Origin of the sequence: Leeuwenhoekiella polynyae (assembly GCF_004104075.1) — a bacterium.
GTDB classification, from domain to species: Bacteria; Bacteroidota; Bacteroidia; order Flavobacteriales; family Flavobacteriaceae; genus Leeuwenhoekiella; species Leeuwenhoekiella polynyae.
Map to the genome: position 1 here is coordinate 1 of NZ_QOVK01000016.1, position 101,034 is coordinate 101,034.

Below are 101,034 nucleotides of genomic sequence, written 5' to 3' on the forward strand. Positions count from 1 at the left end.
TTGGACAACCTGAAGCTTAAAAGAAAGCGAGTAGTCTTTTTGGGTTCTTTTTGCATAACCACTCTTTGAGGGTGTTTTCATTACACTAAGGTTTTAGTGTATCGCTATTTCAGGACGGGACATTATAATAATAAAAAAGCCCGATCATTTGATCGGGCTTTTTATTTACTGTTCTTTTTTGTTGCTTCTAACGTTCTGGTTTCATTACAAAAGCGTTTGGGAAGTTTTTTTGAATCTGTAGAAGCGCTTGGTCTGCTTCAAGGCGGTTTCTGAAGTTTCCTACCCAGACTTTGTAGTTGGGACTTTCATAAACGATTTTAGGCTTCCATTCGGGATACTGAGAAGTGTACTTGCTGTGTATCTTGTTTGCTTCGGTAATATTGCCATAAAATAGCTGAATTTTATAGCGATCTGTCAATTCGTCATTAACAGTCATTTCAGACTTAAGTCTCAGTAATTCAGTTAGTCTGTCATCTTGAATAATACGTGAGTTTGCTGATTGACTGTATGTTGAGGTTGTTAAAAATCCACCAAAAAGGCATGATATAGTAAGCTTTATAAGGGTTCTTTTCATAAGAAAAAATGTTTAAGCAAAAGTAAAAGTTATAACTCAAAATGCGTGCTTTTTATTATTTAGAACTTATATAAATTACCTTTTAACGCTTTACTAACACTTCAAAAATCCACTTCTAAGTCTTACTTTTGCCATCAAATTTGTCGGCATTATTTCTAGTTTGTAGATGCTTTTAATCACTCAGATTGGTGCCGCGCTAAGATGACAATTCTATCATACTATGAAACAGGGTAAATACCTTAATTCAGCTTCTCGATTTTCTTTAATCACTTTAGCATTATTGCTTTCTTTTTCATCAATTGTGTTTGCTCAAGATGCAACAACTGATGAAGGTGCTGCTGAGTCAGAAACCACAGCTGCTGCTCAGGGTGGTGATGCTGCTGCCGGAAAGGCTTTGTTTAACGCTAACTGTGCTGCGTGTCATAAATTATACAGTCGTGCAACTGGGCCGGCTTTGTATGATGTTACTGAACGTCGCGACAGAGATTGGTTATATCGATGGATCAAAAACAATAAAGAGTTGAGAGATTCAGGAGATCCTGAGGCTATAGCTATTTATGAAGAGTATGGTGGGACTGCGATGAACTTGTTTCCGCAATTGACTAATGCTGATATTGATGATATCTTAGCGTATACTGATACTCCTAAACCAGAGCCTGTTGCTCCTGCTAATGCATCTGGAGGTGCCGGTCAAGGTGGAGGCGGTGGAGTTTCAAGCACGATCATACTGGCTATTCTTGCTGTTGTGTTGGTGATGCTTGTGGCAGTGCTGTTTCTTGTGAATAATACGCTTAGAAAGTTTGCGGTAGCGCAAGGTGTTGAGCTTCCTGTTAAAGAATCTCGCAAGCCAATCTGGAAAGCGTTTGTTGAAAATCAATTCCTTGTTTTAGTTTCTGTGATTGTTCTTTTATTAGGTGGAGCTTATTTCGCTTACGGATGGATGATGCAGGTGGGTGTTGATCAGGGTTATCAGCCAATTCAGCCAATTCATTATTCGCATAGAATTCACGCAGGTGATAATCAGATTGAGTGTAAGTATTGTCACTCTTCTGCTAGAACTAGTAAAACTTCAGGTATACCTTCTCTTAATGTTTGTATGAATTGTCATAAGAGTATTAGTGAGGTTGCAGATCAAACTTCAGAATTTAGTTCTGTTACTGAAGATTACTCAAAAGAATTCTACGATAAGGAGATTCAGAAATTATATAAAGCAACAGGATGGGATCCTGCAACTCAATCTTATTCTGGGGAAACTCAGGCGGTAGAATGGGTGCGAATTCATAAGCTTCCTGACTTTGCATATTTTAATCACTCTCAGCACGTGAGTGTAGCGGGTGTGCAGTGTCAAACGTGTCACGGTCCTGTTGAGGAGATGGAAATTATGTATCAAAATGCTCCATTGACGATGGGGTGGTGTATTAACTGTCACCGTGAGACTAACGTAAAAATGGATGGTAATCCGTATTACGAGAAAATTCACGAAGAGCTTTCTAAGAAGTATGGAGTTGAGCAATTGACTGCGGCTCAAATGGGAGGACTTGAGTGTGGTAAGTGTCACTATTAATAGAGTTTAAGAATACGTGTAGTCTAACTCGCGTTCCAAAATAAATAACAATAGATTTTATGTCATCAAACAAGAAATACTGGAAAAGTGTTGAGGAGCTAAATGAAAATAGCTCTATTGTTGAGGCGCTTAAACAGAATGAGTTTGCGCAAGAGATTCCGATGGATGAATTTCTTGGCGATAAAGATTCGTTAGATGCTTCATCTACTACGCGTCGTGATTTCTTAAAGTATGTAGGTTTTTCTACTGCTGCCGCAACACTTGCTGCGTGTGAAGGGCCTGTGAATAAATCAATTCCTTACGTGGTTGCTCCAGAGCGTATTACTCCTGGTAAAGCAGATTATTATGCTACAACAATGGCAGATGGTTTTGATTTTGCGAGTGTTTTGGTAAAAACACGTGAAGGAAGACCTATTAAAATTGAAAATAACAAACTTGCAGCTTCTTTAGGGGGTAATAATGCAAGGGTTCATGCTTCTGTATTGTCAATGTACGATACTAAGCGTTTACAAGGGCCTAAAATTGATGGTGCTGATGCTTCTTGGGAAGAATTAGATAGTCAGTTGGGTGATAAATTAAATAATTTAGGAGGTAAGAGTATTGTGTTGTTAACGCAGACTTTTGCTAGTCCTTCAACTTCAAAATTGATTTCTGAATTTAGCGCAGCTTATCCAAATGTTAAACATGTGGTTTATGATGCGATTTCAGAAACTGATGCTTTGGATGCTTTTGAAAGTAAGTATGGAATGCGTGCATTGCCAGATTATGATTTTTCTGAAGCTGAAGTAATCATCTCTGTAGGTGCTGATATTCTTGGTGACTGGCAAGGTGGTGGTTTCGGGCCAAGCTATTCAAGAAGCCGTGTTCCAAAGAATGGTAAAATGTCACGTCACGTTCAGTTTGAGGCAAATATGACATTATCTGGTGCAAATGCAGATAAGAGAGTGCCGATGACGCCTAGCGAACAGAAGAAGGCCGTTGCTGCAATACAAAGCATTGTTGCTGGAGGTAATTCTAATACAGGTCTTTCTCCAGAGCTTGATGAGGCGGTAAAGAGTGCTGCAAAGCAGTTAAAAAATGCCGGAAGTAAAGGTGTTTTTGTTACCGGTGTGCAAGATGTGAATGCTCAGACTGTTGCACTTTCAATAAATGAGACTTTAGGTAGTTCTATTATTGATACGCAAGCCCCAAAAATGACTCGTGAAGGTGATGCTCAGGCAGTTCAGCAACTGGTTCAGGATATGAATGCTGGTGCTGTGGGGGCGATTCTTATTGCTGGTGTTAATCCTGCTTATAGTTTACCAAATGTTGAAGAGTTTAAAACTGGTTTAGAAAAGGTTGATGTGAAGATTTCTTTCAATATGAAAGAAGATGAGACTGGTTTGTTGTGTAATTATTTGGCTCCTGCTCCTCATTATTTAGAATCTTGGGGTGATGTGGAAATAAAAAAAGGTCAGATCTGTTTAACTCAGCCTACAATTAGACCGTTGTTTAATACGAGACAATTTCAAGACACTTTGTTGGCTTGGGTTGGTCAAGATGTGAAATATTACGATTATCTTAAAAATAACTGGAGTAATACTTCTGTAAGTTGGAATCAAGCTTTACATGATGGTTTTGTTGCTGGTACTGTAGAGGCATCAACAGGAGAGGAAACTTCAGAGATGTCTAGTTCTTCTGAAAATGGAGCTATTTCTTTAGCAAGTGCTTTAGCTGCATTAAATCAAGATGGTGGTGCTTCTGGTTATGAATTGACTCTGTATTCTAGTACGGGTCTTGGTGATGGTCAGCAAGCGAATAATCCTTGGTTGCAGGAATTTCCAGATCCTATCACCAGAACTTCTTGGGATAACTATTTGACTATGTCAAAAATTGATGCTGATAAGTTAGGTGTTGAGAATGAGATTACATCTAAAGGTGCTCTAAATGGTAGCTATGTTAATGTTACTTTAGATGGTGTTACTTTAGAAAATGTACCGGTTTACATTCAGCCTGGTCAAGCTCCTGGTTCGGTTGGTTTGGCTTTGGGTTATGGTAAAAAAGCAGCTGTACAAGAAGAAATGCAGGTAGGTGTTAATGCTTACCCATTATATAAAGAATTTAATGCTACTCAATCTATTCAGATTGAGAAGGCTAGCGGGTGGCATGAGTTTGCTTGTGTTCAGATGCAAAATACAATGGCTGGTCGTGCGGATGATATTGTTCGTGAAACTACTTTAGAGATTTTTAATACTAAAGATATTCACGCTTGGAATCCGGTAGGAGAAGTTGATTACAATCATTCTGAGATTTCTGTTCGTGATAAGAATGCGGACATTTGGGAGTCTTTTGATGACACCATGGGGCCTCATTTTAATCTTTCTATTGACTTGAATGCTTGTACTGGTTGTGGTGCTTGTGTTATTGCTTGTCACGCAGAAAACAATGTTCCTGTAGTGGGTAAACAAGAGGTTAGAAACTTTAGAGATATGCACTGGTTGCGTATAGATCGTTACTATTCTTCTGCTGATACTTTTGAAGAGGAAACTAAAGCTCTTGAGGAGCTTCCGGCTTTCGATAGCTATTCTGTTGTTGAGAAGCAATCTTACGACAATCCAGAGGTTGCATTTCAGCCTGTAATGTGTCAGCATTGTAATCACGCTCCTTGTGAAACTGTTTGCCCGGTTGCTGCAATTGGTCACGGTAGACAGGGTCAAAACCAAATGACTTATAACCGCTGTGTAGGTACCCGTTACTGTGCGAATAACTGTCCTTATAAAGTACGTCGATTCAACTGGTTCTTGTATAGTGAGAATGATGAGTTTGATTATAATATGAACAATGACTTAGGTCGTATGGTTCTTAATCCAGACGTGACTGTACGTTCTCGTGGTGTGATGGAGAAATGTTCTTTTTGTATTCAAATGACTCAGAAGACTATTCTTGATGCTAAACGTGAGGGTAGAGCTGTTGAGGATGGTGAGTTTGCAACTGCTTGTAGTAACGCTTGTGATAATGGTGCTATTAAGTTTGGAGATGTAAACATGGAAGATTCTGAAATTGTAGCGTTGAAAAACGATAAACGTAAGTATTATTTACTGGAAGATATAGGTGTGAAGCCTAATGTATTCTACCATGTAAAAGTTAAGAATACTGCTGAAGCTTAAATTTAGTTTAAAATAAATATCAATATATTAATATGTCGTCACACTACGAAGCACCCATAAGAGAGCCTTTGATTCTTGGAGAGAAATCTTACCACGACATCAGCGTGGACGTAGGTGCTCCTATCTTAGGAAAGGCCAATAAATCTTGGTGGATTGTTTTTTCTATAGCGCTAATCGCATTCTTGTGGGGTCTTGGCTGTATTGTTTATACAGTGTCTACAGGTATTGGAGTATGGGGTCTTAACAAAACTATAGGCTGGGCCTGGGATATTACCAATTTCGTTTGGTGGGTAGGTATTGGTCACGCCGGTACACTTATTTCTGCGGTATTACTTTTATTCCGTCAAAAGTGGCGTATGGCAATTAACCGTTCTGCGGAAGCGATGACTATTTTTGCGGTTGTTCAAGCTGGTTTATTTCCTATAATTCACATGGGACGTCCTTGGTTAGCATATTGGGTATTGCCTATTCCTAACCAATTTGGTTCACTTTGGGTGAACTTCAATTCACCTCTGCTCTGGGATGTATTTGCAATATCTACTTATCTTTCTGTGTCATTGGTTTTCTGGTGGACAGGTTTATTACCAGATTTTGCAATGATCAGAGACCGTACTAAGAGTCCTTTTCAACAAAAAATCTACGGAATATTAAGTTTCGGTTGGAGTGGGCGTGCAAAAGATTGGCAACGTTTTGAAGAAGTGTCATTAGTTCTTGCGGGTCTTGCAACACCGCTTGTACTTTCGGTGCATACTATTGTATCTTTTGACTTTGCGACTTCGGTGGTACCTGGATGGCATAGTACAATTTTCCCTCCGTATTTTGTGGCGGGTGCAATTTTTTCAGGATTCGCAATGGTGCAGACCTTGCTTCTTGTTATGCGTAAGGTTGTCAATCTTGAAAATTATATAACAATCGTTCATATTGAATTTATGAACAAAGTAATCTTGCTTACCGGTGGTATTGTAACGGTTGCTTATTTGACTGAATATTTTATCGGATGGTATTCTGGTGTTCCTTATGAGAATTACACATACCTTTCTTTTGGTGCGGCAACTGGTCCTTACTGGTGGGCATTTTGGGCTCTTATTATTTGTAACCTTATTGTGCCACTTACACTTTGGGTCAAGAAATGGAGGAGAAATATAGTTTGGACTTTCATCGTAGCTCTGGTCATCAATATAGGTATGTGGTTTGAGCGTTTTGATATCATTGTAATCTGTTTGAGTAAAGACCGCTTGGCTTCATCTTGGTCAATGTTTCAGCCTACCTTTGTAGATATAGGTGTGTTTGTGGGGACAATAGGATTCTTCTTTGTATTGTTCTTATTATATGCAAGAACATTCCCTGTAATTGCACAAGCAGAGGTTAAGAGTATTCTTAAGTCTTCTGGAGCACGTTATAAGAGAATAAGAGAATCTGGTGAAGATTTGGCAGGTACGGCTGCAGATGCTCGTACTTCTAAATATGCTGAAAGAACAAGTTTAGCTTCAGCATCAAATGCTGCTGATACGTATCATCAGTCTACTGTTCATGCAGATGCATTAGTTGATACCGAAGCTAAAAAATCTGAGATCGATTTAATGCTTGCTAAAATTGGTACTTATGATCCTGCAACACAAACGGCAGATGATTTGAAAAAGATCAGTGGGGTAGGTCCAGTACTGGAGCAAAAACTACATCAGTTAGGTATTTATACCTACGATCAGGTGAGTAAAATGACAAAAACAGAATATGACCTTCTAGATGAGATTATCGATGCGTTTCCTGGTAGAGCAGAGCGTGATGATTGGGCAGGTCAGGCACAAAATCTTAAACAATAATTATGGCATCAGGAAACGTATTACACGTGCTTTACAATGATGATGATATTCTCATGAAAGCGGTTAAAGAGTTGCGTTCTAAGCATTATAGAATTATTGAGGTATACACACCTTTTCCGGTTCACGGATTAGATAAGGCAATGGGGCTTCCTCATACACGTCTTGCTATATGCTCGTTTATTTATGGACTTATAGGTCTTAGTGTGGCAACTTTGATGATGAACTTTATAATGATCGAAGACTGGCCAAGAAACATAGGTGGTAAGCCTAGTTTCTCTTATTTACAGAATATGCCTGCTTTTGTGCCAATTATGTTTGAATTGACTGTGTTTTTTGCAGCTCACTTGATGGTTATTACGTTCTATATGAGAAGTAGAATATGGCCTTTTAAAAAAGCTGAAAATCCTGATGTTAGAACAACAGATGATCATTTTCTAATTGAAGTAGATGCAGCTGATCACGATCTTGATACACTTTCTAAGTTTTTATACGATACAGGTGCATCTGAGATAAGTCTAATTCATAATGAAGAACACGCTTAACAAATGAGAAATAGTATTCAAATATTAGGTTCATTGGTAATGCTGGTTTTAGTGGCCTCTTGTCAAGATAAAGACTATAGAAATTACCAGTACATGCCTAACATGTATGAAGAAGTAAGTTATGAGACTTATGGTAATTATGATGTATTCCCTAACGGAATGGAAGCAATGCAACCTGCAGAAGGTAGTGTTTCTCGAGGTTGGATGCCTTATGGTTATGAAAATACTACGGAAGGTTATGAGGCAGCAAAAGCGAATCTTAAAAATCCCGTACCCTACACAGAAGATAATCTCAATAAAGGAAAAGCTCTTTATACTATTTACTGTGCAATTTGCCACGGTGATAAAGGTGATGGAAAGGGAACATTAGCTAAGCGAGAAAAAGTTTTAGGTGTTCCTGCATATAATGATCAGGGTCGTGCTATTACAGAAGGAAGTGTATATCACGTTACTTATTATGGTCTGAACACAATGGGGTCATATGCATCTCAAACTACGGAAGAAGAATTGTGGTTGATTAATCATTATGTTATTGATTTGAAAGATGCACTTGACGGAAAACCTAAAAGAGCATTTGAAAATGCAGAATCTTCTGAAACAGTTGCTGCTGATGAGCCTGTTGAAGAGCATCAAATGACTGAAGAAGCGCAAACTGAAGAATAATAAAGGCAGGATATTTCAAAATTATGTACACGTTATCAAGTAAATTAAGACTTTTCGCCATAGTTTGTATGGTTCTTGGACTGATAGGTTTGGTATTTGGATTTTTATCTGTACCCAGCACAGTTGAAGAAGCAAGCGAAATCCTGGCTTCTCATGAGGAGCATCACAGTTCTGGTGAAGAAGCGAGTCACGAGGAAGCAAATTTTGTTGACGAAGTTCGTCAGGAGCATGGATATTCTGAACACGCAATGGCTCAAGATAAAGATTTGGGACACGATGCGCACGAAGATGGTGAGCATATGGAGCACGTTTTACATCAAATGCAAGCCAAACCTTGGTCTGCTGCTTTTGTTGCTGCTTTTTTCTTTATGATGATCGCTTTAGGAACTTTAGTTTTTTATGCAATACAAACCGCAGCACAAGCGGGTTGGTCTCCTGTTCTCTTTAGAGTGATGGAAGGTATCACCAATTATTTACTTCCGGGATCTGTAATTGTTTTACTTATAGTAATATTCGCGGGAGAACATTTTTATCCTTGGCAAAATCACGAGTTAGTCGCAGAAGATTCTATTCTTCAGGAAAAATCAGGCTATTTAAATTTTCCATTTTGGTTAATTAGAGGTATAATCTATATTATAGGATGGAATTTATATCGTCACTTCGCAAGAAAGAACTCTCTTGCAATGGATGATGCAGAAGATTTAAAGCCTTATAAAAACTTATTTAAATATTCAGTTTACTTCTTAGCATTCTTTATAGTAACTGAATCAACAATGGCTTGGGACTGGTTTATGTCTATGACACCACACTGGTATAGTACACTATTTGCATGGTACATTTTCGCAAGTATTATTGTATCTGCAGTAACTGTTATAGCTATTGTAACTGTTTCTTTAAAAGCTATTGGTAAATTAGATTTTGTAAATGATAGCCACTTACATGATCTAGCGAAGTTTATGTTTGGGTTTAGTGTGTTCTGGACCTATTTATGGTTTGGTCAATTTATGTTGATTTGGTACGCTAATATACCTGAAGAAGTAACATACTTTATCTTAAGAATACAAGAATACAACCCTATCTTCTTCGGAATGATTATCATTAACTTTGTATTCCCTATTGTTATTTTGATGAATAGTGATTTCAAACGTGTATCCTGGTTTGTGGTAATAGCTGGTGTTATTATCCTTGTAGGTCACTACATAGATATATTCCTTTTGGTTATGCCATCAACTGTTGGGCCTTACTGGTCATTCGGAATTACAGAATTCGCTGCGTTACTTTTCTTCTTGGGTCTATTTATCTTAATGGTAGGTATGGGATTAGCTAAAGTATCGTTGAGGCCTAAGAATAACCCATTCTTAGTAGAGAGCGAGCATTTTCACTATTAATATCAACGAACAGAAAAAACACAACAATGACCGTTTTTTTAGTACTTATTGTAATCATTCTTTTTGCTGTAGCAATATGGCAAATGAATAAAATATATGCGCTTTCTAAAGGAAACTCTTCAGGAGAATCTGGTGAAGTTGCTAACGGAAAGGATAACCGAATCAATGCCAAATTGATGGTTATGTTTATGGTTTTCCTTTACTTCTTAATGTTCTATTGTTTCTGGCACTACTCTAAGTTCTATTTGCCTGAAGCTTCATCTGCACACGGTAGTAAATATGACAATTTGATGTTCATATCTATTGCTTTGATTATGGTAGTGCAGATCATAACACAATTCTTATTGCATTTCTTTGCATACAAATACAAAGGGAAAAAGGGTCAACGTGCTCTTTTTTATGCAGACAACGACAAGTTAGAATTCATATGGACGATTATTCCAGTAATTGTATTGGCTGGTTTAATTATCTACGGGCTATTTACTTGGTCTGATATTATGAACTTTGACGAAGATGAGGATGCATTAGTAGTAGAGTTATACGCACAGCGCTTTAACTGGAAAGCACGTTATGCTGGGGAAGATAATATCTTGGGAGATGCAAATGTTCGTTTTATAGAAGGTATTAATCAATTAGGTATAGATCCTAGTGATGTAGATGGTCAGGATGATGTAGTTACCCAAGAATTACACTTGCCTGTAGGGCGTCAGGTAATTTTTAAATTAAGATCACAAGACGTTCTGCATTCTGCTTACATGCCTCACTTTAGAGCTCAAATGAATGTTGTACCTGGGATGATTACTCAATTCTCATTTACTCCTACAGTAACAACAGAAGAGATACGTAAAACGGATTATATGCAAGAAAAAATGCGTACAATTCAAGAGATACGTAAAGAAAAAAGCAAAGAGCTGGTAGCTGCTGGTGAACCTGCTTTAGATGATTATGACGAGTTTGATTACTACTTATTGTGTAATAAGATTTGTGGAGAAAGCCATTATAACATGCAAATGAAAATTATTGTTGAGTCTCAGGAAGATTATGAGAAGTGGATTAAGACTCAGAAAACCTTTGAGGCTAGTGTAGCTCAATAAAAATTGTTATTTAAACGAAACTAGATATGTCAGCAAACGCAACAGCTTTGGAACATGCTCACGATGATCACGCACATCATGACCATCACCAGACTTTTATAACAAAATATATTTTCAGTACAGATCATAAAATGATCTCCAAGCAGTATTTAATTACTGGCTTAATAATGGGCTTCATTGGTATTGCAATGTCTATACTATTTAGAATGCAATTAGCTTGGCCTGAAAAAAGTTTTACAATTTTTGAGGTGTTTTTGGGTAAATGGGCTCCAGACGGAGTGATGGACCCAAGTATTTATCTTTCACTTGTAACCATTCACGGTACTATAATGGTATTCTTTGTACTTACAGCTGGTCTGAGTGGTACATTTAGTAACTTATTAATACCATTACAAATTGGAGCGCGTGATATGGCTTCTGGTTTCTTGAACATGGTTTCTTATTGGTTATTCTTTCTCTCTGCTGTAATAATGTGTTCTTCTTTATTTGTTGAAGCAGGACCGGCAGCTGCTGGTTGGACGATTTATCCGCCATTAAGTGCACTTCCTGAATCTATTTCTGCATCTGGTGCAGGGATGACGCTTTGGTTGGTTTCAATGGCAATTTTTATAGCATCTTCTTTATTAGGTTCATTAAACTATGTCGTTACAGTAATTAATATGCGTACAAAAGGTATGTCTATGACGAGACTTCCTTTAACTATATGGGCATTTTTTGTTACTGCAATTATTGGTATTGTGTCGTTTCCGGTTTTATTATCTGCAGCTTTACTTTTAATTATGGATAGAAGTTTTGGTACTTCTTTCTTTCTTTCAGATATATATATAGGTGGTGAAGTATTACATAATAGTGGTGGTTCTCCGGTCTTATTTGAACACTTATTCTGGTTCTTAGGGCACCCTGAAGTTTACATTGTATTGTTACCTGCTTTAGGTATTTCATCAGAAGTTATAGCTACAAACGCACGTAAACCTATTTTTGGTTATAGAGCGATGATTGCATCAATTCTTGCAATTGCATTCTTATCAACTATTGTATGGGGTCACCATATGTTTGTATCAGGTATGAATCCGTTCTTAGGTTCTGTATTTACCTTTACAACATTGTTGATTGCGATTCCATCTGCTGTAAAAGCGTTTAACTATATAACTACTTTATGGAAGGGTAACCTCCAGATGAACCCTGCGATGTTATTTTCAATAGGTTTAGTTTCAACTTTTATTACTGGTGGTTTAACCGGTATTATTTTAGGTGATAGTACGTTAGATATTAACGTTCACGATACGTATTTCGTAGTAGCGCATTTCCACTTGGTAATGGGTATATCTGCACTTTATGGTCTGTTTGCTGGAGTGTATCACTGGTTCCCTAAAATGTTTGAAGGTAAAATGCTTAATAAGAATTTAGGTTATGTTCACTTCTGGGTGACGGCGATAGGTTCTTACGCGGTGTTTTTCCCGATGCACTTTATAGGTATGGCTGGTTTACCAAGACGTTATTACTCAAACACTGCTTTCCCTTACTTTGATGATTTGGCAGATGTGAATATGATGATTACGGTTGCTGCAATTATTACAGCTGCTGTACAACTTGTATTCTTATATAACTTTATTTCTTCTATTTTCTACGGAAAGAAAGGACCTAAAAACCCTTGGAAATCCAATACATTAGAATGGACTACAGAATTAAAGCATATACATGGTAACTGGGTTGGAGAGATACCTTCAGTTTACCGTTGGCCTTATGACTATAGTAAATTGAATGAAGATGAGACAGACTATGTAATAGCTGGTCAGGATTTTGTTCCGCAGACTGTTCCACTTCAGGAAAATGAAGAAGAAATGAATCACTAGATTCAAATAAAATACACTAAAAAGCCCGCTAATTAGCGGGCTTTTTATTTATGAATGTTTTTATTTCTGCTTTTGAGAAGTTGCTTATATTTTCAAAAAGCCTATTTAGTATCTTTGCGTTATGAATGAGAATTTAGATGCAAGTGGAGAGGGGTTCACTCCTGAAGAGTATGACGTAGAGCGTGCCTTACGGCCGCTTAGTTTTGGAGATTTTACCGGTCAAGAGCAGGTTATTGAAAATCTAGAGATATTTGTTCAAGCTGCGAATCGAAGGGGAGAGGCATTAGATCACACGCTCTTTCACGGTCCTCCTGGGTTAGGTAAAACAACTTTAGCAAATATCTTAGCAAATGAATTAGGTGTTAGCATCAAGGTAACTTCTGGTCCTGTTTTAGATAAGCCTGGTGATCTTGCAGGATTGCTTACCAATTTAGAAGAACGTGATGTTTTATTTATAGACGAAATTCACAGATTGAGCCCTATAGTTGAAGAGTACTTATACTCGGCTATGGAAGATTACAAAATTGATATTATGATCGAAAGCGGACCGAATGCCCGGACCGTTCAGATCAATTTGAATCCTTTTACACTCATTGGAGCAACTACTCGTTCAGGCCTATTAACTGCTCCTATGCGAGCGCGGTTCGGTATTTCTTCGCGTCTTCAGTATTATAATACAGAGTTGCTAACTACTATTGTTCAACGTAGTGCAGATATTTTACAAGTACCTATAGGTATGGAAGCCGCTATTGAAATTGCAGGTAGAAGCCGCGGTACACCTCGTATTGCAAACGCCTTGTTGCGTCGTGTGCGTGACTTTGCAGAGATTAAAGGTAATGGAACTATAGATATTGAAATTGCACGTTTTGGTCTAATAGCTTTAAATGTAGATGCGCACGGTTTAGATGAAATGGACAACAAGATTCTCGCAACTATAATCGATAAATTTAAGGGCGGTCCGGTTGGGATTAGCACTCTCGCAACAGCTGTTTCTGAAAGTGGCGAAACCATCGAAGAAGTTTATGAGCCGTTCCTGATTCAGCAAGGATTTATTATACGTACTCCACGTGGGCGAGAGGTTACTGAAGCAGCTTATAAACATCTTAATCGAGTCAAAGGTCCTGTTCAGGGAGGTTTGTTTTAAGCTATGCAAAAGATTCCAGAAGTTTCTATCCTGCAGTTTTTTAGATCTGCACTTAAAATTTTAAAAAATCCGTTACCTTTTCATCATAAAAACTTTAGAGAAAAAGGTGATACTTTTCGACTGAATCTCAGTTTTTCCAAAAGTGTTATTTTTAGTAGAGATGCTTTATTTGCACAACATGCACTACAGAAAAATCAAAAGAATTATCATAAATCTCCCATTCAGACTAAAGATCTGGCAAAGTATGTAGGTCGTGGTTTGTTGACTTCAAACGGAAAGCATTGGGCTAAGCAGCGTAAGCTTATTCAGCCTGCTTTTCATAAAAAGCAATTGGCGCAAATAATTGCTAAAATAGATCAAGCTATTACTACAGAATTGAATAAAGTGGTTGTCAATGAACCCTTCGATATTTTTCCGGTGTTTAATGATCTAACTTTTCAAACCGTGGTTCAGTCTTTATTCAGTAGTGCGGTTGATCAGAAAAATATCAATCGCTTGCAGTATATAACGGAGTCTGCTCAGAAAATGATGGTGAGAGAATTACGTCAGCCTTATTTGGGCTGGTGGTTTAAGGTATCTGGTAAGCTGAGAGATAATCTAAAACTTACACAAGAAGCACGTCAAATTCTTGACAAATTAGTAGATGAGCGAATCGCCAGTGGACAAAAAGAGAATGATGTTTTAGATATGTTGCTTGATGCACGTTATGATGACGGCACAGCAATAGAGCGAGAGCAATTAATTGATGAGATTCTGATTTTATTTATTGCTGGTCATGAGACAACTTCTAATGCGTTGACCTTTACTGCAGAATTACTAGCCAGGCATCAAGAGGTTCAGGAGCGAGTTTTTAAAGAAGTTCAGCAAATAGAAGAGGTTGACTTACTGGAGCAATTGAAAGGAATGAAATTTATAAATAATGTGGTAAATGAGTCGATGCGTTTATATCCACCTGCATACTTTATTGACCGTATTAGTTTAGAAGAGGATTTTATTTCGGGATTTAAGATTGAAGCGGGAGCTAATATCTTGTTTTCCATTTTTGAGATCCACAGACAAGAAGATTTTTGGGAGAACCCAGAGGATTTTAATCCCGATCGTTTTGAAGATGAAAGTTTGAAATATTCGCCCTATTATTATCCTTTTGGTGCAGGTCCTAGAATGTGTATCGGTAATAATTTTGCGATGTATGAAATGATTTTGGCGGTAGCTCAACTCCTTAAAAAATTCAAAATAACCTATGAACCTGAGCCCATAGAGGTCAATCCGTTGATAACATTAAAGCCTAAAAATTCTATCTTAAATTTTACTCCGCGCGACATTTGAATTCTAAAAAAGCCGAATATACCAGATTAATTAAAGCCGAAGCAAAACGTCTTGGCTTTATGTCTTGTGGTATTTCTAAAGCAGGTTTTTTAGAGGAAGAAGCTCCGCGACTAGAGAACTGGCTGAAGAAAAATATGAACGGTGAAATGCGCTATATGGAAAACCATTTTGATAAGCGTCTTGATCCTAGGTTGCTTGTTCCCGGGGCTAAAAGCGTAGTTTCCTTATTACTTAATTATTTTCCGGAAGAACAACAACGAGAAGATTCCTTTAAGATCTCTAAATATGCTTATGGTACAGATTATCATTTTGTCATTAAAGATAAGCTGAAAGAGTTTTTAGAATATATCAGAGAGACTATTGGCGAAGTAGATGGAAGAGCTTTTGTTGACTCAGCCCCGGTTCTCGATAAAGCCTGGGCGGCAAAAAGCGGATTAGGCTGGGTAGGTAAACACAGCAATTTACTCACTAAACAAGCGGGGTCGTTTTATTTTATCGCAGAATTGATTATTGACTTGGATCTTGAGTATGATACACCAGTGACAGATCATTGTGGTTCATGTACTGCATGTATAGATGCGTGTCCCACACAAGCTATTGTTGATCCGTATATTGTAGATGGTAGTAAGTGCATCAGTTATTATACGATAGAACTTAGAAATGAAATCCCAGATTATGCTCAGGATAAGCTGGACGATTGGATGTTTGGTTGTGATGTATGTCAAGATGTTTGTCCATGGAACCGATTTTCTAAGCCGCACTCTGAACCTCTTTTCAACCCTAAAACTCAAATTCTGGAGAATTCTAAAAAAGAATGGCGTGAGTTAACACAAGAGGTGTTTTCTGAAATATTTAGAAAATCTCCTGTAAAACGCACTAAGTATTCAGGATTGATGCGGAATATTGAGTTTTTAGATAATAAACAATAGTTAATATTTTCTTAAGTTTTTAAGGAATATATTTCTGTATTCTTGTATATTGAAAGCCTGAATTGTTCTTATAATTAGCGAAAACGTTTGAAATTAGTAAAAAGGCAAAATACTCTTCTCAAGCTAAAATGATCTTTTAGTTTATTACATCCACTTATGAATAAATTTTTAAGTGCTTTAAAGAAACCGAATCTTTCCTTTTGGCAGATTTGGAATATGAATGTCGGTTTTTTTGGTATTCAGTTTAGTTTCGGGCTGCAGCAAACAGCTATCAATCCTATATTTTCTTTTCTGGGTGCGGACCACGCAGATTTACCCTTGTTAAATCTTGCAGGTCCCGTTACCGGACTTTTGATTCAGCCTATAATTGGTGCGATTTCAGATAAAACCTGGTTGCCTAAATGGGGCGGACGAAGAAAACCTTTCTTTTTAATAGGAGCAATTTTAGGTAGTTTATGTCTCTTTGCTTTTCCATTCAGTCCAGAGTTATGGTTTGCAGTAGGTCTTTTGTGGATTCTTGATGTGGCAAATAATACTGCAATGGAACCGTATCGCGCTTTTGTGGGTGATAAATTGAATGATGATCAGATTACCTTTGGTTATCAAATGCAAAGTCTCTTTGTAGGTGCTGGTATAACCATTGCTAACTTCTCACTGTTTTTGTTTCAGGATTGGTTTGGAGCTCCGGCAGATCAAAGTGCTGCATTGTGTAGCACCGCAACAGAAACTGTTTCCAATATCCCAACCTGGGTTTATTATTCCTTCTTTTTAGGAGCAATCGCTTCAGTAGGAACTATATCCTGGTCAGTATGGAAAACACCAGAAATTCCGCCTTCTGAGGAAGCTTTAGCAGAGCTTAAACGCGAAAAACGAGAGTCTAATTTTGTTGATCGCATAAAAGAACCTTTTACTGAAATTATTGCAGCGATAGGTAAAATGCCAAAGATGATGCAAAAACTGGCGACAGTTTATTTCTTTCAATGGTATGCATTGTTTGTGTATTGGCAGTTTATAACCCCGATGTTGCGAAGCAGTATTTATGGAATAACAGAAGAAGATAATCAGCGTTTTGAAGGTGTTATGGAAGCCTGCCGCAGCGGTGGAGTAGTAGGTACAGGTGATACGGCTTTTGCGCAAAACTTTCAGATGGTTTCTGAGCAAGCCCTGGCTCAAACTGGTTTGATGAATGGGACTTATAATTTTGTAACCATGATTGTGGCACTCGCATTAGTTCCTTTCGCTAAGAAATACGGCTCGCGCAACGTTTATGTGATGAGTCTGGTTTTTACCGGTATAGCTATGTTAAGTATGCCATATATTAAAAATGAATATGCATTACTCATCCCGATGATCTTGTTTGGTATAGGTTGGGCGGCAATGATGGGAATACCGTATGCGATGGTTTCTAAAGTAATTCCCGAAGAAAAGCGCGGCGTTTATATGGGAATTGTAAATATGATGATCGTGATCCCTATGTTGATACAAACAGTAACCTTTGGTCCTATAATTAAAAATCTTTTGGGTAACGATGCAATTAATGCAATTCTTCTTGGAGGAGTGTTCTTTATCATTGCTGCAATACTAGCTTTGCGGTTAAAAAAGAGCTATTCTTCAGATGAAATTAAGATGAACTAAATGACAACAGCATATTCTCAAGCAATAGATTTACTCCATAGAGTTGCCACGGAAAAAGGATTTCTTGCCAGTGCAAATGATATTGCAAATTATCGCAGGGTTTGGGCAAGAGACGGCGTGATATGTGGCCTTGCCGGTTTGGTTGATGGAGATTCAAAACTGGTAGAAGTCTTTAAGCAAACGCTCATTACTCTGGCAGAACATCAGCATGATCTGGGTAATATACCTTCTAATGTGTATTTTACAGAAGCAAAAGCCGAACTCAGTTTTGGTGGTCTTGCTGGCCGTGTTGATACGGTGTCGTGGTTTATAATAGGTGTGTGTCAATATGTACTCAAAACAGAAGATTCAGCATTTATGAGAATGATGAAGCCGCACGTTTTAAGAGGTTTTGAATTGATGCACAGTTGGGAATATAACGATGGGGATTTGATGTATGTTCCGCGAAGCGGAAACTGGGCGGATGAATATCCTACTCAGGGTTTTATTTTATATGATCAATTACTTCGGGTTTGGGCAATGCGGTCGTATTTGAAGCTGCACGCTGATACTGTTCTTTCAAATAAACTGGAGGCTATTACAGCAAAACTCACTAAGAATTATAAACAACGAGGTTCACAAGAGGGAGTATATCATCCTAAAGCGTATGCTGCTTTAAATGAGAAGCCATATTGGGTTGCATCATTAGAGCCTGCTGGTTATCAAACACAATTTGATGCTTTTGCAAATAGCCTTGCGCTGATGCTAGACTTAGGCAATGATGAAGATAAAACGCAACTTGTAGATTATACTGAGGCTACGCGTAAAAGCTTGACTACGCAATTATTGCCTGCATTTTGGCCGGTAATCAAAGAAGGCGATGACGACTGGAGATTTTTAATTAACAATTGTAAATACGAATTTAGGAATTACCCATACGAATTCCATAATGGAGGAACGTGGCAGATGGTAAATGGTTTTTATGCTATGGGACTCGTTGAGCAGGAAAAAAAAGAGCTTGCCGAAGAGGTTTTGAGCCAGATTGACAAGCTGAATGCAAAAGAGAAATGGTCTTTTTATGAAAATTTCAATTCTAAAACCGGTGAGCCTAATGGAGTGCCATATTGTACATGGAGTGCGGCGGGAGCAGTATTAGTGCATCAGGCGCTGCAAGGAAACACACTTTTTTTATGAAAAAGGAAATAGACATTATTTGTGTTGGGGAAATTCTCCTAGATTTTATAGGGATTCAAGAAAATGTATCTCTCTCAGAGACCGAAAGCTTTCAGCGTTTTTTAGGCGGAAGTCCCACAAATGTTGCGGTTAATACAAAACGACTCGGCTTAAATTCCAGATTGATTTGTGCGATAGGTAAAGATGGACTGGGAGATTTTGTTCTGCAAAAATTAAACGATTTAAATCTGAATACGGAAGGAGTAGCGATACTAGATGATTTTCCTACCAGCGTGATATTCGTGTCAAAAACCACCGGAACACCAGATTTTATAGCCTATCGTGAAGCAGACAAGGAGTTGGTTTCAGAACAACTGCCAACAGCTTTATTGAAACAAGCTAAAATTTTTCATACCACGTGTTTTGCGCTTAGTAAAATCCCGGCACAGCAAGCAATTTTAAGAGCAGCAAAAGAAGCTTCAGAGTTAGGATTGCAGTTGAGTATCGATGTCAATTATAGCGAGCGGATCTGGCCAGATCGTGAAGAAGGCCTAAGGGTGATCAAAGTGTATTGCAGCTATAACCCTTTGGTCAAAATAAGTGAGGACGATATGTTTAGACTTTTTGCAGAACATAAACCACACCAAGAGATTTTTGATTTTTTTCATACCAATGGTGTTGATCTGGTGTGCTTAACCTTAGGTGCAGAGGGAGTAAAACTATCGAGAAAAGGAAATGCTGTGATAACACTTCCGGCGTTAAAACTAGAATTTTTAGCTGATGCAACTGGTGCAGGCGATGCATTTTGGTCTGGATTCCTATACAGTTACTTGCAGAAAGTTTCAGATAAAAAAGCTGCCGAAACAGCTTTAAAACTGGCAGCTTTAAAACTTCAGCATTTAGGAGTTATTCCTTCAGATATTGATGTTTTGACAGAAATTAGCTAAAGGAAACCTTGTAAATTCTTAGTCTGATTCAATAATAGGTTTACTTTTGTAATACGAGTAAACAACTTAAATATGAGCAAAGAAAGTAAGCGCCGAGAGGCTTTAGTCTATCACGCAAAACCTACACCAGGTAAAATTGCAGTAGTTCCTACTAAAAAATATTCTTCACAACGCGACTTGTCATTAGCTTATTCGCCGGGAGTTGCAGAGCCTTGTCTTGAGATTGAAAAAGATAAAGAGAATGCTTACAAATACACTGCAAAAGGAAATCTTGTTGCTGTAATTTCTAACGGAACAGCAGTTTTGGGTCTGGGAGATATAGGCCCCGAAGCTTCAAAACCCGTGATGGAAGGTAAAGGCTTGCTTTTTAAGATTTTTGCGGGTATTGACGTTTTTGATATTGAAGTAGATACTAAAAATGTAGATGAGTTTATTGCAACGGTTAAAAATATTGCGCCCACTTTCGGAGGAATCAATCTTGAAGACATTAAGGCTCCCGAAGCTTTTGAGATAGAACGAAGACTAAAAGAGGAATTAGATATTCCGGTGATGCATGATGATCAGCATGGTACTGCGATTATTTCTGCGGCAGCTTTACTAAACGCAGTAGAGCTTACAGGTAAAAAGATGGATGAAATTCGCATTGTTGTGAGTGGAGCTGGAGCTGCGGCTGTTTCCTGTACCAGACTTTACAAAGCTTTTGGTGCAAAATCAGAGAATATTGTAATGCTAGACAGTAAAGGGGTAATTCGTAGCGATCGCGAAAGTCTTTCTTCTGAGAAAGCAGAGTTTGCTTCAGACCGAAAAATAGATACGCTTGATGAGGCGATGGTAGATGCAGATGTGTTTATAGGTCTTTCTATAGCAGATATCGTTTCGCCAGAAATGCTAAAAGCTATGGCGCCTAATGCAATTGTATTTGCAATGGCGAACCCTAATCCTGAGATTGATTACAATCTTGCGATGGATACGCGTGACGATATCATAATGGCGACTGGCCGTTCTGATCACCCTAACCAAGTAAATAATGTGCTTGGTTTCCCGTTTATTTTTAGAGGAGCGTTAGATGTACGTGCTACTAAAATTAATGAAGAAATGAAAATGGCAGCGGTTAAAGCCCTTGCCGAGCTCGCAAAAGAATCTGTGCCTGAGCAGGTGAATATTGCTTATGGTGAAACCCGATTGAACTTTAGTAAAGAATATATTATTCCAAAACCTTTTGATCCTAGATTGATTACAAAGGTTCCGCCAGCAGTGGCAAAAGCCGCAATGGAAAGTGGGGTTGCAAGAGAGCCTATTACAGATTGGGTAAAATATGAAGATGAACTCTTAGAGCGCATGGGCTCAGATAACAAAATTGTACGTCTTATACTCAACCGTGCTAAAACGGAACCTAAACGTATTGTATATGCCGAAGCAGACCAACTTGATGTGCTTAAGGCTGCTCAGATTGTATATGATGACGGAATTGGAACTCCGGTTTTATTAGGGAATCGCGAGACAATCGTTGAATTAATGGAAGAACTTGATTTTGATGCAGATATTCAGATTATAGATCCTAAAACCCCCGAAGAAAAACCGAAACTTAACGAATATGCACATCTGTATTGGCAAGAGCGTAAGCGTAAAGGTGTGACTTTGTATGATGCTCAGAAGTTGTTGAGACAGCGTAATTATTATGCATCAATGATGGTGAAGCAAGGAGATGTAGATGCTATGATCACGGGGTATAGTAGTAGTTACCCTTCTGCAGTTAAACCGGTTTTAGAAGTTATAGGTTCTGCGCCTAATGTTCAGAAGGTTGCTGCAGCAAACTTGATGAATACAAACAGAGGACCCTTGTTTTTAGCTGATACTTCTATCAATATTGAACCTTCAGCAAAAGAACTAGCTAAGATTGCATTGATGACCGCCCGTACGGTGCGTTTGTTTGGGATGGAACCTGTAATCGCAATGATCTCGTATTCAAACTTTGGTTCTTCAAAAAATCCTCAGGCAGATAAAGTGCGTGAAGCGGTCTCTTATTTACATAAATTTTATCCGGAATTAGCTGTAGACGGCGAGTTGCAGGCAGATTTTGCGTTAAATTCTGATATGCTAAAAAGCAAATTCCCGTTTTCTAAGCTGGCTGGTAGAAAGGTAAATACGCTTGTTTTTTCTAATATAGATTCAGCAAATATTACCTATAAAATGATCAAAGAACTCAATAAAGCAGATAATATTGGGCCTATTATGATGGGGATGAAGAAACCCGTTCACGTGCTTCAGCTAGGAGCAAGTGTAGATGAGATTGTAAATATGTCTGCCGTTGCAGTAATTGATGCTCAACAAAAAGGAAAAAGACTTCAGGAAGAGCTTCTAGGAGATAGCGTTAAAGCATAAGTTTCTTAAATTTTAGGCTTCAGGTGTGCTCAATTATTTTAGTACATTTGAAGCCTTAACGTTTTTTATAGCACATGATTACATTCTTAAGAGGTAAGTTAGTCGAAAAAAATCATACCGATGTTGTTATCGAGTGTAACGGGGTAGGGTATTTTGTAAATATATCTTTACATACTTTTTCGCTTCTTCCTGAAGGAGAGGGCATTATGTTGTATACCTATCTCCATATCAAAGAAGATTCTCATACCCTTTATGGCTTTTCTCATAAATCTGAACGAGAGATTTTTAAACTGCTTATTTCTGTAAGTGGTGTAGGTACAAGTATCGCCCGTACGATGTTGTCTTCATTAGATCCCAGTCAGGTCAAACAGGCTATTGCTAACGGAGATGTGAGAACGATACAGGGAGTCAAAGGGATTGGAGCTAAAACGGCGCAGCGTGTCATTTTAGACCTAAAAGATAAGATTCTTAAAGTGTATGATATTAATGAAGTTTCTCCTGTTGCAAGCAATACCAACAAAGATGAAGCGTTATCAGCTTTAGAGACGCTTGGTTTTGCGCGAAAGCAAGCAGAGAAAGTGTGTGATGGTATTGTGCGCGAAGATCCTCAAGCTTCTGTAGAAACAATTATAAAGTTGGCACTTAAAAAACTATAATAGACATTGGTTACAAAACTACGCTGGTTTTCCTTACAAATGCTATTGCTATCAGGGACGCTTCTGTGTTCTATGCCTATGCTTGCTCAGGAAGAAGAGCAAGATAGTACGCAAACCGGTGTTTCTCTTGGGCGTTTGAACCTTAAGAACCCTAATTCTATAATTTCAAAATATACTTATGATCCTTTAACAGACCGGTATGTTTATACAGAAAGTCTGGGTCAATACAACATTAATTATCCACGTATTTTAACGCCAGACGAATTTAAAGAACTGGTTAAAAAAGAACGGATGCGTGCTTATTTTCAACAGAAGATAGCCGCTGTAGATGGTCGTACCGAAGAAGGAAAGGAAGACCAAAAAAGTCTTTTACCTAACTTCTATGTAAACTCAGGATTGTTTGAGTCTATATTCGGCGGAAATTCTATTGAATTCATTCCTCAAGGTTCTGTAGAGATGGATATTGGCGGACTGTTTACCAAACAAGATAATCCTAGTTTTTCTCCGCGTAACCGTTCTAATTTCAGTTTTGACTTTGATCAGCGTATCAGCTTAAGTTTACTTGGTAAAGTGGGGACGCGACTTCAGGTAAATGCGGTTTATGACACCGAGTCTACATTCAACTTTCAGAATCAGATCAAGTTAGAATATACTCCTGATGAGGATGATATTGTACAAAAGATTGAGGTAGGAAATGTAAGTATGCCACTTAATAGTGCGCTTATTCAGGGATCACAAAGTCTTTTTGGAGTTAAAGCTCAGTTGCAGTTTGGTAAAACTACCATTACCGGTGTTTTTTCAGAGCAGCAGTCCCAAACCAATCAGGTGTTGGCTCAGGGAGATGGAACCATTCAGGATTTTGAGATTTTTGCTTTAGAGTATGATGAGAACAGGCATTACTTCTTAGCACAGTATTTTAGAGATACTTATGATAGAGCCCTTGCTAACTATCCTTTTAAAAATTCTAATATTCAGATTACGCGTATAGAAGTATGGGTAACAAACCGTACGCAGCGTTTTGAGAATACGCGTAACATTGTAGCGATACAAGATATTGGAGAGTCAGATCCTTCAAAAATAGGATTGCCAAATATTCCAGGTGGTTTTGTGAACTTACCGTCTGGGGCTTACCCAAGAAATGCTAGTAATGATTTTAATCCTTTTGGTATAGACGGTACCGGTCAGTCTGTTTTAACCTCTGCGATACGTGATGTCGCAACAGTTGATCAAGGTTTCGGCGGAGTTCAGGTGGCAGATGGATCTGATTATGTTTCTTTAGAAAATGCCCGACAGCTTACACCTTCAGAATATACCTTAGATACACAATTGGGGTATATATCTTTAAATCAACGTTTAAATAACGATGAGGTTTTAGCTGTTGCTTTTCAATATACTGTAAATGGCGAGGTGTATCAAGTTGGTGAATTTGGTAATGATGGAGTAGATGCAACTAGCGGAGCCTATGTAGATACAGACGGTGATGGTGTCCCAGATATTGTTGATGTAGATGCTGACGGAGATGGAGTAAATGAAAATGGGCAGGATGCTGATGGAGATCAGATTGCAGATGCTGCAGATCCAGACCAGACAAACGGAAGGGATATTAATAATGATGGAATATTAGATAGCTTCATTACGCCAGGTCAAGGCGGTACTTCACAAGCTCTTGTTGTGAAATTACTTAAAAGTAATATTACAGATGTCAACGAACCGGTTTGGGACTTGATGATGAAAAATATTTATGGTCTTGGCGTGGGGCAGTTGGAGCCTGATGGTTTTAGGATGAATATCGTTTACAATTCACCATCTCCTATAAATTACATTACTGCGGCAGATGGTGGTCCTGCTTTACCAGATGATGTTGCAAATACTCCTTTATTAAACGTTTTCAACTTAGACAGACTTACCCAAAACGGAGATCCGCAAACCGGTGGTGATGGTTTTTTTGATTTTGTAGAAGGAACAACCGTTAACGTGCGAAATGGGAGCATCATTTTTACATCTGTAGAACCTTTTGGTGAATACTTATTCAATAAGCTCAGAAGTGCTGGCGGGGAGACTTATGAGAATGACGACTCATATAATGCAAATCAGGAAAAGTATGTGTATCGCTCGCTTTATAATTCTACAAAAACAGTAGCTCAGGATAATGCAGATAAAAACGTGTTTCAACTTCAGGGAACTTTTAAATCCAAGCAAGAAGAAGGTATTCCAATAGGTGGATTCAATATACCACAAGGATCTGTTACCGTTACTGCTGGAGGGCGAGTGCTTCAGGAAGGCTTAGATTATTCGGTAGATTATCAGCGAGGACGGGTTATTATTCTTGATCAGGCTCTTAAAGGTTCTGGAGTACCTATTCAGGTTTCGACTGAAAATAATTCGCTTTTCGGACAGCAAACCAAGCGTTTTACAGGTTTAAATGTAGAGCATCAATTCAGTGAGGATTTTATGATAGGCGGTACGTTGCTCAACGTTAATGAAAGACCGTTGACCCAAAAGGCAACCTACAGCTTTGAACCTATTAATAATACCATTTTTGGTATGAATGCAAATTTCTCAACAGAAGTTCCGTTCTTGACCAGGCTGGTCAATAAACTTCCTAATATAGACACTGATGTACCTTCTAATATTTCGCTTAGAGGAGAAGTAGCTTATTTACTTCCGGGACAGCCAAAGGCTACCGATTTTGGAGGAGAGGCTGCTTCTTATATAGATGATTTTGAGGGAACTCAAACCTCCCTAGATATCAGTTCGCCTTTACAGTGGTTTTTGTCTTCAGCGCCTATAGGATTAGGTGGGGAATTAACAAATGGGGATTTAGCAGCAGGTTACAAGCGTGCAAAATTAGCGTGGTACAGTATAGACCCTATTTTTTATACCAGTCAGCGACCTGATGGGATTACCGATGCAGATGTTTCAACGTATGCAACCCGAAGAGTTTTTAGAGACGAGATTTTTCCGGAGCAAGATATTATTGCCGGAACAACACAGGCTTTGTTTACGTTAGATTTAGCATATTATCCAGGTGAGCGCGGACCTTATAATTTTAGTCTAGATGCTCAAGATGGAATTCTAGAAAATCCTGAACAAAATTTTGGAGGTATCATGCGATCTTTTGCCTCTACAGACTTTGAGCAATCTAATGTAGAGTTTATAGAGTTCTGGGTGATGGATCCCTTTATATATGCTGAGAACGCAACCAATACTGGTGGTCGATTAACGCTGAATTTGGGTAATATCTCTGAAGATGTGCTTAAAGACGGTAGAAAGCAATATGAAAACGGTTTGCCGCAGGACGGTTCTACATCAAATACGGTTTCTACGGTATGGGGGAAAGTGCCTACCAATCAGGCGTTGATTTATGCTTTTGATACTGAAGGTGAACAAAGAACTAATCAAGACGTGGGTTATGATGGTCTTAGTGATGAGCAAGAGGCTGAAAAGTTTCCGGGTTTTGCAGGTTTAGAAGATCCTTCAGGGGATAACTATCAATATTTTGTTGCCGCTACGGGTTCGGTATTAAACCGATATAAGAATTATAATGGTTTAGAGGGTAATTCTCCTGTTAATGTGTCACAAACAGATCGCGGTTCTACAACAGTTCCTGACGTTGAAGATTTTAACCGGGACTTTACCATGAATACCGTTGATAGTTATTATGAGTATGAGTTGGATATAACTCCGCAGAGTTTGAATATTGAAAATGAGTTCATTGTTGATCAACGTGATATTGAAGTAACGCTTCAGAATGGGAATAGTTTACCGGTTACTTGGTATCAATTTAAAATTCCTATTAGTCAGTCTACAGGCAGTCAGGGAGGGATTAGTGATTTTAGATCTATTCGATTTATGAGAATGTTCATGAGTGGCTGGCAAGACCCTACAGTTTTGCGATTTGGTGCTTTTGATCTGGTGCGTGGGGATTACCGTCGTTATTTGTACACCTTAGATCCTGATGAATCTGACCCTACTACAGAAAGTACGCGTTTTGAAGTGACTTCAGTTAATATTGAAGAAAACAATAACCGTAATCCTATACCTTATGTTCTGCCTCCGGGAGTTTTTAGGGAAGAATTGATTAATAACAATAATAATATTCGTCAAAATGAACAGTCTCTTTCTTTGAGAGTTTGTGATCTAGAGACTCAAGATGCCAGAGCGGTTTATAAGAATTTCAGGTTGGATATGCGTCAGTATAAAAATCTGGAAATGTTTATTCATTTAGAATCTTTACTAAATGAAACGCCAGTACAGGATAATGAAGTGGTGGCAATTATACGTATGGGTACAGATCTTACGCGTAACTTCTATCAAATAGAATTGCCATTAAGTCCAACTGCTTTTGGTACAAGTAGCCCAGATTTGATTTGGCCAGATGTCAATCAGCTTAAACTTCCTTTAGAGGTGCTTCAAACAGTAAAAGCTACTTTCTTTAATGGAGCGTTTAATACACTTTTAGATGAGATCACTTATTTTGACCAAGACGGAAATGTGATTGCTGATCCAGCCAGTACTCCTTATGAATCAGGTAGAGTGCGAGTAGGTATACAGGGTAATCCTAGTTTTGGTGATGTGCGGGTGTTAATGCTTGGGCTTAAAAACGGAAATGATGAGGGGCGTAACACTGTTTGTGCAGAAGCTTGGTTTAATGAATTGCGCTTGTCAGGATTGCAAAATCAAGGAGGCTGGGCAGGTATCATTAATATGGATGCAAATCTGGCTGATTTTGCTACGGTCTCAGGAACAGCGCGCCAATCTACTATAGGTTTTGGAGGTATAGATGCAGGTCCTAACCAGCGTAACAGAGAAGATGTAAAATCTTTTGATATGGTTACAAACCTAAACTTGGGACAGCTCATGCCTAAGAAATGGGGTGTTAAATTACCTTTTAATTATGCGAGAGGTGGGCAAACTATAACTCCACAATATGATCCACTGTATACAGACTTAGAGCTTGATAAAAGGTTAGCAGCTGCTAGTAGTGAAGTAGAGCGTGAGCGTATTAATGATATTGCTATTGAACGTACAAACCGGGAGAGCATCAACTTTATTGGTGTGCGTAAAGAACGAACGGGTGATAAAAAGCCAATGCCTTGGGATATCGAAAATTTGACTTTAGCTTATAGCCATAATCAGGAAGATCATAAAGATTTTGAAATTGAAGAAGCTGTGAGTCAAAATGTGAGGGCAGGGGCTACATATGCTTTTGCTTTTAAGCCTAAAACAGTTGAGCCTTTCAATAAAAATGATTCGCTTTTTGCCGGCAAGTATTGGAAGTTGTTGAAGGATTTCAATTTTAATTATTTACCAGCAAGTGTAAACATCTCTTCAAATATAACGCGTCAATATAGTCGTCAGAAGTTTAGAGATTTATTAGCAAATGAAAACTCAATTCCAATCCCGGAATATCTGCAGCGTAACTATCAATTTGATCGAAACTTTACGGTTAATTTTCCTGTAACAAAATCCCTGCGGATAAATCTAGATCAATATCAAAATAGGATTGTACGTAATTATCTAAACCCAGATAGTTCTTTAGATGAAAATGCAGGTGGGGTTTATTCCAGCTTTTTTGATGTAGGTACACCAGATCGTCATAACCAGACGATGCAGTTGAACTATGATCTGCCAGTTAATAAGTTGCCGTATTTGGAGTTTATTAAATCTACGTATTCTTATAGCGCAGATTTTCAGTGGACGCGTGGCTCGTATCAATTGCAAACACTTGATGGAATACCAGATTTAGGAAACTCGATTCAGAATGCAAATACACATGCATTGCAGACTACTTTAGATATGAAAACGCTTTATGATGCTTTGGGATTGTCTAAGAAAACAGCAGGGCCTTCATCAAAATCAGATCGCAGTCGTGCGGTACCTACTTTAGGAACACCTACTCAACCAAGACCAATACCTGAAGAAAATAAGTTAAGTGCTGCAGATAAAGCAAAAAACACGTTGATAGGTATTGCTACCGGAATCAAGCGTATCCAGATTAATTATGAGCAAAATAATGGTACTTATCTTCCCGGTTATTTGCCTGGAGTAGGATTTTTAGGCACGGTAAGGCCTACTACCGCTTTTGTCTTTGGTAGTCAGGCTGAGGTGCGCGATTATGCAGCAAGACAAGGTTGGTTAACATTGTATCAAGAGTATAATGAGCAGTATAGCGAGGTAGAGAACCGAAACTTAGACATGCAGATACAGACCAGTTTTCTAGAAGATCTTACGATTGATGTTAATATGAATCGTATTTATCAGGAGACTTATAACGAGAATTATCGTGTTGACCCTACCACTTTACAATACAACAGTCTTACCGGAAATACCTTAGGAAATTACAGTATCTCAACATTGATGATAGGCACCGCCTTCAACTCAAGTTCTTTAGAATCTTCAGCTAATTTTAATCAGTTTAGATCTAATAGATTGGTTATTGCAGAACGACTCGCAGAAGATTTTTATGGCAACGATCAGTATGCCCGTGACGAATTTGGATACCCGGTAGGTTTTGGTCGTACGAGTCAGCGGGTGTTGCTTCCGGCATTTCTTTCTGCTTATACACCGGGGAATGCATCAAATGTTTCTCTGGGAGCTTTTAGAAGTTTTCCGTTACCTAACTGGAATTTAAAATATACCGGTCTGATGAAATTAGACTGGTTCAAAAAGCGATTCAAACGTTTTTCAGTTAATCATGGATATCAGTCGGGATATACTATAAATCAGTTTCGTACAAATTTGAATTACGATCGTTCTCTTAATAATAATGTTGATGATGTGCAAACCAATCAAGCTGGCGATTTTATAAGCCCTACCTTGTATTCAAACATAAATCTTACCGAATTATTTTCGCCCTTAATACGGCTTGATTTTGAAATGCAGAATTCGATCAAAATTCTTGCAGAATTACGAAAAGACCGCACCTTGTCTCTAAGCTTTGATAACAATCTGCTTACGGAAATTCACGGAAATGAATATATAATAGGATTAGGATATCGATTAAAAGATATTAGATTTGCGACACGAATAGGCGGGAGACAAACTATTTTAAAGAGTGATTTAAACTTTAGAGCAGATTTGTCTTTGAGACAGAATGAGACAATTGTGCGCTATTTAGATCTTGAGAATAGTCAGATCACAGCTGGTCAAGATATTTATGGGTTGACCTTTAAGGCAGATTATGCATTGAGTAAAAATCTAACGGCGATTTTCTATTATGACCATTCTTTTGCGACGTATGCGATTTCAACTGCATATCCGCAAACAACAATACGCTCAGGAATAACATTGAGATATAATTTCGGAAATTAAATTAAATACAAATTATGAGTTTACCAGCAGATTTAAAATATACTAAAGACCACGAGTGGGTGCGTATAGAAGGTGATATTGCCACTGTGGGAATTACAGATTTCGCTCAAGGCGAATTAGGAGATATCGTTTATGTTGAAGTAGAAACCGAAGGTGAGACTTTAGATAAAGAAGAGGTTTTTGGTACAGTTGAAGCAGTAAAAACGGTTTCTGACTTGTTTTTGCCATTAACAGGAGAGATTGTTGAGTTTAATGCAGATTTGGAGTCTGAGCCAGAAGCGGTAAATGAAGACCCTTATGGTAAAGGATGGATGATTAAGATTAAATTTAGCGATGAGAGCGAATTAGAATCATTGCTTGACGTAGCAGCTTATCAGGAAATAATAGGTGGTTAAGCTGCTTAAAATAGCAGTTTATTTTTACACGGCATTTATAGCATTTATTTGCTTGATGCCTATGCCGCATATAAGTGATGCACCAGAAAATAGCGATAAGATCGTTCATCTTCTGGTGTATTCTATTTTTACCGGGTTGTGGTTTTGTTATTTTTATGTTTTGAAGCTAAAAAAAGACAATTTCTCAACATCTTTGATAAAATCTTGTAGCCTTGCTTTTGTTTATGGTATAATTATTGAAGTATTACAAGAGTCGTTAACGACCTCTAGGTCAGGCGATTTTAAAGATTTGATTGCAAATTCAGTTGGGATTTTTGTTGGAGTACTGTTTATTTTTCTAGCGAAAACTCAATTTAGAAGGCTGAAATCAAAATTTTAATTTCGAGTTGATACTATTTTTAATTAAATTAGCAATCCTTAATAACTAAAGATTCATGGAACCTAAGAAAAATCCCAAAGCAGATCTGAACAAAAGAAGTGTACTCTTCTTTCAGTTAGGTCTTATTTTGATACTCGGGCTGAGTTATCTGGCTATCGAGTGGAAGACGTATGAAAAAGAGGCCATTGATATCGGACAATTACAGATGGACGATATGATTGAAGAAGATGTGCCAATTACTGAATTGAACACACCTCCACCGCCACCACCGCCACCACCGCCACCACCAGCACCGGAAGTTATTGAGGTTGTAGAAGATGATAAAGAAATTGAAGAAACCGTAATAGAATCTACAGAAACCAGTCAGGAAGATGAGATTGTAGAGGTTGAAGAAGTTTCTTTTGCAGAGGAAGAAGTTATTGAAGACGTACCGTTTGCAGTTATCGAGAACGTGCCGGTTTACCCTGGTTGCGAGAACGAAAAAGGAAACGATGCTAAAAAAGCGTGTATGTCTGAGAAAATCAGCCAGTTTGTAAACAGAAAGTTTAATACTGAGTTAGGTAGTGAACTAGGTTTATCTGGTATAAATCGTATCTATGTGCGATTTAAAATTGATCAAAAAGGTAATATAGTAGATATAGGATCTCGTGGGCCACACCCGCGTTTAGAGCAAGAAGCAGCTCGTGTAATTAAGTTACTGCCACAAATGACTCCTGGTATGCAGCGAGGTAAAGCAGTAGGTGTATTATATTCGCTTCCTATTGTATTCCAAGTTCAGGATTAATTCTGAATCTTTATAGAATTCAAAATCCCGACCGCTAAAGCGAGTCGGGATTTTTTTTTGGCAAGCTTATTGTTAAAGTTTTAATGAATAGTAACCATTAAAACATGATTCATGAATGATTCACAAAAAAGCGAAGTAAACGCTCGGCAAAGCGTTACTCGCAAAACAAGCAAGCACGATGTAAATCTACAAAAAAACAACGTCGTCTTTTTTCAATTAGGTCTTATCGTCGCACTCATTCTCGCTATTATGGTGATTGAGATTAAATCACCGGTGACAGCTTTTATTCCGCCTCCGCAAGAAGATGTTGCTACAATATCTATGAATGATATGTGGAATGAACCTGTGAGGAGAGAAGAGAAAAAGAAACCTGTAGAACCTAAACAAGAGGTTTCTAAAGTTTTACCTCCTAAAATTGCAGAGCCAGATGTGCCTGAGATTGATCTTCCTGTGGACGACTTTACTCCAGAGACTGATATTCCAGATTTAGAAAGTCTAGTTGATATCCCTGAGCCGGAAATTGAAACATTTTCGGTTTTAGGAGTTGAAGTTGTACCTGTTTTTCCGGGTTGTGAGGGTTTGCAAACCAATGCAGAACGTAAGGCTTGTCTTCAAGAGAAGATGGGTGAATTTATTAGTAAAAACTTTAATACTTCATTGGGTGAGGAATATGGGTTAACCGGAATGAATAAAGTTGATGTTCAGTTTACAATTGATGAGCATGGCAAGGTGACTGAGCTTAAAACCCGTGCACCACACCCTGCTCTTGAGCAAGAAGCTGAGCGAATTATGCAAAAATTACCACAAATGACTCCGGGAAAACAGCGAGATAAAAATGTAAGGGTGATCTATTATCAACCCATTAGATTTAAAGTGCAGAACTAATGTAGAAAACTACTTTTAAAAGCTTGCCTAATAGGATTTAGGTTAATTTTTAAAACTTAATTAGTATAAAGGCCTGTGTGTAATGCACGGGCTTTTATTTTGGGATTGCTTGTTCAGCTTAAGGATGTTTAAAAAGTGGTATATTTCCGCAACCTAAATCTTTTCAATTTATGAAATTAAAGACTTTGGCAGTTTTTGCTGTTAGTTTGTTTCTTTCAACTCTTGGTTATTCTCAAATTATAAATGGGAATTTTGAAAAATATCCTGTTTTTAAAGAATGTGAAGGCATTGATGCTTCGGCTGCTAAAAGCTGTTTTAATCAAACTTTGATCAGTAAAATAAAAGCAGATTTTAAAGTTCCGCAATATGTTATTGACGAAAAGTATTCAGGAGATATTGTAGTTCTTTTTGAGGTTACAAAAGAAGGAGATTTTGAAGTACTCAATGTAACAGCGGTCTATGAGGATTTACGTGAGGAAATAAAGAAAATCTTTAATAGCTTGCCTCAGGTTAAGCCTGCCACATATAATGGAAGAGCAACATATATGCAGTTTAGCATGCCGATTCCTATTAGCGCTTTGCTTGATAAGGAAAATTCAGATTTGAAATATGGTTCAACTGAAAATTTAAGTGAAGCAAAACCGATAGATCAGTTAGCTTCAGAATACGACTCAATAAAAACATTTCCGTTTGAAAATAGAGAGTATGATTCTCAATTGTTTATTCCGTTTTCACATCAGACTTACAGTAGGTTTGATAAAGAGATGAATGCGGTGGGTACAAATTCTCATACTTCTACTAAACCTTTTATTTATAGCGATGTCAATCGCTATTATAATTTTAAGGAAAAAAGAGAGAATCTTTATAAAGAGAAGCGTTCGTGGTTTGGTCGCAAATTATGGAATGAGCATATGGTCACTTTGCAGGGTGATGATTACTGGTTTACACTAGACCCGGCTGCAGATTTGCAATTGGGTTTTGAAACCGCAGATAATGAGGACCAGAGTTTTACGTATAACAATACCCGGGCAGTTATATTTCAGGGAGGCTTGGGGAAGAAATTAAATTTTTACACGGTTTTCTACGAAAGCCAAGGTAGTTTTGCGGGTTATTTTAATCGATATGCGCGATCTATCGCACCAGATGGGGGTAACCCGGCGATTGTTCCGGGGCGTGGGATAGCAGCAGAAGCTGCTGATGGTAATTTTGATTATCCTGTAGCAGAAGCATATTTATCCTATTCTCCCAGCCAGTATTTCAATTTTCAATTTGGGCATGGTAAGAATTTTATCGGCGACGGCTATCGCTCTTTGTTGCTGAGTGATAATGCGAGTCCATACCCATTTTTTAAAATGAGTACGACTTTTTGGAAATTTAAATACACCAATACTTGGATGTCATTGCGTGATGTGCGCTCAGATGTGGTTGAGGATGGATCGTTTAGAACCAAATTTATGGCCAATCACTATTTGAGTTTCAACGCTACAAAACGCTTGAATATAGGGCTGTTTGAAAATGTGATCTGGACTAATGATAATGACAGGGGGGTTGATCTTAATTATCTGAATCCCATAATTTTTTACCGTGCTATTGAGTTTTCTACGGGTTCCAGAGGAGGTAATGCTTTAATAGGCTTGAGTGCTAAGTATAAATTTAGTGATCACTTTAATGCCTATGCGCAAGTTATTATAGATGAATTTTCTACAGGAGCAGTTTTTAGTTCTACTAAAAGTTATCAGAATAAGCAGGGTGTTCAGGTAGGATTTAAATATTATGATGCTTTTAATATTGAAAATTTACAACTTCAGTTTGAGTTTAATCAAGTGAGACCGTATGTGTATAGTAATAACGAGATTGTGCTCAACTACGGTCATAACAATCAATCTATGGCGCATTTATGGGGCGCAAATTTTAGAGAGTTTATCGCGATTGCCCGCTATCAAAACGACCGATGGTATGGTGCTGCAAAAGCAGTATATGGTAAACGCGGATTTGAAGTAGGAGATATAGATAATATCTATTATGGGGGTAGTATTTACGGTAATGATGAGAATATTCCGAGTGAATTTGGGATAGAAATTGGTCAGGGAAATGCAGCTAATACATTTATAGGGAATGTTGAATTGGGGTATATTGTAAATCCTTCTACTAATTTTAAGATATATACCAATGTCTTATACCGAAATAATGCTATCGCAGAATTTGATGCGGTTAATCTTGAAGAAAGTACGGTTTGGGTAAATTTTGGAATTCGCACCGATATTTTTAATTGGTATTTTGACTATTAATTTTTTAATCTGAAGCTTTATGAGATTTTTTTTATCGCTATTAATTTTATGTTTTATGACTGGTTCTTGTGCTAACAAATCTTCAAACCCAAAAGAGTTTGACTCCAACTTTGCTCACGTAGTTTATTTTTGGCTTAAAAATCCAGATAGTCAGGAGGATTGCAAAGCTTTTGAAGCTTCATTAAAAAAGTTTTTATCTACAAGTGAATATGCGAAGACCAAGTTTATAGGCAAGCCGGCAAATACTCCACGAGAAGTTGTAGATAATAGTTGGACTTATTCGATTATATTAACTTTTCCTTCAAAAGAAATACAGGATAAATATCAACAAGAGCCCGTGCATCTTAAATTTATTGAAGAATCTGAGCATTTATGGGAGAAAGTTCAGGTTTATGACTCGGTAGGTCTTTAGATTAGAGGCTTGTATCTCCTGCTTTATAAAGCAGTTTCTTGTCGATTTTGAGATTAAGAGTTCTTCTGTCTGGAATAACTTTTAATTAGGTTGTTTAGAAGTGTTTCGTGCAGTATCTTTGCACGACTTTTTAAAGCCCTTGAAAACACGCTTTTGAGCTCCACAGAAACCCATAAACCACACACATCAATCTGGATTGATTTTAAAGAAATCACTAAGATGCGTCTTGCTATTAGTGTTGTTTTTTCTAGCATGGCGGGTTATCTACTGGGTGCTTATACTTTAGACTGGTTGACTATTTTATTGCTTGCAGTGGGCGGTTATTTAATGGTGGGGGCTTCTAACGCTTTTAATCAAATAATAGAGAAGGATCTTGATGTTTTGATGGATCGTACCAAGAATCGTCCGGTTCCTTCCGGAAGGATGTCTGTAAAAACTGCATTGATTATTGCGACTGTTTTTACAGTTTTAGGTCTCATCACACTTTATATAATTAACCCCATCACCGCAGTTTTTGGAGCGGTTTCTATATTTCTTTATGTCTGCGTCTATACGCCTTTAAAGACAAAGACTCCACTCTCTGTATTTGTTGGTGCATTTCCCGGGGCTATACCTTTTATGATGGGATGGGTTGCGGCAACCGGCGATTTTGGTATAGAAGCCGGAACGCTTTTTATGCTTCAGTTTTTTTGGCAATTTCCACATTTTTGGGCGATAGGTTGGTTCTTGTATGATGATTATAAAAAAGGAGGATTTTTTATGCTTCCCACCGGGAAAAGAGATCGCGGTACAGCTGTACAAGTTGTCTTATATACCATATGGACGATTTTAATTTCCTTAATTCCAGTTTTTGGAGTTACTGGTAGATTGTACTTGACTCCGGTTTCTGCTGTTTTAGTAGGTGTTTTAGGATTGATCCTGCTATATTATGCAATTAGACTTTTTAGATTTAAGAATAATGTTACTGCAAAACGTTTAATGTTGTCCAGTGTGAGTTATATCACATTAATACAGATTATTTATGTTGCTGATAAATTTTTACGATAATGGATTATACTTCGCAAACAGAACAAATTAAGATTGCGCGATCAAAAAAGATGATGATGTGGTTTGGTATCGTGAGCCTTTCGATGATGTTTGCCGGCTTAACAAGCGCTTACATTGTAAGTGCAGAACGTCGTGATTGGTTACGAGATTTTGAGCTTCCGCAGGCATTCTACATCAGTACACTTGTTATTGTGTTGAGTAGTTTAAGTATGCTTATCGCAAAAAGCGCTGTTAAAAGCGGAAAGAATACCCTTGCAACAGGATCTTTGTTTGTGACTTTGGGACTGGGTATTGCATTTGTGGTGCTCCAGTTTGTAGGTTTTGATCAAATAATTGCTGAAGGTTATTTTTTTACCGGTAGCGAAAGCACGGTTACAACTTCATTTATTTATGCTTTTGTAATTAGTCATATCGTTCACGTAGCGGCAGGAATTCTGGTGCTTTTGGTTATAGTTGTTCAGCAAATACGCGGTAAATATTCTAAGAATCAGATACTTGGTATGGAGTTGGGTGCTACATTTTGGCACTTTGTAGATATACTCTGGGTATACCTATTCTTGTTCTTTATGTTTGCTGATGAATTAATCAAATAGATTAATTAGCTCTAAATGCTAAGAATTCATTAAAAAATCGTTTTTTTGAATGGTTATAAATACTGATTATTGCTTTGAAAAGCATTTTTAAAATACCTATTTTTGCAACGCTTATAAACCTTTATTAAAATATGGACGCTACTGCTGTTACAACAGGCACAGAAGGCAAGATTTGGGGCGGAGATAACGAGCCTCTAAAAGCAAGTTACGGGAAGATGATGATGTGGTTTTTCATCCTTTCTGATGCACTTACTTTCTCAGGATTTCTTGCTGCTTACGGATTCTCAAGATTTAAATTTGTTAACCAGTGGCCTATAGCCGACGAGGTGTTTACCCACTTTCCGTTTTTACATGGTGTTGATGCACCTATGTATTACGTAGCATTAATGACCTTTATACTTATTTTCTCTTCTGTAACAATGGTTCTTGCTGTAGATGCTGGTCACCATATGAAGAAGAACAAAGTAATCTGGTATATGTTCTTTACAATAATAGGCGGTGTTATTTTCGTGGGATCTCAAGCCTGGGAATGGTCTAACTTCATTTCAGGTGAGTTTGGTGCTGTAGAAACTAAAGGTGGTAAGATATTACAGTTTGTAAATGCCGAAGGTGAGCAGGTTGCTATTGAGTCATTTGCTGCTAGCCTACCTAATGATAGAACAAGACTTACTAGAAACGAAGCATTATGGTATGAGTCAGAAAGCTCTATGCCAGATTACGATTTAGCTGAAGTAGTAGAAGGCTTTAAAGCAAATCCAGATTTATTAATCCGTACTCAGATACTTACAGAAAGCGGAGAAAAAACAATATTGTCTAGAGAAGCTTCTCTTGCAAAATTAGAAAGTGACGCGGTTGGCGTTGTGCAGGGTGCAAATCTGGTACATAACGAATACGGACCACCACTTTTTGCAGATTTCTTTTTCTTCATTACCGGTTTTCATGGTTTTCACGTATTCTCTGGTGTAATCATCAATATCATTATATTTATTAATGTAATTCTTGGTACGTACGAGCGTAGAGGAAGCTATGAGATGGTAGAAAAAGTCGGGTTATACTGGCACTTTGTAGATTTAGTGTGGGTATTTGTATTTACATTCTTCTATTTGGTTTAATAATTATTTCGCAAAGCGAAAATTAAAAATATAAAAATGGCACACGAAACATCAAATCACGGTTCAGCCACAAAAAGAATTTGGACGGTTTTTGCAATCCTTTCTGTTGTAACTATTGTTGAAGTATTTCTAGGTATTGTAAGACCAGAATTTCTTGTAGAAACACATTTGTTTAGAATGCACTTGCTTAACTGGGTATTCATTGTTTTAACCCTTTATAAAGCATATTATATTACCTGGGCATTTATGCACATGGAACAGGAAACAAAAGGTCTGCGTAGAGCAGTGGTGTGGACAGGGATCTTTTTGGTTTGTTATTTGATTTTTATCCTGTTAACCGAAGGTGATTATATATTTGATGTGTATCACGATGGTTATATCAGCTGGGATTTTTAATAACAGATGAAAAATAAAAAAAGACAGCATTTGCTGTCTTTTTTTATGCCTCTTTTTTACTGAAAACTTTCTGTAGCTTACCTTTGCAATCGCTATTACAAAATAGCATAACAAGGCTAGGTTATGAAGAAGTTTTTAGTTTTAGGCGTTTTGTTTATTTTACCAATTGTTGCATACCTTTTCTTTGCTTCCGGAATACATAATTTTGCAAAACTTCCTATTCTTGAAGAGAATATCCCAGAACTTCAACTTGGCGAAAATGTTCAACTTGAAGATAAAATAACAGTACTTGGTTTTTTAGGGACTAATATAGAGCGCGAAGGAGGAGACCTCTTTAATCTCAATCAAAAAATATTCAAATCATTTGCTGAATTCAAAGATTTTCAGTTTTTATACCTTGTTCCGGAGGATATCAATTTAGATGAATTAGATCGTGTGAAACACGAATTAAGCTTAGGGGTTAACCTTTCTAATTGGCATTTTGTGCTAACATCTCAAGAGAATATAAACACTGTTTTTAAAAGCTTAAGGACTCCATACGAACTAACCGAAGACGGTGGTTCACCTTATATTTTTATAATAGATAAAAAAAGAAAACTTAGAGGGAGGGACGATGATGAAGATTCTGGTGTTTTGTATGGCTATGACAGTTCTGATATAGCTGAGTTATCTAATAAGATGAAAGATGATGTTAAAATCATTTTGGCAGAATACCGTCTGGCACTTAAGAAGAATAACGCAGATCGTTAAAAATAGAAGTGATGAATAAGAAGAAGACTTATATAGGGATAGCAGTAATTGTTTTGATTTTTGGAGTAATTGTAATCCCTAAAATTATAGATCGTTTGATGAATGGTGAAGTCGTTGAGAACGATAGGCTCAATGTTGCAAATTTAGACACTGTTGAAAATGAAGATGCACTTGCATATATCAATATTAATGGTGAAGATCGAAAAGTGCCTCGTTTTGAATTTATAAATCAAGACGGAGATACCATTACCGAAGACTTATACAAAGGGAAGGTGTTTCTTGTAGAATTTTTCTTTACAAGATGTCCTACTATTTGCATCCCGATGAACAAAAATCTCGTACTTATTCAAAATAAGTTTAAAGACAATCCAGATTTTGGTATCGCAAGTTTTAGTATAGATCCGGAGCATGATACTCCTGAAGTTTTAAAAGAATATACAGAGAGCTATGGCATCACAGACCCAGATTGGAATTTAATGACTGGTGACCGTGAAAAGATTTATGAGTTGGCTAATGTAGGTTTTAACCTTTTAGCTCAGGAAAATCCTAATATAGAAGGCAACTTTCAGCATTCAGGATTATTTGCCTTAGTTGATCAGAATGGTTTTATCAGATCTAGAAAAGACGAGTTTGGTAATCCGTTGATTTATTATCGGGGTTTTATTCCGCAAGGGGCGCCAGAAATTGAAGGAGAAGAGACTTCTCAAATAGATATTTTGATTGAAGACATCAAAAAATTGCTTAATAAGAATAACTAACTAGTAAATGAAAAATATTGCACAAAAAGAGAAACTATACAACAGGTGGATTATAGTTTTGTCTATTGCGATACCGGTAGCGGTAGCGGTTTTATTTACGATTCGTATTCCCGGTGTTGAGCGTTTGGGTTTTTTACCACCTATTTATGCGACTATTAATGCCTTAACAGCTGTATTGCTTTTTACTGCTGTAATTCAGATTAAAAAAGGTAATCGTGATCTTCACGAAAAACTGATGAAGGTTTGTATTGGGCTTTCTTTGGTATTTTTAGTACTGTATGTCGTTTATCACGCAACATCAGACTCTACAAAATTTGGCGATGCTAATTTGGATGGAGTAGTTTCTGATGCTGAAAATGCTGCTGTAGGAGTGTTTAAGTATGTTTATTATTTTATTCTTATTACACACATTCTGCTTTCGATTGGTGTTATTCCTTTCGTTTTGATTACTTATGTACGAGCGATGCTAGGTAAATTTCCACTGCATAGAAAAATCGCCAGAATTACATTTCCTATATGGCTGTATGTGGCTGTAACTGGTGTAGTGGTTTATTTTATGATTTTCCCATATTATCCGGCTTAAAAAATACTATGAAACGTTATATCTCTTTTCTGTTTTTATTTTTCATCACTTTTGCAAGTCAGGCTCAATGTGCAATGTGTCGCGCTGTGTTAGAAAGTGAGACTGATAATAGCATGGCAGAAGGAGTGAACAATGGTATTGTCTATCTTGCAGCGATACCTTATATCTTGATGGGAGGCGTAATTTGGTTTATTTACAGAAGCCGAAAAAAAGCCAGACAGGAGTCTTAGAATTCTTTTACTATAAATTTATTAGCTTAATCTTGTAACAACTTTGACGTTTTTGGGTCTATTAAACAGGTGAGAGTTAAAAAATTAACTTTTTTCTAGACACAAAACCATCGCTGTTTATGATTACCATTAAAGATTTGCATAAATCTTATACCATGGGAACAAACTCACTTCACGTTCTCAAGGGTATAAATTTTTCTGTTCAGGAAGGTGAACTCGTCTCTATAATGGGTTCTTCAGGATCCGGAAAGTCAACATTGCTTAATATTTTAGGGATGCTTGATGAGGCTGACGAAGGTTCTTATACATTAGATGGTGTCCCTATCAAAAATCTAAACGAAAAAATTGCAGCTCAATATCGTAATAAGTTTTTAGGATTTATTTTTCAATCTTTTAATCTTATTAATTATAAAAGTGCGCTTGATAACGTGGGTATGCCTTTATATTATCAAGGTATGAAGCGTAAAGAACGCACCGAAAAAGCGATGGCTTACCTCGAGAAGGTGGGTCTGGCAAACTGGGCGCATCATATGCCTAACGAACTTTCAGGAGGGCAAAAGCAGCGTGTTGCTATAGCACGCGCATTGGCCAGTGATCCTAAAGTCTTACTTGCAGATGAACCAACTGGTGCATTGGATACTAAAACCAGTTATGAGGTTATGGATCTCATTCAGGGAATTAATGATGAAGGAAAAACTATTTTGATTGTTACACACGAAGATGATATCGCTCATATGACTAAGCGTATTGTTAATCTTAAAGATGGTTTAATTATAGATGATACAGCAGTTGATCAAGTAAGAGCCTTAAGCCATGTTTGATCTCGAGCGCTGGCAAGAAATATTAGAGACTATTTCAAAAAACAAACTGCGTACTTTTTTGACGGGGCTTTCTGTTGCTTCCGGAATTTTTATTCTAGTGATTCTTTTGGGTTTTGGTCAGGGAATGCAAAACGGTATCAGTGCTCAGTTTCAACGTGATGCTTCAAGTAGAATTTCGGTTTATACCGGGGTTACATCTAAAGGGTATAAAGGTTTAAATCCGGGGAGGTTTATTGAGATGACTAATGAAGATTACAACTATCTAATCAAAAAATATGAAGATGATCTGGAGTTTAAATCTTCAGTTTACAGAATATGGAGTGGTACGTTAAATTTTGGAAATGAGTCAGGAAGTTATCGTGTAGAAGGTGTTTATCCCGACTATCAATTTTTGGAGAATGAGGACATGGTAGCTGGCCGTTATATTAATTATGATGATCAGGAGAAGAAGTCTAAGGTCATGGTGATTGGTAATAAGGTAAAGCAAGACTTATTTAACAATCAAGATCCAATAGGGCAGCAGGTTCAAATTAATGGGATCAATTTTAAGGTTGTGGGCGTGTATACTGATCCCGGCGGGGAGCGTGAAGAAACTCGTGTATTTGTACCTTTATCTACATCACAGCGTGTTTTTGGTGGAGCTGATAAAGTAGGTAATCTAGGATTTACACTAAAGCCAAAAGAAACTTTTCAAAAAACACTAGAGCAGTCTGTTCGATTTTCTTCAGAAATTGAATCCTTTTTAAAAGAGCGTCATTTAATAGCTCCAGATGATACCAGCGCAATAGGTATTAATAATACATTGGAAGGTACAAAGCGTTTTTATGATTTAATCGGGATGATAAAGACGTTTTTCTGGGTAGTAGGTATTTGTACTATTATCGCCGGAGTAGTAGGTGTGAGCAATATAATGCTGATCATCGTAAAAGAACGAACCAAAGAAATAGGTATACGTAAAGCTTTGGGAGCACAACCACTTTCTATAATTACGATGATTTTGCACGAGTCTATTTTTGTGACTGCAATAGCAGGGTTTACTGGTCTTATATTGAGTATGGCTTTGTTAGAAGTTGTAGGTCCTAATCTTGATATGGACTTTATAAAAAATCCATCTGTGAATTTTAATGTAGCACTAACAACTGTTTTTATCTTGATACTTGCTGGAGCTTTGGCTGGTTTTGTGCCGGCATGGAGAGCTGCTCGAATTAAACCTATAACCGCTTTACGCGAAGAATAAATCAAAGAAATGTTTAATAGAGATCGTTGGGATGAAATTATAGAAGCGCTAAGCCGAAACTGGTTTAGAACGGCGCTTACAGCCTTTGGTGTGCTTTGGGGAATATTTATTTTGGTTGTTTTGCTTGCTGCAGGTAAAGGGCTTGAAAATGGTGTAAAAAAAGGTTTTGGAGGGATAGCAACCAACAGTATGTTTATGTGGACGCAAACTGTCTCTAAATCCTATAAAGGTTTGCCTAAAGGAAGAAGATTCAATTATGATCTGGATGATGTTGCGGCTATTAAAGAAAATATGCCGCAGTTACGCTTTGTTTCTCCACGGAACCAATTAGGAGGTTTTGGAGGTGCAAATAATGTAGTGCGTGGTTTGAATTCCGGAGCTTTTAACGTTTATGGGGATTATCCTGAATATATTGAGCAGCAACCTATGAATATTACTTCGGGGCGTTTTATAAATTACGGGGATATTGAAGGTAAACGTAAAATAGCTGTAATAGGTGAAGGTGTTCGCAAAGCGTTATACGATAAAGGTGAAGAGCATATAGGTACGTACGTTAAAATAAACGGGGTTAATTTTATGGTGGTAGGTACTTATTCAATGGTATCGAGTAATGGTAATGCCGAAGAAGATGAGAAACAGATTTACGTTCCCTTCACGGCGTTTTCTCAGGCCTTTAATATGGGTAATCGGGTAGGGTGGATGGCGGTGACCGCAAAAGATGGTTATTCTATAACTCAGCTTAAATCTGAAGTTTTTGATATTGTAAAAAACAGGCATTCTATACATCCGGAAGATGACCGTGCAATAGGTAATTTTGACCTCTACGAAGAGTTTCAAAAGGTAGATGGTCTGTTTATAGCGCTTAAGATTGTTGCCTATTTTGTGGGCATTCTAGTATTGCTTTCTGGTATCATAGGTATCAGTAATATTATGCTGATTGTCGTAAAAGAGCGAACAAAGGAAATAGGAATCCGTCGTGCTTTAGGTGCGAGCCCTTGGTCAATTCGAGGTCAGATTTTAATGGAATCTGTATTTCTTACTATCATTTCAGGGATGATGGGCATTTCATTGGGAGCTGCGCTTATCTATATCTTAAACAAAATTCTAGATGCAAACGGCCCTGTAGAAATGTTTGCTAATCCGAGTGTAGATTTAGGTACTGTGATTACGGCACTTTTTATCTTGATCTTTTCAGGCTTATTAGCTGGTTTTATTCCGGCTCAAAATGCAATTAAAGTAAAACCAATAGACGCCTTACGCAACGAATAAAACTTTCATCTTAAATACGAACATCAATCATATGAAAAAATCAGTTACCATTGTTATCCTTGCTGTGATCGCAGTTATATTTATAGGATCACTCTATTATTTGTATCAAAAAAACCTTGAAGATCCTGTTGTTTACACGACCGAAACTCCGTCAAAACAAACTATTGTTAAAAAAACGGTAGCTACAGGAAGTATTGTTCCGCGGGAAGAGGTTCTTATAAAACCTAACATATCGGGTATTATAAAAGAGATATTAGTTGAAGCCGGTGAGTTTGTAGAGGCGGGTCAATTATTGGCGCAGATAGAAGTGGTGCCTAACGCATCTTCTCTAGTGAGTGCTCGTAATAACATACAAAGTGCACGAACTAATCTGGAGACTGCAAAACTTACTTTAGAAAATCAAGAAAGTATTTACGAGAGACAAAAGGCCTTGTATGATAAGGGTGTTGTTAGTGCTAATGATTTTGATAACAGTCAGAGAGAATACAACCAGGCGGTTCAGAATTACAAACAGCAACAGGTGAGTTTGTCAAGTTCTCAACAGAATTATGACATTGTAAGAACGGGAACTACAACCGGTTTAGGCAGCAACGCAACTACATCTGTACGCGCAACAATAACGGGGATGGTTTTAGAAGTTCCTGTTAAGGAAGGTAATCAGGTTATAGAGTCTAATAACTTTAATGATGGTACAACTATCGCTTCGCTGGCTAATGTGAACGATATGATTTTTGAAGGAAAAGTAGATGAAAGCGAAGTGGGTAAAATTACTGAAGATCTTCCGCTTGAAATTACAGTAGGTGCTATTGAAAATAAGAAGTTTGACGCTACACTAGATTATATAGCCCCTAAAGGAGTCGCTGAAAACGGAGCGATTCAGTTTGAGATAAAAGGAACATTAGCAAAAAAAGATTCCACATTTATTAGAGCGGGATTGAGTGCAAATGCTTCAATTATCTTAGAACGAGCAGATGATGTGTTGGCTATAAAAGAAGCTTTGGTGCAATATGATCCTAAAACACAAGATCCATTTGTAGAGGTTGAAACCAGTGAACAAAATTTTGAACGTCGCGATGTAAAGCTCGGTGTTAGCGATGGTATTTATGTTGAAATTTTAGATGGAATTACTGAAGATTCTAAGATCAAAGTGTGGAATGCTATTAAGCCTGCACAAAGTTTTTAAAGAAATATAAAACCTTTGGTGTAACACTTTACATTGAAGTACTACTTATTATACAGAATTTTAATTATGAAGAATTCAATACTCTTTTTTATTTTGGTTTTCTCTGTGACTTCTGGCTTTGCTCAGCAAAAATGGACACTGCAGGAATGTATTCAGCGGGCTCTTGATGAGAATATTCAGGTACGTCAGGCGCAATTAGATATTGATGTTGCTGAGCTTGATAAATCTGATGCTGATGGTAATTTTTTACCTACGCTTAATGCAAATGCGAGTGTTTCTAAAAACACAGGTCTAAACTTTGACCCAACGAGTAACTTAGCAACTACAACACAGTTCTTGTCTGCCAGCGGAGGTATTAATACAAGCTACAATCTCTTTGATGGTCTACGCAATTTTAAACAAGTACAACGCGCAAAATTAACTGCTCTTTCTGCTCAGTATAGTTTTGAAAAGCTGGAAGACGACATAGCTTTAACTGTAGCGAATGGTTATTTACAAGTTATCTTAAATAAAGAAAATTTAAAAGTTTTAAGATCTCAAAACGAAGTTACCAAGCAACAGTTGCAGCAAACAAAGGATCTTGTAGATGGCGGTGTTTCCCCACGAGGGGATTTACTCGAAGTACAAGCTCAAAATGCCAGTGAAATTCAAAGTATTGTTGCAGCAGAAAATACTGTTCAGATTTCGTTGATCAGTCTGGCTCAAACTTTATTGATTAGAGATTATAAGAATTTTGATATCGCAGATGGTGATTATCAGATATATGGTGAAGATGTATTGCTAAAAACGCCACAAGAAATTACAGAGTCTGCCAAAGAAGAGCGGTACGAGGTTAAGATTGCCGAAAACAATTTAGATATCGCTGAAAAAGATGTTGAGATTGCAAAAGGAGCTAGATGGCCTACATTATCTGCTTTCTTTGGATATAGCACCCGCTATTCAGAACAAGATCCCGTTAACAGTTTTCAAGAGCAGTTGTATTTAAATGATGGTATTTCTTATGGTTTGAGATTAAATGTTCCTGTTCTAAATGGTTTTCAGACGCGTAATAATGTGCGAAGAAGTAAAATTGCTGCAGACCGTGCTGCAATTAACCTGGAGCAAGCACAATTAGATTTAGAGTCTAATGTGTATCAGGCTTATTTAGATGCTCAGGGTGCGCTTAAGGCTTATGAAGCTGCAGAAACTGCTGTAGAATCTCAGGAGTTGGCATACTCTTATTCTCAAGATCGTTATGAAGTAGGCTTAATCAACGCTTTTGATTTCAGTCAATCTAAGCAACGTTATGATAACGCCATGATCGATTTGAATCGTGCGAAATACGATTATATATTTAAACTTAAAGTACTCGAGTTGTATTTTGGTGTTCCCGTGAGCGAACTTAAATTCTAGGGAATATACCGATCTCTATTCGTGTAGCTGTAATTTTTTTGATGATGAAAAAAAAGACCTTAATAATCATTCTTAGTGTTGCTGTAGTACTCATTCTAATATTGATAGGTGGTAAGAAGGCCGGTTGGTTTGGTAAAACCGGAGAGTTTAAGCCTGTCGAGACAAAGATTGTAGAGCGTTCTACAGTTATTGAGACCGTTGCTGCAACCGGAAAGATTCAGCCAGAAACCGAGGTTAAAATTTCGTCAGAAGTTTCAGGAGAAATCATTGAGCTTCCTGTGGTTGAAGGTCAGCAGGTAGAAAAAGGTGATCTTTTAGCACGTATCAATCCAGATTTAATTCAGTCTGCATTGACACAAGCGCAAGCGTCTTTACAAAATGTACAAGCAAACCTTGCTCAGGCTGAAGCCACATTAAAAAATGCAAAAGCAAATTACGAGCGTAACAAAGCCTTGTTTGATAAAGGGGTTATTTCTAAATCAGCATGGGATCAGTCTGTGTCAGATTATGAGGTAGCTCAGGCCACTGTGAAATCTGCTTATTATAGCGTTCAGAGCTCTGCAGCTAACGTAAATCAATCTCGGGATAACTTATCTCGTACAACTATTTATGCGCCGCTTAGCGGAACGATATCAAGTCTTGATGTAGAATTAGGAGAGCGTGTGGTAGGAACGCAGCAAATGGCAGGGACCGAAATGATGCGAGTTGCAGACTTGGGTAATATGGAAGTTGAGGTTGATGTTAATGAAAATGATATTGTTAAAATCAATATCGGAGATTCAACCCGAGTTGAAGTTGATGCTTATCTCAAAAAGCCTTTTAGAGGTCAGGTTACTGAAATCGCAAATTCAGCAGAAAGCAATCTGACTGCAGATCAGGTTACTAACTTTAAAGTTAAAGTGCGCATTCTTGAAGAGTCTTATCGGGATTTAATTGAAGGTAAATCTGAAGCATATTCACCTTTTAGACCTGGAATGACGGCAACCGTAGATATCATTACAAATAGTGTAAAAGATGCTATTGCCGTGCCTATTAGTGCTATTGTGATCAAAAATGATACTATTTCCGGGAACTCTGCCTTTGAGAACAATCAATATGAAGCGGTGTTTGTAAAAGATGGTGATAAAGCTGTTTTACGCAGAATTAAAACCGGGATACAAGATGATGCTAATATTGTGATTACTGAAGGTTTAGAGACTGGTGATGAGGTAATTACTGGCCCGTACAATACTGTTACAAAATTACTTAAGGAAGGAGATCTGGTAGAGGTTAAAAAAGATGCTAAATTTGGGGCTTCAGAAGAAGACTAAATTATGGCTTTAATACTCTGCATAGAGACTACTACTACAAATTGTTCTGTTGCCCTAGCTAAAGATGGGGATATCCTTGGATTAAAGGAAGACATGGGATTAAATTATTCTCATGCAGAACGTTTACACGCTTATATCGAAGAAGTTTTACTTCAGGCTGGAGTAAAACAAAATGAGTTAGATGCTATTGCCGTGAGTAAAGGTCCTGGTTCTTATACCGGGCTACGCATAGGTGTAAGTAGTGCAAAGGGCTTGTGTTTTGCACTAAATATTCCTTTGATTTCAACAAATACGCTTGAGGCTTTGGCACTCCAGTCAAAGGGAGAAGCTATTCAAAATATAATTCCGGTTCTTGATGCGCGTAGAATGGAAGTGTATAGTGCTATCTATTCTTCAGACCTGAAAGAGTTGCGAGAAATACAAGCACAGATTGTTGATGAAAACTCTTTTGCTTCCGCTTTAGCGCAAGGAAAGACTATTTTTATAGGAAACGGTGCCGAAAAGTTGAAGCCGGTAATAACCCACGAAAATGCATTTTTTCAAACTGAAGCTTTACCTTCTGCAAGAGAAATGGTTGTGCTGGCAGAGACCAAATATAAAATAGGCGACACCGAAGATGTCGCCTATTTTGAACCTTTTTATCTAAAAGACTTCTTAGTAAATAAACCTAAAAAGTAGATTTAAACCTCTGATTAAAAGGCTTATTGTTTTGCGCTAAAACTAGCTCCGCTTTCATTGAAAACGTGTACGTCGCGTTGTGGAAACGGTATAACAATACCTTGTTCTTCAAGACGGCGTTTACCTTCTTCTAGTACATACCAGTGTAGTGCCCAGTAGTCATCATTTGTAGCCCAGAAACGTAGCGACATATTTACAGAACTATCTGCAAGTTCAGTAACTACAATCATCGGTTCAGGATGCGGATCGTGTAAAACAGTATCTTGCTCATTGACCAGTTTTAATAAAATTTCTTTAGCAAGTTTTATATCGCAATCGTAAGAAATTCCCCAGGTCTGTGCATTTCTACGTATTCCTTGAGAAGTGTAATTGATGATGTTGTCATTAGAAAGTTTTCCGTTAGGTATAACGGCTTCCTGATTTCCGAATGTAATTAATCTTGTATTGAATATTGAAATTTCTTTTACAGAACCATCTACCCCTTGAGCAGAGATCCAGTCACCAACTTTAAATGGTCTTAAAAGCAGAATAAGTACTCCACCTGCAAAGTTTGCTAATGAACCTTGTAGCGCTAAACCAACAGCCAAACCAGCGGCACCAATTACTGCAACTAATGAAGCAGATTCAACACCAAGCTGTGTGATAACCAGAACAAAAAGTAGAATTTTAAGTGTCCAGTTGATTAAATCAGCAATAAATTTTTCAAGAGTTAAGTCATAATCTTTTTTATCAAAAAATTTTTTGACCAGACGATTAATCACCTTGATGATCCAAAAACCGATTACTAGTGTTAAAATCGCACCAATAAGACTGGGAAGGAAATCAATAATTTTTTCACCAAATTGTTTGGCGTAGTCCTCGTATTGAGTAATGTCAAAATTCATAGTATAATTTTAATTTGTGCAAAGGTCATGGTTAAGCATCATAAATAAAAAATACTTATGTTTAAATATCGTTAATTCTTTATGTAGCTTGGTTTTACTAGGTATTTATAGATCTAAATAATCTTATATTTTCACCAATAAAAAATCCCGTAATTTAAGATTTCATTACGGGATTTTTCTGAGAATAGAATCTCTTATTTTACTTCAAAAGTGATTTTGACATTAACTCTAAATTCTGAAACCGTATCTCCGGTAACAACTGCACTTTGCTCATTTACATAAACAGAGCGAATATTCTTTATTGATTTTGAAGCTTCTTTTACTGCGTTAGCTGTAGCTTGCTCCCAACTTTTGTTAGAACTTGCTAATACTTCTATTACTTTTAAAACTGCCATAATTATTAGTTTTATTTATTTTATTGTTTATCGTTGAAGATACGATAATAAAGGCGGTTTTAAAAACTACAAATTTATTAATGTGTTAATCTGGTTATCCGTTTATAGCTTCTACACTATTAATTTTTCCTTGCAGCATTTCTTTAAGCATCGTCTCAATACCATTCTTTAAAGTGAATGTCGAAGATGGGCATCCGCTGCAAGCACCCTGTAAAATTACTTTTACATTTTTAGTTTCAGGATCATAATGCTTAAACAAAATGTTTCCGCCATCACTTGCTACTGCCGGCTTCACATATTCTTCAATGATGTTAGCAATCTCTTTTGAAGTATCATCGAGAGTTTCAAATTGATTTTCTTTTTCTTGCTCAACAACATCTGGAGTTTTCTTGAAATTTTTAGCTAGAATTTCTTTTCCGTCTTCAATATAGTTCTTGATAAACTCACGTACTTCTTGAAAAACATCATCCCATTCTGCAACCTCAAATTTCTGAATACTCACGTAATTTGAGTCCATAAAAACTTCCTTTACAAATGGAAAATGGAAAAGAGCTAAGGCAAGAGGTGCATTTTTAGCTTCGTCGATATTTTTAAACTCTAATGTTTCGGTAACAATCTTTTTATTAGTTACAAATTTAAGAGTTGCCGGGTTTGGTGTACTTTCTGCATAAACTGTTACCGGTACTTTTTTAGCTGTGCTGGCATCTTCAATAATAACAACCCCATTATCATTTAAGAAGTTCTCTATTTGTTGTGATAATTCATCTTGAATATCGATCCAATCAACAATATTGAATTTTTCAACCGCGATAAAATTCTGTGAAATGTAAACTGTTTTGACGAAGGGTAAATAGAATAATTGTTGCGCTAGTGGCGAATTTTTGGCTTCGTCAATGTTTTTAAACTCATAACTGTTGTGATTTACAAGGAATGAATTTGCCTGAAATTTTTTAATAGCAGGGTTAGACGTAGGCTCTATAGTGATACTGAATGTACTCATGATTTTATTTTGTGCAAATTTAGCTAATTTACGTCTGATTTGAGATTTTTAAGCGGAGTAAACCTGTTTCTCTTTTATAATTTAATTAGATTTACGGTGTTTGCCTTTAATAACTCAGAGGTATAATTTGAGCGCTAAATTTTGAAGAGATTTTTACTTTTAATTTTATTGTTATCTGGTCTGGTTTCCAGAGCACAAGAAGGCATCCCGGTTTACTGGGATTATCTTACCGAAAATCTGTATTTGTTGCATCCGTCAATGGCTGGGGCGGCAAATTCTAATCAAATAAGACTTACCGGAAGACAGCAGTGGTTTGATGTAGAAGATGCACCTAATTTATATACCGCAGCGGTAAATGGTAGAGTGGGAGATAAGGTAGGACTTGGAGCTATTTTATTTTCTGATGAAAATGGTAACTTTTCACAACGTGGTGTTTTTGGGACTTTTGCATATCACCTTTTGCTTTCTAGAAATTATGTGGACCTCAATCAGCTTTCTTTTGGGTTAAGTGTGGGTTTAATGCAGAATACGCTTGATGAAAGTGCTTTTGATCTCACCGATTTTGATCCTGTTATTTCCGGTGGAAGTCAGACTGATAATTACTTCAACGTAGATATTGGGATGTCTTATTATTTTTTAGATTTCTATGCCCACGCTACGGTTAAAAATGTTTTACCGCGGAATCGAGCTATTTTCACTCCACAATTAGAATCTACTAATCAGCGTCGCTATTTAGCATCAGCAGGTTATGTCTTCGGAAAATTAAATAATCCGTGGAGTTACGAGCCATCTATTATGTTCCAGGCGACTGATGAGACCCAGGAAGTTACAATAGATGTAAACGGAAAAGTTTATCGCAAATTTGATTGGGGAAAACTATGGGCAGGTTTGTCTTATCGTCGTAATCTTGACGGTGCACAATATCTCAATTCAGATGGAAGCATCACCAGTCAAAAATCTCAATACATTACTCCATTTTTAGGTATAACCTACAACAGATTCTTAGTTGGTTACACCTATACCTATCAGCGCAATGATATTGTGCTTGCCAATGGTTTTCACCAAATTACCTTGGGTTATGATTTTGGTGAGCGCAGAGAGCCTTATGAGTGTAATTGCCCTGCTGTAAATTAAAAATCTAAATAGCTTATTTCTTTATTCTGAAAAGCTTCAGACGTTAGCTGTTCTAAAACGGTTGTAGTGGCATTGCTGTATAATTTATGAGCTCCCGCTTTGTGACTTTGATTTAATAAATTATTCTTTTCGAGAATGCGTTTGGTTTGCAAAGCAACCGCTTGCCCACTATCTATTATGGTCACACCTTCAGGAAGTATTTGTTTTAGTATAGGGATGAGATAAGGATAATGGCTGCAACCTAGCACAAGGTAATCTATATTCTGAGCGATCATTGGATTGAGGTAGCTTGTTAAAAGCTGATGCAGTTCTTCAGACTGTAATTTTCCACCTTCAATAAGCTCTACCAGCCCTTTTCCTATTACTTCAATTACATTTAAGCCACTTGTGTATAAGCTTGAAGTGCGAGCAAATAGAGCGCTGCTAAGTGTTCCTTTTGTGGCTAAAATTCCTATCGATTTTGTTTTTGATGCTAAAGCTGCAGGTTTAATCGCAGGTTCAATTCCAATAAAAGGAATGTTATACGTATTCCGTAGTGTGTCTATTGCATTTGTAGTGGCGGTATTGCAGGCAACAACTATTAGTTTAGAGCCATGATCAATGAGGCGTTCTGTGTTTTTTATGGAGAGTTGAAGAATCTCGTTTGGTGTACGCTCACCATAAGGAGCGTTTTTTATATCCGCCAGATAGATAGTATCTTCAAATGGGAGCGTATGAATGATTTCTTTTAGAATAGAAGTGCCGCCAACACCGCTGTCAAAAACACCTATTGGATTTGTAATTTGCATAATCCAAATATAAAAAAACTGCCCTCCTGAATCATTCAGGAGGGCAGTTTTTAAATTAGTTATTTCGTTAAATTTAAATACCTAATTCTTTTTTAACGTCTGGCATTAAATCATAACCATCAGCTAAGATAAGACCAGTACCTGTGGTGCTGTCTAATACATATTTAAAACCTTTTGCACGAGCTACTTTCTGGATAGCTACGCGCGCTTTCTCAACGATAGGTTGCAAAGCTTCAGATTCTTTTTTCTGTAAGTCTCTTAATGCATTTTGACGATATTCCATGATTTTATTACGCGTTTGCTCTACTTCAGCCTGACGCTGTAAGTTAGTTTCGTCAGTTTGACTTGCAGCTTCATTACCGTAACGCTCCATAGTCTTTTTAAGCTCATTTGCCATGGTGTTCATCTCAGCATCATAAGAGCTTTGAAGTTTTTCTAAGTCAGCTTGAGCTTGTTTGTACTGTGGCATCGAAGTTAATAACTCTTGAGTTGCGATATGAGCTACTTTAAGATCTTGAGCCTGCATAAATCCTGTCGTTCCTAAGATTAGGGCTAAGGCTACAACTAGGGTTTTAACGTGTTTCATTTTAGTAATATTAAGTGTTATAATTATTTAAGTTTTAATTCGCCAATTATAACCTATTGGCAAGGTCTGGGTTTAATTTATTGAGTCTTTTATTTTTTGTCTTGCTTCTAATATTGAATCTCTTCTGCGCTGTCTCTCATCTAAAAGTTTTTGTCTGCGCGCCTCAAATTCTGCTTTTTTAGCAGCTTGTATAGAGTCTCTTGTTGCTTTGCGTTCTGCTATTAAGCGTTCTCTTTCAGTTTGTTTAGCATTAGCTTCAGCTTCTCGCTCTTCGCGTTCTTCAACCTGATCTAATGTTAATGCTTCAGTCTCTTCTAATTCCTGTTTATCAGTTCGCGAATTTATTTGATTGCGTTTTGATGAACGCTTAATACTTAATAATATTTGATCACTGATGTCGTGTCTCTTATCTGCATACAGCATCACTAGGTCTGAAGACTTATCTAAAATAAAGTCATATTGGCGTGCTTTAGCAATCTCTTGAACTGCATTAAAAACCTGATCTTGAATAGGCTCAACTAATATGCTGCGCTGCTTCATTAAATCTCCTTCAGGACCAAAACGCTTTTGCTGGTATTCTAAAATTTCATTTTGCATAAAACGAATTTCATCTTCCCGCTCCTTAATCAACTCCTGAGTAAGCAATACCCGCTCATTGTCAAGAGTCTTCTTCATTTGATCAATTTCTTTATTCCGTTTTTCAATCTCGTTTTTCCAGCCTGCTACGCGCTGATCTAACTGAGCTTGCGCTTCTTTATATTCCGGTACATTTTCTAAGATATAATTCATATCAACATACCCTAAACGAATACTACGTTGCGCTTGTGATGCCCCAAAACTTAATAGGGAAATACAAAGAGTTATAACGTAGTTTCTCATAGTTTATAGTGATATTAGAAAATATCGTGCCAAATTAAAATTGCTGACCAATTATAAAGTGAGTTTCCCATCCGTTAGGACCACCAACGGTGCCCGGAATTGGATCAAACCCATAGCCAAAATCAATACCTAATAGACCAAATGCCGGCATATAAATACGCACACCTGCACCCGCTGATCTGTTCATTAAGAACGGATTGTAATTTCTAAAATTGTCAAAAGAAGCCCCAGCTTCTGCAAACATTAACGCATAAATAGATGCTGATGGTTTTAGAGTAATAGGATATCTTAATTCAAATTCAAATTTATTAAAAATTGTGGCACCATCGTTACGATCTAAACTAGTTGTGGTTTGGCTACGGTCTTGTGGTAGCACAGATTGATTAGGGTATCCTCTCAATCTAATGACTTCACGCCCATCTAGGGCATAACCGCCTAAACCATCACCTCCTAAGTAGAACCGGTCAAAAGGAGGGATGCCCCGATCGTTGTTATAGGCACCGAGGAAACCAAAATCAACTTTAGAGCTTAACACTAGCTTCCCTACTAAAGAGGTAAACCATTGACCTTCAAATTTAACTTTGTAATACTCAAGCCAATTGAACCTCTCCTGATCTATTTCTGCAACACGTTCTGTACCAGATTGAGTACCTTCACTAGAAGCTGCAGCACGCTCATCAGCGAGTGCTTTATAATCGGTACCGTTCCAAAGAGAATAAGGAGGGGTAAGTTTAGCGGTAAGGCTAAATTTAGACCCTGTTCTTGGGAAAATTGGGTTGACATCGGTCTCGTTACGAGAAATACCCACTGTATATGCTAAATTTTCTGATGAACCGTTACCAAAGGTAAACAGCCCAACATTATAATTCTTAAGGTCAAAATGCTGAAAACTGATAGCATGCGAAATGGTAAAATAGTTGTCAGGTACTTCTAATCTTTTTGCAAGACCAATAGATCCTCCTGTTATTAAAAACCTACTATCTTTATCTGGCCTTCCTCTGCTGCGGTTATTGAAGTCAAATCTATACTGAATACTGTGGGAAAAACTTAATTGAAGTTGTACTGGTTTTTTGCCACCCAACCACGGTTCAGTTAAAGAAGCGCTATACGTTTGGTAAAAAGTACTGGCTTGCGCTCTTAAGCTAAATTTCTGACCGTCACCCATAGGTAAAGGTTGGTAAGCATCTTTGTTGAATAAATTCTGAATAGAGAAGTTGTTGAAAGAAAGCCCGAGGGTTCCTACAAAACCACCACCACCGTAACCACCTTGTAGTTCGATTTGGCTAGCACCTTGTTCTACTAATGCATAGTTGATGTCAATAGTGCCGTCATAAGGATTTGCATTCAAGAACTGAGGATTCAGCTGTTCCGGGTCAAAGAAACCAGTCTGACCTAATTCACGTGTTGTTTGAAGTACTGCAGCCTGACTGTAGCGCTGCCCAGGTCTGGTACGTAAATTACGGTAGATTACACGATCTTTTGTCTTGTCGTTACCGGTTATGGTAATACGGTCAAAGTACGCTAGTTTACCTTCTGTAATTCTAATTTCAAAATCAATGGTGTCATTTTCAACTTTAGTTTCTACCGGGTTGATCGTAGAAAATAAGTAACCACTGTTTTTATATAGGTTGGAAAGATCATCAGCATTAGGGTCACCATCTTTAGAAATGCGCTCTTTTAAAAGAACACCATTGTAAACGTCTCCTTTTTCAAGACCAAGTTGACGTGCTAACTCTTTGTCTGAATAAACGGTGTTACCTAAGAAATCAATATCTCCTATATGATATTTGTTGCCTTCTTCTACGTATAGCTTGAGTGTGATTAAATCTTCGCCACTGTGTATGAGTGTGTCAGAAACTATTCTGGCATCTCTAAAACCATTTTCTTTGTATTTGTCAACAACAGATACTTTATCTTCTGCAAAATTCTCTGCGATGTATTTAGAGCGTTTCCAAAAGCGAATGATGTTTTTCTGTTTTGTATTTTTCATCTGCTTGCGAAGCTTCGCATCAGAAAGCTTTTCATTGCCTATAAATTCAATATCCTCAATCTTAACCCGGTCACTAAGCTCAACATTCACGAGCATGTCAACCTTTTGAGTTTCTACGGTGTCTGTTGTAGGGCGGGTAATGATTGTTACTTTAGAATTTAAATAACCTTCTTTTTTATATTTATTTTCAATATAAAATTTAGTCTTAGTGATCAAGTTCTCGGTTACCTTCGTTCCTTTGTTAAGGTCGTTGTCTTTAATGATATCTTTTGCTTTCTTCTCTTTGATGCCATTAATAGTGACCTTATTCAACTCGGGTACTTCTTCAATCTCAAATTTAAGATCAACTTTATCGCCATTAATAGTAGCATACAGATTGATGTCGCTAAATAAATCTAGATCCCACAATTTTTTAATTACGTTACTAATGCGATCACCCGGTAAATAAACCAGGTCCCCGCTCCTTAGACGTGTAAAAGCAATTACCGTTTGCTCGTTATATTGTTTTGCACCTACAACAGATATTTCGCCAATTTCATACTGTTTTCCGTTAGAAACCGGTAAATCTTGTTGGGCTGTTGCAATGGTGTGGGTAAGGCAGCTTAGTAAAAAGGCCAGTATCAGGCCTGCTTGTTTAGGCATCTGCTTAATTAATTTGCTCACTCGTCTTTCCAAATCGTCGTTCTCTTTTCTGATAATTATAAATTGCTTCGTACAGATGTTTTCTTGTAAAATCGGGCCATAACACAGGTGTGAAATACAATTCTGCGTATGCTATTTGCCATAATAAAAAATTACTTATACGCTGTTCTCCGCTTGTGCGAATAAGTAAATCAACATCAGGCATATCATGGGTGTATAAATGCTCCTTAATGACTGCCTCGTTTATTAAATGTGGCGAAATTAAGTTTTTTTTAACTTTATCACTGATTTCCTGAACAGTTTTTACCAGCTCCTCCCGTGAGCCGTAACTGAGCGCTAAAGTAAGTTTTAAGCGCGTATTATCTTTAGTTTTTGTAATTACTTCTTGCAGCTCCCGCTGTGCTTTGCTTGGTAGACTGGTTAAGCTTCCTATTGCAGCGAGTGAAATGTTATTGTCTTGTAGTGTTTTAATTTCTTTTTTAAGGGATGAGACCAGAAGATTCATTAAGGTATCTACTTCAAGCTTTGGGCGATTCCAGTTTTCGGTAGAGAATGCATACAAAGTAACAAATGGCACTCCTAATTCTGCGCAAGCTTCAATGGTTTCGCGTACGGCTTTGGTTCCTTTTTTGTGCCCGTTGATACGAAGAAGTCCCTGATTTTTAGCCCAGCGCCCGTTACCATCCATAATGACGGCAATATGCTGAGGAAGCTTATCTTGATCTATTTCGTTTAAAAAATCCATTTCTAAAAATTAAAAACCGCAATAACACGGTTGCCTGCCAAAGGTATAGGTTAAGGTTAAACCTGTAAACATATACCAGTCATTATTATTTATATTACCAAAATTGGCATAATTATTATCTTCAGTACCGGGATAGCTTCCATCTAAATTATCTGTAAATGTATAGCGTGCGCCCAGTTCTAATGCTAAAACAAAATTGGTATTCACCATTGCTTTAAACCCTATAACCATAGGTATTGCTAGGTCCCATTCTGAATCTGCACTTACGAGTGCATCTTGTACCGGATCAAGCGCAAAAGAATCGTGGTAAAAGTAAGTAAAACCCGTATATAAATAAGGAGTTGCAGGTTTATCAAAGCCTTGATGCATATCAAAATCCCAAAAGTTGTATTCTATTCCTAGCGAACCTTCAATTAGCGTGCTGCTGAATTCATAACCGCGCTGCTGTCTTCTGCTATCGTTGCTGTCTGTGTCTGAAGCATCAAGGTTAGCGAAAAGCACTGAAGCTCTAAAAGCGTGTCTTGCGCTGCGATTCCATTTTGCGATACCGCCAAATACAACAGAATTAGGAGCTATATAATTAGATTTACCTACATCACCTATAAAATTACTACCACCTGCATATACCCCAACCTCATAAGTTTGACTTATTCCAGTAACGGTAGCGAGCAAGGCAAATGTGAAGATTAGGAATATTCTCATAGGCTTTTAAAAGTTTGCAAATATAACAATATTGTTTAGCTGCTCATTATTAATAATGAAGCGTGTTTTTGGTAAACAAAATAACTGTGGATTTATTGTCTAGTTGCGCTTGTCTTCGCCCCAAAGTAATTTCTTGCGTAAGGTGGTTAAAAAAGTATCTTCTTCAAGCAAAACCAGCTTGATGTTGAAGTGAGCTTTTGTCAGTGTGATTTCGGTTTCTACCGGTAGTGTGGCAATGCGAGAGTCTAAAGAGACTAAATGATCTTCTTCTCTTCCGCTTACTTTGAGCTTTATTTCTGTAGAATCTGGTACTACAATAGGTCTCGCGTTTAAGTTATGTGGTGCGATAGGCGTTAAAATAAAACTGGAGGTTTTCGGCATAATTACCGGTCCGCCACAGCTTAGAGAGTAACCGGTTGAACCGGTAGGTGTAGAAATTATAAGTCCATCTGCCCAGTAATTGGTCAGGCGTTCTCCGTTAAGTGAAGTTTCTACAGAGATCATCGAAGTAGAGTTTTTTCTACTTACCGTAATTTCATTAAGGGCAAAATTGAGATCGTCAAAATTTTCATTAGGAGCCGAAGTCTTAATGCTTATAAGAGACCGCTCGGTAATGCTGTAATTATTTTTGAGTATTTCTTCAACAGAACTTACGAGTTTCTCTTTGTTTACAGTGGCTAAAAATCCTAATCGACCAGTGTTTATGCCAACTATAGGTATGTCGAGATCTCTGACGTAAGTAACGGTTTGAAGTATAGTGCCGTCACCACCAATGCTAAAAAATAGATCGTAGCTTTTGTCAAGTTCTTCAAAAGTGCTGAAATGCGAATAGGTTTTACTGATATCTTCGTTCTCGTGAATGAGTTTTAAGAAGTTTTCTTCAATAATAACTTCGACTCCTTTTTGATGAAGCAAGTCGAGTAATTGCTGAACATATTTCCCAGAATTTTCGTGATAAAATTGACCGTAGATCCCTACTTTCATACGTGTTGACTTTGCTATCTTAAATGTTGAGGTATTTGTCTAAATAGTGTGAGCGTTCTTGTAAATCTTTTATAAAAGCATCCTCCTGATGTTCTGAAACTATAACATAGCCATACCTTCTAAAAGCTTGAAGAATAGTATTGAAGCTTGTGTCTGCACCTATCTTTACTGAAATCTGCGCAACCTCATTTTTTATTTGTGAGATGAATGCGCCTAAAATTTTTCCATCATTAGACTCTACAATCTGGCAAACTTCGCTAAAGCTATAATCGTGTATACCATGCTCGATTACAATGATGCTTCCGTTTTCATTTAAAAAAGGAGTGTTGTTAAAATAGGTCATCACGTCTGCCAGCTCATAGTATCCTAAATAATTAGCGGTTTCTTCATCAAGAACCGGCATTAGATTCGCATTATTTTGAGCAAAAGCTTCAATGACATTAAGCCAATTCGTATCGGTACGCACAAAGAAAACTTCATACATGTGGCTATTGTCTGCAATGATCTCTTCAGAAGCGTGACAATGCACATCGCTCTCATTTAAACATCCTACATAGGTATTGTCTCTTAAAATAGGAACGTGAGAATATGTGGTTTGAGAAAAAAGTTCTTGCGCATCGCCCATGAGCAATTGCTCGTCAAGCGGATCAATGTCTTTTATGATGTAGTCAGTGATTTTCATAGCTTGTTTGATGCAATTTAATTAAAAAAGTAGGGGCAGAGCCTGTGTTACTTCGTATTTTTGCAGGCAAAGTTACAATTATTGAGATGACAAAATTAAGTGTAAATGTTAATAAGATCGCAACATTACGTAACGCCAGAGGTGGTAATGTTCCTGACTTGGTAAAAACAGTAAAAGATATAGAATCTTTTGGAGCGCAGGGAATTACCATTCATCCCAGGCCAGATGAGCGTCACATTCGCTATCAGGATGCACGGGATTTAAAAGCTATAGTTAAGACAGAATTAAACATAGAAGGGAATCCTGTAGAGAAGTTTATCAATCTGGTTTTAGAAGTGCAACCTGCTCAGGTTACTTTGGTGCCAGATTCTGTAGATGCAATTACTTCAAATGCGGGTTGGGATACGATTAAAAACCGGGCTTTTTTAAAAGAAGTTATTGCTGAATTTAAATCGAAAGGCATTCGTACTTCCATATTCGTAGATCCGGTAGCAGAAATGATAGAAGGTGCTAAAGAAACCGGTACAGATAGAATTGAATTATATACCGAAGCTTTTGCGGTAGGTTTTAAAGAGGGGCGTCCTAATGCTGTGAAGCCTTATGTTGAGGCTGCCCTTCTGGCTCAGGATCTTGATTTAGGGCTAAATGCTGGGCACGATTTGTCATTAGAGAATGTAAAGTTTTTTGCGGATAGTTTGCCCGGACTTTTAGAAGTTTCTATAGGTCATGCACTTATCGCCGAAGCACTTTATGACGGTCTGGAAAAAACAATACAGTCTTACTTAGAAGCTTTATCTTAATATGATTTTACACAGCAGCATTACAGGTTCTGGGAAGCCATTTCTAATTTTACATGGTTTCTTAGGGATGGGAGATAACTGGAAAACTTTAGCCAATCAATTCGCTGAATCTGGTTATGAGATGCATCTTGTAGATCAGCGCAATCACGGTCGCAGTTTTCACAGTGACACGTTTAATTATGAGGTTTTAGCTGATGACTTAAAAGCTTATTGTGATGAGCATGAGTTAACAGATGTTATTTTGTTAGGTCATTCCATGGGAGGTAAAACTGCAATGCTTTTTGCAATGCGCTACCCGGAGTTGCTAGAGAAACTCGTCATAGCTGATATTGCGCCTAAATATTATGCGCCACATCATCAGACTATTTTAGAAGGCTTAAATGCTTTGTCAGAAAATGAAGAAGCCAGAAAATCTCGCGGAGATGCTGATGCTTTTTTGGAAAAGTATATTGCAGATTGGGGTACGCGACAATTTTTATTGAAAAACCTATACTGGCAAAAAGATAAAACCCTTGCGCTACGTGTAAATCTCCCGGTGCTTACAAATAAAGTAGAAGCTATTGGTGAAGGGCTGCCAACTCAAACTGTTTACGAAGGGGAAACCCTGTTTTTAAACGGTCTCAAGTCTGATTACATAACTAAAGAAGACACAGCGTTAATACAGGCACATTTTCCCAATTCAGAGGTAATAGGTATTCCAGATGCAGGTCACTGGTTACACGCGGAGAATCCTAAAGATTTTTACGCGGAAGTAATGAAATTTCTAGGTTAATCTGCGGTTGTATCCGTTGAAAAGATATATTCGCTTCTTAAATAATATATAACTAAGAATAAAAAAATAGCTTAGTCAGCATTGTGGATTAATCGAATTAGTTGATTTGTAATCATAAAATCGATATAAATCTCACGGAGACTCAATAAATTTTTATAACATTGTTAGTGAAATTTATTATGCATGCACAACAAATAAGCTCTATTTTTGATGTATTCTTAAAAAATTCAACCTCAATTATTAAATTATAATTTTATTCCCTTTTAGAGTATGAAGAGAGTTTTAGTTACGTCTTTATTCTTATTAGCTTCTGCGATAACGTTTGCGGGAGGTTATAGAGTTGGACTTCAGGGACAACGAGCCCTGGCAATGGGACATACCGGTGTAGCTTATGTTAATAGTGCCGAACTGGCATTTTTTAACCCGGCCGGTTTAGTGTTTTTAGAAAATAAGATCAATGCTTCGGCAGGTGGTTTTGGCGTTTTTTCAAGTGTAGCTTGGCAAAATGAAGGAACAGGGCAATATGCTCAGACAGATAGTCCAATGAGTACACCCTTTTACTTATATGGTTCTTATGCATTAAATGAAAATCTAAGTCTAGGATTGGCGGTTTATACACCTTACGGAAGTACAGTGGAATGGCCAACAGATTGGGCAGGTTCACATTTAGTAAATAATATAGAGCTTGCTGCGATCTTTATTCAACCCTTAGTTTCTTTTAAAATCAGCGATAAGTTTAGTGTAGGTGGTGGGCCAATCTTCGTTACGGGTAATGTGAACTTCAATAGAAATGCTAATCGGTTTTTGACAGATCTTGAAGGCAATCGTTCTAATGTAACAATAGATGATAGTGGTGTTACAAACTGGGGATATTCAGTAGGAGCAATGTTCAAGGTGACTGAAGATTTTACTTTGGGTGCAAATTACCGTTCAGAAATTATTTTAGATTCTAAAGACGGTACTGCCACTTTTGCAAACTTCCCTAACGATAGTGGAGCGCCTATAACAGTAGGTACAACAACCATTCCTTCTAATGGAACAACAGGCTTTACAGCATCATTACCCCTGCCAGCGGAACTTACCGTTGGTGGATCTTATAGTAAAGACAAATGGGTGGTTAATTTTGATTACACCCGTACATTTTGGGATGTTTATGAAGATTTAGATATTGTATTTAGTAATGGTCAAGAATCTATAAATCCTCGTAATTATAAGAACTCTTCAATCTATAAAGTAGGGTTTGGGTATTCTGCGAGTGAGCGTATTATGTTGCGTGCTGGATATTATTTTGATGAATCTCCGGTTAGATCAGGATATTTCGCTCCAGAAACTCCACGTAACGACAGTAACGGGTTTACGGCAGGTTTGTCTTATGTGATTTCAGATAGTTTTGCAATAGATGCTTCTTTTCTATATGTAAGATTTAAAGAAATTAATGAGTCTTATGACTATGTAGATGATGGATCATCTTTTGGAGGGGCCTATAAATCAAGTGCATTTGTTCCTGGAATTGGGTTGACTTATAAACTTTAAAAAAGAGCTAGACGATGAAAAATTATATTAAATATATGGCTTTGTCAGCCGTGCTTTTAACTGCTTGTGAAGCTGAATTAGACAATCCTATTGAAGATGGTGGTGTGTATACCATTGGGGAAGCAGATTTCTCAAATTATATAGCGGTAGGTAACTCGCTGACTTCTGGTTATGCTGATGGGGCGTTGTATATAAGTGGCCAACAAAATAGTTTTCCTAAAATTTTAGCCGGACAGTTTGCTTTAGCTGGTGGGGGTGAGTTTACACAGCCCTTAGTTGATGATAACACAGGAGGTCTATTGGCAGGAGGTACTCAAATTCAACCGAATCGTTTTGTGTTAGCATTAGATGCTGATGGAAATCCGGAGCCTGTCCGTTTAGAAGGTACGGCTACTACAGATATTACTAACGTGCTTTCTGGACCTTTTAATAATATGGGGGTGCCTGGAGCTAAAAGTTTTCATTTGGTAGCACCGGGTTATGGAAATATTGCAGGTGTTGCAACGGGTGCTTCTAATCCTTATTTTGTGCGTTTCGCTTCGGCTACAGATGCAACAGTTATAAGGGATGCAGCAGCTCAAAATCCTACGTTCTTCTCGTTATGGATTGGTAATAACGATATTTTAAGTTTCGCGACAAGTGGAGGAACGGGTGTTGATCAGACCGGAAATTTGGATCCTTCGACGTATGGAGCTAATGATATCACAGACCCTAATGTCTTTGCAAGTGTTTACAATTCGGAAATTCAGGCATTAACGGCTTCTGCTACAGGTGGAGTTGTTTTCAATATACCCGATGTGACGTCAATTCCGTTTTTTACAACAGTACCATTTAATGCAATTCCTTTAGATGCAACTACGGCAGCTGGTGTTAATCAGGCTTATGCACAATACAATGGTGCATTAGCGCTCTATGCGACGGCAGGAGTTATAACTACTGAAGAACGTGATGCACGTACTATTAATTTTCAAGAAGGTCAAAATGCAGTAGTGATTGAAGACGAAACGCTTACTACATTGCCAAATCCTGCTGGTGGAACATTACCAAATATAAGACAGGCAACAGCAGCAGATTTGCTATTGCTTACAACTTCAAGTAAGTTAGGAACTTTAGCAGATCCTGGCAATCCAAGTTCTGTGATTGGAGTGGGAGTAGCTTTAGGGGATGCAGATGTTTTGATTCCAGAAGAGCAGACTCTAATAGCAACTGCACAGGCATCTTATAATGCAACAATTCAAGGTCTGGCACAAGCGAATGGTTTAGCTTTTGTTGATTCAAGAGCGATATTAAATCAGTTGGCAGATACAGGGATCTCCTTTGATGCGGGTACGTTGACTTCAACTTTTGCCACTGGTGGAGCATTTTCTTTAGACGGTGTGCATCCAACTCCTCGCGGATATGCATATTTAGCAAATCAAGCAATTGATGCTATTAATACAACATACGGTTCTACAATTCCTAAGGTTAATATTGGGAGTTATGGAACGGTAAATATCAGTAATTAAAAATCTTAAGTTTTCTTTATACAAATCGCTGCCACTTGCTGGTAGCGATTTTTTTATTTTTACTCGATAATCCAGATTTAAATGCTCCGAGACTTGTCTCCTTCTAAAATGTATTGTTCGGTAATGCTTCTCGGGCCTGCCTTTGTCGGCAGACAGGCATGCCGCGAAGTAGTTTACTAAGCTTTCAAAATTGGGGGAAGGAGCTTCAAAACCAATTTTTTAAAAATCTAGCCTTATGAAAACCTTAATCAAACTCTTGCTTACTGCCCTTGCAGTGATTTTATTGTGCTATTTACTTCCCGGTGCGACGGTAACTTCGTTTTTTACCGCCTTTATTGTAGCTATTGTTTTAGCGCTTTTACGATTGATAATAAAACCTATTTTGGTGATTCTTACATTGCCTATAACTATAGTAACCTTCGGTATTTTTCTATTGTTTATCAATGCGATAATTATATTGATGGCAGATTATTTTGTAGGTGGTTTTTCTGTAGATGGTATCTGGTGGGCCTTGATTTTTAGTTTATTACTTTCGCTGTTTCAGTCCGTCCTATTTGCACTTATAAAAGAAGAATAGAAGCTTGCTGAATTTCAAAGTATTATAAACTTTGCAGGGATTTAAAAAAGATGTACTTTTGCACTCCAAATTTTATAGGAAAATTCCACTAGAAGATGAATATTACACGAGAGAATATTGATGATTTAAATGCAGTAATCAAAGTAGATATTGCAAAAGACGACTATAGCGAGAAAGTGCAAAAAGTACTTAAAGATTATAGAAAGTCTGCAAACATTCCTGGTTTTAGAAAAGGTCACGTACCAATGGGACTTGTTCAAAAGCAGTATGGGAAAGCGGTTTTGGTAGATGAGGTAAATAAACTTTTACAAGACAGTTTACAGAAATATCTTACTGAAGAAAAACTTGATGTTTTAGGGAATCCACTTCCTAAAGATCAGGAAGACTTAAATTGGGATGCTGCTGATTATTCTTTCGAATTTGAATTAGGTCTGGCGCCTAAATTTGATGTTGATTTAAAGCCTAAAGAGGCTGTTACAAGCTACACCATTGTAGTTGATGATAAATTGGTAGATAACCAGATTACTACTATTCAAAAGCAGTACGGTAAAATTACCAACAAGCAAGAAGTAGAAAAAGATGATGAGGTTTCTGGTAGCTTTGTAAATGAAGAAGCAGCGTTTGATAAGAAAACTACTTTTGAAGTAGCAAAACTTAAAGGTAAAGCAAACAATGCTGCATTTGTAGGAGCCAAAGTTGGCGATACGGTTACGGTTTCAACTAAAGGTCTTTTTAAGGAAGCTGGAGATTACAGATCGTTCTTAGGTCTTTCTGAAGAAGAAGCTAAAGAAAAAAACCTTGAAGTATCTTTTACAATAGAAGAAGTTAATCATAGAGAACCTGCAGATTTAGACCAGGATCTTTTTGATAAATTATATGGTCCCGGAGTAATCAGTTCTGTGACTGAACTTAAAGATAAGATTAAAGAAGAAGGTGAAGGTCAATTCAAGCAACAGAGCGATCAGCAATTGCTTAATGATGTAACCGAAAAATTGATCGAGAATACAAAATTTGATCTTCCTGCAGAATTTTTAAAGAAATGGATTCAGCGCAGCGGAGAAAAAGAATTGACTGCTGAAGAAGCTGCTGAAGAATACGAGCGTTCTGAAAAAGGATTGCGCTACCAGTTGATTGAAGGTAAAATCATCGCAGATAATGAATTGCAAATCACTTTTGAAGAGATTAAAGCATACGCTAAAGAAATGATCAAGGGACAAATGGCTCAGTTTGGTCAAAATGATCCTAAAGACGAAGAGTTAGAAGGTATCGCAGCACGTATCTTGAGCAACCAGGACGAAGTTAAAAGATTGTCTGAGCAATTGATGAATACAAAATTGCTTGATTTCTTTAAAGAAAATGTAAAATTAAAAGAGAAAGAAGTGACTTTTGACGAGTTTGTCAAAGAAGTTTACAACTAGTAATTCTCTAAATTATATAGTATCTTTAAGGCGTTTTAACCGAGAGTTAAAACGCCTTTTTACTTAAAAATCATCAAGGTGTTTTTTACACCTTTTTTATTGAAATTGTATTTTAGGGTAAAGACAACTCTAAAGAATTTGAAAAAAATACTATGAACTACGCAGACGAATTTAAAAAATACGCGATTAAAGATCAGGGTGTTAATAGCATGTACTACGATAAAATTATGAGTAGCATGTATCCTGTAGGTTTAACGCCAAATATTATTGAAGAACGCCAGATGAACGCCGTTGCAATGGACGTGTTTTCACGTTTAATGATGGATCGTATTATCTTTCTTGGAACGGGTATTAACGATCAGGTGGCAAACATCGTACAGGCACAATTGCTGTTTTTAGAAAGTACAGATGCTTCAAAAGATATTCAGATTTACATCAACTCTCCGGGAGGTAGCGTGTATGCCGGTTTAGGTATTTACGATACCATGCAGTTCATCAAGCCAGATGTAGCAACTATTTGTACGGGTATGGCTGCATCTATGGGTGCCGTACTGCTATGTGCAGGTGCAAAAGGGAAACGTAGTGGTTTAACACACTCTCGCGTGATGATTCACCAGCCTTTAGGAGGTGCTCAGGGACAAGCAAGTGATATAGAGATCACAGCACGTGAGATCCTTACTTTAAAAGAAGAGCTGTACAAAATTATAGCAAAACATTCTGGGCAGACTTACGATAAAGTTTATGAAGATAGTGATCGTGACTACTGGATGAAAGCTGACAAAGCTTTAGAATATGGAATGATTGACGAAATTCTTGCAAGAGAATAGTCTAGACAGCTTTAAAGTTGTTGAATAAAGAGATTTTGAATGCGGAAGTATTCAAAATGAAAATAGAATGAATTATGGCGAAAGAAGAATTAGAATGTTCCTTTTGCGGCAGGAAAAAGCCGGAAACTAGTTTGCTTATTGCAGGGCTGGATGCACATATTTGTGATCGTTGTATTGAGCAGGCTCATGGTATTGTGCTTGAAGAAGCAAAAGACATCAATAAAAATGGTTTAGACAGTGACCTTACTCTGAAGAAACCTAAAGAAATAAAAGATTTCTTAGACGAGTATATCATTGGGCAAGATTTTACCAAGAAGGTAATGGCTGTAGCGGTTTATAATCACTACAAGCGTTTGCTTCAGCCGGAATCTGATGATGATATTGAGATTCAGAAAAGTAATATCGTTATGGTAGGGCAGACTGGTACGGGTAAAACTTTAATGGCAAAGACTATTGCGCGTATGCTTAATGTTCCGCTAGCAATTGTAGATGCTACTGTTCTTACCGAAGCCGGTTATGTGGGTGAAGATGTAGAGAGTATTCTTACACGTTTATTACAAGCAGCAGATTACAATCTGGAGAAAGCTGAGCGTGGAATTGTGTTTATTGATGAGATCGATAAAATTGCTCGTAAAGGGGATAATCCTTCAATCACTCGTGATGTGAGCGGAGAAGGTGTTCAGCAGGCTTTATTAAAGCTTCTTGAGGGGACTACTGTAAACGTTCCGCCAAAGGGTGGGCGTAAGCATCCCGATCAAAAGTTTATAGAGGTCAATACTGAGCATATTTTGTTTATCGCCGGTGGAGCTTTTGACGGTATAGAGCGCGTGATCAGCAAGCGATTAAATATGCAGGCTGTAGGTTTTAGCGCTAGTATGAGCGATGAGCATATAGAGCGTGATAATTTGCTTAAATATATCATTCCAAAAGACTTAAAAGATTTTGGCTTGATTCCTGAAATCATAGGTCGCTTACCGGTTCTTACACATATGGATCCTCTTGATAAAGAGACGTTACGAGCTATCTTAACGCAGCCTAAAAATGCGATTATAAAACAATATGAGAAGTTGTTTGAGATGGATGATATCGAATTTGAGATCACTTCACCCGCTCTGGATTATATTGTAGAAAAAGCGATAGAATATAAATTAGGAGCTCGTGGATTGCGCTCGCTATGTGAAGCAATTTTTACAGATGCGATGTTTGATCTACCGAGTTCAGATTTAAGTTCATTCAAAGTAGATAAAGAATATGCACAGTTTAAGTTGGAAAAATCAACTATTAAAAAGCTAAAAGCAGTTTCTTAATATCAATTCGTTAGATAAAAAATAAAATCGTCTTGCCGCTTGGTAAGGCGATTTTTTGTTACAGGTTGTTATATTATTGCAGAGAAAAGCTGTAGACATTCAATCTTTTGCTCAAAGAATTTGTAGTACTACTAAAAATATCCTGTTTTTTTATTTTGATAAGAAAGAGCTACTTCGTCGTGTTTTGAATTTAAACCTTCACCTAAATTTAAAAGATTGCTATAATATTCAACTAGCGAAAAAACCTGAAACAAATCAAAACCGCCGTAACCACCTTTGATGTTTGAGATAAAAACAATTTGCTCTTGTCGCTGTTAGTGTAGGAAGATTGTCATCTGAAGCCGTGTTTATTTCAGGGCTAAGATTAACGATGTTACTCAGGTTGTAATTTTTTAAGAGGGGTGCTTTGGGCTGGCAACAACCCTGTATTTAGAGTTGTTGCCAGAATCAAAGCTATTAACTTCGAGTGAAAGTATTATGAGTTGTGATTTGTTATTGTCAATTTAGGGTAGGAGGAGTATTTAGGCTAATTTTTTAGCTAAAGCGAGTTTAAAATTCGTTGAAAAGAAAACCTTAAATTTAACTTTCTGTATAACAGTTATTTAAAGTAAGCAGTTCTTCAACAAGTTCTCTACTGTTGCTAAGGCGAGGTACTTTATGTTGTCCGCCCAGCTTGTTTTTTGATTTTAACCAGTCGTAAAATAGATTGGTACGTGCATAGTGAATCGTTGGTGGATTTAGAGTCATATTATTTTTTCGCTTAGCTTCATAATCACTGTTGATCTCTTGAAGTGCTTTGTCAAACAGTCTGTCAAATTCTTCTTTATCTGCAGGAAGCTCTTTAAATTCTATAAACCACTCATGTGCCCCTTTTTCTTTACCATGCATAAAAATAGGGGCTGCGGTATAGTCTACAATCTCAGAATTTGTAAGTGCAGTAGCTTTTTTAAGTGCTTGTTCTGCATTCTCTATAATCAACTCTTCACCAAAGGCATTGATGTGATGCTTCGTTCTGCCACTTACACGAATACGATATGGATTTGTAGATGTAAACCGAACAGTGTCGCCTACCCGATAACGCCACAAACCAGAATTTGTAGTGATAACAATCGCATAGTTTTTCCCTTTTTCAACTTCACAAAGCGGAATGATTTTTTGATCGGGTTGTCCGTAAGAATTCATCGGGATGAACTCGTAAAAAATACCATAATCCAGCATCAATAAAAGGTCACTCGATCCGTTTTTGTCTTGAATCGCAAAGAAGCCTTCTGAGGCATTATAGATCTCGTAATACTTAAAGTTGTGTCTGGGTAAAATTTTTCGATATTGATCGCGATACGGTTCAAAGCTCACACCGCCATGAAAGTATACTTCCAGATTGGGCCAGATTTCAAATAAATGATCTTTACCGGTGGTCTCAAGCGTGTTGTTTAATAAAACCAACATCCAGGAGGGAACGCCGGCAAGACTCGTAACTTTTTCTTGTATGGTTTCTTGAACAATCGCTTGCATTTTGACTTCCCAGTCACTCATTAAAGAGACTTCATTACCCGGAGTACTGCTAAATTCTGCCCAAAAAGGCATATTGTCTATCAGGATCGCAGATAGATCTCCATAAGAAGTACCGTTGCTTTCATATAAGCGTTTGCTGCCGCCCAGGCGTAAACTTTTGCCTGTGAATAATTGAGAATCAGGATTGTTGTTCAAATAGGTGCAGAGTAAATCTTTACTGGCTGCATAATGACAGTCTTCTAAAGATTCCGGACTAACCGGAATGTATTTACTCTTTGCATTTGTAGTACCGCTACTTTGTGCAAAGAGTTTTACGGGTGAAGGCCAGAAGATGTTGTTCTCACCGCGTCTTGCGCGTTCTATAAGATCGTGAGAAGCTTCATAATTGGTAATCGGTACTTGCTCTGCAAAATCTTTATAACTGCGAATGTCTTTAAAGCCATATTTTTTACCGATCTCGGTATTTTTAGCTTTTTGAACCAATTTTAGAAGCAGTTCATTTTGAACATCGTGAGGATATTTTAGAAACAATTCCATCTGATGAATTCTCTTTTTAAGAAACCAGCTGGCAATAGAATTGACTAAAGGTATCGGCATTTTGTTAGTATATTTGAGTGCTAATTTAGGTGGATTATTTCAAAATCAATCTATTTTTCTCAGGCAGTTTGATCTCAATGATTTTGCGTTTTTGAGAAAAACCTAAGACTAAAAAATTTCATTTTCAACAAAAAATCAGGTCTAAAAATACCGTTTTTTTAACTGAAACAATTCAATAGCTTTCAATTTTATGCAATACCAAGGCGTACTTACAAAAATGCAAACCGAACTTGATAACCCTATTCAATATTATCTGGTTTTTGAGAACGATTTTATTCACGTAAATCAGTTACTCGATAAAGAAATACGTATTGAATTTTTAAAATATCAGTGTCTGGCTTGCGGAAAAAATAAGAAGATTTACCGTCAGGGTTTTTGTTATGACGATTTTTATAAAGTGCCGCAGGCAGCAGATTGGATTATGCGTCCGGAACTTAGTAAAGCACATCTAGATGAAGAAGATCGCGATCTGGAATATGAGAAAAGGGTACAGTTGCAACCGCATATTGTATACCTCGCTAATTCGAGTAATGTAAAAGTAGGAGTGACGCGTAAAACGCAAGTGCCTACCCGATGGATAGATCAGGGGGCCCATGAGGCGATAGAAATTGTTGAAGTGCCTAACCGCTACCTTGCAGGTATTACTGAAGTCGCGCTTAAAGAGCATATAGCCGATAAAACGAATTGGCGTAAAATGTTAAAAAATGAGATTGAAGATGAAGATCTGGTTGCGCAACGCGATGCGCTCAAGCAATACATCCCAGAAGAAGCACTAGAGTATTATATAGCGAGTAATTCTGAAACCAATATTGAATTTCCGGTATTGCAGTATCCTACAAAATTAAAAAGCCTTAACCTGGAAAAAACACCAGAATACCAAGGAATGCTTAAAGGTATAAAAGGTCAATATTTGCTATTTGAGGATGGTACGGTTTTTAACGTACGCAATTCTGAAGGCTATGTAGTAAGTATTACTGTAGGTGCTTAGATTTCCCGTAATTTTCTTAAATTGAAAGAGTTGTAGTTAATAAAACTGACACCTCAAATAAAGTATTTTAAAATTTTTTATAACTAACTTGTTAGTTTAACTAATAAATCAGTTATATTTGAATGAATCAAAACAATTACTAATCCCTAACTAGTTTAAAATTATGAAACAATTAACCAAAGCAGAAGAAGAGGTAATGCAGATTCTATGGGATCTGGGAGAAGCTAATGTAGCAGCTGTTCTTGACGAAATGCCAGAGCCTAAGCCGGCCTACAATACGGTATCTACGATCGTGCGAATTTTAGAGACTAAATCTTTTGTAGGATTTAGAAAAGAGGGTAGAGGGCATATCTACTTTCCGTTGGTTAAAAAATCAGATTACAGCAGTGCTTCGATGTCTAAGATGGTCAATGATTATTTTAATGGAAGTTTTAAGAGTATGGTTTCTTTTTTCGTCAAGAAAAAAGAAATGAGTGCCAGCGAACTGGAGTCTATTTTAAAAGAAATTAATAAAAAAGAGTAGTATGGTGCGGTATCTACTTGAAGTTTTTGTGATTCAGGCGTTGTTTCTGAGTGTCTACCAGTTCTGGTTGCGTAAAGAAACCTTTTTCAATGTCAACAGGCTCTACTTAATAGGCAGTGTACTATTAGCTTTCGCATTACCGTTTATGCAGTTTGAATTCTTTCAAAATCAAATTCCGCTTCGCGAAAATATTCAAGTATTACCAGAAGTCATTATTGGTGTCCAACCTGTTAATGCTGCGGAAATTCTAGCCCCTCAAAAAACAAACTGGCCATTTATAGCACTTTTAATTTATTGTAGTGGTTTACTGTTTGCTCTTTTATTATTCATTCGTAAATACCTAAAAATCAGTTGCTATTATAAATATAGAAAGGTCTCTGGTCAAAAGGTTATTACAGTGCCTGATAGTGATATTGCTTTTACCTTTTTGAATACCATTTTTATAGGTGATAATATTAATGACGAAGCTAAAAAGCATATTCTGGCACACGAAGAAGTGCATTTAAAAGAGAAACATGGTTTTGATCTGTTGGTTTTTGAAATACTTCGATTGGTGTTTTGGTTTAATCCGCTGGTCTACATCTATCAGACTAAAATTGCCGAACTCCATGAGTTCATCGCTGATGCTCACGCCACTCAAACGACCGAAAAGAAAGTGTATTACAATCAATTGCTCAATAGTGCTTTTGGTACGCAACACATTTCATTCATCAATACCTTTTTTAATCATTCATTAATCAAAAAACGAATTCTTATGTTACAGAAACAATCAAAAAGTAAAGCCAAATGGAAGTACCTCTTACTGCTTCCACTTGTTGCTGGTGTTCTCACCTATGTAGGTTGTACCAATGATACAAAAACGACGCAAAGCGCCGCTAAAGAAGATTTGGAAATGCAAATCGTAGCCTTAAAAGATGAACTCAAAGCTAAAGCCAATCCTTCTCAGGAAGAATTAAAGGAGCTAAAGAAACTCGAAGACCAGTACCGTGATCAGCTTGACTTAGCACCTACATTAGCCCTTAATGAATTAGTCATGGTAGGGTATCGTGACGTCAGTAACGAAGCTGAGCAAACGCAAAATGCTACTCCAGAATCTAAACAGAAAGAATCAATTAAGTTAAATGAGCCGGCTTATGCAGCTTCAGAAATACCTGTAGCATTTGTAGATGAGGTGCCTGTTTTTACGGGGTGTGAAGGACTAAATAATCAGGAACGTCTGGAATGTATGTCAAGCAAAATGAATCAACTCGTGAATATTAACTTTAATTCTGGTCTTGGTGAAGAGCTTAAATTAGAAGGGGTGAATCGAATTTATGTGCGCTTTGTAATTGATGCACAAGGTAAAGTGACCAAAATTGGTACGCGTGCAGACTACCCTGAATTAGAACAGGAAGCGAAGCGTGTAATTAGTACGCTGCCAAAGATGACTCCGGCTACGCAACTAGGAGAACCTGTAGCGATTCAATATTCACTGCCTATCACCTTTGTGATAAGAGCATAAAGTAGCTTATTTGGATTGAGTTCCGGCAAATTTGAATCTATCTTATAAAAGAACTAAAAAAGAGGAGTTATGCTAAAGTATTTAATTGAAGTTATCGCTTTTCAGGCCTTATTTCTGGCAGTGTACCAGTTTTGGTTGCGTAAAGAGACGTTTTTTAATGTCAATCGCGTCTATCTGATCAGCACTGCATTACTTGCTTTTGCGTTACCTTTTATGGAGTTTGAAATTTTTCAGAACCAACTTCCCATAGCTCAAAACATTTATTTTCTGCCAGAGGTTGTAGTATCTGCAGAAAATCAAAATGTTGCTGTAGACCCTGTTCAGCAAGAGACAGATTGGAGTATTTATTTGTTATTATATGCAGCGGGTGTGTTCTTTAGCACGGGAATGTTATTTAGAAAATATCAGGAAGTTCAACGCTACTTTCGGTTCAGGCAAAAGGCAGACCATCGTATAATCAATATCCCTAACAGTGATGCTGCATTTACCTTTATGGGGACCATATTCCTAGGAAATAATATTTCACCAGAAGCCAAAGAACATATTCTGGCGCATGAAGAAGTGCATTTAAAACAACATCACGGTCTTGACTTGTTTCTTTTTGAAATGTTGAGAGTTGTGTTTTGGTTCAATCCGCTGGTGTATATCTATCAGAATAAAGTAGCCGAGTTGCACGAGTTTATTGCCGATGCTCAGGCTACTAAAAAGACCGAAAAGAAATCCTATTACAATCAGTTGCTCAATACCGCTTTTGGTACACACGAAATCTCATTCATCAATACATTTTTCAATCATTCATTAATCAAAAAACGAATTCTTATGTTACAAACACAATCTAAAAAGAAGGCAAAATGGAAGTATTTAATAGTGGTTCCACTTATAGCCGGAATTCTAACTTATGTAGGCTGTACCGATGAAAATGAAGTCGCTCCGAATAATACAGCACTTACATTAGAAGAACAGTTAGCAGATTTACAAGCTACCATTGATGCTAAAGAAAGTCTCACCGAAGAAGAAAGGAACCAGCTTGGGCGTATTGCTATGGCCGGTATGAAAGGAAGTAAACGGTTTAAAATTGACACTCAAGGAAAAGTTATTGAAGTTACAGAATGGGAAGAATCAAATAATCAGAAGCTTGATGAAACAGTTATTGTAGGATATGGATCACCTGATGATAAGATTATAGAAGTGTCAGAATTTAATATAAATGATCAAGAATTAAATGATATCCCTTTCGCAGTTATTGAGGAGGTTCCTGTTTTTCCGGGATGTGAATCCTATGGTCAGAAGGCTAAAAAAGAGTGTATGTCCAATTTAGTTTCGCAATTCGTCAATAAAAATTTTAATACCAATCTAGGTAAAGAACTAGGACTTACAGGTATCAATCGTATTTATGTGCGCTTTAAGATTGACATTCAAGGTAATATCGTAGATGTTCAATCTCGTGCTTCTCACCCAAAATTGGAGGAAGAAGCCGTTCGCGTGATAAGTTTGTTGCCTAAAATGACTCCTGGTAAGCAACGTGGAGAAGCCGTAAATGTACTGTATTCGCTTCCGATTGTATTTCAAACAAACTAAAATTCGGGAAGATGAGATTAGTTAGTAAAATAGTTGGTTTAAGCTTTATTTGTGCTATCCTTTCTTGCACTTCAGAATCTGAGAAAAAAGATATTGCTCAGCTTTCTTTTGAAGATAAGGTATCCAATCTTGAAGCAACTTTAGCAGCAAAATCAGAATTAACTCAGGAAGAGCAAGCTCATTTGAAGAATTTAAATGATCTGATTACCAATAAAGCTTTTAAGCCTTCCATAAAAGCGAGTGATCCCAATCACTCTTTTAATTTTAATGACTTGGGCCGTGATCGGGTAGAATTTAATTCCATAACAGAACCGCCCTACTATAGTTCGTGCGACAACACAGATATGGAACTAAGACGCGCTTGCACAGAAGAGGCAGTCGCAGCTTATGTAAACACTTATTTTAGTCCGGAAGTATATAAGAATTCTAAGGTAAGCGGTCGTTATGAAATGACAGCCAGCTTTTTAATCGACACCGAAGGAAACATTCAAGATGTAAAAATCAGAAATGATTCTAATAAGGCCTTAAGTGCTGAAGCTAAGCGTGTGTTAGAAAGTTTACCACAAATGAAACCCGGTAAACACAAGGGTAAGCCCATGGCAGCACTGTATACGCAACCTATAATTTATAATGTAAAGCCTTAAAAAGAATACATGCGAAGTTTTTATCTAGTTGTATTTTTAGTACTAGCCAGCCGAGCCGAAGCTCAAAACGTGTCGGCTTTGGCCGTTGGTGATAGTCTATATGCTTTGGGAAACTATAGCAAGGCAATAGCTAACTATGAGCAGATTAAAAATAAAAAGGAATCAGTCTATCTGAAGTTGGCACGTGCACATCAGGCCAAAGGCACACTTGACGATGCTTTGGCTAATTACAAATTAGCCGCAACCAGCACTGATGAAGCAATTGCTATGAACGAGTATGGAAAGTTGCTCATCACTAAACGTAAATTTGCAGCGGCAGACAGCGTCTTTTCAGAATTGATTTCAGTTTACAATACCAACCCGGATTTTTATTATCAGCGTGGGAGGGCAAAGGAATTGATACCGCGAAATATCAAAATAGACGCTACCGATTCTACCACGACTGCAGAAGAAAATCTTTATCCTTACATACAGGATTACAAACAAGCTGTTGCTTTAGACAGTACCCATCAAAAAGCATTAGGAGAGTTAGCCGTGTTTTATCTAAAACGGAAGGATTATAAATTAGTCGAAAAACTAGCCTTCAAAGCTTTAGAGAGCTACCCCACAAATGTTGAAATTATAAGCACACTTGCACAAAGCTATTACCACAAAGGTTGGAATGAAGAAGGAATCGAATGGTTTGAAAAACTCTTAGAACTGGGGCAAGACACCCAATTTATAAGAGAAAAGCTAGGCAATTTGTATTATAAAAAGCGCCGTTATGAAGATGCGATAGAACAGTATTTAGGAGCTTTAAATTTTTCTCCGGAAGATGATTATGTGCATGCGACACTTGCCAAATTATATAATTTTACAAAAGATTTAAAGGCTGCTGAAACCCACGGTTTATTGGCAATTCTATATAAAGATCAGCCGCTTTTTGAAGAATATTACACACTTTCTCGCACGTATGAGATGAAGAAAGATTGGAAAAATGCGATGAAGTATGTAAACCGGTCTCTAGAAGAAAATCCCAGAAATCAAAAAGCGGAATACACTAAAGTCGTTATCGCAGATAATTATTATGAAGACCGCCGTACTGTTTTAAAACTTTATGAAGAATTCATACAAAAATACGAGGACGGAAAATATGCGAAGTACGATCCTACTTTAAGGCTGGCCCGGGAACGCCGCGATAAACTCAATAGGGAGATCTTTATGGCAGATGGCGAGGAAGAAGAATAAATAGCCGAGATACTTTTGATAATTTCTCAGTGTTGAATTTTGCAACTTTCGAAAAAGAAAATTGTCTTTAAAAAAAATCACACTTAAATACAGTTCTTTTTTAGATAAAATCAAAACACAACTGAATCCAATGAAGAAATTAAGTTGCTTGGCAGCCCTCATACTTACCTTAAGTGGTTACTGTCAAAAATCTGATCGTCAAATTTTAATGACAACTATAGACGAATTAAACAAAATTGAAACAGTTCATTATCAAACCAAGAATGAGTCTATTGAAAGTGGTGTTACATTTCAAGAATTCGATGCTTCGGTATTTTTTGATTTTAGAAATACAACAACTACTCCAAGATATTATCTTGAACAAGATGAAATGGAATTAATTTTTGATGGTCAGAGGCATATTATGTCGCTATCAGATGAAAAAATAATAGTTACAAATAATAAGCCCAATGTCAACAACCCTTTGCTTTTAAGTTTGTATTCTATTAAGGTATTATTACCTCAAATGCTACAAAATAAAAATGTTACGATTTCTAGAAAAAAGGACACTCTAATAAATAATTCGAAAAATTATGTGTTTGAACTCAGCTTCAAAAATGGTTATCTGGATTTTAATAAATTAACGTTAACGTATTTTCCTGAGGCAAATTTTCAGTCCAATTACTTATTAATGGTAGATAAGTTAAGTTATTTACCCACAAAAATGATTATGCCAAATGGCGATACTGGTAGCATAAGTAGGACATATGATAATTTAGATTTCAATTATGTAGTTGATGAAGACATATGGTCTGGAAATCAGTTTTCGTCTGATTATGAAAAAATCACGTTTGAAGAATATAATAATCGTATGCAAGCAAAAATGACTTTAAACTCAAAAGGAAATAAAAATGAAATCGGCAAAAGAAAAATTACAGATTGGAAAATACCAAATTTAAAAACCGACGAATTAATTGACTTTTCTACATTCGAAGGAAAAGTAGTTTTACTGGAATTTTGGTTTAAGTTCTGTGGGCCTTGTGTTCAAGCTGTACCTCAATTGAATTCAATGAATGAAAAATATAAAAATGAAGACTTTTTAATGTACGGTGTTGAATTTCACGAAAATGATCCGAGAAAAAACTTACTGGAGTATATTTCTAAAATAGGGATGAATTATTCCACACTTTACAAAGGCAAAGAGATCGCAACTAATTTTTCTATAGGTGCAGCACCAACATTTATGATTCTTGATAAGAAAGGAAATGTTGTTTTTCTAGAGTCCGGATTTGACCAGAGCAAAATAGAAAAAATACTAAAAGACTATTTGTAAAAAGAATAATTTTTGGGATGATTGCTTACTTTTAGCATTCCTAATCATGCGCTGTGAAAAACTACTTACTTCTATCGTTTAGCTTTATCTTTTTGCTTTCGTGTAATTCAGAAAAAGGGCTCAACTGTTTTCAGGCAGAAGGCGATCGCATCGAGCGCGTATTTCCGGTAGAAGATTTTACTGCTGTTGTAGTTGAAGAGCGTTTGCAACTCATCGTAAAACAAGGAGCAGAACAAAAAGTGGTTATTGCTACAGGAGAAAATCTTATCAACGATATTGAAGTAAGTGTGACCAATGGGGTACTTACGGTTCTTAATGAGAACGGATGCAACCTGGTGCGTGATTACAACATCAGCACGGTCTACGTGACATCGCCTAATCTAACTGAAATACGCAATGCTTCTGGATATGAGGTTCAAAGTGATGGCGTTCTTGCCTATGATTCCTTAACCCTTACCAGCGAGGATCTTGAAGAAGAAGATGTGTATCATAAAGATGGTGATTTCCGTTTAGAGTTGGATGTAAACGAACTCAATATAACCGCAAACGGACTCACTAATTTCTATATTTCCGGCGCAGCCGAAACGGCTAATATTGAGTTTTTAGAAGGCGATATTCGCTTTGAAGGAGCAGATTTTTTAATTCAAAACGCAAACATCTACCACCGTGGGACCAATAAGGTTATTGTCAACCCTATTCAGTCCTTGCGCGGAAGTGTGTTGAGTACAGGTGATTTGATCTCGATCAACCGCCCGCCTCTTGTTGAGGTTGAAGAGACGTATACAGGGCGATTAATTTTCCAATAGCGCAAAGCGTTTTGGTCATTTCCGCGAAGTCGGAAATCTCATAGGCTCCTCCCATTTTTAAGGGGAGGTGTTTTCGGTTATACCGAAAACGGAGGGGTTATAATTCCGCGAAGGCGAAAATCCCATTCGCTGATTTTTAACCGTATCTTTGCGGCATAAACCTCAAAATTTTCCCATTTGGAAGCATCACATAACAATCCGTTACGCACAGAATCATCAGAAGAAAAACCGCACAAAGCCGGTTTTGTAAACATCATAGGGAATCCTAATGTGGGTAAATCAACCTTGATGAATGCATTGGTAGGGGAGCGTCTCTCGATCATTACTTCTAAAGCACAAACCACACGGCATCGTATTTTGGGCATTGTAAACGGAGACGACTTTCAGGCAATTTTGAGCGATACGCCCGGGATCATTAAACCGGCTTACGAACTGCAAGCTTCGATGATGGACTTTGTAAAGTCGGCTTTTGAAGATGCAGATGTGCTGATTTATATGGTCGAACTGGGCGAAAAAGAATTGAAAGACGAAGCTTTTTTCAATAAGATCAGAAATACAGATATTCCGGTTTTGTTGCTGATCAATAAAATAGATAAGGGTAATGAAGAGTTGCTGGAAGCCGCCCGTACACACTGGAAAGAGCAGGTGCCTAATGCAGAGATTTTTGCGATTTCAGCTTTAGAAAATTTTGGCGTAGCCGAAGTATTCAACCGTATTCTCGAAGCCTTACCGGTTTCTCCGCCGTTCTATCCTAAAGATGCACTAACCGACAAACCCGAACGCTTTTTTGTAAACGAGATCATTCGCGAAAAGATCCTGATGCATTACAAAAAAGAGATTCCCTACTCGGTAGAAATAGATACTGAAGAGTTTTTTGAAGAAGATAACATCATTAGAATGCGCAGTGTCATTATGGTAGAGCGAGAGAGTCAAAAAGGAATCATCATCGGTCATAAAGGTGCTGCTCTAAAACGTGTGGGTATAGAGGCTCGTAAAGACCTTGAAGTGTTTTTTGGCAAAAAAGTACATATGGAACTCTACGTTAAAGTCAATAAAAACTGGAGAAGCAGCGAACGTGAATTGCGTCGCTTTGGGTATAATGGGAAATAGAGAGGCAGCGCCTCAGGCAATTATATATAATCCTATATTAATTTAGGATAGAACTAATAAAAGCTTCGCACTGCGAGGCTTTTTTAATTGTCAAAAAAAGTTAGAAAAAAATGTGCTTTATCTAAATAACAGGATTCTGTCTTTAAATGATTTTGAGATTTAGTAGTATTGTGACTAATTTATAATTTACCCAATCAATTTTTATGAAGAAATTTTTTTGCTACTTGTTTTTAGGGCTATCTTTTACAAGTTTTGCTCAATCTGAATCTAGTCTGTCTGTTGTTGAAACAACTCCGTTTAGAGATAAGAGTCATAGTGATAAGGTTATAGCTATTAAAACTACTAAGGAAGATATAACAGGGCTTGTTCGTCAGGGTAAAAGAGATCTTTCTTTTGATATATATGATGCGCAACATCAAAATGTTTTTTCAGAAGTTGTCAAAATTCATAAAAAGGAAAAATACATTGGTGACGTATTTTATGAGAATGAATTAAAAATAATCACTGTTCTAAAAGTTAATCGAAATGATCGGGAAGTCTATTGTCATAACTTCAATTTAAAAACAAAAACGCTAGATAAACAGTTGTTGTTTAAGAGCAGTGTAGATAGAAAGCAAGAGCTATTCTATGTTAGTAATAAGAGGCAAACTAGTGTGGCAATCTCACCTAACGGTAAATACATAGCTATTGCTACAGACGATTATAACAAAAACACAAACTCCTACACCATACGTCAGTTTGATACTGAAACTTTAGCGTTGAATTTTAAAAGATCATATCAAAATGATAACGATCGTTATTTTGAGCCAAATGATATTTTTGTAGATAATGAAGCAGCGGTTTATGTTGTGGGTAAATTTTTTAAAGAAGGGCGTGCTCAAAAAAGAAAAAAAGAGGCAAATTATGAGTTTATCCTGAATAAAATAACCTCTCAAGAAAGTCAAAAGTTAGTTATAGCTCTAGAGGATGAATTTGTGCAGTCGCTAAATATTTCTAATAAAGAGGATCAATTGTTTTTAATTGGTTTTTATTCAGAACGTAGAGCACGACGTATAAAAGGTAGCTGTAATTTTACAATAAATAAATCTAGTTTTGATTTAGTTTCTAAAAGTAAAGATCCGCTACCAGTAGTTGTATATGAGGATTTATTTGGGGACGATAAGGGAAAAGATAAAAGTGAGAAAGAGCTTTCTAATTTTACTATAGATCACTTCTTAAACGATGCTAACGGAAATATATATATTCTAGCCGAGGAATTTTATATAAGTTCAAACTACGTATCGACTGGTATGGCAGGAGGTATGATGGTAACTACACCGCATTATGATAATATTATTATTCTTAAATACGACAGTGATGGTAAGTTGCTATGGGGAAGAAGTATTTTTAAACGTTCCACAATTCCATCATATAATGCTTTTGTGAAAGATGATAAGCTCCATGTATTATTGAATTCTGGCAAAAATCTTTCAGAAAAAGATGACGGGCGTACCAAAGCCTCAAAGGGTTGGTTTGAATCATCATCTTTATATGATTTTGAATATGATACTGAAGGAAATGTATCTTATAATAAAATTCAGGATAACAAGGGGTCAACTAAATATTACCCACATAACGGAACTTATGAAAATAATACCTTTTTGATGATGGGTGGTGCCCTTAATCAACGTCAGTTTATGATCTTGAAATAAGTAACTATTTATAATTAATAAAGCCCCGCAATGCGGGGCTTTATTAATTTTCGCCTCCGGCTGCTAGGCGGAGCCGGTTAGCAACAGCCACCGCCATCGTAGTGAAACGTGCTCTCACTGATAAAAATATCATCACGACCTAAAGCAGCTAGCGCCCCTGCAGTTTTATCACAAACCGCAAGCGGTTGGTTTTTGACCAGAACGTGCCCTTTATTATCATCAAAATGATTTTCAGAACCGTAATAAATCGCGGCTTTACCGGTGAAAATACATGGCCCATCTTCCGGCATCGGGTCTTTTATGGCAGCTACCTCAATAGATTCAATATAGATGAGTTCATCTGTTGGGTAGTGTTTGGGATCGAGAATACGGTAGGGTTTGCGGGCACGTATTTCAATCGTTCCAAAACCAGCATCGGTTAATGCTTTTACATATTCTTTTATGGGTAAGCTTCCGCTGAGACACAGCGCACGCAAGCGCTCATCGTTACGCAAAGTTTCGTTCATTTCCTGCTCACATGTAGGGTCACTCATAACCAACCTTCCGTGAGGTTTTAAAACACGGTACATTTCATCAATAGCTTTCTTGAGTTCTTCGGTCTTAAAAATATTGAACAGGCAATTTTGTGCAGCCACATCAATACTGTTATCCTCAACAGGAAGACTCAAAGCATCTCCTTTTTTGAGGTCTACAAACTCACTCTTAAACCAGGGGTTTACCGCTTCGGCTTCAATAAAATTTTTACGCGAAGCTTCCAGCATTTCGTCAACGACATCCACACCGATGACACCGTTTTTTTGACGGGAGAAATAGGCGAACTGTAAAAGTTCCATTCCTCCGCCGGCACCTACATATAAAATACGCGGATTGTTAGTAAGATCCCGGGCATTAACAGTGCTTCCACAACCGTAATTCATCTCCTGCATAATTTTTGGGATTTTTAAACCCGGTAATTCCCAGATCGGGTTGGTGGTGCAGCATAAACCCACATCTGGAGTTAAAGCGGCATCGCGATACACATTTTTGGTAGTCTCTAAATAGCTCATAAATACATGTTTTATGGAAACGGCCGAAACCATCCCGGGTTAAAAATTTTTATAATTGAATACCGAAGCCCTGCAGTCCGCTCTCGTAAGGCGGCAAAATCTCGGTATTATCCCATATTCCTGTGATTAGCGTACGGGCATATTCTTGTGGTAAAAAGTCGATTTGCATCCTGGCATTTGCCAGTTTGTAATTGTACTCCATCTGATGATGTTTAAAATGGAAGGTTTCCATCGAGTCATCAAGAACCGCGTACCAAACTTGAGGCGAACCGTCATTTGCCGGCATCCCGATCACGCCGGGATTGAGCCATATTTTTTCTTCCTTTTCCTGATGAAAGGGCAATCCGCAATGGCCGGCAATAACTACATCAGCATTTGTTGCATCAAAGTTGGTTTGTTTGATGTGCCACTCGGTTGACTTATATATAAATTCGGAAACGTTGAAATAGTCACCGTGAACTACTGTAATGTCTTTTCCCGCAAAGCGGAAGTCAATATGATTGGGTAACGTGGCTATAAAATCAAGTGAACTTTTGCTCAGTTTGCTCTGTGCATACGGAAACCACAGCTGCGAAAAGCCATCGCATCGCGATCCTTTTCTAAAGTCACAGCCACAATCTTCAGCCCCGTCCCGTAACTGGATTTCCACATTCCCCAAAATGCTTTTTGCACCCCAGATCTTAAAGAGCTGAACCGCTTCTTCAGGCTGCGCACAATAGCCTACAATATCACCCGTACAGATGCAATTTTCGGGCGGAATGCGTTGTTCTTCGGCTATACGCTTGAGTTGTTCTAATGCCTGAAGATTGCTATACACGCCACCAAACAACAACACTTTTCCGCTTAGCGAACCCAGATTTACGCGATTTTCGCCATTTGAATGCTTTGAAGCCTGGCTTGTCTCAAGGTTATTTACCACAGTTTTATCCATGCCGGAATCATATATAAAATTAAACACGAAAATATGCCCCAAATATTCACCCAAAGCAGGTCTGCATACGGGCCGCTGGTTAAAATCCAGGAACTTGGGATGAGGTCAAAAATCAATAAAAAACCAAAAGCGATTCCGCAGAAAATGCTCAGGTAAAAACTGATTTTAGGTGCCGGTAATTTCCAGAAAAAGAAAATAGGCGTAAGGCCGATAACCATTGTTCCGGAGATGGTGGTTGCTGATAAAATTTCAGCATCCAGAAAAATAGGTACGGTTCCTAAGACGACCAGAACACACATTGCAATTCTACCAACTGAAATGCTTTCGCCCAGTTTTAAATCAATAGCAGCCAACTTAGAAAACGATGAAAACGTAGAATCTAAAGTTGATGCCGCTGAAGTGATCATAATAAAATTAATGATGAGTAAAATCACGGTTCCAAAGGCTTTACCCACTTCTACAGCCGCCTGTCCTTGCATTCCCATAGTTTTAGCATAAACGCCAATCACACTAAATAAAATGATACAAGCCCCACCGAGAACAGTGGCTAGAAGAAAGCTGCTTAAGGTGACTTTTGGGGAACTTAAAAATGCCCGATCTGTCAAAACCGGGTCATGAAAAGGATAGCTAAAGGATTGCAAAAGTGCTGCAAAAAGCAGGTTTAAGCCCATATCAAAACTCCAAATCCCACTGTTTACCGTTTGCTCAACTGTGAAATTTGTAGTCGAATAAATACTCGCTAAAACCACAAATAGCAAAATCCCGAATAACCCCATCTGAATTACATCGGTAAAGATCGAACTGCCGAGTCCGCCTTTTAAAGAGTAGGCCAGGGTAAGTAACGTAAACACGATTATGGAAGCATAATAGGGGGTGCTGCCCAGATCCCCAAAATAACTACCGATTACCATTGTGTTACTCCAAACCTCGTTAAAGAGTCGTATTGCGATTAAAACGGAGAAGATGCGCATCGCGTTTTTACCAAATCGTGAGGTAAAAAACTCATGTAAACTTTCATAACCACCCCGCGTGCGAATGTTATAAATCAAGATCCCGGCGATTGCAAAAGACAGGTAATAGCCTGCATAAGCAACCCCACCTACGATACCAAATTCTAATCCTAAATTTGCAGCATTGGTGATGCTTTTTGCAAAAATCCAGGAGATAATGAGACTACCCGTAAGCATAAACACATTGGGTGCTTTTTTACGGTGTGTAGCTTTGAAGAAGTCACTTTTAGTTTTGGCCAATGGCGAAATAACAAACAGTATCAAACTTGATACGCTTATTAAACCCCATTGCCAGATTGCTATATTCAATGTTAGTTGTTTATAAATTCAAAAATTAATTATCCCACCATACCGGTGCATTCAGACTGTTATCATTTGTCGCTGCTGCCGCAGCTTGATAGTTGTCTGCATTCAGCGCTTGTTCTTCTGCAGGATAAGGCATACGTAAAGGGATAAGGCCATCATTTAAACTCGCAGCAACCGGTTTAAATTCCGGGAATCCCGTGCGACGCCATTCTACCCAACCTTCATAGCCGTTGATGATATTGGCAATCCATTTTTGGGTAATGATTTGTTGCAGTGGCGTGGTGCCTGCTGCGTTATATGCTGCAGTACCGGTCAAATAATCAGCCGGTAATTCGGTGAGCCAATACTCAAAAGCCAGTTGAACACCTGTATTGTATAAGGTTTCTGCGTCTGCTGAGATATATCCTTTTGCTGCTGCTTCTGCAAGAATAAATTGTGTTTCCCAGGCCGTCATAAAATTAGCGTCTAGTTGAGATGTGTTTTCTCTAAAAAGCGTTCCCGCAAGGGAATAGTTTGCGGGTTCAATAGAAGTTTGCGAGGCGTTTATCCCGTTGATCAATCCGTTAAATGCTCCTGAAGTAGAGTTTGCAAATGGCCTGAAGAAAACAGCGATACGCGGGTCATCAAGATCGGTTAAGATTTCTTCCATGGTTTCAGAAAGTACAAAGTTGTTGAAATCTCCTGCCCGCAATTGCGCAAAGCGGAAACTATTAGGAGCCGAATTTGTAAAATCAAAAACCGCATTGTCTGAATTGTTACTGATGTAATTTCCGGCAGCAAAAATGGAAGCGATTTCACCTGCCACATCTTCCCGACTTGAAATGCGCATCAAAGCTTTCAGCTTTAACGAATTTGCAAACTGAACCCAATTGGCTAAGTCTCCGTTAAAAAGCAAATCTCCTTCTAAAGCTACGGCACCGTCGTATGCGTTGAGTGCAGCAATACCTTGATCCAGATTATCCAGAATTCCGCCTTCGGCGAGATAGATATCTTCTTGCGCGTCATAAGCTGCGGTAACTGTTCCGTTAATACCATCAAAAGCTTCAAAATAGGGGACATCGCCAAAAAGATCCGTCAGGCCTTGTGCCATGTAGGCTTTTAAAATCAATGCGGGGCCTTCATAAACTTTAAAGGTCTCGCTGCTTTGAGCCTGTTGCAGCAGCAGTTCATTATTCCGAAGATTGGTGTAAAAAATGGGCCAGGGATTTCCGCCCAATTGTGGGGATTTTAGCGCGTGACGATCAAATAAATTAAAATCTAATGCGGTGCGGTGCTGGGATAACAAATCGCCGGCGGCAAAACCTTCATAACTCATTTGCTCCCCAAAATCATAGATCACCTGCCGAAGCAACAATCCCGGCTGTACGCTTACCGGCGCATTGGGATTGGTATTTAATTCTTCAAAATCTGCTGTACATCCGGTAAAAATAACCAGCGTTACCATCAGTATTTTATATAGTGTGTTTTTCATCTTTTTAAACGTTTAGATAGTCTTTAAGGCTTTAGAAATTAAAGCCCGCTTTTAAACCAATGCTACGCGTAGTCGCATAACTCATATCTTCAACACCGCTAACAAAACCGGTTCCCTGAACCGCGAGTTGCTCAGGATCAAAATGTGGAATCTCGGAGAACGCAAACAGATTGCGACCCACAAGTGCCAGATCGATGTCCATACCGTTAGATAAGCCTAAAAAGCCATCTTTTAGATTGAAGGTGTAGCCCACAGAAAATTGGCGCAGCTTCAAAAAGGAAGCGTCATAAATATTATTTTCTTCGTGGTTGCGATCGTAAAACTGACGGTAATAGGTTTCTGCTGAAACTGCCGTAGTATTGGGTTCGTATTGCGGATTTGCAGCAGTGCCTATATTTACAACTCCTTGTGGAATTATACCTGCTGCAGGGCGATTAGCGGTTTCTGCAAGCTGGCCGCCAACGGTTCCTAATGCACGGGTACGCGAAACGAGTTCGCCACCTTGTCTCCAGTCGAATAAGAAACTCAAATTCCAGTTTTTATAATTAAAACTGTTGTTCCAACCCAACATAAAATCGGGGGTGTAATTCCCTATTTTCTTTAGATTATTATCTGCGATATAGCTCCCGTCTGCGGTTAAAATAAATTGACCGTCTTCGGTTTTTTGATACCCGGTTCCGTAGATATCCCCAATTTTCCCGCCTTCTTCAACCTGAAACCAAACCGTTTGATTGGCGCTATCATAGATTCGGCTGTAAGCCAGAGTCAGTCTTCCGTCAGACTGCGGTAAGCTTTCTACCCGTGAAGTGCTGGTGCTGAAATTAAAGGTGGTATTCCATTTAAAATTACCAGTCAAAACCGGTGTCATAGCTGCGATTAGCTCAACCCCCTGGGTACGAACTTCACCGCCATTCACCACCTGCTGATTGTAACCTGAAGAAATCGCGATAGGCAAGGAGATGATCTGATCTTTAGTCAACGCATTGTAATAAGTTGCATCGAGGCGAATGCGGTCTTTTAAAAACCGAATATCTGCTCCTACTTCATAAGAAGTGGTTTGCTCCGGTTTTAAATTGGCATTCGGGATAAAATTTTGATTACTGAACGTAGGTTGTCCGTTATACGAAGTCTGAGAAATAAACGCGCCACTGGTTTGATAGGGCTGCGTGTCGTTACCCACCTGCGCCACACTTGCACGAAGTTGCGCATACGAGAACGCTTTCGGTAATTTGGTGACTTCAGAAAGGATAAAACTAGCAGAAGCCGAAGGATAAAAGAATGAAGTACCGTCAACCGAAAATGGGGTTGCCAGAGCACTCGACCAGTCGTTACGTCCGGTTAGATCCAGAAATAGAAACCCGCGGTAGCCTAGTTTTGCAATTCCGTAGAACGAATTGATACGTTTGTTTGATTCAAATTGAAACACATCAATAGGCGATGCGGCATTATTCAGATTGAAAATTCCCGGTTGCGCAAGATTGACGGTTTGCGATTGTTTTGTTGATGCTTTTTGATCCAGACGGTTTCCACCTAAAGAAACATCTAAAGAAATAGCACCAAAGATGTTTTTGTAATTGACTAGGAAATCGGTGTTGATCTCTCGATAAAACACATCGTGCTCGGCGTAGCCTCCATTTTTAAAACGGTTAGAACTGAAAGCCCGGCGTAACTTTCGGGTCTCGCTGGAATAATCCATCCCGGAGCGAAGTGATATGCTCAGGTTGTCTGTAATTTCTTGTTTGATCGACATATTCCCGAAAACACGATCCCGGTTAAACGAGTTGCGGTTTTCGTACATCGTAAAAAACGGATTGTCGAAATACGTGTAATTAAAAGAATAGTGCTGTACACCTTCAAGACCCGGTTGCCAGTATTGACGCAAACTGTTTATGTCTAGCGAGCGCGGTCCCCATGCCACTAGTGCATAATTCACATTTTCACTACCGTACCCATTAGAAGGGCGGTTGTCGCTCCCCGAATTTACATAGCTTATTGAGGCATTAAATGTTGTTTTGTCGGTTGGCTTAAAGTTCAGTTTTGTAGCTAGAGTCTGCCGATCGAGATTGACACCTGGAATGATAGCTTCGCTACGCAGATCGGTAAATGAAATGCGGTAGTTTCCTTTGTCAAAACTACTGCCGATAGCCACATTGTTTATTGTGGTGACTCCGGTCTCGTAAAAATCCTTCAGATTATTGGGATGTGAATTGAAGGCTGTAGGGGTGATGGTGTTCCCTGAATATAACGAAGTGTCACCACCGCGAACTACAGTTCCATCGGCTAAAGTTACTGGTGAATCAAACTGAGCGATTAAGGTACCTTGATCGAGACGTGGTCCCCAGGAATAGGAGATAAGGTCATTAATCCCTCCGCCTAAACCGTCAACAAATTCAAATTGCCCCGAATTTCCCTGACCGTATTGATTTTGAAATTCCGGGAGTTTAAAAGGTGTATCTATAAACAGGGAAGTATTGATGCTAATGCCCAGCCCTTTACGTTGACTTCCGTTTTTGGTTTCAATAATAATAACCCCATTTGAGGCACGCGTACCGTATAGTGCAGCAGCACTGGGGCCTTTTAAAACACTTACCGAAGCGATATCATCAGGATTCACTTCCATCGCGCCATTACCAAAATCGATCTCTTGAAAACCGGCTGCAGCTTCGTTACTTTCGTTAAAAACAGTGTTGTTATTAATGGGCGTTCCATCAACGATAAACAACGGATTGTTGTTAGAAAATGAAGCTTCTCCACGTATGGTGATTTTTGAAGAAGATCCTACTCCGGTCGCACCCTGAGACACCGTTACACCGGCAAGCTTTCCGGCAAGATTATCCAGAAAGTTGGGAGCTTTTACTGCTGAAACTTCTTCGGCCTCTATGGTTTGTACCACATAGCCCAGCTCTTTGGTTTCGCGTTCGAGACCTAAAGCTGTGATGACGACTTCATCTAAATCTGTAGTCGATTCTTGTAGGCTGATATTAATGGTAGTTTGCCCGTTAATCGCGATAGTCTGGGTACTAAATCCTATTGCCGAAAAGCGCAGTTGAGATCCTGTTTCAGGCACTTCGATTTGATAGTTTCCGTTTTCATCGGTGATTGTTGCAGCATCTGTGCCCACAGCAATAACGTTCACAAACGGAACGGTCGAGTCATCATTTGATGTGGTTACGGTACCGGTAATAGTAGTCTGGCCGTTTGCAAATGCATAAAGCAAGAGCATAAGCCCAAGATAAAGGTGTTTCATTTTTTTGTTTCTGATTAGTAAAAGAAAGCTGCCAGATGTACAGCGAGCAGCACGACAACTAGATTTTGTCTTAAATACTTAAACTAACCGGAGAACCTTTATTGTAATAAGTAAGCGAACAGACCTTCTGAAAAAAGAGGTTTTGATAATAGGAAGTTTGAAAGGCTTTCTGAACGTACTTCTTTAAAAGGTGTTGAATCTGGAATGGAAGACTTTTTTTGACTTGTAAAAGTTGCGAAATGTCTGAAGCGGTGTCCAGATCCTGAAGCGTTTCTAGAACTGCAGCTTCAATCTTTTTTGAATGAACCAGACGAATAATACTGGTCATCAAACCCTGAGTCTGCCACGGTAATTTTAAAAAGGAAACCGGGTTGAAATGCGACTTTTTCAGCCCCATTAAGTAAAAACCACCATCTACTGACGGCCCTAAAACTAACGGGTAGGTTTTCAAATGTTCTTCAGCCGCGATGAAATGCTTTTTAGTAAGATGCGGACTGTCATTACCTACACTGATGATCTGGTCAAACCCCAGATTGTAAATATCCTGTATCGCATGGGTAAACCGCTCGCCAAATGTTGTTCCTCGCTGTTTTTCTTCCGAATATAAAAAATACGGCAGTCCGGTTTGTTTAACCGTCTTTAAAACCTGAGCATTGAGCACTTCAAAAACAGAGACCGCATTGCGAAACCCTTTATCTAATGCTTCTTGCTGCGCCGAACGGGCAAAAATTAATATGGCAGTTTTCGTGTTCAATAAAAATGCGTGCTATTGAGTTAAGCAACTGTTCCCTGGCAGCTGCTTCCTGCGCCCGCAGTACAACCGTAGCAATGTTGTGAGATGATGATGTCACGATCGTTAAGCAAATCTTCGTTGTAATCAGAAATATGCTTCACCTTACTGTTGACTTTTAAATCTAACATTTGGTTGAAATCACAATCATACAACCACCCGTCCCAACTGATCGAAATCGTATTGGTACACATCACATTTGCAACTGCAGCCGGATTGTAGGCTTCTACGAGTTGATACATATAATCCTCATAATTTTCTGAAGCGATTAAGTAATCCAGAAAACGGGCGATAGGTAAATTGGTTATGGCAAACAGGTTGTGAAACTGAATCCCAAAATCTTCCATCAGGGCTTTTTTGAAATCTTTTTCCATTCCGGCCTGGTCAGAAGGTAAATACGCGCCATTGGGATTGTAAACCAGGTCTAAGCGCAAATCGCTATCGGGCATTCCGTAGCCTCTTTCATTCAATTCCTGCAAGGCTTTTATAGAAAGATCAAAAACACCTTCGCCGCGTTGTTTATCGGTTTTTCCTCGTGTCCAGTGCGGCATAGAGCTCACCACGTGAACATTGTGTTTTTTAAAAAAATCAGGTAAATCGTAATATTTTTTATTCGCACGAATAATGGTAAGGTTACTGCGCACGATAAAATCTTTGATGCCAGCTTTGCTGGCTTCTTCTACAAAACGTCTGAAATGCGGATTCATCTCAGGAGCGCCACCGGTTAAATCAAGTGTGTGTGCACCTGTATTTTTAATCACTTGGAGACATTGTTCCATCGTCTCCCAGGTCATGATCTCTTTACGATCTGGACCGGCATCTACGTGACAATGCTCACAAACCTGATTACACATATACCCCACATTGATTTGCAGGATCTCTAGCTTTTTAGGGCGTAAGGGAAACTGATTGGTTTCCTTTATTTTTTTTGCAAATGTGGGTAATTCCCCATCAGCAAAAATACCACCCGATAAAATCTCAAGCTGTTTATTAGCCTGAGCCAGATCATCGTGACGTTTATGAAGGGATTTTTTTGTTTTAGTTACAGACATACAGTATTTTTTTCTTTTTCAGCAGTGACTAAGATAAGGTTTAGTTAATGAAACAGTTAGCTAAGGCTTACATTTCTAACTTATTAACCTTATTCATCATCATGGTACCATGTACCAAAGTCGCGCCGCTTTTAATAGCAGCACCTACGTGAATTGCTTCCATCATTTGCTCTTTTGTAACTCCGCGTTGTAAGGTGTCTTTAGTATAGGCATCGATGCAATAGGGACATTGCTCGGTATGCGCAACAGCGAGTGCTATAAGCGCTTTCTCGCGAGCGGTAAGAGCTCCTTCTTCAAAAACTTTTCCGTAGTAATCAAAGAATTTTGTGCCTAGTTCTTCACTCCATTCGGTGATTTTACCAAATTTTCTAAGGTCTGCGGGATCGTAATAATTATTAGCCATTTTGTTTTTTATTTCGAGTTATTCAATATTCATAACTACATGAGTAGTTACGGAGATTTGTAAAGTATGGTTTTTATAAGACTGAAAATCCTAAAGTTTTTCGATGAGTTGTGTAAAAAGCAGTACCATATTCGGTTCGGCTAGTGCAGCAGCATCCATAATATCCTGAATGTTTACCGGCTCCAGATTCTCAGGGTCACACTCGTCTGTAATTACCGAAACGGCAGCAACAGGCAGATCGAGGTGATTGGCTACAATAACTTCCGGAACGGTACTCATCCCCACTGTGTCAGAACCTATTATCTTTAAGAAGCGATATTCAGCGCGGGTTTCCAACTGAGGTCCTACCACAGATGTATAAACACCTTCGTGTAACGTGATGTTATTTTCTAGAGCGATTTCTTTTAAAATATTCCGCATAGGTACATCATAGGGTTCACTCATATCAGTGAAACGAGAGCCTAATTGCTCAACCCCTTTAAATGCTAAAGGAGAGCCGCCCTGCAAATTGATGTGGTCTTCAATGAGCATAATTTCGCCCTTCTTAAAGTTGAGGTTGATTGCGCCGGCCGCATTACTAATGAGGAGTTTTTTGATGCCCAGTTCGTTCATAACCCGTACCGGGTAACTTACATCACGTAAGGTGTAGCCCTCGTAAATATGAAAACGCCCCTGCATCACAATGACTTTTTTTCCGCCCAGCGTACCGTAAATCAATTTTCCGGTATGGAATTCTACCGTGGCCGTAGGGAAATTAGGAATGTGATTATAACTTACCGAGCTGATGATTTCAACTTTGTCAACAAACTGCCCAAGGCCGGTTCCTAAAATGATACCGATCTCGGGAGCTTCAAAGCCACGCGCTTTTAAGAATTGCGCAGATTCTTCAATAAATTTTTTCATAGGTTGTTTATTTCAAATGTTGTGGTAAAAAAGGGAAAAACGCCTCAATACCTTTTATGTCTTCGTAGTAATCTACATCATTACGGGTTTCTAGCAATTTAACAGATTCTTCTTTCAAATCAGCAAGTGTATCGTTAAGAACGGTTTCTGTCCCCCATTCTTTATGCTGAAAGAGTTCGGGTTTAAGCACATTCATTCCCAGTAAATAGTAGCCGCCATCTTCTGCGGGCCCTATTACAAAATTGTGATCATCCAGTGCAGCAAATGCCTGCTCAATGTCTTTTTGCGACAGGTCATACATGTCACTGCCTATGATTATTGCTTTCTGATAGCCGCTTTTAAAAGCATCTTGAAATGCACGTTGCATACGTAAGCCCAGATCTTCACCGTGTTGTAGTTTTTTAGTAAATTTCTCTTCATCCCAAAAATCTCCAGAGCGTATTTTTTCAGAATAAAAAACCTGCTTGTCTGCACTTAAACCGCTGGTGATCTTAACGGTGTGCTGTAATAGAAATTTGTAAATGTCTAGAGCAGCTTGATCACCCACTCCGCCGGCAAGACGTGTTTTTACTTTGCCTAATTCCGGATTCCGGGTAAAAATTAAAAGAGCTTTATCTGATGTAGGGAAATGGAATTCTGCCTCGAAGTCTTTATCTTCGTTTGTGTCTTTTTTACTGAGTAGACCCATTAGTATTTGTTAATTGATAATGATCAAATTTAATGAACCGCAATCCCCGTTCTTAAATAATCTTCCCAATTTTTTGCAAACGTGTGTATTTTTTGGGTGGATTTACCTTTATTATCGATCACTTCATAGCCTGCATCCTTCCAGGCGAAGATGCCGCCGTAAAGGTTGTGGAGTTGCTTTTTGCTCGTTCTATTTAATTTCTCACCATAGTCTTCACTGCGAATGCCAACTGTACAATAGACTACTACTGGTTTTTTTGCATTCAGGATAGAATCTAAGAGTTCTTCATCAGGTTTTTCTCCCACCCAAACCGCGTTGGGAATATGACTCACATTAAACTCCGCTCTTTTGCGTGTATCTAGAATAATATAGGCTTCGGGTTGCATTTTGAGTTCTTGCACAGAGATATAAGGCACACTGCGCGTGTTGTAAACATCGAGTAATTTGTCTATGGATTTTTTTTGACCGAAGCCACAAATTGGAATCGATAGTATGAAAATTAGTGCGAATCTCATTAAGGGTTTGAGTTGTTATAGGTAGCTGTAAAACCTACGAAGAAAAACCTTTTGTGGTTTGTTTTGTAAATAAATCTCTATAATATCTGTTTTGGGTTATAGTGACAAAAGAGCGTGCAAATTCGGCTAGTATCCCTTCAGTATTTTATATATTTAACTTTATAAAAAACTTTCCATTGATAACAATTCAACCTTTTGATACCACGCAAGACGGGCGCTCCGTTTCTTTAGTAATTTTAAAAAATCCATCTGGGATGGAAGCACATTTTATCACGTATGGTGCTATTTTACAACGTTTAATTGTGCCGGATGCCGGTGATTATACCGATGTGGTTTTGGGCTATAATGATCTCATTACTTACGAAAATGACACGTATTTTATGGGGCAATTGATAGGGAGAAACGCAAATAGAATTGCGCACGCCGAAGTTGTTTTAGATGGAAAAAAAGTAGCGTTAAGTGCCAATGAAGGTACTAACCAATTGCATGGGGGCTTTGAAGGTTTTGGAAAAAAAATCTGGAATGTTGCCGAACTGGATGACGAGGTCGTTTTTAGCTATATGAGTAAGGATGGAGAAGAAGGTTTTCCGGGGAATCTGTTGACTAAAATGTTTGTAAAACTGACCGATGCTAACGAGCTTATTATGCGTTTAGAAGCGACTACAGACCAGGAGACTATAGTTAATTTGACCCGTCACGAGTATTTTAATCTGAATCCACACAGTGGAAAAGGTATTGCTGAACATACCCTGCAAATAAATGGTGGCGGCATATTACCTAAAAACGAAAATAACGTACCAACTGGTAAAGTCTTGCAGGTAGAAGGTACGCCTTTTGATCTTCAGGAATCGAAAGTATTAGCAGGATCGCTATCAAAACTTGACGGAGGTTTTGACCATAATTATGTGCTGGAAAAATACAGTGATGAGGTTCCGGCAGCTATTTTAGCAGCACCTGGCGGTTCTCCTAAGATGGAAGTCCATTGCACACAACCTGGGCTTCAGTTTTACAGTGCAGCTGGTATAGATGCTGTGCCAAATAAATACGGAGAGATACAAGGACCGTCTCCGGCACTGTGTTTAGAGCCTCAATATTTCCCCGATTCTCCTAACCATCCTAACTTCCCGTCAACGGTTTTAAGACCTGATGCCGTTTACCGTCATGAAATACGATATAAATTCTTATAGATGAACACTTCATATATCATAGCTTTTGATCAGGGAACAACCAGTACCCGAGCCATCTTATTTGATGAGAAAGGTGGGATTGTTGCAACATCTCAAAAAGAACTGACACAGCATTATCCGCAATCGGGATGGGTTGAGCACGATCCTATGCAATTGTTTAAAGATCAGCAGGAGACTTTTGAAGATGTGATTGCAAAAGCAAATGTTCCTCTTGAAGCTATAAAAGCTATAGGTATTACCAATCAGCGAGAAACGACAATCGTTTGGGATAAGCATACAGGAGAACCTGTCTACAATGCGATTTGCTGGCTTGATAAACGAACTGAAGATAGTTGTGAGGGACTGCGTGAACGTGGTCTCTCTCGCTATATAGCTAAAAATACAGGACTTGTAATAGACAGTTATTTTTCGGCAACAAAGATTAAATGGATTCTGGATCATGTTGAAGGTGCTCGTGAAAAAGCAGAAGCCGGGGATCTGCTATTCGGAACAGTAGACAGTTGGTTGATTTTTAAATTTACGGGGAAACACCGCACAGACCACACCAATGCAAGCAGAACCATGCTTTATAATATTAAAGAGATGGACTGGGATGATGACTTGCTTGAGGAGTTGGGTATCCCCAAAAATATGCTGCCCCAAGTACAACCTTCCTCATCAGATTTTGGAAGCATTACCTATCAGAATACTTCATTTCCTATTTATGGTGTTGCGGGAGATCAGCAAGCGGCACTTTTTGGTCAGGGTGGTTATAAATCTGGGATGGCAAAGAACACCTACGGTACCGGATGTTTTATGCTGCTCAATACCGGTAAAAAACCTTCTTTCTCAAAAAGCGGACTTATTACCACGCTTTGCTGTACACTTGAAGACAAGAAACCTAAATATGCTTTAGAAGGAAGTGTTTTTGTTGGGGGAGCTTCTATACAATGGTTGCGCGACCAGGTTGGAATTATTGAGAATGCCGAAGAAACTAACGCAATTTGTCAAAGTATTCCGCCGCTTAAGGATTTGTTTTTTGTACCGGCTTTTAACGGCTTAGGTGCTCCTTATTGGGACGGAAACGCAAAAGGAAGTATTCAAGGTTTAACCTTTAGTACTGGCAGAAAAGAACTTGTAAAAGCTACTGTTGAAGCTTTGGCATATCAGGTGAGTGATCTGATCAAAGCGATGGAGCAAGACAGCGGTAAGCAAATCAAAACATTAAAAGTTGACGGTGGCGCTTGTGCCAATGATTATCTGATGCAGTTTCAGGCAGATATGCTTGATGCTAAAGTAGATCGCCCGGAAATGTTAGAGGTAACTGCAATGGGAGCAGCGCTACTTGCAGGTATAAAAGCAGGAATCTGGACGCAAAAAGATATCGCTTCCTTGCGTAAAGTAGAACGCATTTTTGACACAAAAATGGGTGTTCGTGAGCGCAATCACAAACAAGAAGGATGGGATCTGGCAGTGATGCGAACCCGTTCTGGATATGCCGAAAGTTTAGAAAAAGAGAAAACGCCGCTGCGTTTTAGTATTATAGACCGTAAACGCTACATTAAAAAAGCCAAGAAGAAAAAATTTGATTTGGTAATCATAGGGGGTGGTGTCACCGGAGCTGGGATTGCTCTAGATGCTGCGACCCGTGGAATGAGTGTGTGCCTCGTAGAGAAAAATGATTTTGCTTCGGGAACGAGTAATAAAAGTACCAAGTTGGTTCACGGTGGCTTGCGCTATCTTAAACAGATGGAAATCGGTCTGGTAAAAGAATCGGGTACAGAGCGGGCGATTGTTCATAAACTGGCTCCGCATTTGGTAGTTCCGGAAAAGATGTTACTTCCGTTAATTGAAGGTGGGCAATATGGTAAAACGTTGACTTCAATAGGTCTAAAAGTCTATGATTTGCTCGCTAGTGTTGAAGGCGATGATAAACGCCAGATGCTTACTAAAGAAGAAACGCTGGAGCGCGAACCTATTCTGGATGAATCTAAAGTTTTGGGAGGCGGATATTATGCCGAGTATCGCACAGACGATGCACGTCTCACTATAGAATTGATGAAAAAAGCCGCCGGGTTTGGTGCGGTTTGTCTCAATTACTGTGAGATGAGTGATTTTGTCTACAACTATAAAGGCAAGATTACGAGCGTAAATTGTTTAGATCACAACACCGGTCAATCTTTTGAGGTAGAAGGCCGAACTTTTGTCTCGGCTGCCGGGTCCTGGGTAGATAAGCTTCGGGCGAAAGATGAGTCGATGAATAATAAACATCTGCACCTCACAAAAGGGGTGCACTTGGTTTTTCCGAAGGAAAAATTACCCGTACATCAGTCGCTGTATTTTGATGTGCCAGACGGGCGCATGATTTTTGCGATTCCGCGTGGTAGAGTTACTTATGTGGGTACGACAGATACCAATTATTCGGGAAATTTAGATCGTGTCGTAGCTACAAAAGATGATATTAAGTATTTGCTTGATGCGGTAAATGGTACATTTCCCGATATCAATTTAACCGAAGCAGATGTAGAATCAAGTTGGGCAGGTTTGCGACCGCTTATTCACGAAGAAGAAAAAGACCCCTCTGAGCTATCGCGAAAAGATGAAACGTTCATAAGCAAAAGCGGCTTGATCTCAATCGCTGGTGGAAAGTTAACCGGATACCGCAAGATGGCACAGCGGGTTAATGAAACCGTTAGTAAACGTCTTAAAGAAAAATACGACAAGACTTATGACGAGTCCCGTACACAGCATATCGCCCTAACGTCTCATGCGATGCGTAATTCAACCGAAGTAGAGCAGTATCAGGCACAACTGCAAGAGGTTTTAGCATTCTTAAATATTGAGAATGCTGCTTATAAAGCCTGGTATTTAACTTCGACTTATGGTAAGCAAACCGAGATTATAAAGAACAAGATCAATTATTTTAGAAATAGGGACGTAAATGATCGTTTATTGCGTGCTGAGCTTTGGTATAGTGTGCATTATGAGATGACAAATAGTTTAGCTGATTTCTTTGTACGACGAACCGGAAGGCTATATTTTGATATCACTACCATCAATCAGTTTCGGCAAATAGCTGTTGAAGATTTTATCAATTATCTCGATTGGGATGAAGCGCGTGTAAACTTCGAAAATGCAAAATTAGATGAGTTGCTTTACGATGCTACTCACTTTTACGACAACGAGATAGAAGCTTAATTTTTGTTCAAAAAGTACAACATGCTTAACTTTAAAAGTTAATTTTACATTTAAAGCAAATTACCCGATGGATAAAGGATTTTTAATAGATATGGACGGGGTTATTTACAGTGGTAATGACCTAATTCCAGGAGCAGATACATTTATAAAAACATTGCAAGAGCGTGGAATACCGTTTTTGTTTATGACTAATAACAGTCAGCGCAGCCCTATTGATGTTGTAAATAAACTGAAGCCTATGGGCATAAGCATTAAAGAAGAAAATGTTTACACCAGCGCCATGGCTACCGCTTGGTTTTTAGGTTTTACAAAGCCTAACGGAACAGCCTATGTTTTAGGAGAGGGCGGACTTTTAACCAGCTTACACGAGAATGGATACAGTCTGGTGACGCAAGATCCGGATTATGTGGTAGTGGGTGAAGGAAGAAACTTCACGTTAGAAATGGCTAACAACGCTGTGGATATGATCTTAGGCGGAGCCAAACTTATCGCGACTAACTTAGACCCTTCTCCAATGAAAATAGGTTGGTCTAATCTGGGAATCAAGGCGATTGTTAAAATGATTGAAGAAGCTACTGGTCGCAAGGCATTTTCAGTAGGAAAGCCCAGCCCGGTTATGATGCGTGCTGCACGAAAGAAATTAGGACTTACCACAGATCAGACTATCGTTATAGGCGATACGATGGATACTGATATTTTAGGCTCTATACAAATGGGTTATAAAACCATACTTACCTTATCTGGGGTTTCAAAAGCAAAACATATTGATAACTATGCTTTTGGGCCGGATATGATTATAGATTCATTAAAAGATTTTAACATTGACGAGGCTTTAGAAAAGCTTTCCGTTGAAAATAATAAAGCAGAATTTTGAAAGTACTAGTAACAGGAGGCTTAGGCTTTATAGGGTCGCATACCGTTGTAGAATTGCAAAATGCGGGCTATGAGGTGGTTATTATAGATGATTTGTCTAATGCTTCAGAAGCAGTTTTAGACGGGATAGAAGCTATAACCGGAAAAAAGCCGGATTTTGAAAAATTAGATCTTCGTGATAAAAATGCAGTTTCGGCGTTTTTTAAAAAATACGCAGATGTAGTGGGAGCAATTCATTTTGCTGCATCTAAAGCAGTGGGTGAAAGCGTGCATAAACCTTTATTGTATTACGAGAATAACTTGAGCTCTTTAGTTTATTTATTGCAAGAACTCACAGCAAAAGATTTCGCTAACTTTATTTTTAGTTCTTCGTGTACAGTTTATGGTCAAGCTGATGAACTTCCTATAACTGAAAACGCACCGGTAAAACCGGCTGAATCCCCTTATGGAAACACTAAGCAAATTGGGGAGGAAATTATAAGAGATACGACTAAGGTTTACGATAAATTCAAAGCGATTGCTTTGCGTTATTTTAATCCAATAGGTGCGCACCCTAGTGTTGAAATAGGAGAATTACCTCTTGGAGTTCCACAAAATTTAGTACCGTTTATTACGCAGACTGCTGCCGGTTTAAGAGACCAGCTCTCTGTTTTTGGAAATGATTATCCTACCGCTGATGGGACTTGTGTACGCGATTATATTCACGTAGTGGATTTGGCTAAGGCTCATGTTATGGCGCTTACGCGATTGGTAGAAGCTAAAAATAAAACTAATTACGAAGTGTTTAATTTGGGAACGGGTACCGGTAGTTCCGTTCTGGAAGTAATTGAAACTTTTGAAGAGGTTTCGGGTCAAAAATTAAATTATAAAATAGTAGATCGACGCGAAGGAGACGTTGTCGCTGCATACGCAGATACCGATAAAGCAAATAACGAATTGGGCTGGAAATCTCAATTATCATTAGCAGATGCATTAAAATCTGCTTGGGATTGGGAGAAGAAAGTTCGCGGAATAGAATAGTTTATTTTCCTGATGAAAAGCAAGAAGAGGCTGTCTAAAAAGGCAGCCTTTTTTTATAGGATTTATTCTGAATATGTTTTAATTTCATGGAATGAAAGCAAAACCTGTTTGGAAGACCGACCATCAGTCTCAGTTGAGCCTGCTT

Annotated in this window: 85 protein-coding genes; 61 read left to right on the forward strand and 24 right to left on the reverse strand. The window is 38.1% G+C overall.

Features of this window, described 5'->3' with window-relative positions; all coding sequences use genetic code 11:
* Window positions 1–187: 187 nt before the first annotated feature.
* Window positions 188–574 (reverse strand): SPOR domain-containing protein, encoded by a 387-nt coding sequence (locus DSM02_RS14560; RefSeq protein ID WP_128766298.1) that lies wholly within the window; start codon window positions 572–574, stop codon window positions 188–190.
* A 220-nt stretch (window positions 575–794) separates the two neighbouring features.
* Here DSM02_RS14560 and DSM02_RS14565 point away from each other — a divergent pair, with 220 nt between their 5' ends.
* From DSM02_RS14565 to tsaB, 38 genes are all read left to right on the forward strand, one after another.
* Window positions 795–2,138, forward strand: a complete 1,344-nt coding sequence (locus DSM02_RS14565; protein WP_128766299.1) for a c-type cytochrome — start codon at window positions 795–797, stop codon at window positions 2,136–2,138.
* 59 nt (window positions 2,139–2,197) lie between these two features.
* Window positions 2,198–5,284, forward strand: a complete 3,087-nt coding sequence (locus DSM02_RS14570; RefSeq protein ID WP_128766300.1) for a TAT-variant-translocated molybdopterin oxidoreductase — start codon at window positions 2,198–2,200, stop codon at window positions 5,282–5,284.
* Window positions 5,285–5,316: 32 nt separating this feature from the next.
* Window positions 5,317–7,104 (forward strand): NrfD/PsrC family molybdoenzyme membrane anchor subunit, encoded by a 1,788-nt coding sequence (gene nrfD, locus DSM02_RS14575; RefSeq protein ID WP_128766301.1) that lies wholly within the window; start codon window positions 5,317–5,319, stop codon window positions 7,102–7,104.
* Between the two features lie 2 nt (window positions 7,105–7,106).
* Window positions 7,107–7,646 carry a DUF3341 domain-containing protein gene (locus tag DSM02_RS14580; protein ID WP_128761546.1) on the forward strand — a complete coding sequence of 180 codons (540 nt, stop codon included), beginning with the start codon at window positions 7,107–7,109 and terminating at the stop codon, window positions 7,644–7,646.
* A 3-nt stretch (window positions 7,647–7,649) separates the two neighbouring features.
* Window positions 7,650–8,309, forward strand: a complete 660-nt coding sequence (locus DSM02_RS14585) for a c-type cytochrome (RefSeq protein WP_128766302.1) — start codon at window positions 7,650–7,652, stop codon at window positions 8,307–8,309.
* A 23-nt stretch (window positions 8,310–8,332) separates the two neighbouring features.
* Window positions 8,333–9,697, forward strand: a complete 1,365-nt coding sequence (locus DSM02_RS14590; RefSeq protein WP_128766303.1) for a quinol:cytochrome C oxidoreductase — start codon at window positions 8,333–8,335, stop codon at window positions 9,695–9,697.
* A gap of 26 nt (window positions 9,698–9,723) precedes the next feature.
* A complete protein-coding gene (locus tag DSM02_RS14595) occupies window positions 9,724–10,791 on the forward strand; it encodes a cytochrome c oxidase subunit II (protein ID WP_128766304.1) in 1,068 nt (355 codons plus the stop codon).
* A gap of 26 nt (window positions 10,792–10,817) precedes the next feature.
* Window positions 10,818–12,644: a cytochrome c oxidase subunit I gene (locus tag DSM02_RS14600; protein WP_205875154.1), complete on the forward strand. Its 1,827-nt coding sequence runs from the start codon at window positions 10,818–10,820 to the stop codon at window positions 12,642–12,644.
* A 121-nt stretch (window positions 12,645–12,765) separates the two neighbouring features.
* Window positions 12,766–13,788: a Holliday junction branch migration DNA helicase RuvB gene (gene ruvB, locus DSM02_RS14605; RefSeq protein ID WP_128766305.1), complete on the forward strand. Its 1,023-nt coding sequence runs from the start codon at window positions 12,766–12,768 to the stop codon at window positions 13,786–13,788.
* Window positions 13,789–13,791: 3 nt separating this feature from the next.
* Window positions 13,792–15,114 (forward strand): cytochrome P450, encoded by a 1,323-nt coding sequence (locus DSM02_RS14610; protein WP_128766306.1) that lies wholly within the window; start codon window positions 13,792–13,794, stop codon window positions 15,112–15,114.
* A complete protein-coding gene (gene queG / locus DSM02_RS14615; RefSeq protein ID WP_128766307.1) occupies window positions 15,111–16,043 on the forward strand; it encodes a tRNA epoxyqueuosine(34) reductase QueG in 933 nt (310 codons plus the stop codon). Before DSM02_RS14610 ends, queG begins: the two co-directional genes overlap by 4 nt.
* 156 nt (window positions 16,044–16,199) lie before the next feature.
* A complete protein-coding gene (locus DSM02_RS14620) occupies window positions 16,200–17,678 on the forward strand; it encodes an MFS transporter (protein ID WP_128766308.1) in 1,479 nt (492 codons plus the stop codon).
* Complete coding sequence (locus tag DSM02_RS14625) at window positions 17,679–18,851, forward strand: glycoside hydrolase 100 family protein (protein WP_128766309.1); 1,173 nt, start codon at window positions 17,679–17,681, stop codon at window positions 18,849–18,851. It begins immediately after the preceding gene.
* The gene (locus DSM02_RS14630) at window positions 18,848–19,777 is read left to right on the forward strand and encodes a carbohydrate kinase family protein (RefSeq protein ID WP_128766310.1); all 930 of its coding nucleotides are present in this window, start codon (window positions 18,848–18,850) and stop codon (window positions 19,775–19,777) included. The genes DSM02_RS14625 and DSM02_RS14630 overlap by 4 nt, the downstream gene beginning before the upstream one ends.
* A 72-nt stretch (window positions 19,778–19,849) precedes the next feature.
* The gene (locus DSM02_RS14635; protein WP_128766311.1) at window positions 19,850–22,159 is read left to right on the forward strand and encodes an NADP-dependent malic enzyme; all 2,310 of its coding nucleotides are present in this window, start codon (window positions 19,850–19,852) and stop codon (window positions 22,157–22,159) included.
* A gap of 74 nt (window positions 22,160–22,233) precedes the next feature.
* Window positions 22,234–22,815, forward strand: coding sequence for a Holliday junction branch migration protein RuvA (ruvA, locus tag DSM02_RS14640; RefSeq protein WP_128766312.1), 582 nt, complete (start codon window positions 22,234–22,236; stop codon window positions 22,813–22,815).
* A gap of 39 nt (window positions 22,816–22,854) precedes the next feature.
* Entirely contained in the window at window positions 22,855–30,129 is a 7,275-nt protein-coding gene (gene sov, locus DSM02_RS14645) for a T9SS outer membrane translocon Sov/SprA (RefSeq protein ID WP_128766376.1), read from the forward strand.
* Window positions 30,130–30,143: 14 nt separating this feature from the next.
* On the forward strand, window positions 30,144–30,524 hold the full coding sequence (gcvH, locus tag DSM02_RS14650) for a glycine cleavage system protein GcvH (RefSeq protein WP_128766313.1): 381 nt from the start codon (window positions 30,144–30,146) through the stop codon (window positions 30,522–30,524).
* On the forward strand, window positions 30,517–30,903 hold the full coding sequence (locus DSM02_RS14655; protein ID WP_128766314.1) for a VanZ family protein: 387 nt from the start codon (window positions 30,517–30,519) through the stop codon (window positions 30,901–30,903). Before gcvH ends, DSM02_RS14655 begins: the two co-directional genes overlap by 8 nt.
* A 55-nt stretch (window positions 30,904–30,958) precedes the next feature.
* Window positions 30,959–31,687: an energy transducer TonB gene (locus tag DSM02_RS14660; RefSeq protein WP_128766315.1), complete on the forward strand. Its 729-nt coding sequence runs from the start codon at window positions 30,959–30,961 to the stop codon at window positions 31,685–31,687.
* A gap of 111 nt (window positions 31,688–31,798) precedes the next feature.
* Complete coding sequence (locus DSM02_RS14665; protein WP_128766316.1) at window positions 31,799–32,572, forward strand: energy transducer TonB; 774 nt, start codon at window positions 31,799–31,801, stop codon at window positions 32,570–32,572.
* A 170-nt stretch (window positions 32,573–32,742) separates the two neighbouring features.
* A complete protein-coding gene (locus DSM02_RS14670) occupies window positions 32,743–34,860 on the forward strand; it encodes a gliding motility protein RemB (protein WP_128766317.1) in 2,118 nt (705 codons plus the stop codon).
* A gap of 55 nt (window positions 34,861–34,915) precedes the next feature.
* The gene (locus tag DSM02_RS14675) at window positions 34,916–35,272 is read left to right on the forward strand and encodes a Dabb family protein (RefSeq protein ID WP_382403023.1); all 357 of its coding nucleotides are present in this window, start codon (window positions 34,916–34,918) and stop codon (window positions 35,270–35,272) included.
* A gap of 153 nt (window positions 35,273–35,425) precedes the next feature.
* A complete protein-coding gene (cyoE, locus tag DSM02_RS14680) occupies window positions 35,426–36,319 on the forward strand; it encodes a heme o synthase (protein ID WP_128766319.1) in 894 nt (297 codons plus the stop codon).
* Window positions 36,319–36,912, forward strand: coding sequence for a cytochrome c oxidase subunit 3 (locus tag DSM02_RS14685; protein WP_128766320.1), 594 nt, complete (start codon window positions 36,319–36,321; stop codon window positions 36,910–36,912). Before cyoE ends, DSM02_RS14685 begins: the two co-directional genes overlap by 1 nt.
* A gap of 131 nt (window positions 36,913–37,043) precedes the next feature.
* Entirely contained in the window at window positions 37,044–38,024 is a 981-nt protein-coding gene (locus DSM02_RS14690; protein WP_128766321.1) for a cytochrome c oxidase subunit 3, read from the forward strand.
* Between the two features lie 36 nt (window positions 38,025–38,060).
* Window positions 38,061–38,420 carry a cytochrome C oxidase subunit IV family protein gene (locus DSM02_RS14695; protein WP_128766322.1) on the forward strand — a complete coding sequence of 120 codons (360 nt, stop codon included), beginning with the start codon at window positions 38,061–38,063 and terminating at the stop codon, window positions 38,418–38,420.
* A 123-nt stretch (window positions 38,421–38,543) separates the two neighbouring features.
* Window positions 38,544–39,170 carry a hypothetical protein gene (locus DSM02_RS14700; protein ID WP_128766323.1) on the forward strand — a complete coding sequence of 209 codons (627 nt, stop codon included), beginning with the start codon at window positions 38,544–38,546 and terminating at the stop codon, window positions 39,168–39,170.
* An 11-nt stretch (window positions 39,171–39,181) separates the two neighbouring features.
* Window positions 39,182–39,928, forward strand: coding sequence for an SCO family protein (locus DSM02_RS14705; RefSeq protein ID WP_128766324.1), 747 nt, complete (start codon window positions 39,182–39,184; stop codon window positions 39,926–39,928).
* Window positions 39,929–39,935: 7 nt separating this feature from the next.
* The gene (locus tag DSM02_RS14710; RefSeq protein ID WP_128766325.1) at window positions 39,936–40,511 is read left to right on the forward strand and encodes a DUF420 domain-containing protein; all 576 of its coding nucleotides are present in this window, start codon (window positions 39,936–39,938) and stop codon (window positions 40,509–40,511) included.
* 8 nt (window positions 40,512–40,519) lie between these two features.
* Window positions 40,520–40,741: a hypothetical protein gene (locus tag DSM02_RS14715; protein WP_128766326.1), complete on the forward strand. Its 222-nt coding sequence runs from the start codon at window positions 40,520–40,522 to the stop codon at window positions 40,739–40,741.
* A gap of 119 nt (window positions 40,742–40,860) precedes the next feature.
* Window positions 40,861–41,562: an ABC transporter ATP-binding protein gene (locus DSM02_RS14720; RefSeq protein ID WP_128761520.1), complete on the forward strand. Its 702-nt coding sequence runs from the start codon at window positions 40,861–40,863 to the stop codon at window positions 41,560–41,562.
* Complete coding sequence (locus DSM02_RS14725; protein ID WP_128766327.1) at window positions 41,555–42,799, forward strand: ABC transporter permease; 1,245 nt, start codon at window positions 41,555–41,557, stop codon at window positions 42,797–42,799. Before DSM02_RS14720 ends, DSM02_RS14725 begins: the two co-directional genes overlap by 8 nt.
* 9 nt (window positions 42,800–42,808) lie before the next feature.
* Window positions 42,809–44,068, forward strand: coding sequence for an ABC transporter permease (locus DSM02_RS14730; protein WP_128766328.1), 1,260 nt, complete (start codon window positions 42,809–42,811; stop codon window positions 44,066–44,068).
* Window positions 44,069–44,099: 31 nt separating this feature from the next.
* A complete protein-coding gene (locus DSM02_RS14735) occupies window positions 44,100–45,251 on the forward strand; it encodes an efflux RND transporter periplasmic adaptor subunit (RefSeq protein WP_128766329.1) in 1,152 nt (383 codons plus the stop codon).
* A 66-nt stretch (window positions 45,252–45,317) separates the two neighbouring features.
* Entirely contained in the window at window positions 45,318–46,643 is a 1,326-nt protein-coding gene (locus tag DSM02_RS14740) for a TolC family protein (RefSeq protein WP_128766330.1), read from the forward strand.
* A gap of 44 nt (window positions 46,644–46,687) precedes the next feature.
* Window positions 46,688–47,953, forward strand: coding sequence for an efflux RND transporter periplasmic adaptor subunit (locus DSM02_RS14745; protein ID WP_128766377.1), 1,266 nt, complete (start codon window positions 46,688–46,690; stop codon window positions 47,951–47,953).
* Between the two features lie 3 nt (window positions 47,954–47,956).
* Window positions 47,957–48,631, forward strand: a complete 675-nt coding sequence (tsaB, locus tag DSM02_RS14750) for a tRNA (adenosine(37)-N6)-threonylcarbamoyltransferase complex dimerization subunit type 1 TsaB (RefSeq protein ID WP_128766331.1) — start codon at window positions 47,957–47,959, stop codon at window positions 48,629–48,631.
* Window positions 48,632–48,654: 23 nt separating this feature from the next.
* Here the strand turns inward: tsaB and DSM02_RS14755 are convergent, their stop codons facing one another.
* From DSM02_RS14755 to DSM02_RS14765, 3 genes are all read right to left on the reverse strand, one after another.
* Window positions 48,655–49,515, reverse strand: a complete 861-nt coding sequence (locus DSM02_RS14755) for a mechanosensitive ion channel family protein (RefSeq protein WP_128766332.1) — start codon at window positions 49,513–49,515, stop codon at window positions 48,655–48,657.
* A 194-nt stretch (window positions 49,516–49,709) separates the two neighbouring features.
* The gene (locus DSM02_RS14760) at window positions 49,710–49,910 is read right to left on the reverse strand and encodes a dodecin family protein (protein ID WP_073098780.1); all 201 of its coding nucleotides are present in this window, start codon (window positions 49,908–49,910) and stop codon (window positions 49,710–49,712) included.
* A 94-nt stretch (window positions 49,911–50,004) separates the two neighbouring features.
* On the reverse strand, window positions 50,005–50,910 hold the full coding sequence (locus DSM02_RS14765) for a NifU family protein (RefSeq protein ID WP_128766333.1): 906 nt from the start codon (window positions 50,908–50,910) through the stop codon (window positions 50,005–50,007).
* 141 nt (window positions 50,911–51,051) lie between these two features.
* Here DSM02_RS14765 and DSM02_RS14770 point away from each other — a divergent pair, with 141 nt between their 5' ends.
* Entirely contained in the window at window positions 51,052–52,044 is a 993-nt protein-coding gene (locus DSM02_RS14770) for a PorP/SprF family type IX secretion system membrane protein (protein ID WP_128766334.1), read from the forward strand.
* On the opposite strand, the gene murI is transcribed toward DSM02_RS14770, so the two are convergent.
* The 8 genes from murI to DSM02_RS14810 form a co-directional block, all read right to left on the reverse strand.
* Window positions 52,041–52,832 (reverse strand): glutamate racemase, encoded by a 792-nt coding sequence (gene murI, locus DSM02_RS14775; RefSeq protein WP_128766335.1) that lies wholly within the window; start codon window positions 52,830–52,832, stop codon window positions 52,041–52,043. The two genes, DSM02_RS14770 and murI, sit on opposite strands and share 4 nt — an antisense overlap.
* 73 nt (window positions 52,833–52,905) lie before the next feature.
* Window positions 52,906–53,418: an OmpH family outer membrane protein gene (locus tag DSM02_RS14780; RefSeq protein WP_128761509.1), complete on the reverse strand. Its 513-nt coding sequence runs from the start codon at window positions 53,416–53,418 to the stop codon at window positions 52,906–52,908.
* A gap of 72 nt (window positions 53,419–53,490) precedes the next feature.
* The gene (locus tag DSM02_RS14785; RefSeq protein WP_128766336.1) at window positions 53,491–54,297 is read right to left on the reverse strand and encodes an OmpH family outer membrane protein; all 807 of its coding nucleotides are present in this window, start codon (window positions 54,295–54,297) and stop codon (window positions 53,491–53,493) included.
* A gap of 34 nt (window positions 54,298–54,331) precedes the next feature.
* The gene (gene bamA / locus DSM02_RS14790) at window positions 54,332–56,929 is read right to left on the reverse strand and encodes an outer membrane protein assembly factor BamA (protein ID WP_205875155.1); all 2,598 of its coding nucleotides are present in this window, start codon (window positions 56,927–56,929) and stop codon (window positions 54,332–54,334) included.
* A 4-nt stretch (window positions 56,930–56,933) separates the two neighbouring features.
* The gene (locus tag DSM02_RS14795; RefSeq protein ID WP_128761506.1) at window positions 56,934–57,674 is read right to left on the reverse strand and encodes an isoprenyl transferase; all 741 of its coding nucleotides are present in this window, start codon (window positions 57,672–57,674) and stop codon (window positions 56,934–56,936) included.
* A gap of 9 nt (window positions 57,675–57,683) precedes the next feature.
* Complete coding sequence (gene porG, locus DSM02_RS14800) at window positions 57,684–58,376, reverse strand: type IX secretion system protein PorG (protein WP_128766338.1); 693 nt, start codon at window positions 58,374–58,376, stop codon at window positions 57,684–57,686.
* A gap of 99 nt (window positions 58,377–58,475) precedes the next feature.
* Entirely contained in the window at window positions 58,476–59,360 is an 885-nt protein-coding gene (locus DSM02_RS14805; RefSeq protein WP_128766339.1) for an NAD kinase, read from the reverse strand.
* A gap of 19 nt (window positions 59,361–59,379) precedes the next feature.
* A complete protein-coding gene (locus DSM02_RS14810; protein ID WP_128766340.1) occupies window positions 59,380–60,042 on the reverse strand; it encodes a CBS domain-containing protein in 663 nt (220 codons plus the stop codon).
* Window positions 60,043–60,128: 86 nt separating this feature from the next.
* Between DSM02_RS14810 and DSM02_RS14815 the strand changes: the two genes are divergently transcribed.
* The 8 genes from DSM02_RS14815 to clpX all read left to right on the forward strand — a co-directional run bounded on the left by DSM02_RS14815 (window position 60,129) and on the right by clpX (window position 68,781).
* On the forward strand, window positions 60,129–60,842 hold the full coding sequence (locus tag DSM02_RS14815; RefSeq protein ID WP_128766341.1) for a pyridoxine 5'-phosphate synthase: 714 nt from the start codon (window positions 60,129–60,131) through the stop codon (window positions 60,840–60,842).
* Window position 60,843: 1 nt separating this feature from the next.
* Window positions 60,844–61,614 carry an alpha/beta fold hydrolase gene (locus tag DSM02_RS14820; RefSeq protein WP_128766342.1) on the forward strand — a complete coding sequence of 257 codons (771 nt, stop codon included), beginning with the start codon at window positions 60,844–60,846 and terminating at the stop codon, window positions 61,612–61,614.
* Between the two features lie 270 nt (window positions 61,615–61,884).
* The gene (locus DSM02_RS14825) at window positions 61,885–63,147 is read left to right on the forward strand and encodes an OmpP1/FadL family transporter (protein ID WP_128766343.1); all 1,263 of its coding nucleotides are present in this window, start codon (window positions 61,885–61,887) and stop codon (window positions 63,145–63,147) included.
* A 14-nt stretch (window positions 63,148–63,161) separates the two neighbouring features.
* Window positions 63,162–64,652, forward strand: coding sequence for an SGNH/GDSL hydrolase family protein (locus DSM02_RS14830; RefSeq protein WP_128766344.1), 1,491 nt, complete (start codon window positions 63,162–63,164; stop codon window positions 64,650–64,652).
* A 235-nt stretch (window positions 64,653–64,887) separates the two neighbouring features.
* Window positions 64,888–65,229 carry a phage holin family protein gene (locus DSM02_RS14835; RefSeq protein ID WP_128766345.1) on the forward strand — a complete coding sequence of 114 codons (342 nt, stop codon included), beginning with the start codon at window positions 64,888–64,890 and terminating at the stop codon, window positions 65,227–65,229.
* Between the two features lie 95 nt (window positions 65,230–65,324).
* Entirely contained in the window at window positions 65,325–66,647 is a 1,323-nt protein-coding gene (gene tig, locus DSM02_RS14840) for a trigger factor (protein ID WP_128766346.1), read from the forward strand.
* A 152-nt stretch (window positions 66,648–66,799) separates the two neighbouring features.
* The gene (clpP, locus tag DSM02_RS14845; protein ID WP_128766347.1) at window positions 66,800–67,474 is read left to right on the forward strand and encodes an ATP-dependent Clp endopeptidase proteolytic subunit ClpP; all 675 of its coding nucleotides are present in this window, start codon (window positions 66,800–66,802) and stop codon (window positions 67,472–67,474) included.
* Between the two features lie 74 nt (window positions 67,475–67,548).
* Window positions 67,549–68,781, forward strand: a complete 1,233-nt coding sequence (gene clpX / locus DSM02_RS14850) for an ATP-dependent Clp protease ATP-binding subunit ClpX (protein ID WP_128766348.1) — start codon at window positions 67,549–67,551, stop codon at window positions 68,779–68,781.
* 579 nt (window positions 68,782–69,360) lie between these two features.
* Here the strand turns inward: clpX and DSM02_RS14855 are convergent.
* Window positions 69,361–70,890, reverse strand: a complete 1,530-nt coding sequence (locus DSM02_RS14855) for a GH3 auxin-responsive promoter family protein (RefSeq protein ID WP_128766349.1) — start codon at window positions 70,888–70,890, stop codon at window positions 69,361–69,363.
* A gap of 190 nt (window positions 70,891–71,080) precedes the next feature.
* On the opposite strand from DSM02_RS14855, the gene DSM02_RS14860 reads away from it, so the two are divergent.
* The 10 genes from DSM02_RS14860 to DSM02_RS14905 all read left to right on the forward strand — a co-directional run bounded on the left by DSM02_RS14860 (window position 71,081) and on the right by DSM02_RS14905 (window position 82,270).
* Complete coding sequence (locus DSM02_RS14860) at window positions 71,081–71,878, forward strand: DUF2797 domain-containing protein (protein ID WP_128766350.1); 798 nt, start codon at window positions 71,081–71,083, stop codon at window positions 71,876–71,878.
* A gap of 163 nt (window positions 71,879–72,041) precedes the next feature.
* Complete coding sequence (locus DSM02_RS14865) at window positions 72,042–72,401, forward strand: BlaI/MecI/CopY family transcriptional regulator (protein ID WP_128766351.1); 360 nt, start codon at window positions 72,042–72,044, stop codon at window positions 72,399–72,401.
* A gap of 1 nt (window position 72,402) precedes the next feature.
* A complete protein-coding gene (locus DSM02_RS14870) occupies window positions 72,403–73,902 on the forward strand; it encodes a M56 family metallopeptidase (RefSeq protein ID WP_128766352.1) in 1,500 nt (499 codons plus the stop codon).
* 69 nt (window positions 73,903–73,971) lie between these two features.
* Window positions 73,972–75,480, forward strand: a complete 1,509-nt coding sequence (locus DSM02_RS14875) for a M56 family metallopeptidase (protein WP_128766353.1) — start codon at window positions 73,972–73,974, stop codon at window positions 75,478–75,480.
* A gap of 11 nt (window positions 75,481–75,491) precedes the next feature.
* The gene (locus DSM02_RS14880) at window positions 75,492–76,124 is read left to right on the forward strand and encodes an energy transducer TonB (protein WP_128766354.1); all 633 of its coding nucleotides are present in this window, start codon (window positions 75,492–75,494) and stop codon (window positions 76,122–76,124) included.
* Window positions 76,125–76,133: 9 nt separating this feature from the next.
* Entirely contained in the window at window positions 76,134–77,351 is a 1,218-nt protein-coding gene (locus DSM02_RS14885; RefSeq protein ID WP_128766355.1) for a tetratricopeptide repeat protein, read from the forward strand.
* A gap of 130 nt (window positions 77,352–77,481) precedes the next feature.
* A complete protein-coding gene (locus DSM02_RS14890; RefSeq protein WP_128766356.1) occupies window positions 77,482–78,663 on the forward strand; it encodes a TlpA family protein disulfide reductase in 1,182 nt (393 codons plus the stop codon).
* 53 nt (window positions 78,664–78,716) lie between these two features.
* The gene (locus DSM02_RS14895; protein WP_128766357.1) at window positions 78,717–79,469 is read left to right on the forward strand and encodes a head GIN domain-containing protein; all 753 of its coding nucleotides are present in this window, start codon (window positions 78,717–78,719) and stop codon (window positions 79,467–79,469) included.
* A 177-nt stretch (window positions 79,470–79,646) separates the two neighbouring features.
* Window positions 79,647–80,579: a GTPase Era gene (gene era / locus DSM02_RS14900; RefSeq protein ID WP_128766358.1), complete on the forward strand. Its 933-nt coding sequence runs from the start codon at window positions 79,647–79,649 to the stop codon at window positions 80,577–80,579.
* A 203-nt stretch (window positions 80,580–80,782) separates the two neighbouring features.
* Complete coding sequence (locus tag DSM02_RS14905) at window positions 80,783–82,270, forward strand: hypothetical protein (protein ID WP_128766359.1); 1,488 nt, start codon at window positions 80,783–80,785, stop codon at window positions 82,268–82,270.
* 77 nt (window positions 82,271–82,347) lie between these two features.
* On the opposite strand, the gene arsM is transcribed toward DSM02_RS14905, so the two are convergent.
* From arsM to DSM02_RS14960, 11 genes are all read right to left on the reverse strand, one after another.
* Window positions 82,348–83,316 carry an arsenosugar biosynthesis arsenite methyltransferase ArsM gene (gene arsM, locus DSM02_RS14910; protein WP_128766360.1) on the reverse strand — a complete coding sequence of 323 codons (969 nt, stop codon included), beginning with the start codon at window positions 83,314–83,316 and terminating at the stop codon, window positions 82,348–82,350.
* Between the two features lie 49 nt (window positions 83,317–83,365).
* On the reverse strand, window positions 83,366–84,247 hold the full coding sequence (locus DSM02_RS14915) for a metallophosphoesterase family protein (protein ID WP_128766361.1): 882 nt from the start codon (window positions 84,245–84,247) through the stop codon (window positions 83,366–83,368).
* On the reverse strand, window positions 84,229–85,566 hold the full coding sequence (locus DSM02_RS14920) for an SLC5/6 family protein (RefSeq protein ID WP_128766362.1): 1,338 nt from the start codon (window positions 85,564–85,566) through the stop codon (window positions 84,229–84,231). Before DSM02_RS14920 ends, DSM02_RS14915 begins: the two co-directional genes overlap by 19 nt.
* A 25-nt stretch (window positions 85,567–85,591) precedes the next feature.
* A complete protein-coding gene (locus DSM02_RS14925; protein WP_128766363.1) occupies window positions 85,592–87,034 on the reverse strand; it encodes a SusD/RagB family nutrient-binding outer membrane lipoprotein in 1,443 nt (480 codons plus the stop codon).
* 31 nt (window positions 87,035–87,065) lie between these two features.
* The gene (locus tag DSM02_RS14930) at window positions 87,066–90,281 is read right to left on the reverse strand and encodes a SusC/RagA family TonB-linked outer membrane protein (protein ID WP_128766364.1); all 3,216 of its coding nucleotides are present in this window, start codon (window positions 90,279–90,281) and stop codon (window positions 87,066–87,068) included.
* Window positions 90,282–90,351: 70 nt separating this feature from the next.
* Complete coding sequence (locus DSM02_RS14935) at window positions 90,352–91,035, reverse strand: TIGR04282 family arsenosugar biosynthesis glycosyltransferase (protein WP_128766365.1); 684 nt, start codon at window positions 91,033–91,035, stop codon at window positions 90,352–90,354.
* A gap of 20 nt (window positions 91,036–91,055) precedes the next feature.
* Complete coding sequence (arsS, locus tag DSM02_RS14940; RefSeq protein WP_128766366.1) at window positions 91,056–92,123, reverse strand: arsenosugar biosynthesis radical SAM (seleno)protein ArsS; 1,068 nt, start codon at window positions 92,121–92,123, stop codon at window positions 91,056–91,058.
* 67 nt (window positions 92,124–92,190) lie between these two features.
* A complete protein-coding gene (locus DSM02_RS14945) occupies window positions 92,191–92,526 on the reverse strand; it encodes an arsenosugar biosynthesis-associated peroxidase-like protein (protein WP_128766367.1) in 336 nt (111 codons plus the stop codon).
* Window positions 92,527–92,616: 90 nt separating this feature from the next.
* Complete coding sequence (locus DSM02_RS14950) at window positions 92,617–93,429, reverse strand: purine-nucleoside phosphorylase (RefSeq protein WP_128766368.1); 813 nt, start codon at window positions 93,427–93,429, stop codon at window positions 92,617–92,619.
* Window positions 93,430–93,436: 7 nt separating this feature from the next.
* Window positions 93,437–94,117 carry a TIGR04282 family arsenosugar biosynthesis glycosyltransferase gene (locus DSM02_RS14955; RefSeq protein WP_128766369.1) on the reverse strand — a complete coding sequence of 227 codons (681 nt, stop codon included), beginning with the start codon at window positions 94,115–94,117 and terminating at the stop codon, window positions 93,437–93,439.
* Window positions 94,118–94,146: 29 nt separating this feature from the next.
* A complete protein-coding gene (locus DSM02_RS14960) occupies window positions 94,147–94,632 on the reverse strand; it encodes a rhodanese-like domain-containing protein (RefSeq protein ID WP_128766370.1) in 486 nt (161 codons plus the stop codon).
* Window positions 94,633–94,808: 176 nt separating this feature from the next.
* On the opposite strand from DSM02_RS14960, the gene DSM02_RS14965 reads away from it, so the two are divergent.
* From DSM02_RS14965 to galE, 4 genes are all read left to right on the forward strand, one after another.
* Window positions 94,809–95,819: an aldose epimerase family protein gene (locus DSM02_RS14965; protein WP_164918323.1), complete on the forward strand. Its 1,011-nt coding sequence runs from the start codon at window positions 94,809–94,811 to the stop codon at window positions 95,817–95,819.
* On the forward strand, window positions 95,820–98,996 hold the full coding sequence (gene glpK / locus DSM02_RS14970; protein WP_128766372.1) for a glycerol kinase GlpK: 3,177 nt from the start codon (window positions 95,820–95,822) through the stop codon (window positions 98,994–98,996).
* 67 nt (window positions 98,997–99,063) lie between these two features.
* Complete coding sequence (locus tag DSM02_RS14975) at window positions 99,064–99,870, forward strand: HAD-IIA family hydrolase (RefSeq protein ID WP_128766373.1); 807 nt, start codon at window positions 99,064–99,066, stop codon at window positions 99,868–99,870.
* Window positions 99,867–100,889, forward strand: a complete 1,023-nt coding sequence (gene galE / locus DSM02_RS14980; RefSeq protein WP_128766374.1) for a UDP-glucose 4-epimerase GalE — start codon at window positions 99,867–99,869, stop codon at window positions 100,887–100,889. Before DSM02_RS14975 ends, galE begins: the two co-directional genes overlap by 4 nt.
* The last annotated feature ends 145 nt before the right edge of the window (window positions 100,890–101,034 follow it).

Coding starts and splice junctions, on each gene's coding strand:
- DSM02_RS14560 (WP_128766298.1), bottom strand. CDS start 574: ATGAAAAGAACCCTTATAAAGCTTACTATATCATGCCTTTTTGGTGGA.
- DSM02_RS14565 (WP_128766299.1), top strand. CDS start 795: ATGAAACAGGGTAAATACCTTAATTCAGCTTCTCGATTTTCTTTAATC.
- DSM02_RS14570 (WP_128766300.1), top strand. CDS start 2,198: ATGTCATCAAACAAGAAATACTGGAAAAGTGTTGAGGAGCTAAATGAA.
- nrfD (WP_128766301.1), top strand. CDS start 5,317: ATGTCGTCACACTACGAAGCACCCATAAGAGAGCCTTTGATTCTTGGA.
- DSM02_RS14580 (WP_128761546.1), top strand. CDS start 7,107: ATGGCATCAGGAAACGTATTACACGTGCTTTACAATGATGATGATATT.
- DSM02_RS14585 (WP_128766302.1), top strand. CDS start 7,650: ATGAGAAATAGTATTCAAATATTAGGTTCATTGGTAATGCTGGTTTTA.
- DSM02_RS14590 (WP_128766303.1), top strand. CDS start 8,333: ATGTACACGTTATCAAGTAAATTAAGACTTTTCGCCATAGTTTGTATG.
- DSM02_RS14595 (WP_128766304.1), top strand. CDS start 9,724: ATGACCGTTTTTTTAGTACTTATTGTAATCATTCTTTTTGCTGTAGCA.
- DSM02_RS14600 (WP_205875154.1), top strand. CDS start 10,818: ATGTCAGCAAACGCAACAGCTTTGGAACATGCTCACGATGATCACGCA.
- ruvB (WP_128766305.1), top strand. CDS start 12,766: ATGAATGAGAATTTAGATGCAAGTGGAGAGGGGTTCACTCCTGAAGAG.
- DSM02_RS14610 (WP_128766306.1), top strand. CDS start 13,792: ATGCAAAAGATTCCAGAAGTTTCTATCCTGCAGTTTTTTAGATCTGCA.
- DSM02_RS14620 (WP_128766308.1), top strand. CDS start 16,200: ATGAATAAATTTTTAAGTGCTTTAAAGAAACCGAATCTTTCCTTTTGG.
- DSM02_RS14625 (WP_128766309.1), top strand. CDS start 17,679: ATGACAACAGCATATTCTCAAGCAATAGATTTACTCCATAGAGTTGCC.
- DSM02_RS14630 (WP_128766310.1), top strand. CDS start 18,848: ATGAAAAAGGAAATAGACATTATTTGTGTTGGGGAAATTCTCCTAGAT.
- DSM02_RS14635 (WP_128766311.1), top strand. CDS start 19,850: ATGAGCAAAGAAAGTAAGCGCCGAGAGGCTTTAGTCTATCACGCAAAA.
- ruvA (WP_128766312.1), top strand. CDS start 22,234: ATGATTACATTCTTAAGAGGTAAGTTAGTCGAAAAAAATCATACCGAT.
- sov (WP_128766376.1), top strand. CDS start 22,855: ATGCTATTGCTATCAGGGACGCTTCTGTGTTCTATGCCTATGCTTGCT.
- gcvH (WP_128766313.1), top strand. CDS start 30,144: ATGAGTTTACCAGCAGATTTAAAATATACTAAAGACCACGAGTGGGTG.
- DSM02_RS14660 (WP_128766315.1), top strand. CDS start 30,959: ATGGAACCTAAGAAAAATCCCAAAGCAGATCTGAACAAAAGAAGTGTA.
- DSM02_RS14665 (WP_128766316.1), top strand. CDS start 31,799: ATGAATGATTCACAAAAAAGCGAAGTAAACGCTCGGCAAAGCGTTACT.
- DSM02_RS14670 (WP_128766317.1), top strand. CDS start 32,743: ATGAAATTAAAGACTTTGGCAGTTTTTGCTGTTAGTTTGTTTCTTTCA.
- DSM02_RS14675 (WP_382403023.1), top strand. CDS start 34,916: ATGACTGGTTCTTGTGCTAACAAATCTTCAAACCCAAAAGAGTTTGAC.
- DSM02_RS14685 (WP_128766320.1), top strand. CDS start 36,319: ATGGATTATACTTCGCAAACAGAACAAATTAAGATTGCGCGATCAAAA.
- DSM02_RS14690 (WP_128766321.1), top strand. CDS start 37,044: ATGGACGCTACTGCTGTTACAACAGGCACAGAAGGCAAGATTTGGGGC.
- DSM02_RS14695 (WP_128766322.1), top strand. CDS start 38,061: ATGGCACACGAAACATCAAATCACGGTTCAGCCACAAAAAGAATTTGG.
- DSM02_RS14700 (WP_128766323.1), top strand. CDS start 38,544: ATGAAGAAGTTTTTAGTTTTAGGCGTTTTGTTTATTTTACCAATTGTT.
- DSM02_RS14705 (WP_128766324.1), top strand. CDS start 39,182: ATGAATAAGAAGAAGACTTATATAGGGATAGCAGTAATTGTTTTGATT.
- DSM02_RS14710 (WP_128766325.1), top strand. CDS start 39,936: ATGAAAAATATTGCACAAAAAGAGAAACTATACAACAGGTGGATTATA.
- DSM02_RS14715 (WP_128766326.1), top strand. CDS start 40,520: ATGAAACGTTATATCTCTTTTCTGTTTTTATTTTTCATCACTTTTGCA.
- DSM02_RS14720 (WP_128761520.1), top strand. CDS start 40,861: ATGATTACCATTAAAGATTTGCATAAATCTTATACCATGGGAACAAAC.
- DSM02_RS14725 (WP_128766327.1), top strand. CDS start 41,555: ATGTTTGATCTCGAGCGCTGGCAAGAAATATTAGAGACTATTTCAAAA.
- DSM02_RS14730 (WP_128766328.1), top strand. CDS start 42,809: ATGTTTAATAGAGATCGTTGGGATGAAATTATAGAAGCGCTAAGCCGA.
- DSM02_RS14735 (WP_128766329.1), top strand. CDS start 44,100: ATGAAAAAATCAGTTACCATTGTTATCCTTGCTGTGATCGCAGTTATA.
- DSM02_RS14740 (WP_128766330.1), top strand. CDS start 45,318: ATGAAGAATTCAATACTCTTTTTTATTTTGGTTTTCTCTGTGACTTCT.
- DSM02_RS14745 (WP_128766377.1), top strand. CDS start 46,688: ATGAAAAAAAAGACCTTAATAATCATTCTTAGTGTTGCTGTAGTACTC.
- tsaB (WP_128766331.1), top strand. CDS start 47,957: ATGGCTTTAATACTCTGCATAGAGACTACTACTACAAATTGTTCTGTT.
- DSM02_RS14755 (WP_128766332.1), bottom strand. CDS start 49,515: ATGAATTTTGACATTACTCAATACGAGGACTACGCCAAACAATTTGGT.
- DSM02_RS14760 (WP_073098780.1), bottom strand. CDS start 49,910: ATGGCAGTTTTAAAAGTAATAGAAGTATTAGCAAGTTCTAACAAAAGT.
- DSM02_RS14765 (WP_128766333.1), bottom strand. CDS start 50,910: ATGAGTACATTCAGTATCACTATAGAGCCTACGTCTAACCCTGCTATT.
- murI (WP_128766335.1), bottom strand. CDS start 52,832: ATGCAAATTACAAATCCAATAGGTGTTTTTGACAGCGGTGTTGGCGGC.
- DSM02_RS14780 (WP_128761509.1), bottom strand. CDS start 53,418: ATGAAACACGTTAAAACCCTAGTTGTAGCCTTAGCCCTAATCTTAGGA.
- DSM02_RS14785 (WP_128766336.1), bottom strand. CDS start 54,297: ATGAGAAACTACGTTATAACTCTTTGTATTTCCCTATTAAGTTTTGGG.
- bamA (WP_205875155.1), bottom strand. CDS start 56,929: ATGCCTAAACAAGCAGGCCTGATACTGGCCTTTTTACTAAGCTGCCTT.
- DSM02_RS14795 (WP_128761506.1), bottom strand. CDS start 57,674: ATGGATTTTTTAAACGAAATAGATCAAGATAAGCTTCCTCAGCATATT.
- porG (WP_128766338.1), bottom strand. CDS start 58,376: ATGAGAATATTCCTAATCTTCACATTTGCCTTGCTCGCTACCGTTACT.
- DSM02_RS14805 (WP_128766339.1), bottom strand. CDS start 59,360: ATGAAAGTAGGGATCTACGGTCAATTTTATCACGAAAATTCTGGGAAA.
- DSM02_RS14810 (WP_128766340.1), bottom strand. CDS start 60,042: ATGAAAATCACTGACTACATCATAAAAGACATTGATCCGCTTGACGAG.
- DSM02_RS14815 (WP_128766341.1), top strand. CDS start 60,129: ATGACAAAATTAAGTGTAAATGTTAATAAGATCGCAACATTACGTAAC.
- DSM02_RS14820 (WP_128766342.1), top strand. CDS start 60,844: ATGATTTTACACAGCAGCATTACAGGTTCTGGGAAGCCATTTCTAATT.
- DSM02_RS14825 (WP_128766343.1), top strand. CDS start 61,885: ATGAAGAGAGTTTTAGTTACGTCTTTATTCTTATTAGCTTCTGCGATA.
- DSM02_RS14830 (WP_128766344.1), top strand. CDS start 63,162: ATGAAAAATTATATTAAATATATGGCTTTGTCAGCCGTGCTTTTAACT.
- DSM02_RS14835 (WP_128766345.1), top strand. CDS start 64,888: ATGAAAACCTTAATCAAACTCTTGCTTACTGCCCTTGCAGTGATTTTA.
- tig (WP_128766346.1), top strand. CDS start 65,325: ATGAATATTACACGAGAGAATATTGATGATTTAAATGCAGTAATCAAA.
- clpP (WP_128766347.1), top strand. CDS start 66,800: ATGAACTACGCAGACGAATTTAAAAAATACGCGATTAAAGATCAGGGT.
- clpX (WP_128766348.1), top strand. CDS start 67,549: ATGGCGAAAGAAGAATTAGAATGTTCCTTTTGCGGCAGGAAAAAGCCG.
- DSM02_RS14855 (WP_128766349.1), bottom strand. CDS start 70,890: ATGCCGATACCTTTAGTCAATTCTATTGCCAGCTGGTTTCTTAAAAAG.
- DSM02_RS14860 (WP_128766350.1), top strand. CDS start 71,081: ATGCAATACCAAGGCGTACTTACAAAAATGCAAACCGAACTTGATAAC.
- DSM02_RS14865 (WP_128766351.1), top strand. CDS start 72,042: ATGAAACAATTAACCAAAGCAGAAGAAGAGGTAATGCAGATTCTATGG.
- DSM02_RS14870 (WP_128766352.1), top strand. CDS start 72,403: ATGGTGCGGTATCTACTTGAAGTTTTTGTGATTCAGGCGTTGTTTCTG.
- DSM02_RS14875 (WP_128766353.1), top strand. CDS start 73,972: ATGCTAAAGTATTTAATTGAAGTTATCGCTTTTCAGGCCTTATTTCTG.
- DSM02_RS14880 (WP_128766354.1), top strand. CDS start 75,492: ATGAGATTAGTTAGTAAAATAGTTGGTTTAAGCTTTATTTGTGCTATC.
- DSM02_RS14885 (WP_128766355.1), top strand. CDS start 76,134: ATGCGAAGTTTTTATCTAGTTGTATTTTTAGTACTAGCCAGCCGAGCC.
- DSM02_RS14890 (WP_128766356.1), top strand. CDS start 77,482: ATGAAGAAATTAAGTTGCTTGGCAGCCCTCATACTTACCTTAAGTGGT.
- DSM02_RS14905 (WP_128766359.1), top strand. CDS start 80,783: ATGAAGAAATTTTTTTGCTACTTGTTTTTAGGGCTATCTTTTACAAGT.
- arsM (WP_128766360.1), bottom strand. CDS start 83,316: ATGAGCTATTTAGAGACTACCAAAAATGTGTATCGCGATGCCGCTTTA.
- DSM02_RS14915 (WP_128766361.1), bottom strand. CDS start 84,247: ATGGATAAAACTGTGGTAAATAACCTTGAGACAAGCCAGGCTTCAAAG.
- DSM02_RS14925 (WP_128766363.1), bottom strand. CDS start 87,034: ATGAAAAACACACTATATAAAATACTGATGGTAACGCTGGTTATTTTT.
- DSM02_RS14930 (WP_128766364.1), bottom strand. CDS start 90,281: ATGAAACACCTTTATCTTGGGCTTATGCTCTTGCTTTATGCATTTGCA.
- arsS (WP_128766366.1), bottom strand. CDS start 92,123: ATGTCTGTAACTAAAACAAAAAAATCCCTTCATAAACGTCACGATGAT.
- DSM02_RS14945 (WP_128766367.1), bottom strand. CDS start 92,526: ATGGCTAATAATTATTACGATCCCGCAGACCTTAGAAAATTTGGTAAA.
- DSM02_RS14950 (WP_128766368.1), bottom strand. CDS start 93,429: ATGAAAAAATTTATTGAAGAATCTGCGCAATTCTTAAAAGCGCGTGGC.
- DSM02_RS14955 (WP_128766369.1), bottom strand. CDS start 94,117: ATGGGTCTACTCAGTAAAAAAGACACAAACGAAGATAAAGACTTCGAG.
- DSM02_RS14960 (WP_128766370.1), bottom strand. CDS start 94,632: ATGAGATTCGCACTAATTTTCATACTATCGATTCCAATTTGTGGCTTC.
- glpK (WP_128766372.1), top strand. CDS start 95,820: ATGAACACTTCATATATCATAGCTTTTGATCAGGGAACAACCAGTACC.
- DSM02_RS14975 (WP_128766373.1), top strand. CDS start 99,064: ATGGATAAAGGATTTTTAATAGATATGGACGGGGTTATTTACAGTGGT.